Source organism: Mesorhizobium sp. B2-8-5, assembly GCF_006440675.2.
Taxonomy (GTDB): Bacteria; Pseudomonadota; Alphaproteobacteria; order Rhizobiales; family Rhizobiaceae; genus Mesorhizobium.
The window spans coordinates 2047024-2162366 of record NZ_CP083951.1 but is presented as its reverse complement, the minus strand read 5'-3'; the positions used below and the strand labels follow the sequence as shown (position 1 = coordinate 2162366).

110 protein-coding genes and 1 tRNA gene (2 of these 111 only partly in view) are annotated in these 115343 nt (G+C 64.2%); 68 read left to right on the top strand and 43 right to left on the bottom strand.

Translation table 11 applies throughout. The features are described from left to right. From FJ430_RS10440 to FJ430_RS10415, 6 genes are all read right to left on the bottom strand, one after another. Positions 1-1118: the 5' portion of a serine hydrolase domain-containing protein gene (locus tag FJ430_RS10440; RefSeq protein WP_140708373.1), read on the bottom strand. 79 nt of this gene lie to the left of the window's left edge; only the first 1118 of its 1197 coding nucleotides appear in the window; it begins with the start codon at positions 1116-1118; its stop codon lies beyond the left edge, outside the window. Positions 1119-1185: 67 nt separating this feature from the next. Next, on the bottom strand, positions 1186-2214 hold the full coding sequence (locus tag FJ430_RS10435; RefSeq protein WP_181167048.1) for an extracellular solute-binding protein: 1029 nt from the start codon (positions 2212-2214) through the stop codon (positions 1186-1188). Between the two features lie 44 nt (positions 2215-2258). After that, complete coding sequence (locus tag FJ430_RS10430; protein ID WP_140653184.1) at positions 2259-3071, bottom strand: ABC transporter permease; 813 nt, start codon at positions 3069-3071, stop codon at positions 2259-2261. Continuing rightward, positions 3064-4011: an ABC transporter permease gene (locus FJ430_RS10425; RefSeq protein ID WP_140708375.1), complete on the bottom strand. Its 948-nt coding sequence runs from the start codon at positions 4009-4011 to the stop codon at positions 3064-3066. Before FJ430_RS10425 ends, FJ430_RS10430 begins: the two co-directional genes overlap by 8 nt. Next, entirely contained in the window at positions 4011-5111 is a 1101-nt protein-coding gene (locus tag FJ430_RS10420) for an ABC transporter ATP-binding protein (RefSeq protein WP_140648102.1), read from the bottom strand. The genes FJ430_RS10425 and FJ430_RS10420 overlap by 1 nt, the downstream gene beginning before the upstream one ends. Positions 5112-5250: 139 nt before the next feature. Continuing rightward, positions 5251-6918: an amidohydrolase gene (locus FJ430_RS10415; RefSeq protein WP_140708377.1), complete on the bottom strand. Its 1668-nt coding sequence runs from the start codon at positions 6916-6918 to the stop codon at positions 5251-5253. Between the two features lie 250 nt (positions 6919-7168). Here FJ430_RS10415 and FJ430_RS10410 point away from each other — a divergent pair, with 250 nt between their 5' ends. Both FJ430_RS10410 and FJ430_RS10405 read left to right on the top strand, forming a co-directional pair. Next, on the top strand, positions 7169-7822 hold the full coding sequence (locus FJ430_RS10410) for a TetR/AcrR family transcriptional regulator (protein WP_140708379.1): 654 nt from the start codon (positions 7169-7171) through the stop codon (positions 7820-7822). Positions 7823-7865: 43 nt separating this feature from the next. Next, entirely contained in the window at positions 7866-8897 is a 1032-nt protein-coding gene (locus tag FJ430_RS10405; RefSeq protein WP_140708381.1) for a histone deacetylase family protein, read from the top strand. A gap of 99 nt (positions 8898-8996) precedes the next feature. Here FJ430_RS10405 and FJ430_RS10400 read toward each other — a convergent pair whose 3' ends face one another. Both FJ430_RS10400 and FJ430_RS10395 read right to left on the bottom strand, forming a co-directional pair. Then, positions 8997-10091: an IS4 family transposase gene (locus FJ430_RS10400; RefSeq protein ID WP_226892134.1), complete on the bottom strand. Its 1095-nt coding sequence runs from the start codon at positions 10089-10091 to the stop codon at positions 8997-8999. 97 nt (positions 10092-10188) lie between these two features. After that, positions 10189-11283, bottom strand: coding sequence for an IS4 family transposase (locus FJ430_RS10395; RefSeq protein ID WP_226892111.1), 1095 nt, complete (start codon positions 11281-11283; stop codon positions 10189-10191). A 538-nt stretch (positions 11284-11821) separates the two neighbouring features. Here FJ430_RS10395 and FJ430_RS10390 point away from each other — a divergent pair. Then, positions 11822-12532 carry a helix-turn-helix transcriptional regulator gene (locus tag FJ430_RS10390; protein WP_140707035.1) on the top strand — a complete coding sequence of 237 codons (711 nt, stop codon included), beginning with the start codon at positions 11822-11824 and terminating at the stop codon, positions 12530-12532. Beyond that, positions 12529-13299, top strand: coding sequence for a helix-turn-helix transcriptional regulator (locus FJ430_RS10385; protein ID WP_140707033.1), 771 nt, complete (start codon positions 12529-12531; stop codon positions 13297-13299). Before FJ430_RS10390 ends, FJ430_RS10385 begins: the two co-directional genes overlap by 4 nt. A 61-nt stretch (positions 13300-13360) precedes the next feature. Here FJ430_RS10385 and FJ430_RS10380 read toward each other — a convergent pair whose 3' ends face one another. The 6 genes from FJ430_RS10380 to motA are packed head-to-tail and all read right to left on the bottom strand — an operon-like array spanning position 13361 to position 18260. After that, positions 13361-13798 (bottom strand): hypothetical protein, encoded by a 438-nt coding sequence (locus FJ430_RS10380; RefSeq protein ID WP_140642095.1) that lies wholly within the window; start codon positions 13796-13798, stop codon positions 13361-13363. 17 nt (positions 13799-13815) lie between these two features. Then, positions 13816-14898 carry a flagellar biosynthesis protein FlhB gene (flhB, locus tag FJ430_RS10375; protein ID WP_140651624.1) on the bottom strand — a complete coding sequence of 361 codons (1083 nt, stop codon included), beginning with the start codon at positions 14896-14898 and terminating at the stop codon, positions 13816-13818. 24 nt (positions 14899-14922) lie between these two features. Continuing rightward, the gene (locus tag FJ430_RS10370) at positions 14923-15945 is read right to left on the bottom strand and encodes a flagellar motor switch protein FliG (protein WP_140651622.1); all 1023 of its coding nucleotides are present in this window, start codon (positions 15943-15945) and stop codon (positions 14923-14925) included. Between the two features lie 43 nt (positions 15946-15988). Next, a complete protein-coding gene (fliN, locus tag FJ430_RS10365; protein ID WP_140642101.1) occupies positions 15989-16381 on the bottom strand; it encodes a flagellar motor switch protein FliN in 393 nt (130 codons plus the stop codon). 30 nt (positions 16382-16411) lie between these two features. Further along, complete coding sequence (locus tag FJ430_RS10360; protein ID WP_140707031.1) at positions 16412-17350, bottom strand: FliM/FliN family flagellar motor switch protein; 939 nt, start codon at positions 17348-17350, stop codon at positions 16412-16414. Positions 17351-17384: 34 nt separating this feature from the next. After that, positions 17385-18260, bottom strand: a complete 876-nt coding sequence (gene motA / locus FJ430_RS10355) for a flagellar motor stator protein MotA (protein WP_140707029.1) — start codon at positions 18258-18260, stop codon at positions 17385-17387. Between the two features lie 146 nt (positions 18261-18406). Between motA and FJ430_RS10350 the strand changes: the two genes are divergently transcribed. The 32 genes from FJ430_RS10350 (at position 18407) to FJ430_RS10195 (ending at position 48843) form a co-directional block, all read left to right on the top strand. Beyond that, positions 18407-19528 (top strand): DUF1217 domain-containing protein, encoded by a 1122-nt coding sequence (locus FJ430_RS10350; protein WP_140707027.1) that lies wholly within the window; start codon positions 18407-18409, stop codon positions 19526-19528. Positions 19529-19535: 7 nt separating this feature from the next. Beyond that, positions 19536-20258 carry a flagellar basal-body rod protein FlgF gene (flgF, locus tag FJ430_RS10345; RefSeq protein ID WP_140707025.1) on the top strand — a complete coding sequence of 241 codons (723 nt, stop codon included), beginning with the start codon at positions 19536-19538 and terminating at the stop codon, positions 20256-20258. Between the two features lie 4 nt (positions 20259-20262). After that, on the top strand, positions 20263-21684 hold the full coding sequence (gene fliI / locus FJ430_RS10340) for a flagellar protein export ATPase FliI (protein WP_140707023.1): 1422 nt from the start codon (positions 20263-20265) through the stop codon (positions 21682-21684). Further along, positions 21665-22444: a hypothetical protein gene (locus FJ430_RS10335; RefSeq protein ID WP_140707021.1), complete on the top strand. Its 780-nt coding sequence runs from the start codon at positions 21665-21667 to the stop codon at positions 22442-22444. Before fliI ends, FJ430_RS10335 begins: the two co-directional genes overlap by 20 nt. Positions 22445-22529: 85 nt before the next feature. Then, positions 22530-22910, top strand: coding sequence for a flagellar basal body rod protein FlgB (gene flgB / locus FJ430_RS10330; protein ID WP_140642115.1), 381 nt, complete (start codon positions 22530-22532; stop codon positions 22908-22910). A gap of 2 nt (positions 22911-22912) precedes the next feature. Continuing rightward, a complete protein-coding gene (gene flgC / locus FJ430_RS10325; RefSeq protein ID WP_140642117.1) occupies positions 22913-23329 on the top strand; it encodes a flagellar basal body rod protein FlgC in 417 nt (138 codons plus the stop codon). Continuing rightward, positions 23329-23658, top strand: a complete 330-nt coding sequence (locus tag FJ430_RS10320; protein ID WP_140642120.1) for a flagellar hook-basal body complex protein FliE — start codon at positions 23329-23331, stop codon at positions 23656-23658. Before flgC ends, FJ430_RS10320 begins: the two co-directional genes overlap by 1 nt. Before the next feature lie 9 nt (positions 23659-23667). Then, entirely contained in the window at positions 23668-24456 is a 789-nt protein-coding gene (gene flgG / locus FJ430_RS10315) for a flagellar basal-body rod protein FlgG (protein ID WP_140642123.1), read from the top strand. Between the two features lie 3 nt (positions 24457-24459). After that, positions 24460-24984 (top strand): flagellar basal body P-ring formation chaperone FlgA, encoded by a 525-nt coding sequence (gene flgA, locus FJ430_RS10310; protein ID WP_140707019.1) that lies wholly within the window; start codon positions 24460-24462, stop codon positions 24982-24984. Between the two features lie 149 nt (positions 24985-25133). Beyond that, positions 25134-26222, top strand: a complete 1089-nt coding sequence (locus tag FJ430_RS10305) for a flagellar basal body P-ring protein FlgI (protein WP_226892228.1) — start codon at positions 25134-25136, stop codon at positions 26220-26222. A 68-nt stretch (positions 26223-26290) separates the two neighbouring features. Beyond that, positions 26291-26836 carry a MotE family protein gene (locus FJ430_RS10300; protein WP_226892133.1) on the top strand — a complete coding sequence of 182 codons (546 nt, stop codon included), beginning with the start codon at positions 26291-26293 and terminating at the stop codon, positions 26834-26836. Further along, the gene (flgH, locus tag FJ430_RS10295; RefSeq protein ID WP_140642128.1) at positions 26833-27537 is read left to right on the top strand and encodes a flagellar basal body L-ring protein FlgH; all 705 of its coding nucleotides are present in this window, start codon (positions 26833-26835) and stop codon (positions 27535-27537) included. Before FJ430_RS10300 ends, flgH begins: the two co-directional genes overlap by 4 nt. A gap of 17 nt (positions 27538-27554) precedes the next feature. Beyond that, positions 27555-28049, top strand: a complete 495-nt coding sequence (fliL, locus tag FJ430_RS10290; protein ID WP_140642130.1) for a flagellar basal body-associated protein FliL — start codon at positions 27555-27557, stop codon at positions 28047-28049. After that, on the top strand, positions 28046-28777 hold the full coding sequence (fliP, locus tag FJ430_RS10285; protein ID WP_140642132.1) for a flagellar type III secretion system pore protein FliP: 732 nt from the start codon (positions 28046-28048) through the stop codon (positions 28775-28777). Before fliL ends, fliP begins: the two co-directional genes overlap by 4 nt. Positions 28778-29001: 224 nt before the next feature. Next, positions 29002-29988 (top strand): flagellin, encoded by a 987-nt coding sequence (locus FJ430_RS10280; protein ID WP_140642134.1) that lies wholly within the window; start codon positions 29002-29004, stop codon positions 29986-29988. Positions 29989-30250: 262 nt separating this feature from the next. Further along, positions 30251-31321, top strand: coding sequence for a flagellin (locus FJ430_RS10275; RefSeq protein ID WP_140707017.1), 1071 nt, complete (start codon positions 30251-30253; stop codon positions 31319-31321). 174 nt (positions 31322-31495) lie between these two features. Beyond that, positions 31496-33154 (top strand): flagellar basal-body MS-ring/collar protein FliF, encoded by a 1659-nt coding sequence (gene fliF, locus FJ430_RS10270; protein WP_140642138.1) that lies wholly within the window; start codon positions 31496-31498, stop codon positions 33152-33154. Between the two features lie 3 nt (positions 33155-33157). Next, complete coding sequence (locus tag FJ430_RS10265; protein ID WP_140707015.1) at positions 33158-33784, top strand: hypothetical protein; 627 nt, start codon at positions 33158-33160, stop codon at positions 33782-33784. After that, the gene (locus FJ430_RS10260; RefSeq protein ID WP_140707013.1) at positions 33781-35187 is read left to right on the top strand and encodes a MotB family protein; all 1407 of its coding nucleotides are present in this window, start codon (positions 33781-33783) and stop codon (positions 35185-35187) included. Before FJ430_RS10265 ends, FJ430_RS10260 begins: the two co-directional genes overlap by 4 nt. Continuing rightward, positions 35184-36638: a chemotaxis protein MotC gene (locus FJ430_RS10255; RefSeq protein ID WP_140707011.1), complete on the top strand. Its 1455-nt coding sequence runs from the start codon at positions 35184-35186 to the stop codon at positions 36636-36638. Before FJ430_RS10260 ends, FJ430_RS10255 begins: the two co-directional genes overlap by 4 nt. Beyond that, on the top strand, positions 36635-38002 hold the full coding sequence (locus FJ430_RS10250) for a flagellar hook-length control protein FliK (protein ID WP_140707008.1): 1368 nt from the start codon (positions 36635-36637) through the stop codon (positions 38000-38002). The genes FJ430_RS10255 and FJ430_RS10250 overlap by 4 nt, the downstream gene beginning before the upstream one ends. Continuing rightward, entirely contained in the window at positions 37953-38522 is a 570-nt protein-coding gene (locus FJ430_RS10245) for a lytic transglycosylase domain-containing protein (RefSeq protein ID WP_226892132.1), read from the top strand. The genes FJ430_RS10250 and FJ430_RS10245 overlap by 50 nt, the downstream gene beginning before the upstream one ends. A gap of 221 nt (positions 38523-38743) precedes the next feature. Beyond that, a complete protein-coding gene (locus FJ430_RS10240; protein ID WP_140707004.1) occupies positions 38744-39412 on the top strand; it encodes a response regulator transcription factor in 669 nt (222 codons plus the stop codon). 214 nt (positions 39413-39626) lie between these two features. Continuing rightward, positions 39627-40880, top strand: a complete 1254-nt coding sequence (locus tag FJ430_RS10235) for a flagellar hook protein FlgE (protein ID WP_140707002.1) — start codon at positions 39627-39629, stop codon at positions 40878-40880. Positions 40881-40909: 29 nt separating this feature from the next. Next, entirely contained in the window at positions 40910-42361 is a 1452-nt protein-coding gene (gene flgK, locus FJ430_RS10230) for a flagellar hook-associated protein FlgK (RefSeq protein WP_140707000.1), read from the top strand. 3 nt (positions 42362-42364) lie between these two features. Beyond that, the gene (locus tag FJ430_RS10225; RefSeq protein ID WP_140651588.1) at positions 42365-43414 is read left to right on the top strand and encodes a flagellar hook-associated family protein; all 1050 of its coding nucleotides are present in this window, start codon (positions 42365-42367) and stop codon (positions 43412-43414) included. Between the two features lie 31 nt (positions 43415-43445). Then, complete coding sequence (gene flaF / locus FJ430_RS10220) at positions 43446-43793, top strand: flagellar biosynthesis regulator FlaF (protein WP_140642159.1); 348 nt, start codon at positions 43446-43448, stop codon at positions 43791-43793. Continuing rightward, positions 43790-44227, top strand: a complete 438-nt coding sequence (gene flbT, locus FJ430_RS10215; RefSeq protein ID WP_140642161.1) for a flagellar biosynthesis repressor FlbT — start codon at positions 43790-43792, stop codon at positions 44225-44227. The genes flaF and flbT overlap by 4 nt, the downstream gene beginning before the upstream one ends. Position 44228: 1 nt before the next feature. Further along, entirely contained in the window at positions 44229-44636 is a 408-nt protein-coding gene (flgD, locus tag FJ430_RS10210; RefSeq protein ID WP_027165132.1) for a flagellar hook assembly protein FlgD, read from the top strand. Positions 44637-44762: 126 nt separating this feature from the next. Next, positions 44763-45029, top strand: coding sequence for a flagellar biosynthesis protein FliQ (gene fliQ, locus FJ430_RS10205; protein ID WP_095766361.1), 267 nt, complete (start codon positions 44763-44765; stop codon positions 45027-45029). Between the two features lie 154 nt (positions 45030-45183). Then, entirely contained in the window at positions 45184-47049 is a 1866-nt protein-coding gene (gene asnB / locus FJ430_RS10200) for an asparagine synthase (glutamine-hydrolyzing) (RefSeq protein ID WP_140706998.1), read from the top strand. Positions 47050-47199: 150 nt separating this feature from the next. Then, a complete protein-coding gene (locus FJ430_RS10195) occupies positions 47200-48843 on the top strand; it encodes an MFS transporter (RefSeq protein ID WP_140706996.1) in 1644 nt (547 codons plus the stop codon). A 56-nt stretch (positions 48844-48899) separates the two neighbouring features. On the opposite strand, the gene FJ430_RS10190 is transcribed toward FJ430_RS10195, so the two are convergent. From FJ430_RS10190 to FJ430_RS10145, 10 genes are all read right to left on the bottom strand, one after another. Then, positions 48900-49268: a cupin domain-containing protein gene (locus tag FJ430_RS10190; protein ID WP_140706994.1), complete on the bottom strand. Its 369-nt coding sequence runs from the start codon at positions 49266-49268 to the stop codon at positions 48900-48902. A gap of 67 nt (positions 49269-49335) precedes the next feature. After that, positions 49336-50721, bottom strand: a complete 1386-nt coding sequence (locus FJ430_RS10185) for an NAD(P)/FAD-dependent oxidoreductase (RefSeq protein WP_140706991.1) — start codon at positions 50719-50721, stop codon at positions 49336-49338. 81 nt (positions 50722-50802) lie between these two features. Next, positions 50803-51915: an ABC transporter ATP-binding protein gene (locus FJ430_RS10180; protein WP_140706989.1), complete on the bottom strand. Its 1113-nt coding sequence runs from the start codon at positions 51913-51915 to the stop codon at positions 50803-50805. Continuing rightward, positions 51912-52709: an ABC transporter permease gene (locus FJ430_RS10175; protein WP_140706987.1), complete on the bottom strand. Its 798-nt coding sequence runs from the start codon at positions 52707-52709 to the stop codon at positions 51912-51914. Before FJ430_RS10175 ends, FJ430_RS10180 begins: the two co-directional genes overlap by 4 nt. Continuing rightward, positions 52709-53575 carry an ABC transporter permease gene (locus FJ430_RS10170; RefSeq protein WP_140706985.1) on the bottom strand — a complete coding sequence of 289 codons (867 nt, stop codon included), beginning with the start codon at positions 53573-53575 and terminating at the stop codon, positions 52709-52711. Before FJ430_RS10170 ends, FJ430_RS10175 begins: the two co-directional genes overlap by 1 nt. A 19-nt stretch (positions 53576-53594) precedes the next feature. Beyond that, on the bottom strand, positions 53595-54668 hold the full coding sequence (locus tag FJ430_RS10165) for an extracellular solute-binding protein (protein WP_140642179.1): 1074 nt from the start codon (positions 54666-54668) through the stop codon (positions 53595-53597). A 38-nt stretch (positions 54669-54706) separates the two neighbouring features. Beyond that, positions 54707-55375 (bottom strand): helix-turn-helix domain-containing protein, encoded by a 669-nt coding sequence (locus FJ430_RS10160; RefSeq protein ID WP_140706983.1) that lies wholly within the window; start codon positions 55373-55375, stop codon positions 54707-54709. A 354-nt stretch (positions 55376-55729) separates the two neighbouring features. Next, the gene (locus FJ430_RS10155) at positions 55730-57511 is read right to left on the bottom strand and encodes a chloride channel protein (protein ID WP_140706981.1); all 1782 of its coding nucleotides are present in this window, start codon (positions 57509-57511) and stop codon (positions 55730-55732) included. Positions 57512-57669: 158 nt separating this feature from the next. After that, positions 57670-58044, bottom strand: a complete 375-nt coding sequence (locus FJ430_RS10150; protein WP_226892131.1) for a cupin domain-containing protein — start codon at positions 58042-58044, stop codon at positions 57670-57672. Positions 58045-58066: 22 nt separating this feature from the next. Continuing rightward, positions 58067-58918 (bottom strand): NAD-dependent epimerase/dehydratase family protein, encoded by an 852-nt coding sequence (locus FJ430_RS10145; protein ID WP_226892130.1) that lies wholly within the window; start codon positions 58916-58918, stop codon positions 58067-58069. Positions 58919-58980: 62 nt separating this feature from the next. On the opposite strand from FJ430_RS10145, the gene FJ430_RS10140 reads away from it, so the two are divergent. Then, positions 58981-59454, top strand: a complete 474-nt coding sequence (locus FJ430_RS10140) for a MarR family winged helix-turn-helix transcriptional regulator (RefSeq protein WP_140651566.1) — start codon at positions 58981-58983, stop codon at positions 59452-59454. A 13-nt stretch (positions 59455-59467) separates the two neighbouring features. On the opposite strand, the gene FJ430_RS10135 is transcribed toward FJ430_RS10140, so the two are convergent. Then, entirely contained in the window at positions 59468-59767 is a 300-nt protein-coding gene (locus FJ430_RS10135; RefSeq protein WP_140642191.1) for a putative quinol monooxygenase, read from the bottom strand. Positions 59768-59887: 120 nt separating this feature from the next. On the opposite strand from FJ430_RS10135, the gene flhA reads away from it, so the two are divergent. From flhA to FJ430_RS10100, 7 genes are all read left to right on the top strand, one after another. Next, on the top strand, positions 59888-61975 hold the full coding sequence (gene flhA / locus FJ430_RS10130; RefSeq protein WP_140706977.1) for a flagellar biosynthesis protein FlhA: 2088 nt from the start codon (positions 59888-59890) through the stop codon (positions 61973-61975). After that, positions 61972-62724: a flagellar biosynthetic protein FliR gene (fliR, locus tag FJ430_RS10125; RefSeq protein ID WP_095766355.1), complete on the top strand. Its 753-nt coding sequence runs from the start codon at positions 61972-61974 to the stop codon at positions 62722-62724. The genes flhA and fliR overlap by 4 nt, the downstream gene beginning before the upstream one ends. 2 nt (positions 62725-62726) lie before the next feature. Beyond that, complete coding sequence (locus FJ430_RS10120) at positions 62727-63113, top strand: hypothetical protein (RefSeq protein WP_140706975.1); 387 nt, start codon at positions 62727-62729, stop codon at positions 63111-63113. 71 nt (positions 63114-63184) lie between these two features. Then, positions 63185-63754: a rod-binding protein gene (locus FJ430_RS10115; RefSeq protein WP_226892129.1), complete on the top strand. Its 570-nt coding sequence runs from the start codon at positions 63185-63187 to the stop codon at positions 63752-63754. An 8-nt stretch (positions 63755-63762) separates the two neighbouring features. Next, the gene (locus tag FJ430_RS10110; RefSeq protein ID WP_140651557.1) at positions 63763-64182 is read left to right on the top strand and encodes a hypothetical protein; all 420 of its coding nucleotides are present in this window, start codon (positions 63763-63765) and stop codon (positions 64180-64182) included. Positions 64183-64213: 31 nt separating this feature from the next. After that, entirely contained in the window at positions 64214-64744 is a 531-nt protein-coding gene (locus FJ430_RS10105; protein WP_140706973.1) for a hypothetical protein, read from the top strand. 191 nt (positions 64745-64935) lie between these two features. Then, a complete protein-coding gene (locus FJ430_RS10100) occupies positions 64936-65220 on the top strand; it encodes an SCP2 sterol-binding domain-containing protein (RefSeq protein WP_112096391.1) in 285 nt (94 codons plus the stop codon). A 94-nt stretch (positions 65221-65314) separates the two neighbouring features. Here the strand turns inward: FJ430_RS10100 and FJ430_RS10095 are convergent, their stop codons facing one another. After that, on the bottom strand, positions 65315-65911 hold the full coding sequence (locus FJ430_RS10095) for a GNAT family N-acetyltransferase (RefSeq protein WP_140707054.1): 597 nt from the start codon (positions 65909-65911) through the stop codon (positions 65315-65317). A gap of 269 nt (positions 65912-66180) precedes the next feature. Beyond that, positions 66181-67314 (bottom strand): ornithine/lysine decarboxylase, encoded by a 1134-nt coding sequence (gene odc2, locus FJ430_RS10090; protein ID WP_095817118.1) that lies wholly within the window; start codon positions 67312-67314, stop codon positions 66181-66183. A 539-nt stretch (positions 67315-67853) separates the two neighbouring features. Between odc2 and FJ430_RS10085 the strand changes: the two genes are divergently transcribed. The 4 genes from FJ430_RS10085 to FJ430_RS10070 all read left to right on the top strand — a co-directional run bounded on the left by FJ430_RS10085 (position 67854) and on the right by FJ430_RS10070 (position 72019). Beyond that, the gene (locus FJ430_RS10085) at positions 67854-69050 is read left to right on the top strand and encodes an amidase (protein WP_140706971.1); all 1197 of its coding nucleotides are present in this window, start codon (positions 67854-67856) and stop codon (positions 69048-69050) included. A gap of 2 nt (positions 69051-69052) precedes the next feature. Beyond that, positions 69053-69952: a LysR family transcriptional regulator gene (locus FJ430_RS10080; protein ID WP_140706969.1), complete on the top strand. Its 900-nt coding sequence runs from the start codon at positions 69053-69055 to the stop codon at positions 69950-69952. 122 nt (positions 69953-70074) lie between these two features. Beyond that, positions 70075-70743 carry a DUF1007 family protein gene (locus FJ430_RS10075; RefSeq protein ID WP_140642208.1) on the top strand — a complete coding sequence of 223 codons (669 nt, stop codon included), beginning with the start codon at positions 70075-70077 and terminating at the stop codon, positions 70741-70743. 103 nt (positions 70744-70846) lie between these two features. After that, entirely contained in the window at positions 70847-72019 is a 1173-nt protein-coding gene (locus tag FJ430_RS10070) for a nickel/cobalt transporter (protein WP_226892128.1), read from the top strand. Between the two features lie 66 nt (positions 72020-72085). Here FJ430_RS10070 and denD read toward each other — a convergent pair whose 3' ends face one another. From denD to FJ430_RS10050, 4 genes are all read right to left on the bottom strand, one after another. Further along, a complete protein-coding gene (gene denD, locus FJ430_RS10065; RefSeq protein WP_140706965.1) occupies positions 72086-73060 on the bottom strand; it encodes a D-erythronate dehydrogenase in 975 nt (324 codons plus the stop codon). A gap of 2 nt (positions 73061-73062) precedes the next feature. Beyond that, positions 73063-73269, bottom strand: a complete 207-nt coding sequence (locus FJ430_RS10060; protein ID WP_140642214.1) for a hypothetical protein — start codon at positions 73267-73269, stop codon at positions 73063-73065. A gap of 51 nt (positions 73270-73320) precedes the next feature. Continuing rightward, positions 73321-74322 carry a cation diffusion facilitator family transporter gene (locus tag FJ430_RS10055; protein WP_140706963.1) on the bottom strand — a complete coding sequence of 334 codons (1002 nt, stop codon included), beginning with the start codon at positions 74320-74322 and terminating at the stop codon, positions 73321-73323. Positions 74323-74386: 64 nt separating this feature from the next. Beyond that, positions 74387-75073 (bottom strand): GNAT family N-acetyltransferase, encoded by a 687-nt coding sequence (locus FJ430_RS10050; RefSeq protein ID WP_140706961.1) that lies wholly within the window; start codon positions 75071-75073, stop codon positions 74387-74389. 82 nt (positions 75074-75155) lie between these two features. Here FJ430_RS10050 and FJ430_RS10045 point away from each other — a divergent pair, with 82 nt between their 5' ends. After that, the gene (locus tag FJ430_RS10045) at positions 75156-76340 is read left to right on the top strand and encodes a pyridoxal phosphate-dependent aminotransferase (protein ID WP_140706959.1); all 1185 of its coding nucleotides are present in this window, start codon (positions 75156-75158) and stop codon (positions 76338-76340) included. A 12-nt stretch (positions 76341-76352) separates the two neighbouring features. On the opposite strand, the gene FJ430_RS10040 is transcribed toward FJ430_RS10045, so the two are convergent. The 3 genes from FJ430_RS10040 to FJ430_RS10030 all read right to left on the bottom strand — a co-directional run bounded on the left by FJ430_RS10040 (position 76353) and on the right by FJ430_RS10030 (position 79136). After that, on the bottom strand, positions 76353-77114 hold the full coding sequence (locus FJ430_RS10040) for an SDR family oxidoreductase (RefSeq protein WP_140706957.1): 762 nt from the start codon (positions 77112-77114) through the stop codon (positions 76353-76355). Between the two features lie 240 nt (positions 77115-77354). Then, positions 77355-78086 carry a tellurite resistance TerB family protein gene (locus tag FJ430_RS10035; protein WP_140706955.1) on the bottom strand — a complete coding sequence of 244 codons (732 nt, stop codon included), beginning with the start codon at positions 78084-78086 and terminating at the stop codon, positions 77355-77357. A 123-nt stretch (positions 78087-78209) separates the two neighbouring features. Next, positions 78210-79136, bottom strand: coding sequence for a rhodanese-related sulfurtransferase (locus tag FJ430_RS10030; RefSeq protein WP_140706953.1), 927 nt, complete (start codon positions 79134-79136; stop codon positions 78210-78212). Between the two features lie 245 nt (positions 79137-79381). Between FJ430_RS10030 and FJ430_RS10025 the strand changes: the two genes are divergently transcribed. Beyond that, on the top strand, positions 79382-80020 hold the full coding sequence (locus tag FJ430_RS10025) for a 2-dehydro-3-deoxy-phosphogluconate aldolase (RefSeq protein WP_140706951.1): 639 nt from the start codon (positions 79382-79384) through the stop codon (positions 80018-80020). 10 nt (positions 80021-80030) lie between these two features. Here FJ430_RS10025 and FJ430_RS10020 read toward each other — a convergent pair whose 3' ends face one another. After that, positions 80031-80780 (bottom strand): SDR family oxidoreductase, encoded by a 750-nt coding sequence (locus FJ430_RS10020; RefSeq protein WP_140706948.1) that lies wholly within the window; start codon positions 80778-80780, stop codon positions 80031-80033. A 152-nt stretch (positions 80781-80932) separates the two neighbouring features. Here FJ430_RS10020 and FJ430_RS10015 point away from each other — a divergent pair, with 152 nt between their 5' ends. Beyond that, entirely contained in the window at positions 80933-81826 is an 894-nt protein-coding gene (locus FJ430_RS10015) for an AraC family transcriptional regulator (protein ID WP_140706946.1), read from the top strand. Between the two features lie 52 nt (positions 81827-81878). On the opposite strand, the gene FJ430_RS10010 is transcribed toward FJ430_RS10015, so the two are convergent. The 4 genes from FJ430_RS10010 to FJ430_RS09995 form a co-directional block, all read right to left on the bottom strand. Further along, a complete protein-coding gene (locus FJ430_RS10010; protein WP_181167050.1) occupies positions 81879-82055 on the bottom strand; it encodes a hypothetical protein in 177 nt (58 codons plus the stop codon). 125 nt (positions 82056-82180) lie between these two features. Further along, a tRNA-Gln gene (locus tag FJ430_RS10005) sits at positions 82181-82254 on the bottom strand. A gap of 97 nt (positions 82255-82351) precedes the next feature. Then, a complete protein-coding gene (locus FJ430_RS10000) occupies positions 82352-84208 on the bottom strand; it encodes a DUF882 domain-containing protein (RefSeq protein ID WP_140706944.1) in 1857 nt (618 codons plus the stop codon). A gap of 379 nt (positions 84209-84587) precedes the next feature. Then, positions 84588-86135, bottom strand: a complete 1548-nt coding sequence (locus FJ430_RS09995; protein WP_140706942.1) for a sigma-54-dependent transcriptional regulator — start codon at positions 86133-86135, stop codon at positions 84588-84590. Between the two features lie 159 nt (positions 86136-86294). On the opposite strand from FJ430_RS09995, the gene FJ430_RS09990 reads away from it, so the two are divergent. The 11 genes from FJ430_RS09990 to FJ430_RS09940 all read left to right on the top strand — a co-directional run bounded on the left by FJ430_RS09990 (position 86295) and on the right by FJ430_RS09940 (position 99299). Further along, positions 86295-88133, top strand: coding sequence for a M3 family oligoendopeptidase (locus FJ430_RS09990; protein ID WP_181175469.1), 1839 nt, complete (start codon positions 86295-86297; stop codon positions 88131-88133). Positions 88134-88487: 354 nt separating this feature from the next. Next, entirely contained in the window at positions 88488-89165 is a 678-nt protein-coding gene (locus FJ430_RS09985) for a proton-conducting membrane transporter (RefSeq protein WP_140706940.1), read from the top strand. Between the two features lie 158 nt (positions 89166-89323). Beyond that, positions 89324-90469, top strand: a complete 1146-nt coding sequence (locus FJ430_RS09980; protein WP_140642241.1) for an aminodeoxychorismate synthase component I — start codon at positions 89324-89326, stop codon at positions 90467-90469. Then, positions 90418-91080: an aminotransferase class IV family protein gene (locus FJ430_RS09975; protein WP_140706938.1), complete on the top strand. Its 663-nt coding sequence runs from the start codon at positions 90418-90420 to the stop codon at positions 91078-91080. Before FJ430_RS09980 ends, FJ430_RS09975 begins: the two co-directional genes overlap by 52 nt. Positions 91081-91120: 40 nt before the next feature. Then, positions 91121-92056 (top strand): heme-dependent oxidative N-demethylase family protein, encoded by a 936-nt coding sequence (locus tag FJ430_RS09970; RefSeq protein ID WP_140706936.1) that lies wholly within the window; start codon positions 91121-91123, stop codon positions 92054-92056. Between the two features lie 131 nt (positions 92057-92187). Then, the gene (locus FJ430_RS09965) at positions 92188-93633 is read left to right on the top strand and encodes a homospermidine synthase (RefSeq protein ID WP_140706934.1); all 1446 of its coding nucleotides are present in this window, start codon (positions 92188-92190) and stop codon (positions 93631-93633) included. 86 nt (positions 93634-93719) lie between these two features. After that, positions 93720-94097: a hypothetical protein gene (locus tag FJ430_RS09960; RefSeq protein WP_140642250.1), complete on the top strand. Its 378-nt coding sequence runs from the start codon at positions 93720-93722 to the stop codon at positions 94095-94097. 192 nt (positions 94098-94289) lie between these two features. After that, positions 94290-96413, top strand: a complete 2124-nt coding sequence (locus FJ430_RS09955) for a bifunctional metallophosphatase/5'-nucleotidase (protein ID WP_140706932.1) — start codon at positions 94290-94292, stop codon at positions 96411-96413. Positions 96414-96556: 143 nt separating this feature from the next. Next, positions 96557-97621: a ferrochelatase gene (hemH, locus tag FJ430_RS09950; RefSeq protein ID WP_140706930.1), complete on the top strand. Its 1065-nt coding sequence runs from the start codon at positions 96557-96559 to the stop codon at positions 97619-97621. 239 nt (positions 97622-97860) lie between these two features. After that, positions 97861-98811 (top strand): SPFH domain-containing protein, encoded by a 951-nt coding sequence (locus FJ430_RS09945; RefSeq protein WP_140706928.1) that lies wholly within the window; start codon positions 97861-97863, stop codon positions 98809-98811. A gap of 23 nt (positions 98812-98834) precedes the next feature. Further along, positions 98835-99299: an NfeD family protein gene (locus FJ430_RS09940; RefSeq protein WP_140706926.1), complete on the top strand. Its 465-nt coding sequence runs from the start codon at positions 98835-98837 to the stop codon at positions 99297-99299. Positions 99300-99307: 8 nt separating this feature from the next. Here the strand turns inward: FJ430_RS09940 and FJ430_RS09935 are convergent, their stop codons facing one another. After that, positions 99308-100309: a KpsF/GutQ family sugar-phosphate isomerase gene (locus FJ430_RS09935; protein WP_140706924.1), complete on the bottom strand. Its 1002-nt coding sequence runs from the start codon at positions 100307-100309 to the stop codon at positions 99308-99310. A gap of 160 nt (positions 100310-100469) precedes the next feature. Here FJ430_RS09935 and FJ430_RS09930 point away from each other — a divergent pair, with 160 nt between their 5' ends. Further along, a complete protein-coding gene (locus FJ430_RS09930; RefSeq protein ID WP_140707050.1) occupies positions 100470-102266 on the top strand; it encodes an outer membrane beta-barrel protein in 1797 nt (598 codons plus the stop codon). A 158-nt stretch (positions 102267-102424) separates the two neighbouring features. On the opposite strand, the gene galU is transcribed toward FJ430_RS09930, so the two are convergent. Then, a complete protein-coding gene (galU, locus tag FJ430_RS09925) occupies positions 102425-103330 on the bottom strand; it encodes a UTP--glucose-1-phosphate uridylyltransferase GalU (RefSeq protein WP_140706922.1) in 906 nt (301 codons plus the stop codon). 239 nt (positions 103331-103569) lie between these two features. Here galU and FJ430_RS09920 point away from each other — a divergent pair, with 239 nt between their 5' ends. The 3 genes from FJ430_RS09920 to FJ430_RS09910 all read left to right on the top strand — a co-directional run bounded on the left by FJ430_RS09920 (position 103570) and on the right by FJ430_RS09910 (position 106617). Beyond that, on the top strand, positions 103570-104790 hold the full coding sequence (locus FJ430_RS09920) for a lytic murein transglycosylase (protein WP_140706920.1): 1221 nt from the start codon (positions 103570-103572) through the stop codon (positions 104788-104790). Positions 104791-104904: 114 nt separating this feature from the next. After that, complete coding sequence (locus tag FJ430_RS09915) at positions 104905-106122, top strand: DUF459 domain-containing protein (protein ID WP_140706918.1); 1218 nt, start codon at positions 104905-104907, stop codon at positions 106120-106122. A gap of 87 nt (positions 106123-106209) precedes the next feature. Beyond that, complete coding sequence (locus FJ430_RS09910) at positions 106210-106617, top strand: MAPEG family protein (RefSeq protein ID WP_140651499.1); 408 nt, start codon at positions 106210-106212, stop codon at positions 106615-106617. A 38-nt stretch (positions 106618-106655) separates the two neighbouring features. Here FJ430_RS09910 and FJ430_RS09905 read toward each other — a convergent pair whose 3' ends face one another. Together FJ430_RS09905 and gltB are read right to left on the bottom strand one after the other, a co-directional pair. After that, on the bottom strand, positions 106656-108110 hold the full coding sequence (locus FJ430_RS09905) for a glutamate synthase subunit beta (RefSeq protein ID WP_140706916.1): 1455 nt from the start codon (positions 108108-108110) through the stop codon (positions 106656-106658). 198 nt (positions 108111-108308) lie between these two features. Continuing rightward, positions 108309-113045, bottom strand: a complete 4737-nt coding sequence (gene gltB, locus FJ430_RS09900; protein ID WP_140706914.1) for a glutamate synthase large subunit — start codon at positions 113043-113045, stop codon at positions 108309-108311. Positions 113046-113535: 490 nt separating this feature from the next. On the opposite strand from gltB, the gene FJ430_RS09895 reads away from it, so the two are divergent. Both FJ430_RS09895 and FJ430_RS09890 read left to right on the top strand, forming a co-directional pair. Further along, a complete protein-coding gene (locus FJ430_RS09895; RefSeq protein WP_140706912.1) occupies positions 113536-114585 on the top strand; it encodes a threonine aldolase family protein in 1050 nt (349 codons plus the stop codon). 25 nt (positions 114586-114610) lie between these two features. Then, positions 114611-115343, top strand: partial view of an MBL fold metallo-hydrolase gene (locus FJ430_RS09890; RefSeq protein ID WP_140706910.1) — the 5' portion only. Its footprint extends 161 nt past the window's final position; 733 of the gene's 894 nt are visible here — the first part of the coding sequence; its start codon is at positions 114611-114613; the stop codon falls past the right edge of the window.

Below are 115343 nucleotides of genomic sequence, written 5' to 3'. Positions count from 1 at the left end.
GTCGAAAGCTTCACCACGACCATCCTGTGTTCCCAGCTCATATGGATCAATTGGCCGAACACGCCGCGGCACATCAGCGAGCGCGAGCGCGAATCCTCGATCCAGAACTGGTTGCGGTAGCTGCCGTCAGGCAGGCTCGGGCTGAAATTCGGCCCATGCTTGCCGGTGCGTGTCGCCTCGATCCACTCGGCCGGGATCACGCCGCCGCCATTGTCGAGGATCAGTTGTCCGAAGCGGCCATAGTCGCGCAGCGTCGCGTTGAAGCCGCCATCGGCCAGCGCGTAGCCGGCGCTGTCGACGGTGAAGCAGGCGCTCTCGTCGGCGCCGAGCTTCTGCCAGAGTTCTTCCGAGACGAGCTGCGCCAGTCGCTTGCCGCTCACCCGTTCCGTGATGAAGGCGAGCACGTCGGTCTCGATCGAGCGGTATTCGAAGGCCTCGCCATGCGGGCGCACTCTGTCCTTCAGCCGCAGGATCAGCTCGAACAGGTGCGACGGCCAGGCGAAGTCCGGATCGCTGCCCGGCGGGATCGGCTTCCAGCCGGTCGCGACGTCGACCTGGCCGATCTCGGAATATCGGTCGGTGTATTCCTCGGAAAAGCGCACGCCCGTCGTCATGTCGAGCACGTGCTGCACGGTGGCGCCGGCCCAGCCAGTCTCGCCGAGTTCCGGCAGATAATCGGTGACCAGCTTGCCGGGATCGATCAAGCCGCGCCCGACCAGGATGCCGCACACCGCGCCGGTGACCGATTTCGCCATCGACTGCGACAGATGCAGCGTGCGCTCGTCCATGCCGTTGAAATAGCGTTCATAGGCGATCTTGCCGTCCTTCAGCACCAGGAAGCCGTCGGCATAGGTTTCGTCGAGCAAGCCGGCGAGCGTCGTCGGCGCCCCGTTGCTGTCCACGACAGCCAACCCATCGAGGTCGACTTCGTTGCGCTCCAGGCGATGGCGATGGCCGCTGCCGCGCCAGACCTCGACCGTCGGCAGGAATTCGCGGATGTGCTGGAAGGCCCAGCGGTTCCAGGGCGGCCGGTCCCAATCGAGCTTCGGTGGCACCAGCTTCGGCGGCGAGCCCTGCATGATCGGCGGCCGCGGCTCGGAGTTGCGATAAGATGTCATAGTGTCCTCCCGGCAGACACAAGAAAGGGAGGCCGGAGCCTCCCCTCCTTCATGCGTTCCGGCAAAATTATTTGCGTAGGTTGGTCCAGATCTTGTTGTAGATCTCCACCACGTCCGGCGAGCACGGCGGCACGAATTCCGGCGTCGGCGAACCGGCCGGAGGGCTGATTTCCGGCGAGTTGGCGAATTCCGTAGGCAGGAATTTGTGGCTGCCGGCGATGCCATTGTCGTAGCCGGCGAACTCCGAGATCAACGCCGCGTTCTCGGGCGCCATGACGAAGTCCTGGAACAGCTTGGCGTTGTCGAGGTTCTTGGCGCCCTTCAGCACCGCGACATTGTCCATCCAGCCTTCGATGCCTTCCTTCGGATAGGCATACTTGATCGCCGGTATCTTCTGGCGCGAACGGTAGCTGGCGCCGTTCCACTGCTCCGACACGATGACGTCGCCGGAGGTGATCTTGGTGATGGTATCATAGCTGAAGGTCTTCCACGACGGCTTGGCGGCCATCAGTATGTCGTTGACTTTCTTCAGGTTGGCCTTGTCGGCGCCGCAGCGCGGCACGCCGGCGTAGCGCTCGGCCGCGTGCATGACGGTGTTGACGTCGTCGAGCACATTGATCTGGCCCTTGAGCTCGTCCGGCGGGTTGAACAGGATCGCCAGCGTATTGATGTCGCCCTTGAACTTGTCCATGTTGACCGAGAACGCCGTCGTGCCGAACTGCCACGGCGCGGTGTAGTGCCGGCCGGAGTCCCAATAGACGTCGACGAAGCGCGGATCGATGTTCTTGCCGTTCGGCATCGCGTTGGGCTCGGTCTTTTCGAGCAGGCCCTCTTCGACCATAATCTTCACGGTGTAGTCCGACGGCACGACGATGTCGTAACCGGAATTGCCGGCACGCACCTTGGACAGCATGGTTTCGTTGGAATCGTAGTCGTCCAGCGTCACCTTGACGTTGTACTGCTTCTCGAACTTTTCGATCAGCTTCGGGTTGGTGTAGTCGCCCCAGTTGTAGATATGCAGTTCGCCGTCGGCGAGCGCTGGCACTGCCGATAGCAGAACGGCCGCGGAAACGGCCGCCATCAGTTTTGCAGACATTTTATGTTCTCCTTGCCTTCCCATTGTTGTGTTGGAGCCCCTTGTCATTTTGCGCGCCGTCGCGCGATCAGGAACGAGACCGAGACGAACAGGATCGACACCAGGAGCAGGATGGTGGAGATGGCGTTGATCTCGGGCGTCATCGGTCGTCGGATCTGGTTCCAGATATAGAGGGGCAGCGTCGTCTGGCCGGGGCCGGCGACGAGCTGCGTGATGGTGAAATCGTCGAAGGAAACGATGAAGGCAAGTGCCGCGCCCGACATGATGCCGGGGACCAGCAGCGGTAGCGTGATGCGCCTGAAGGCATTCCACGGTGTCGCATAGAGGTCCGCCGCCGCATATTCCAGCGTCAGGTCCATGTCCTCCAGCCGCGCCCTGATCGGCATATAGGCGAAGGGGATGCAGAACACGGTGTGGGCGAGGATCAGATTGCCGATGCCGAAATTGAGCCCGAGCGTGCCGGCGATCAACGCGAAGAAGGAAAGCGTCGCCACCGCCGTGATGATCTCCGGCACCATCAGCGGCAGGTTGATGACCATGAAAGCGGCCGCCAAGCCGCGCCACGGTTTCACCCGCGTCATGCCGATGGCTGCCAGCGTCGCGCAGATCGTCGAAACGATCGTCGCGGTCACCGAGATGATCAGCGTGTTGCGCGCCGCGCTGTGGAACTCCTCGTTGCGCAGCGCGCTGCCGTACCAGTTGAGCGTGACGCCTTCCCAATGCGTGACCAGCGAGCCGCTGTTGAACGAGAAGATCATCAGGATCAGCACCGGCACGTAGAGCACCAGCAGGCAGATGATGGCGATCGAGCGGAAGCCCGGCTGGTCCTTGATGTCCATGACGCGGGGCTCAGCCATGCTGCACTTTCCCCGACGTGTTGCGGACATAGAAGAACAGCGCCACCAACACCGCCGCCATCAGGATCAGCGCCTGCGCGCAGCCGAGCGGCCAGTTGCGCCCCGAGCCGAATTGCTGCGCGATGAGATCGCCGATCATCAGGTGGACGCCGCCGCCCAGGATCAGCGGCGTCACATAGGCGCCGAGCGCCGGGATGAAGACGAGCAGGCAGCCGGCGATGATGCCGGGCTTCGACATCGGGATGATCACCCGCCACAGCACCTGCCGGCGCGTCGCGTAAAGATCATACGCGGCTTCGATCAGCCGGAAGTCGAGTTTCTCCAGGCTCGAATAGAGCGGCAGCACCATGAACGGCAGGAAGGCGTAGAGCAGGCCAAGCTGGATGGCGAAATTGGTGTAGAGCATCGTGATCGGCTTATCGATCACGCCGAGCGCCAGCAGCGCGTTGTTGATCAGGCCCTCGTCGCGGATGATGAACATGATCGCCAGCGTGCGGACCAGAAGGTTCGACCAGAACGGGATGGTGATCAGAAGCACCCACCAGTTGCGCTGCGCCGGCGGCCGGGTCGCCATGAAATAGGCGGTCGGGAAACCGAGCAGCAGGCAGATCACCGTCGTCACCACCGCGAACAGGAAGGAGCGCAGGTAGATGATCAGGAAATCCGACGTGAACTGCAGCGTGTCGTCGAAAATGTCGCGTTGGAACAGGAAGTTCAGATAGGCATCGGTCGAGAACTGCCACTGCACGCCGCCATAGGGCGCGGCGACCAGGAACGAATAGACGCAGATGATGAGGAGCGGCAGCACGCCGAATATGCCGATGATGATCAGCGCCGGCAGCGACAGCAGCCGGTTGCGCCGCGCGCTGGTTTTCACCGCCTGGGCTTCGAACAACGCGGCCTTGGAGAGCGTGGTCGGGGAGAGCGTGGCTGTCGTCATCAGTCTTTCAGGACGCGGGCGGCGTCCTCCTCGAACTGGATGCCGACCTTCGCGCCGGTCTCGTAGGTGACCGGCGCCGAGCGGCTGTTCTGGTGGCGCACGATGAAGTTCTCGCCGCCGTCGAGCTTGACATGATAATGCGTGTCGGTGCCGAAATAGACGATGTTGGAGAGCGTCCCGGCGACCGTGCCCTTGGCCGGATCGGGTACCAGGTCGGCGTGCTCGGGCCGCACCACCAGCGTCACCTCGCCGGTCGGATCGAAGCCTTCCGGATAGCCCGCGGCGATCGTCGCGTTGCTGGCGAACTTGACCGTCGCCACGCCCGGCTTTTTCGACACCACAGTGCCAGGCAGGAAATTGGTTTCGCCGATGAAGTCGGCAACGAAGCGTTCGGCCGGCCGGTCGTAGATGTCGCGCGGCGTGCCGACCTGCAGGATCTTGCCGGCCGACATGACCGCGATGCGGTCGGACATGGTCAGCGCTTCTTCCTGGTCATGGGTGACGAAGATGAAGGTGATGCCGGTTTCGTTCTGCAGCCGCTTCAATTCGATCTGCATTTCCTTGCGCAGCTTGTAGTCCAGAGCAGAAAGCGGCTCGTCGAGCAAAAGCACCTTCGGCTGCGGCGCCAGCGCCCGGGCCAGCGCCACGCGCTGCTGCTGGCCGCCCGAAATCTGGCTGGTGCGGCGCGCCTTCAGCGCCTCCATCTTGACCAGCTTCAGCATCTGGGCGACGCGCGCTTCGGTCTCTCCTTTCGGCTTGCCGAGCATTTCCAGCCCGAAGCCGATATTCTGCGCCACCGTCATGTGCGGGAAGAGCGCGTAGCTTTGGAAGACAGTGTTGACCGGGCGCTTGAAGGGCGGCAGCGGCGCGATGTCGCGCCCGTGCAGCAGTATCTCGCCGGCGGTCGGGAAATCGAAGCCGGCAATCAATCTCAGCAGCGTCGTCTTTCCGCATCCGGACGGGCCGAGCAAAGTGAAAAACTCGTTTTCGCGGATCGACACCGACACCGTGTCGAGAGCGGCTACCTGGTTTTCGCCGGTGCCAAAGACCTTGCGAACACCGCGAACTTCAATCGCGTTCTTACCCGGTTGTTCCGGCACGATTACCCCATTGAGAGAGCCTGCTCTTGTCGGCAGGTGTGTTCCTGTTTGATTGTCACCACAAGCCGGTCGGCTTGGCAACTGCGGAGCAGTGACTCGATCCGAGTCCCTATTCAATTAAGCAATTCCTATGCCATCGTTAGGCTTGGTAGGTGATCTTGCCCCCGCAGATGGTGGTCACCGGACGCACGGTGTGCAGCGCTTCCGGCGCGGTCGCCTCGATATCAGCCGACAAAACGACGATATCGGCAAGATATCCGGTTTTGAGGCGACCCTTGCGATCTTCCATGAACTCCGCATAGGCGCCCTCGACGGTGTAGCCCTCGATTGCTTCCTGCAGCGAGAAGCTCTGGTCCGGCATGCCTTCTGCCCAAGGCTTGCGCATCACTGCCGCCTGGATGGACAGGATCGGATCGACCGGCGAGACCGGCCAGTCGGACGCGAACACGACGCGCGCCCCGGCATTTTTCAGCGTGCGCCAGGCATAGCTCAGCGCCCACTTGTCGCGGCCGATGCGCGAGATCGTCGGCTCCATCGGAAAGTTCAGCGCGCCCGGCGGATGCGCCGGCTGCATCGACGCCAGAACGCCGAGTTCGGCGAAGCGCCGCACGTCGGAGGCCGTGATCACCTCGATATGCTCGATGCGATGCCGGCTGTCGCGCCTGCCGTTCTTCTTGAGCGCCGCCTGGTAGCCGTCGAGCACCGCCCGTACCGCGCCGTCGCCGATCGAATGCACGGCGATCTGCAGGCCGCGCCTGTCGGTCTCGACCGCCACTTCGGCGAAATGCTCCGGCGAAAACAGTGGTTCGCCGCGCCATCCGGGACGGTCGGCATAGTCGTCGACCATCACCGCCGTCCAGGAATCCAGCACGCCGTCATAGAAGACCTTGACCATACCGGACGACAGCAATTCCGAATTGTAGCTCGCGGCCATCCGCGAGGCTTTTTCCAGCATGTCCAGCTTCATGAAATTCTTGAAGTGGAACGGGATCTTGGTGCGGCAAAGCAGCCGTCCCTCTTTTTCCAGCCCGGCCAGCAGCTCGAGCTGGTAGAGATTGCCGTCCATGTTCTGGATCGAGGTGATGCCATGCTTGGCGCACCATTCAAGGCCGCGATGCATCAGGTCGCGATCGGCCGCCAGTTCCTTCGCCGAAGGATAAGGATCCGGCTCGGCGCCCTCGAGGCCAAGCCGCGTCCGGCTTGCCCCGTAATGGTCGAGGAGCGGCCCGAAGGCCTCGCCTTCGCGCAGCTCGCCCGCGGCAAGTCCGTCGGCGCCCATGACGATCTCGTTGCCCTGTCCGACCTGCCTGCCATGCAGCAGCCCGGCCTCTTCCAGCGCCTTGGTGTTCGCCCACATCGTGTGGTGGTCCGAAGCCGACATGGCGAAGGGACGGTCGGGAATGATGCGGTCGAGATCGTGGCGCGTCACCGGCTCCGGCAGGATCGCGTAATCGACGCCGGCCCCGATCAGGAGCCTGGCGTCGGGGCGCCTGGCGGCGAAATCCTGGATCGCATCGCGCAGCGCGTCGAAGCCGTGCACGCCCGCCAGATGCAGGTTATCGAGCTCGGCCGCGCCGCCGAAGAGATGCATATGCGCTTCGATGAAGCCTGGCAGGACGGAGCTGCCCTGGGCGTCGACAACCTTTGTCGCCGATCCCTTGAGCTCTTCGATGGAAGCGCGGTCGCCGATGGCAATGATGACGCCGTCCTTGACGGCAACAGCCTCGGCGGCGGGATTGTCATCGTCCATGGTCAGCACTCGGCCGTTGACGACCACCAGATCCGCACCACCATCCGCAACCGACATCGCGACTCCACATTTTGCTGAGGGATCGACAACGCCACGTCCGACGAGCCGCCGCTCCACCGGGCGACGCCGTGAACAAAAGCCGATGCCGATGCGCCGTCTTCGAAATTCCCCTTGTTATCGTGGAAGACAGCGTGGATAAAGAATGCGACTGTTTATTCGCGTTTGTCAACAGCCGGAATCTGGAATGTATAGTGGACTGCACCGCGCGCCGATGGTGAGGCCGGGCGGGGAACGGGGGCAACGAGCAGTGAAGCGCAGTCTCGACCGCAAGACCAAGATAGCGCTCGAACCGCGCAAGCAGCCGCGGCAGCAACGGTCAAGCAAGGTGGTCGACAGGATTCTCGACGCGGCGCTGATCCTGACGCGCGAGCAAGGAACCAGAACGCCGACGACGCTCGCCATCGCGCAGCGCGCGGGCTTGTCGGTCGGTTCGGTTTATCAGTACTTTCCCAACAAGGAGGCCATTCTTCTGGACCTGGCCCGGCGCTGGCTGTCGTCTTTTCCCAAGGTCATCCAGAAGCGCATCGACGTCCCCCGGCCAACCGACCGCGACGAATTTCGGCGCGAAGTGCGCAAGCTCTTCATCGACACGTCCAGGCTCTATCTCGACAACGCCACGTTGATGCCGGTGATCGAGGCCATATCCGGCAATGCCGACCTGAGGCCGATCCAGGACGAATATGACAAGGAGATCATCGCCCTCTACGCCGCCTGGCTGCAGCATGTGAATCCGGCTCTCGAAGACAAGATCGCCAGCCGGCTCGGCGTGCTGATGATGGAAGTCGGCCATGTCTGCCGGCTTGTCGGGCTGAAGAAGGACCGCAGGACATTCGACCTCATCGAGGACGATGTGGAAGCCATGTGGCTCGCTCTGGTGACCCCCCATCTCAATCTCGACTGAATTTCGCACCTCCAACTGATTTCGCACTTCCAGGGGAATTTCTATGAAAACTGTCTATTCGCCGCTTCATGCCGGCCATTCAGGCCAGATGGAACTGGTCACATCGGCGATCGTGCCGGGTTTCGAGAAGCCGTCGCGGGCCGAATTCATCAGGGCGCGGGTGGAGAGCGAGAAGCTCGGGCCGATCATCGGACCGACCGAACACGACCTCGCCGCCGCCAAACGCGTGCATGAAGCCCATTATATCGACTTCCTGCCGACGGTGTGGCCGGAATGGGTTGCCGCCGGCTTCAAGGGCTCGGCCATGGGCTTCACCTGGCCGACGCGCGGCCTGCGCGGCGACGTGCCGCCGAAGCGCGTCGATGCCTTGCTCGGCTATTATTCCTTCGACGCCGGCGCCACCTTCGTCGAAGGCACCTGGGCGGCGATCAAGTCCTCCTATGACGTCGCGCTGACCGCCGCCGCACTGGTCAAGGGCGGCGAGCGCACCGCCTTCGCGCTCTGCCGCCCGCCCGGCCATCACGCCGGCGCTGCCTTCATGGGCGGCTACTGCTTCATCAACAACGCCGCCGTCGTCGCGCAGTGGTATCGCGATCAGGGCGCCAAACGCGTCTCGATCCTCGATGTCGACTACCATCACGGCAACGGCACGCAGGAGATCTTCTACCGCCGCGGCGACATCCAGGTCCTCAACCTGCATGGCGACCCGATGGTCGAGTATCCCTTCTTCCTCGGTCATGCCGACGAGCGCGGCGAAGGCGAAGGCGAAGGTTTCAACGTCAATTACCCGATGCCCTTCGGCACCAACTGGGACGGCTGGAGCGCGTCGCTGGAGGACGCCTGCGCCAGGCTCGCGGCCTACGCCCCCGATGTCGTCATCGTCTCGCTCGGCGTCGACACTTTCGAGAAGGATCCGATCAGCCAGTTCAAGCTGAAGAGCGAGGACTATCCCAAGATCGGCCGCCGCATCGCCAGGCTCGGCCTGTCCACTCTGTTCGTCATGGAGGGCGGCTACGCCGTCGAAGAGATCGGCATCAACACCGTCGGCGTGCTGACCGGCTTCGAGGATCGCTAATGCGTGTCGCGCAAAAGTGTGCAGCGGTTTTGCGATAACGACATGCATGAAAACAAAGCCTTAAAGCGCGTCGCCTGAATCCGTTCCACAGTACACGACTCATTGGGTTTTGATGGTCTTAGGGAAAGTGCTGAGCCATGCGGTTAGAGCGTTTTGGGGTGAGAAGTTGATCCATGCCCTGAGGGCGTCTAGTCCGATGCGGAACCATGACTTTTCGCGTCGGCCGTGGGCCTTTCGCTTGATGGCCTTCATACCCATGGTTTGGGTTGCACATCGATAGGCCCATGTGATTGCGATGGCGAGAATGGCTGTCAGGGTATCGATCTTGTCTGGCGCGGTCATTCTGGTGTCTTCGATGTTGAAGCCGCGGGTCTTGGCATCGCCGAACAGGCATTCGACGGCCCAACGGCTCTTGTAGGCTATGATGGCGGCCTTGGCGTCCTGGCTGTTGGTCATGACGATGAGCCATTCGCCCTGCTGGCCTTTTCTGCCGTCGATCCATTTGGCAGCGAAGGATAAACGGACGGATGCAGCCGGCAGGCCGGCCTCAAGCGTCGTGACGCTGCGGCTCTTGCGGCGCTTTCTCAGCAGGGTCTGGAGTGTCCAGAGCTTTCCATCGGCCAGGGCGACGCACTGGCCGACCTTGACGCGAATGGCAAACGGGACCTTGTTTTGCATCAGGAATTTGACCCAATCGGCGCCGATGAACTCGCGGTCGGCGAGCAGCAGTTCGATCGAAGCCGCGCCGAACAGGTCGAGATAGCGCCGCATCAACTCGATGCGCTGGTGCGTGTTGCTGTTGCCCTGGTGGTCGAGCACCGTCCACAGCAGCGGTACGCGAAAGCGTCGCGTCACGATGGCCAGCATGAGAATGTTGATGTCCTTGCAGCCGACCTTCCAGCTGGTGCGGTCGAGCGCCAGGCATTTGGGCCGCGACAGGTTCAGCATGCGCACGACGAGCTGCGCGACGAGTGCCTGATCCAGCCGGATCGACTGGAAGAAGCGCTGCAGGCGGCGATAGTTCGACCCGTGTTGCGCGGCCCCCGGAAACTGGCTCGCCACATGGCTCAGATTGACCGTGCGGCCTTGAACCATGCCGATGATCAGAACCGCGAGTGTTTCCAGGCGCGAATTGCGCAGTGCAAAATGACGGCTTAGGGTCTCGATGAGGGCGGTGTGAATCGTGGTCGGCATCGGCGGATCCTTTTGGCGAAGAATCCTCCAATCAAATCACTTCAAGCCGTCCTCACCCTTGCGTCGTGTACTGTGGAATCCGTTCACAGTACACGACTCATTGGGTTTTGATGGTCTTAGGGAAAGCGCTGAGCCATGCGGTTAGAGCGTTTTGGGGTGAGAAGTTGATCCATGCCCTGAGGGCGTCTAGTCCGATGCGGAACCATGACTTTTCGCGTCGGCCGTGGGCCTTTCGCTTGATGGCCTTCATACCCATGGTTTGGGTTGCACATCGATAGGCCCATGTGATTGCGATGGCGAGAATGGCTGTCAGGGTATCGATCTTGTCTGGCGCGGTCATTCTGGTGTCTTCGATGTTGAAGCCGCGGGTCTTGGCATCGCCGAACAGGCATTCGACGGCCCAACGGCTCTTGTAGGCTATGATGGCGGCCTTGGCGTCCTGGCTGTTGGTCATGACGATGAGCCATTCGCCCTGCTGGCCTTTTCTGCCGTCGATCCATTTGGCAGCGAAGGATAAACGGACGGATGCAGCCGGCAGGCCGGCCTCAAGCGTCGTGACGCTGCGGCTCTTGCGGCGCTTTCTCAGCAGGGTCTGGAGTGTCCAGAGCTTTCCATCGGCCAGGGCGACGCACTGGCCGACCTTGACGCGAATGGCAAACGGGACCTTGTTTTGCATCAGGAATTTGACCCAATCGGCGCCGATGAACTCGCGGTCGGCGAGCAGCAGTTCGATCGAAGCCGCGCCGAACAGGTCGAGATAGCGCCGCATCAACTCGATGCGCTGGTGCGTATTGCTGTTGCCCTGGTGGTCGAGCACCGTCCACAGCAGCGGTACGCGAAAGCGTCGCGTCACGATGGCCAGCATGAGAATGTTGATGTCCTTGCAGCCGACCTTCCAGCTGGTGCGATCGAGCGCCAGGCATTTGGGCCGCGACAGGTTCAGCATGCGCACGACGAGCTGCGCGACGAGTGCCTGATCCAGCCGGATCGACTGGAAGAAGCGCTGCAGGCGGCGATAGTTCGACCCGTGTTGCGCGGCCCCCGGAAACTGGCTCGCCACATGGCTCAGATTGACCGTGCGGCCTTGAACCATGCCGATGATCAGAACCGCGAGTGTTTCCAGGCGCGAATTGCGCAGTGCAAAATGACGGCTTAGGGTCTCGATGAGGGCGGTGTGAATCGTGATCGGCATCGGCGGATCCTTTTGGCGAAGAATCCTCCAATCAAATCACTTCAAGCCGTCCTCACCCTTGCGTCGTGTACTGTGGAATCCGTTTCAGCGCGACGCGCTTTAAGCCAATCCCCGTCAAGGAGATACGCCCTTGGATGCAACCGGGGGCGTATTTTTGCGACCCCGCCGCGAAATCATCGGCTCAATTCGACTGTGAAATCACCGCCAAGTAACGCGAAGACCGGCTGCTGAGTCGCAAAGCGAGTCCACCGGATTCGATTTTGTCAAATCGCGTTTGATGTCGGATTCATCTGCGGGTAGATTAGACCCGAATCAGCCGGTCCATGGGGGGCGCGGCGACCACCCAAAGTCTCAAGTTCCGGCGCCAGGCTGGTACCAGACGCGGACGGTTTCGCGTTCCCTAGAGGGATTCGGCGCGGTTGGGCGCCGTTCGCGCCCGTGGGTGTGTCTTCGTAAACGTGACGCGTTTCGGGTCCGGCCGCTGGTTTTGCCAGCACCGGGCACAAGGATCGATTCCGGCAAGAATCCAAGAATTAAAATGAGCAGTTCCGCCGCGCTTCTCCAACCCGACGCTTCAGGCTCGCGCCTGACATCGCGCGGCGATCTCACCAGTTTCTTCATGCAGCTTGCCGCCGATATCAGCGCCGACAGCTACATGCTGGTCGCCATCGTGCACGACCAGGACCGCAACGATGCGCGCATCGTCTCCTCGAACTGGATCTTCGACGGCATAGAGCTGATCGGCAAAAGGCTGATTGCCAACCTGGCGCTGGGCCCCTTGACCGTGGCGCCGGGCGTACGCCCGAAGCCGCTGGTGGCGGCGCACGCGCCCGACGCCGGCGCATTGCTGACCGGCGAGGAAGCCCGCCTGCTCGACGTGCTCGGCCACGCCGAAATCTATTCGTTGCGGCTCAATGTCGGCCGGCAGCGCCTGTTCGTGCTGTTCTCAGCCGCCGAGGCGGGCAAGATCGACCTGGCCGCCCTGATGAAGGCGCAGATCAAATGCTGCTATGCGCTTTCCAGCATTCCGCAGCTGATCGCCGCGGCGTCCATGCAGGATCCGCTGTCGGACCGCGAGCGCGAATGCCTGTTCTGGGTTTCGGAAGGCAAGACCACCGACGAGGTGGCCGTCATCCTCGGTGTCTCGTCGAACACCGTCAACAGCTACATCACGCACGCCATCCAGAAGTTCGCGGCCAGCAACCGCGCGATGGCGATCGCGACCGCGATCAGGAGCGGCATCATTTGAAGCACGCACAGGTCAAAGAGGCCGCCGCGGCCCTTTTCAACGATCAATGCAATCCGTTCGGCGCCTTCTCGCTCGGCTCGGAGACCCATCACGCGGTCACCATTCCGGATGCCGTGCGTCGCTGCCGCTGGATCGCCGTCGATATCAACGCCTCGGCCTTCGGCCTCTATTTCGTCAGCCCGTCGCCCGAGCGCGCGCGTCTCGTGGCGTGTTTCGATTCCGACTATCCCGGCACCGCGGTCGCGACCAAATTCATCTCCGGCGCCAATGGCGAGGATATGGTGCGCCACAGCCGCATCTCGACGGCGCCGCGCTGGTGGGCCGACGACGGCGCCGCCGGATCGCGGCACGCCTTTCAGCCGCTCGCCTGGGCCGAGCCGACCGCGCCGCTGGCGCCCGGCACCAACGGCATCGCCTTTCCGGTGCATGCCGATCGCGGCCAATGCGGGCTGGTCGTCTTCCTGGGCTCGGAGATCGCGCTGTCCGACGACATGCTGTGCGAGATCCATGCCCGCTCCTTCGCGCTTTTCGCGGCGGTCGCCCGCATCCGCCCCGGCGACACCGGCAGGACGCGCTCGATCTCCAAGCGCGAACTCGAATGCCTCAAGCTGACCGCCAACGGCAACACCAGCGAGGAGATCGCCAAGCTCCTCAAGCTCTCGGTGCATACCGCCAACCAGTACCTCACCCAGTCGACGCAGAAGCTCAACGCGGTCAACCGCAACCAGGCGGTCGCCAAGGCGTTGCGGCTCGGCCTGATCGAATAGCTACACAGCCGCGGCGCTGTAAACGCGCTGCAGCGAGATTGGCACGGCTGCAATCAAATCGTCAGGGGAATGCGAGCGGCTCGGTCCTGCGGATGCGAGCCTCTTCGATCGCGTCCTCGAGCAAGGCCGTGTTGTGCTCGGGCGTCTCGCCGGGCTTCTCGAACGACACGTAGTTGACCACCACGGACGCCTCGTGCTCGGTCAGCGTCAGCTGGAAATAGACCGTCACGCCGCGCGGGCGCAGCTCGAGATCGAGCACGATGCGCGGGCTGCCGCTCCAGTCGACATGCGCCTCGCCCCCATGGCCGAGCCGCAGCTTGCCCGGCCGGAAGTAAAGCTCGGCCGCCGAGTCCACCAGGTCCGAGAGGCAGGCGAAATGCTCGAGCCGGATGAAGGCGATATAGTCGGCAACGTCGATGAGCCTCAATTCGCCCACCACGGGCTCGATGGCGCTGGCGACGATCAGCTCGCGGGAGTTGGCGTGTGGTTGCCGGTCCATGGATTAGCGGCGTCCGTTCATTGGGTTGCTTTGCGCGTGGCCTTCTTCGAGTAGACGATCCGCACCAACTCGGCGACGGCCTGGTAGAATTGCGACGGGATCACGCTATCAACCGAAACTTGCTTGTACATGGAGCGCGCGAGCGCCACGTCCTCGAAGATCGGGATGTTGTTCTCCCTGGCGATCTCGCGGATCTTGAGCGCCACCAGGTCCTGCCCCTTGGCCAGCACGATCGGCGCGGAATCTTCCTCCCGCACATATTTCAGCGCGATCGAATAGTGCGTCGGGTTGGCGATCACCAGCGTCGCGCGCGGCACGGCCGTCATCATGCGCTTGCGCGCCCGGTCGCGCGCCAGCGAGCGCAGCCGCGACTTGACGATCGGATCGCCTTCCGACTGCTTCATCTCGTCCTTTACTTCCTGTTTGGTCATGCGCAGGTCGCTCCGCCAGTGGAAACGCGACCAGACGATGTCGACCACCGCGATCAGCCCCATGACGAAGACGATCGCCACCAATATGTCGACGAAGATGCCGCGTATGACCAGACCGAACGAGACCGGATTGGTGATCATGCCGGCGAGCAGCTTGCGATGATCTTCCGAGAGCGTGAAGGTCAACACCGCGATAGCGAAGCCGAGCTTGGCCAGCGACTTCAGGAATTCGACCCACCCCTGCACGCCGAACATCCGGCTCCAGCCCTTGGCGATCGAGATGCGCGACAGCTGCGGCCTGATCCGCTCGCCGACGATTTGCGGCATGTTCTGGAACACCGAGGCGCCGATGCCGGCAACCGTCAGCAGCACCAGCAGGCTGACGACGGCGCCGCCGATCTCGACCATGACCTGCTTGTAGAGCGAAATGACGTCGGTCTCGGTGTCCATCGGCCAGGCTTCCGGCTTTTCCAGGAACGTCGACAGGAACATGCCGAGATCGACGATCGCGTCCTTGGCATAGAAGACGGCGAAAACCAGTATGGCGAGGAAGGACGCAAAGATCGCGGTCTCACGCGAATGGGGCAGCTTGCCCTGTTCGATCGTGTCGCGGATCTTCTTTTCTGTGGCTTCCTCTGTTTTGGAATCCTTGTCGACCGCTTCAGCCATGGCGCTCTGACCGGGTGATTATCGTCAAGCGGCTTCGGCGGCGGCGGTCTGCGTCGAGGGCAGCTCGAAGGCTCCTTCGCGCGACAGCCGGATGGCGGCGACCGATATGCTCTTGCGCGCCGCCATGATGTCGGCAAGCGCAATGCCTTCCGATCCCTGTCCGAGTTCGGATTCGATCATGCGGCGAGAGCGCGCGCCGATCGCCGAGAGCGCCGATTCGGCGAGTTCCGGCGCCGCGCCGCGCAGCGCCAGCGTGACGAGCTCGGTCGATAGCCCGTCGAACAGCAAAACCCGGGCTTTCTGCGGCAGCAGCGGCAGATCGTCGAAGGCGAACAGCCGCGACCTGACGCCGGCGAGATCGGGCGTGCCGAGATCCTCCAGATCCTGCATGAGGTCGTCCAGTTCCGGCTTCGCCATTTCGTTGAGCATGCTGGCGACGCGTTCCTGGCCGGCGGACGTGTCCCTGCTGGCCTTCTGCGACAGCACGCTCACGCGCAGCTGGTTCTCGACGATCCGCGATGCCGCGTCCGGGATGTTGGCCATTGTCACCATGCGCTTGATGATCTGGCTGCGCATCGGTTTTTCCATGGTGAGCAGCACGTTGGCGGCCGTCTGCGACGCGAGCTTCGAAAGCACCATGGCCGACGTCTGCGGATGCTCGCCGGCAAGGAAGCCGCCAAGCCGCGCCGGCTCGAGCTTCTCGAGGTCCGGCCATATCGGCGGCGGTCCTTCCGGAACCGGCTCGAACTTCTTTTCGCCCATGATGGCACTCATCTCCTCGGGCGACAGCGATTCGTTCAGGATCGTATCCATCCGGTCGGCTGAATCGAGCAGGCCGGCGCCCTCGGTGAACTCGGCTTCGAACTCGGCGACGATGCGCTCCAGGTCGGCCTGTGGAATGGTGCGTAAGAGACGCGCGCCCTCGATCAGCGCCTTCAACTCGTCCTGTTTGAAGAATTTGAGCAGGCGGCTGGCCGCGGGCTTGCCCATGGCCACCAATATGGCCGCCGCCTTTTGCGGACGTGTGAGCGCCAATGCCGTCGTCATGCGTGCTGTCCTCGCTGCCGATTGGTCCGCTCGCCGGCCATTCTCAGGCGCTCTTCGTCGCGGCGATGATTTCGGTGAGCCGGATGCCGAAACGCGTTGGATCGCTTTCCAGCACCGTGATCTCGCCGCGCGCTATTCTGCGGCCGTTGACCACCACGTCGACCGGCTCGCCGATGCGGCGATTGAGCGCGACGGTGGAACCCTTCTGCAGTGCCATCAACTCCGACACAGGCATCTCCGTGCTGCCGAGGATGATCTGCACGTCTACCGGAATGGTCATGATGATCGAGGAATTGGCGCCAGACCGAAGCGCAGCATCCGGACGGCCCTCCTCTTCACGGAGCACGCCGCGCAGTTCTTCGATAGCGCGATCAAGCTGCTCGTTAGGTTGGCCGGTTTCCGTTTCGGCCTCGGCTTCCACATTTGTCGCTGCCATGCTTCGTCTCCATGAATCCCGGGCCTGGCGTCAGCCCGGCATCAGTCCGTCGATGAAATCCTGCCCGGCATCATGCGGATGACTGATGCGGACGGTGTAATTCTGCCCCAGCTTGCCGAACTCGCAGACAAACAGTGTCTTGTCGCGGGCGCTGAGCCTGGCATTGAGCTGCGCGTTCTCCTCGAATTCGATCACCTGGCCGGGTTCGAACGCGGCGAGGTCGCCGAGCGTCAGCCGGGCAAGCGGCATCGTCGCTTCGAGCCGGACGGTCGAGCGCATCACCTCTTCGGAGAAGCGGGCCCGCCAGTCGAATTCCGTGGTCTCGCCGTCCTCGCCCGTGGCGACGTCGCCGCTGCGCGAGGAAAGCAGCAGGCGCTGCGGGATCATCACCGTGAGCGTGCCGCTGTCGGACGGCGTCGACAGGCCATAGACGATGCGCACGGCGGCGCCGTCGCGCAGCACCCGCCGCCTCGCATCGTTGCCGGATATTGCTTTCGGCACCGGCAGGCGCAGCTCGAGCGAACGTTTGCCGGATCCGTTGAGTGCCGTCGCGACCTCCTGGAACACACTGGTCGCGACGTCGGCCTCGATCTGCGACAGGTCGCGCTCGATCGGCGCCACCGGCTGGTCGGGATCGCCGCCGAACAGCGCGCTCACCATGACGGCGACCGCTTGCGCATCCATCACCAGCGTCATGGCGTCGGCCGAGGCCGGCGAGGCAACAACGGTCAGCGCAAAGGCATCGCCGGCGCGCGAACGCGCCTCGGGAACGCGGCCGACCTCCACCACTTGCAGATCGACGATCACTGGCGCGCCGAGCTCGCCCGCAAGCGCCTTCTGCAGCACCGGCAGCGCCCGCTCGGCCATGCCGCGGCCGACGCCGATCACCTGCGCCGCCTCGCCGCTGTCGCCGACGAGCCGCTCGATGATCAACTCCCGGGTTTGCGAAGGACTGCCCGGACTTGTCATGACGGCAGGCGGCCCTGTCTCGGATGCAGCATGCTCAGGCCGCCTTCTTCTCGGCGGAGCCGGTGTTCATGGTGCTCTGCTCCACCGCGTCGATCGTCGGACGCTCGTAGGAGGATATGGTCTTGCGGCCGAATTCGATCGCCACCTGCGGCAGGGCGCCGTTCATATACGCAAGCAGCGTCTGCTTGACGATGATGTAGAGGCGATTCTTCTTTTCGCGCACCGTTTTGATCTTGGTGGCGACCGGACCAACCACCGCATAGGACAGGAAGATGCCGAGGAAGGTCCCGACGAGTGCCGCGCCGATCAGGCCGCCGAGGATTTCGGGCGACTGGTCCAGCGCGCCCATCGCCTTCACCACGCCGAGCACGGCCGCCACGATGCCCAGCGCCGGCAGGCCGTCGCCGACCGCGACCATCGCGTGATAGGCTTTCAGCTTGTCGGTGCGGATCGTCTGGATCTCTTCATCCATCAGCGCTTCGATCTCATGCGAGCGGGCATTGCCGATGATGATGATGCGGCAGTAGTCGCAGATGAAATTCGTCAGGTCGTGGTTCTTCAGCACGGTCGGAAAAGCCTGGAAGATGGCCGACTCCTCCGGATTGTCGATATGCGCCTCGACTTCGCTGCGCGACTTCGAGCGCAGTTCGCGCATCAGGCTGTGCAGGACGCCCAGCGTCTCGAGGTAGTCGCGCTCCTTCGGCACCGCCTGCTTGAAGGCTTCGAGAATACCCTTGCCGGTATCCTTGACCGTCTTCATCGGATTGGCGACGAGGAAGGTGCCGAGCGCAGCGCCGCAGATGACCACCGCTTCCCATGGCTGCATCAGCACATGCAGATGCCCGCCCATGGCCATGAAGCCGCCGAGGACGCAGCCGAGCGTCACCACAAGTCCGATCAGAATGCCCACGACAGGTCCTTCCGCATGTCACGTCGTGATCAGGGATAGTCCTCGTGCCTTGTGTGAGGCTTGAATCGAAGGCCGCGAACGCGATTCAGCTTCGCGCAAGGAAGTGACGTTATTGTGCAGGGATAGCTTCGGCCGGAGGCGTATCCTTGCTCAGTACCTACACCAGCTACCAGTTGATCGCGAAAGACATCAACAAATCGATCGTCCAGGTTGAGAAACAGCCGACGGTCGATCGCGATACGCAGTATTATCTGGCCAATATCGGCAAGGTTACATCGATCGACGATTTCGTAAACAATAATCGCCTGTTCAAATATGCCATGAAGGCTTACGGGCTGGAGGACATGGACTATGCCAAGGCCTTCATGGTCAAGGCGCTGAAGGAAGGCATCTCCGACGCCGACAGCTTCGCCAACAAGCTGACCGACAAGCGCTACGCCCAGTTCGTCGCTGCCTTCAACTTCGCGGCCGATGGCACCAGTGCGACGATCTACAACCCGACACAGCAGCAGGTTACGGCGAACTACGCCACACAGGCCGAGATCGCCGGCCTTGATCCGGATTCGGACTATGTAAAAGGCGAGACGACCTACTATCTCGCCAACATCACCAAGGTGAAGTCGATCGACGATCTGATGTCGAACGACCGGCTCTACACTTACGCGCTGGCCGCGTTCGGCCTGGATTCGGCCACCGAGGACAAGGACCTCATCAAGTCCGTCCTGCAAGGCGGCGTGAAGGATCCCGACAGCGTCGCCAACCAGCAAACCAACAAGGCCTATGCCGGGCTCGCCGCCGCCTTCAACTTCGCACAGTACGGCGACATGACCACCACTCGCGTTGCGGCGCAGCAGCCGACCGTCGACATGTATCTGCGCCAGACATTGGAAGAGAATGCCGGCCAGACCAACGAAGGCGTGCGGCTGGCGCTTTATTTCCAGCGCAAGGCGCCGGACATCACCAGCTGGTACGACGTGCTCGCCGACACCGCTTTAGCCAGCGTGGTCCGCGCAGCGCTCGGCCTGCCCGATTCCTTTGCCACCGCCGACATCGACAAGCAGGCGCAGCTCTTCGAGCAGAAGCTCGACATCAACGACTTTACCGACCCGGACAAGCTCAGCAAGTTCCTGACCCGCTTCACCAGCATGTACGAGATCAACCACCCGACCTCGACGGCGGTGACGTCTGTCAGCGTGCTCTTCGCGCAGCCGACCAGTGTCGGCATCTCCACCGATCTGATGATGGCCATGCAGCAGTTGAAGTTCTGAGAAGATCATGCAGGACAGTCTTTACGTCGCCCTTTCCTCGCAGATCGCGCTCGAGCGCCGTCTCGACACCATCGCCGACAACGTCGCCAACGCCTCGACCATCGGCTTTCGCGCCACCGGCGTGAAGTTCGAGGACGTGGTCTCGGGCACCGGGCCGAGGTCGGTCTCCTTCGCCTCCTCCGGCAAGACCTATCTTTCCGGCGCGCATGGCGCGCTGACCGAAACAGGCAATCCGTTCGACTTCGCCATCCAGGGCGACGCCTGGTTCGCCATCGAGACGCCCGCCGGCACGGTGATGACGCGCGACGGCCGCTTCTCCATGAACGAGAACGGCGAACTGATGTCGATCGAAGGCTATCCGGTGCTGGACAGCGGTGGTGCTCCGATCCAGCTCGATCCGCGCAACGGCCCGCCCAAGGCGGGCGCCGACGGCTCGCTCAGGCAGAACGACCAGCTGGTCGGCGCCATCGGTCTCTACAATTTCGACCCCGGCGAGAATTTCGTCCGCTATGGCAATTCGGGCATCGTTCCGGCGCGCACGCCCGAACCCGTCACCGATCGCTCGGACGTCGGCGTCGCTCAAGGGTTTCTGGAAGAGTCGAACGTCAATCCGGTTCTGGAAATGACCCGGCTGATCCAGGTGCAGCGCGCTTTCGAGAACACGGCGGCGCTGATGCGGCAGACCGATTCCTCCACCGACGACGCGATCAAGACGCTCGGCTCGAAGTGACGGCATGACGACCGGCTCGTCCCTGTTGCGCGCTTCCGAGGGCCCGGCGGATACCGGACGGACCGACAGGCTGGCCGCGCTCGAACGCGTCTGGCGGCGGTTCGACGATCCGCAGGCGCTGCTTTCGCGCGGCGGCCGCGTCGCCGAGATTTCGCCGACGCATTACAAGGTTCGCGGCCTGTCCGGAATTGCCAGGCTCGGCGACATCGTCGAGCAGCGCGGCAAGGCCGGCGCACGCCGCGGCGAGATCGTCAAGATCGGCAGCGACGAGGTGGTGGTCGCGCCGTTCGAGCGCAGCACCGATGCCGGCATCGGCGATGCCGTCTTTCGCCGCGGCCCACTCACGGTCACGCCGCATGTCTCCTGGCGCGGGCGCGCGATCGACGCCTTGACCCGCGTCATTGACGGCGGTCCGCCGCTGATCAGGCCGAATGCAGCCGATGCCGCGCATAGCGCGACGCCCGGCGCCCTGGCGCGCCAGCGCGTCGGCACCGGCTTCCTCACCGGCGTCAGGGTGATCGACATCTTCACGCCGCTCTGCTTCGGCCAGCGGCTCGGCATCTTCGCCGGTTCCGGCGTCGGCAAGTCGACGCTGCTTGCGATGCTGGCCGGCGCCGAGGCCTTCGATACGGTGGTCGTGGCGCTGATCGGCGAGCGCGGCCGCGAGGTGCGCGAATTCCTCGAGGATACGATCGGCGCCCAGAGCATGGCCAAGACTGTCGCCGTCGTCGCCACCAGCGATGAAAGCGCCATGATGCGCCGGCGCGCGCCCGACACGGCCATGTGCGTGGCCGAGCATTTCCGCGACCAGGGCCATCGCGTGCTGCTGGTGCTGGACTCCATCACGCGCTTCGCGCATGCGCTGCGTGAGGTGGCGACCGGAACGGGCGAGCCGCCGGTCGCGCGCGGCTATCCGGCCTCGGTCTTCACCGACCTGCCGAAGTTGCTCGAACGCGCTGGGCCGGGGGCCGAGGGCCCCGGGGTTAAAGGTAAGGGTTCGATCACCGCCATCATTTCCGTGCTGGTCGACGGCGACGACCACAATGATCCGGTCGCCGACTCGGTGCGCGGCATCCTCGACGGCCATGTCGTGCTCGACCGCGCGCTCGCCGAGCAGGGTCGTTATCCGCCGGTCAATCCGCTGTCGTCGATCTCGCGCCTTGCCGACAAGGCCTGGAGCGCCGAGCAGCGCATGCTGGTGACAAGGCTGAAATCGATGATCGCGCGCTTCGAGGATACACGCGACATCCGTCTGCTGGGCGCTTACCAGAGCGGCGCCGATGCCGAGCTCGACAACGCGGTGCGCCAGGTGCCGCTGATTTACGAGGCGCTCACGCAATCGCCGAGGGACCGCGCATCGGCCGATCCGTTCGCCGACCTCGCCCGCCATCTCAAGGGGAAGCTGAATGGCGATCAAGGAGACTGAATTCCAATACACCGAGCGCATGTTGCGCGACATGCTTGCCGAGGCCGAGGCGGCGGAACGGGCTGAGGCCGACGAGGCAAGAACTGCCAAGCAGAAGGCCGCGCTCGCCAGGACGGAGAAGGCAACGGCGCTTCCGACCAGAGCCGACAAGCCGCATCCGCCGCGGACATCCACTGCCGACATGGCACAGGCCAGCCGCGATTCGTTGCTCGATGGCCTTTTTCCCCGCACCCAATGGCCCGAGCCGCCGAAAGCCCAGTTCCCGCGCCTCACCGACAAGAGCGCCGACCGCCGCAGCGATTTAGTCATCGCCGCGCTCGGCATCACACTCGGCCTGATCTGCGCGCTGTTCCCCTGGTATATCTTCTTCAACCAGGAGCAGTTCGGCGTTCAGGCCATCAAGTTCGGCGGCAGCGGCAGCAACTCCGGACGCGCCGGCGGCGGCATCGTGGCCGAACGCAGCGGACCGCTGACGGCCAAGGACGTTCCCAATGCCGATATCGACCTGTTTGCCACCGGAACGGTGCAGGACGATCCCGCGCCACCGCCCGGCGACCAGCCCTTCCCGACCGCCGCTTCGGAATTCAAGATGGTGCATGTCGCCAACGGCCGCGCCATGATCGAGGACGATACCGGTCTGTGGATCGTCCAGCGCGGCTCGGTTCTGCCCGATTCCAGCCGCGTCGCCTCGATCGAGCAGCGCGGCGGCAAGTGGGTGATCGTCACCAGCACCGACAAGGTGATCCAGCTCACCAAGTAAGAACCCGGGCCTTACAGCTCGTCCCGCGCAAGGTCCGCGCAAGACTGGCCGCCTAGTCTTGTGCGTACTTGCCCGGGAGATTCCCATGGAACCCGTAAATCTTTTCGATCTTGCCACGCGGCAATCGCAATGGCTGGCCGTGCGCCAGTCGGCGATTGCCTCGAATATCGCCAATGCCAACACGCCGGGCTACACGGCCAATGACGTCGAGCCCTTCGAAAAGGTCCTCGACCGCACCGCCGTGACGCTTGCCGCCACGCAGACTGGCCACCTTGGCGCCGAAACGGCCCATGCCGGCTTCAACGTCAGGCCGGAAGACGCTGACGGCGCGATCATGCCGTCGAAGAACACCGTGGTCCTCGAACAGGAGCTGATGAAGGCCGGCGAGGTGCGCCGCTCCTTCGAGCTCAACACGGCGATCGTCAAGGCCTTCCATTCGATGATGACGATGGTGGTGAAGAGCTGATCATGGATGCGCTGACTGCAGCCCTCAAAGTCGCGGCTTCCGGTCTTGGCGCCCAGTCGGAGCGCCTGCGCGTGGTCTCGGAAAACCTAGCCAACGCCCAATCGACCGGCAGCACGCCTGGCGCCGAGCCCTATCGTCGCAAGACGATCACCTTTCAGTCCGAGGTCGACCGCGCAACCGGCGGCTCGCTGGTGGAAGTCAGCGCGATCTCCCGCGATCCTTCGGACTTCCCGATCGAATTCCAACCCGGCAACGAAGCCGCCGACGACAAGGGGTACGTCAAGATGCCCAACGTCAACACGTTGGTCGAAATGGCCGACATGAGCGAGGCGAACCGCTCCTATGAAGCCAACCTGCAGGTGATCAAGCAGGCTCGCGATCTGATTTCCATGACCATCGACCTGATGAGGAACCAGTAATGATCGGCGGTATCGGGGCAATACAATTCAAAACGGCGGTCGATGGAGCGGAACAGGCTTCACCGGGTCTGCTGCAGGGCGGTGTCGGAACGCAGGCCGGCGAAAGCGTCGGCAGCACCTTCGCCGAAGTCCTCGGCCAGGCGGCGACGAAGACCGTCAACACGCTGCAGGGCGCAGAGCAGATGTCGATACAGGCGCTCAAGGGCGATGCCGACACGCGCCAGGTCGTCGATGCGGTGCTGAGCGCCCAGCAGGCGCTGCAGACCACCATCGCGATCCGCGACAAGGTCGTCTCGGCCTATCTCGAAATCAGTCGCATGAGTATCTAGGAGCGCGTCATGAAAGCCCTTGCGATCGCCGCCACAGGCATGAACGCCCAGCAGACCAACCTGGAAGTCATCGCCAACAACATCGCCAACATCAACACCACCGGCTACAAGCGGGCGCGGGCCGAATTCTCCGACCTGCTCTACCAGGTCGACCGCACGCAGGGCGTGCCCAACCGCTCCAACACCTCGCTGGTGCCGGAAGGCGTCTCGATCGGTCTTGGCGTCAAGACCACGGCGGTGCGCAACGTCCACACGCAAGGTGAATTGGCCAGCACCGGCAACAGCTTCGACCTGGCGTTGACCGGCAGGGGCTGGTTCCAGATCGAGGGTGCCGACGGCGGCACGCTCTATACCCGCGCCGGCGCCTTCAACACCAATGCCACCGGGCAGCTCGTGACCGCCGACGGCGCCAACGTCATCCCGGCCATCACCGTGCCGACCGACGCCGTCGAGGTGATCGTCAACAAGACCGGCCAGGTCTTTGCCCGCATCGACGGTCAGACCGACCTGCAGCTGCTCGGCCAGCTTCAGATCGTCAACTTCGCCAATGAGGCGGGCCTGGCGCCGCTCGGCGACAACCTTTTCCAGGAAACGGCTGCCTCCGGCCCGGCCAATGTCGGCGTTCCCGGCGATCCGGGCTTCGCCACGATCCAGCAGGGTTATCTCGAGTCTTCCAACGTCGATCCAGTCAAGGAGATCACCGAGCTGATCTCTGCCCAGCGCGCCTACGAAATGAATTCCAAGGTCATTCAGGCCGCCGACGACATGGCCTCGGTGGTCTCCAAGAACATCAGGTAACGGATGATGGCCGGGCCGATCTCCTCCGCACTCCGTCGCGTCGCGCTGGCCACCGCCCTGGTGGCCGCCGGCACGCCGGCTTTCGCGCAGGACGCGACCGGCCAGTCGGCAAACCAGATCGCCGCTGGCCAGGCGGTCGGCGAGGCCGTGCTGATCCCCAACAGAGTCATCTATCCCGGCGAGACCATCGAGCCCGCCTCGCTCAAGCAGGTGACGCTCATCCCCGGCAAGCACAAGCCGGACGGCATGGCGACGCGCTCCGAGGAACTCCAGGGCAAGGTTGCCAAGCGCACGCTGCTGCCCGGCCGCTACATCCCGATCAGCGCCATCCGCGACGCCTGGCTGGTCGAGCAGGGCGCTTCCGTACAGGTCTATTTCACCGCCGGCGCGCTCACCATTTCGGCCGCCGGCGTCACGCTGCAGCCAGGTGCTGCCGGCGACCAGATCAAGATCCGCAACATCGACAGCGGCAAGATCATCTCGGGCACGGTGATGGCCGACGGCACCGTCAAGGTCGGCGCTTCGTGATGCGCGTCCTTCTCCTTTTGCTGAGCGCGGCCATCGGCCTGCAGCCGGCATTGGCGGATGGGCTGACGCCCAAGGCCAAGCGCGAGCTCGCGCAGAAGAACGGCGGCGTCTACGACGATCCGGAATACGATCCGGCCACCACCACGCGCATGTTCCGGGTCTCGACCGGGCCGAGCACGCTGCCGCCCGGCCAGGTCGCCGCGCGCATCAAGGACATCGCCCAGCTGCAGAGCGCGCGCGACAACCAGCTCGTCGGCTACGGCCTGGTCATCGGCCTCGCCGGAACCGGCGACAGCCTGCGCAACTCGCCCTTCACCGAACAGTCGATCCGCGCCATGCTGGAGAATCTCGGCATCGCCACCGAAGGCGGCAGCGCGCGCGCCAAGAACGTGGCCGCCGTCATCGTCACCGCCAACATGCCGCCCTTCGTCCAGTCGGGCAGCCGCATCGACATCGATGTCTCCTCGATGGGCGACGCCACCTCGCTCGCCGGCGGCACGCTGGTGATGACGCCGCTGAAGGCAGCCGATGGTGAAATCTATGCCGTCGGGCAGGGCTCGGTGATCGTCGGCGGCTTCACCGCCCAGGGCCAGGCCGAGCAGTTGACGCAAGGTGTGCCGACCGCCGGCCGCGTGCCGAACGGCGCCATCGTCGAGCGCTCGGTGCCGGCCGAATTCGACGACCAGGGCGTATTGACGCTGCAATTGCGCAATCCCGATTTCTCCACCGCCATCCGCATCGCCGACGCCATCAACGATTACACCTCGCAGCGCTTCGGCATGCGGGTCGCCGCGGAACGCGACGCCCGCACGGTGCAGATCAGGCGGCCGAAGAACGTCTCCGCCGCGCGTTTTTATGCCGAGATCGAAAATCTGGTCGTCGAATCCGACGCCCCTGCCCGCGTCGTCATCGACGAACGCACCGGCACCATCGTCATCGGCAGCAATGTCAGGATCTCGCGCGTGGCGATCAGCCATGGCACGCTTACGGTGCGCATCACCGAAGCGCCGAAGGTGGTCCAGCCGGAACCCTTCTCCAGGGGCGAGACCGCGGTCGAGCCTTTCACCGCCATCGAAGCGAGCCGGCCCGACGCGCGCGTCGCCGTGCTCGACGGTCCCGATCTCGAAACGCTTGTATCCGGCCTCAATCGCCTCGGCGTGAAGCCCGACGGCATCATCGCCATCCTGCAAGGCATCAAATCGGCCGGCGCTTTGCAGGCCGACCTGGTTCTCCAATAGGCACGCCGATGATCGCGCTTTCCTCCCCAACACCCCGCCGTCACCTGAGCTTCTGCGCCATCGGAGCAATGGTTGCTCTGCTTGGCGGGACGGCCTCCCATGCGGACGAGGTACGACAGGTGTTGCCGGGCGGTCAGGCGCCGGTTCAGCCGGCCCAGCTCACACACGAAAGCGCGCCGCTTCAGCCGGCTGCGCTCGCGGCCGGCAAGGCGCCTGACGAAAGCGAGGTCCAGCGCTTCTGCTCCAACATCGCCGACGCCGCGCGCGACCGCCGCTACGCGCTTCAGGCCGAGGAATTGAAGCAGTTGCAGGCCGGCATCGACGAACGCATGAAAGCGCTCGAGGCAAAGCGGGCCGAGTACGAAGAATGGTTGAAGCGCCGCGAAGTGTTCCTGGCGCGCGCCGAGGACGGCGTCGTCAAGATCTATGCCGGCATGAAGCCCGACGCCGCCGCCGAACGGCTGGCGATGGTCAATGCCGAGCTCGCGGCGGCCATCCTGATGAAGCTCGATTCGCGCAAGGCCGGCGTCATCTTGAACGAAATGGACCAGAAGGCGGCAGCGACGCTCACCGGCATCATGGCCAGCGCGGCGCGAAGGGTTGATCCGTCATGAAGTTGAAATTCTTTGTCCTCGTCGCGGTTGCGGCATTGTCCGGCTGCGGCACCAATTTCAAGGAGATCGGCCGGGAGCCCGCTCTGTCGCCGGTCGGTTCCGGCATCGGTGAGGGCGGTTCCGGCCCCTACAGCTACCCCGAGCCGCCTGCCTCGCGGCCGAAGAAATTCTCGCTGTGGGACGATCGCCAGAGCCGGCTCTTTACCGATCCGCGCGCGCTGCGCGCCGGCGACATCCTTACCGTCAACATCAAGCTCAACGACCGGGCCAATTTCAAGAACCAGAACGACCGCAGCCGCACCGCCGCGCGCAAGCTCGGCTACGACGTCAATCTCGGCTGGGAAAACGCAAGCACCAGCGGCAAGGGCGACGCCGGCCTGAGCTCCAGCACCGAGACCAATGCCGACGGCGAGATCAAGCGCTCGGAGGACATCGCCCTCAACGTCGCCGCCGTCGTTACCGAGGTGCTGCCCAACGGCAATCTGATGATCAGGGGCTCGCAGGAGGTCCGCGTCAACTACGAGCTTCGGGTGCTGACCATCGCCGGCATGGTTCGTCCGTCCGACATCGGCGCGGAGAACACCATCCCCTACGAGCGCATCGCCGAGGCGCGCATTTCCTATGGCGGCCGAGGCCGTGTGAGCGAGGTCCAGCAGCCGGCCTATGGCCAGCAGGTCCTCGACCAGGTTCTTCCCTTCTAGGACCGGAGAGCGCTGCCGTGGCCAATGTCGAGCAGGTCCAGCCCAAGAAGGGACCTTCCCTGGTGATCCAACTCGCCATGCTGTTGGTCATAACGGGCGCGGCGGTCGGCATGGGCTGGCTTTCCGGCGGCTATCTCAAGCAAGGCGAAACGCCGGCACCGGTGCCCGCGGCACCGGAAAACGCCGGCACCGCGGAAAAACCCGCCGAAGGCGGCAAGGCGGCCGCCGGGCCGGCGCTGGTTCAGCTGGCGCCGATCACCACCAATCTCGCCTCACCGTCGGACGTCTGGATCCGGCTGGAGGCGTCGCTGCTCTACGATGCTCCCCAGCCGCCGGAAATAGCCGAGCAGATCCACCAGGACCTGCTCGCCTATGTGCGCACGCTCAAGCTGCACCAGATCGAAGGCGCCAGCGGCTACCAGCATCTCAAGGCCGATCTCGAAGAGCGCGCGGCGCTGCGCAGCGGCGGCCACGTCAAACAGGTTCTCGTCAGGACGATGCTGCTCGAATGAGAAAGTTCCTCATAGCCACGGCGCTCATCGTCGTCACCACTTCCGTCGCCGCGGCCCAGCAGCTCGATCTTGGCGGCATCGGCAAAGCCGACGGTACGACCGTCGGCTATCTGATCCAGATGTTCGGCCTGCTCACGGTGCTTTCGGTGGCGCCGGGCCTCTTGATCATGGTGACGAGCTTCACCCGCTTCGTCATCGCCTTCTCGATCCTGCGCGCCGGCATCGGCCTGCAATCGACGCCGGCCAACCTGATCCTGATCTCGCTCTCGCTGTTCATGACCTTCTATGTCATGGCGCCGACCTTCGACCAGGCCTGGAACACCGGCGTCAAGCCGCTGATGGACAACCAGATCACGCAGGCCGAGGCGTTCGAGAAGATTTCCGGCCCGTTCCGCGACTTCATGCTGCACAATGTGCGCGACAAGGACTTCGACCTCTTTGCCGACCTCGCCCGAGAGCGCGGCCAGACCGTCTCGCGCGAGAGCGTCGACCTGCGCATCCTGGTGCCGGCCTTCATGATCTCGGAGATCCGCCGCGGCTTCGAGATCGGCTTCCTCATCGTCCTGCCCTTCCTCGTCATCGACCTCATCGTCGCCACGGTCACCATGGCCATGGGCATGATGATGCTGCCGCCGACGGTGGTATCGCTGCCGTTCAAGATCCTGTTCTTCGTGCTGATCGACGGCTGGAACCTTCTGGTCGGCAGCCTGGTGCGATCCTTCACCTGATCGTTCCCGGCGCGGGTGCCGAAACGGCGCCCCATTCCACTCGAATTTTACGCAATATATTTTCGATTAACCGTCCGATTTAGCTCTTTGGTAGCAACTTGCCGCCATAGTCGCTCGCAGATGGCGGGTGACCCAACTGAGCGGTCATTGGCATGATGCCGCACCGTCATACCGGACATGCCGGTATGTCAAAAAAATCCGTGTAAAAACAAGGTACGTGTACCATGGCCAGTATCATGACCAACGCCTCGGCGTTGACCGCTCTGCAGAGCTTGAACGCCACCCAGAAGAACCTCGACACCACCCAGGCCCGCATCTCGACGGGCTATCGCGTTTCCCAGGCTTCCGACAACGCCGCTTACTGGTCGATCGCCACCACGATGCGCTCCGACAACCAGGCCATGTCCACCGTTTCGGACGCTCTCGGCCTCGGCGCCTCGAAGGTCGACACCGCCTACACCGGCATGGACAGCGCGATCTCGACCATCAACCAGATCCAGCAGAAGCTCACCGCTTCGTATGGCCAGACCGATGCTTCCAAGGAAAAGACCCAGGTCGAAATCGCCGCTCTTCAGAAGCAGTTGAAGGCCTATGCCGATGGCGCCACCTTCTCCGGCACCAACATGCTGTCGGTATCGACGGCTTCGGGCACGGCGGCGGACGTCAAGATCGTATCGGCCTTCAACCGCGGCGCCACCGGCTCGGTTTCGATCTCGACGATCGACGTCAACGTGGAAAGCATCAAGCTCTATGACGCAGGCGCTGCCCCGACCGCGAAGGGCATCCTCGACACAGAGCGTCTCGGCACCACCGGCGCCGCTGTCGCCGCGGCCTCGGCCCCGACCCTGGGCGCTGCTGCCGCTGCCACCGACACTTATTCGGTCGCCGGCCTGAAGATCTTCTCCGGTACCACCGCTGCAAGCGACACTCAGATCCAGGCGATGATGAACGTCGTCGACGCCGCGCTGAAGGACATGACGAACGCCGCCACCAAGCTCGGCGCCGCCAAGAGCTCGATCGACCTGCAGAAGACCTTCACCTCGAGCCTGATGGACTCCATCGACCGCGGCGTCGGCCAGCTTGTCGATGCCGACATGAACAAGGAATCGACCCGCCTCCAGGCGCTGCAGGTCCAGCAGCAGCTCGGCGTCCAGGCGCTGTCGATCGCCAACGGTTCGTCGCAGTCGATCCTGTCGCTCTTCCGCGGCTGATCGCTCTATACTGACCAGGCTAAAGCATCGGGCCGCGCCAAAAGCGCGGCCCGATTTTCGTTTGCTCAAGGCCCGCGCAACCCTCGTTTCTTAACTTCTCGAAAGCCTACTTTTAACAGGCCATTAACCATATCGCGCTAGATATGGTTAACCAACGACTTACGACAGGTTGTCGAGTCGGCCCGACCGGCACGACCGCAACCGATGGGCAGGCCGGACCTGGCCTGTGTGGCATGCCGGCCTTTGAGAAGGAGCGAGTTTCTTGGCGAGCATCATGACGAACGCTGCGGCGTTGACTGCACTTCAAAGCCTCAACGCCACCAACAAATCGCTCGAGCAGACGCAGGCCAGGATCTCGACCGGCTACCGGGTCTCCGAGGCCTCCGACAACGCCGCCTACTGGTCGATCGCCACCACCATGCGTTCCGACAACTCGGCGCTGTCGACCGTGCAGGACGCGCTCGGCCTCGGCGCCTCGAAGGTCGACACCGCCTATACCGGCATGAACAACGTCCTTTCGACGATTGGCCAGATCAAGACCAAGCTTTTGTCGGCTGTGGGCCAGTCGGGTGCCAACAAGGCCAAGACGCAGACCGAAATCACCACGCTGCAGGCGCAGATGAAATCCTTCGCGGACGCCGCCACCTTCTCGGGCTCGAATTATCTTTCGGTGACGTCTACGCAGGTCGCGGCCGCCAATGACGGCGTCCAGGCCGACGCCAAGATCGTCTCCTCGTTCAACCGCTCGTCGTCCGGCGCCATCTCGCTCGGAACGATCGACATCGATGTCGAGAGCACCAAGCTGTTCGATTCCGGCCTCGCGACGGCGGTCAAGAACCAGGGCATTCTTGATCGCAAGACTTCGATCTATTCCACCGCCGCGGACCAGTCGGCATATGACGCCGCCTATGCGGCCTCGATCGCCGGCGGCGCCACCGACATCGCCGCCAACACCGCGGGCCAGGGCGCTGTGACGGGCACGCCCGTCAAGATCGACAACGTCTCCGCCTTCAATCTCGACATCACGGCAACGGGCGTGACCGACGACATCATCACGCAGATGGTCACCAAGATCGACAACGTCATGAGTCAGCTTACTGACGCCGCCACCGTGCTCGGCGCCGCCAAGAGCTCGATCGACCTGCAGAAGACCTTCACCCAGAGCCTGATGGACTCCATCGACCGCGGCGTCGGCCAGCTCGTCGATGCCGACATGAACAAGGAATCGACCCGCCTCCAGGCGCTGCAGGTTCAGCAGCAGCTCGGCATCCAATCCCTGTCGATCGCCAACAGCTCCTCGCAGTCGATCCTGCAGTTGTTCAAGAACGGCTAAGCCGCGGGATTATTCCCACCAGAAAAAGGCCGCGCCTGAGACGCGGCCTTTTTCGTTGCTCGATAAGACGCCGGTTCGACGCTTTGCGGGCTCTTCGGCGGCACGCCTATCATCCTCGCACAAGCTTCGCGGTCTAGTCTTCCGGCGGACAGTCATGCTGGGAGCGGTTGAATCGTGCCGGAACAGATCCAGAGCGTCATCGCGAATTTGAAGAGCTTCGGCGTCAGGCGTCTGGCGCTCATGGGCGGCATCGCGGCCCTGGTCATGGCCGTCATCGGCATCGCTTCCGTCTATCTCAACCGACCGGCCTATGAGACGCTCTATGTCGGCCTCGAGCGTTCCGACGTCAACCAGATCGGCCTGGTGCTGGCCGACGCCGGCATCGGCTTCGATGTCGGCTCCGACGGCACCTCCGTGCTGGTGCCGGCCGGCACCACCGCGCAGGCGCGCATGCTGCTTGCCGAGAAAGGACTGCCGACCAGCGCCAATGCCGGCTACGAGCTGTTCGACAATGTCGGCTCGCTCGGCCTCACCTCCTTCATGCAGCAGATCACCCGCGTGCGCGCGCTGGAAGGCGAGATCGCGCGCACCATCCAGTCGATTTCCGGCGTCAAGGCGGCGCGCGTCCACATCGTCATGTCCGAGCGCGCCAATTTCCGCCGCGACGAGCAGCAGCCCTCCGCCTCGGTGGTCATCCGCTATGCCGGCAACGATGCCGAGAAGAGCGCCATGTCGATCCGCCACCTCGTCGCCGCGGCTGTTCCCGGCCTCTCGGCTGACAAGGTCACCGTGCTCGATTCCAACGGCAACCTTTTGGCCGCCGGCGACGACCCGTCCAACACGAGCGCCGCGCGTACGCTCGGCGTCGAGCAGACGGTCGAGGCGCAGATCGGCGACAACATCCGCCGCGCGCTCACTCCTTATCTCGGCCCAGATAATTTCCGCGCCAGCGTCAAGGCCGACGTCAATACCGACACGCGCCAGACCGAGGAGACGATCTTCGATCCGAACTCGCGCGTCGAGCGTTCGGTGCAGTCGGTGAAGACCAACGAGGCCAGCAACCAGAAACAGGCCTCGACCCCGACCAGCGTCGAGCAGAACCTGCCCGAGACGCAAACCACCAGCACCGAAGGACCGCAATCCACCTCGCAGAACGACCGCAAGGAGGAGATCACCAACTACGAGATCAACTCCAAGAAGATCGCCACCGTCTCCAACGGCTACACGGTCAACAAGATGTCGATCGCGGTCGTCGTCAACCAGGATCGCCTGAAGACCATCCTCGGCAAGGACGCCACGCCCGACCAGATCGCCAAGCGCGTCGCCGATATCCAGAAGATGGTGGCCTCGGCGACCGGCTTCGACGACAAGCGCGGCGATGTCATCGACGTGTCGGCAGTCGAGTTCATCAACGGCCTCGACGGCGAGCCGATCGATCAGCCCGGCATTCTCGCCTCGATCGGCACCTATACCGGCACGCTGATCAATGCCGGCGCCTTCATCGTTGTCGTTTTCCTGGTGGCCTTCTTCGGCCTGAAGCCGATGGCCGCCGCGCTGACGGCGTCGGCGAAGCCTGCGGCCATTGCCGGCCCGAGCTTCGACGACGTACAGCGTTCCTTGCCGACACCGGACGCGCCCGTCGCCGCAATCACCGCCGAGACCCCTGCCGGCGCCCTGCCCGGCGCGCGCGCCGGCGCAACCCCGCTCGACGACCTGCGTCAGAAAATCCGGCCGGCGCCGCAGGAGCGGCTGGCCCGCATGGTCGACCTCAACGAGGAGCGGACCGCGCAGATCCTGCGCAAATGGGCTGCCGCCCCGGAAGCCGTGGGTTAGGCCATGGCCTCGGCGCTTTTCGATCTCCTGCCCGATTTTGGTTCGCGGACCCCGCGTGCCAGCCAGCCGCCGTCCGCGCGCGCCGCCGAGCATATGCCTGCCGCCGCGCCGCCGCCGCAGGCCGATATCGGCGCGCTGATCGCCGAGGCGGTTGCCGATGCGGAGGCGTCGCTCGAGGCACGCCTTGCGCTTGCCCATCGGGCCGCGCTCGACGCCGAGCGTCAGGCCAGCGACGATGCGGCGAAAGCTTTCCTTGAGAGCTTCGGCGGCGATCTCGGCGCTGTCGTCGCCACGCGCATCGAGGCCATGGAGCAGCGCGTTGCCGAGCTTGCCGGCGCGACCGTCGCGCGCATCGTCGGCGGCCTTCTCAGCGACGACCTGCAGCAGCGTTCGCTCCTGGCCCTTTCGCGCGTGATCGGCGCCGCGGTCGCCGACGGCGAGGCCGTGCGTATCGGCGTCCGGGGGCCGCTCTCGCTGTTCGAGCCGCTGAAGGCGACGCTTGGATCCCGCGCCGCCAATCTCGACTTCACCGAGGCGTCCGGCTTCGACCTGACCGTCACCATCGACGAAACGGTGTTCGAAACGCGTATCGCCGAGTGGTCGGCGTCCTTGTCGGAGGTCCTGTCATGAGCGCCGTCGACCATGCCGACCCCCGGCACGAGATCATCATCGTCAAGCGCAATCACGACGGTCATGACGACGCTCACCATGGTGGCGTGTGGAAGATCGCCTTCGCCGACTTCATGACGGCGATGATGTGCTTCTTCCTCGTCATGTGGCTGATCAACGCCGCCAACGAGCAGACCAAGGCAGCCGTCGCCAGCTATTTCAATCCGGTCGAGCTGATCGACCGCAATTCCAGCCGCAAGGGCCTGGAGGACCTCGGCGATGGCCCGAGCAAGGTCGGGCTGACCGCGGACAACCCGCAGCAGGGCGCGACCAAGGCGGGCGATAACGGCAAGGGCGGCGCCGGTTCCTCCGAGCGCCGGCAGACCAAGGACGGGGCGCAGGATGCCCAGCTCTCCGATGAGAAGCTGTTCGCCGATCCCTATGCGGTGCTGGCGGAGATCGCCGCCGATACGGGCGTGATGCAGAACGTCAGCGCCAAGGGTGAAGGGGGCGCCCAGACGGCCGGTCCGGCAACCGGGGCCTCCGGCGGCGAATCCTATCGCGATCCGTTCGCGCCGGATTTCTGGTCGCAGCAGGTGGCGGCGCCTGACGCGGAGGCAACAGCCGAGCGCGCCAAGATCGATGGCGATCCGGTCGTCAAGCCTGGCGACAAGATCGCCACCGTCGCGGTGCCGAAGGTGAAGGCCGTTCGGGCCGCCCCTCCGCTGACGGCCGCGCCGCTGGAACCGCTGGCGGCTCCGGAAGGCACCGACGCCAAGGGCGAGCAAAAAGCCGCGCAAAGCAAGGCCGGAAAGCTGTTGAGCGAAGGGAAGAAGAGCGAGAAAGCCGGCGACGACAAGCGCGAGATTGCGGACACCGACACGAAGGCTGAAGCGGCCAAGGCGGAAAAGACCGAATCCGAGGAGGCCGCCGACAAAGGTGACAAGGCGCCGAGCAAAGCCGCCCTTCAGCAAGCGGCGGATATCAAGAAGGAACTCGCCAAGGCATTCCTGCCGGGCGAAAAGCTCGCCGACGGCGTCTCGGTCGAAGCCACCGACAAGGGTGTCGTCATTTCGATCACCGACCAGCTCGATTTCGGCATGTTCGAGATCGGCTCGGCCATGCCGCGCCGCGAGCTGGTGCTGGCGATGGAAAAGATCGGCCGCATCATCAACGAGAAGAAGGGCACCATCACCATCAGCGGCCACACCGATGCGCGGCCGTTCCGCAGCGACACTTACGACAACTGGCGGCTGTCCACCGCGCGCGCCCATTCGGCCTACTATATGCTGGTGCGCGGCGGCGTCGACGAAAGCCGCATCACCGAGGTCGCGGGCTTCGCCGACCGGCAGCCCAAGATCGCCTCCGATCCGATGGCTGCCGCGAACCGGCGCATCGAAATCCTGATGGCGGCCGGCGGATGAGGGCCAGGACCGTCATCGGCGGCGCGATAGCGCTGCTGCTGTTAGGCGCGGGGTCGTCACCGGCGGCTTTCGCGCAGGATGCGCTGCAGCCCTATCAACTGGTGCGTTCGCTGCAGCTGGTCCAGGATCGCATTGCCGGCGGCGATCACGCCGCGCTGCCGATGCAGGCAAAACTCCTCGAAATGATCGACGCCCGGATGCGCGACGCGAACGCCGAGGATTTCAAGGAGCCGAAGAACTTCCGCGCCTTGCTCGTCTATGGCATGAGCGGCGGCAATCCGGTGACGGTCGCGGCGGCGGCTTCGCGCGCGGTAACCGACCCGCAAAGCCTGGCCATCGCCAAAGGCGTCGTCGCCTATCTGAGCGGGCAGCCGGCCCAGGCGATCGAAATGCTGAAGCCGATCGATCCGATGAGCGTGCCCGCCGATCTCGGCGCCTTCCTGGCGCTGGTCAAGGGCTCGCTGCTTGCGGCCGACGACCCGTCGGCAGCGCTTGCGCTGCTCGACGAAGCACGCCTGCTCAGCCCCGGCACGCTGGTCGAGGAGGCTGCGCTTCGCCGCTCCGTGGGCATCGCGGCCGCGCAGGGCGACGCCGCCCGTTTCGCGCTGGCTTCGACCCAGTATGTCGCGTCCTTTCTTTATTCGCCCTATGCCAGCCAGTTCGCCGATGCCTTTGTTTCCGGCGTCATCACGCTTCACATGGCGATCAGCCAGGACAAGATCGCCGACATCACCTCGATGATGGATCCCGAGCGCGAGAAAGTAATCTACCTGCGCATCGCGCGCCGTGCCGCGATCGACGGGATGACCGAGCTCTCGGCTTTCGCCTCGGCCAAGGCCGAACTGGGCCGCAACGGCGACGGCAACCGGGATGATCCGCGCACCCAGCTCTATTCGAGCCTCTCCACCATGACATCGGCCAATGTCGATGAAGTACGCGCCAAGTTGGGCAAGATCGATCGCGGCAAGCTCTCGCAAGGCGACCGCGACCTGCTCGACGCCGCGCAAGCTGTCGCGGGCGAAGTGATGGCGCCGGTGAAAGCGGCCGCCAATGCTGGACCTAAGCCGGCAACCGTTGCGAAAAGTGACGAGGCGAAATCGGCGACGGAGGCCTCGGCCGATCCGGCCAATGCGGACTTGCCGCCGGTGGAAGGAGCGATACCCGACAAGCCAGCGGTCGCTGCAAGCGATCCGCCGGTCGCGGCGAGCGATCCGCCAGTCGCTGCAAGCGATCAGGCGAAAGACACGCCTTCGCCGCCCGCTGTCCCGCAACCGGCGCAAGCATCGGCCGAAACGCCGGCGTCCACTCCGGCACCGATCGACGCCGCGCCGGTGGTGCAGGCATCGGCGCCGGCGACGACCGATGCGCAAGACCCAATCGATGCGGCGGTGACCAGCACGCGGCGTCAGCTAGACCAGATCGACCAGTTGCTCGGAGCAGCCCCCAAATGACCAGCGTCAACCAGACCCTGCCGGGCTTTGCTTCGACCCAGCCCCGGCAGCACTCGACCGGCGGCGAGGACAAGGATCAGAATTTCGGTGACCTGGTGCATGGGCCCGAGAAGACCGACCGGCCACAGGACAAGCACACGACCGGACCGGTGATGCCGGACGCGCATCCGGCAAGGCGCTCGGCGGCCAATGCCGGCAAACAGGAGCCGGACCAGGGCACGCAGGAGGGGAAGACCGGCTCGCAGAAAGCAACCACGGGAAAGTCCGGGAAGACCACCGCCCAGGCCGATCAGGCAAAGCCGACGGCGGACAAGGATTCCACGGCGCAAAGCGACGAGTCCGCGCCGCTGCAGGATCGCCTGCCATTGCTGATGGCGCTGAGCGACATGAAACATTTCGCGCAATCGTCGGGCACGGGCAGCGCGGGTTCCGCCGACGGTGAAGAGGCCGCGAGCGACGGAGCATCGTTGGAATTGCGGCTGCGCCCAGGCAAGCGCGAGGCGGTCGACGATTCCGCCGAGCCGCAGTCGCGATCCGCTCGTTTGATGGCGGCTGAAGAGTCCGGACCCGACTTCGAGCAAAAGCCGGTGAAGGCGGACATGGCTCTCGACATGTCGGGCCACAGCGATACCAAGATCTTGCCGAAGCAAGGGAATGAACCGCAGGCCGACAACCCGGTACCGCCGCAAGGTTGGCGGCCGGCTTCCGCCTCCAAGGCATCGCAGCAATCCCAGTCGAGCACGCAGCAGACACCGGCCAAGCCGTCTTCTTCCGCCACACGCATGGAAGTCGTCAGCCAGCAGAGCTTCCCGGCGCCGGCGCAAAACCCGCTCGGCCAGACGGCATCGGCGCTGGTTGAAGGGCTTGCCTCAGACAATGGCGTTCAGCAGGCCTTTGCAAGCGCCTCGGCAGGCTCCCAGACGACCAATTCTGTTGCCGTTCCGACACATGTGCTGAAGATCGAGTTCCACCCTTCGGAGCTCGGGTCGGTTATCGCCAGCCTGCGGCTCTCGGGGGAGCAACTTTCGATTGAGATGAAGCCCGAGACACACGAGGCATACCGCCGCCTCACCGCCGACAGCGACGCCATCGTCAAGTCCATGCGCAGCCTCGGTTTCGACGTCGACAAGGTTACCATCCTGCAACCCTCGATAGCAGCGCATGCGGCCAGCCGCGCCGACGCAACCAGCGCCATGCCGATGTCGACGGGCCGCGACCAGCCTTCGTTCCAGCCCGGGAACTCGGGCGGCAACAACGAGGGCGGCGGCCGGCAACCGGGAAGGAACGATGGCAATGGCGCACAGGAATTCGGTCGTGCCGCTTCGCCTCTTCGCGAGCGCGCTGACGACGATATGTATATCTAGTTTTGCTGCCGGCACGGCCAGCGCCGCCGCCAATTCCTGCGAGCCGGAGATCCTGCGCGCTGCCGATCGCTATGGTGTGCCTGCCGGGATCCTCTACGCCGTCGGCCTGACCGAGACCGGAAAGAAGGGCAGCCTTCAGCCTAATGCTTTGAATATAGAAGGAAAAGCTGTTTTCCCTCGCAGTCGCGGCGAAGCGCTCGCCGCATTCGAGGACGCGCGTCGCGAGGGCAAGACGTTGATCGATCTCGGCTGCATGCAGATCAACCATCGCTATCACGGCGATCATTTCCGCAGCGTCGAGGACATGCTCGACCCGCATCAGAATGTCGACTACGCGGCGCGCTTCCTGGCGAGCCTGCATGCCCGGCATATGACCTGGTCGATGGCCGTCGCTCGCTACCATGCCGGTCCCGACAACGACCCGGCACAGAAGGTCTATGTCTGCCGCGTCATCGCCAACATGGTCGCCACCGGCTTCGGCAAATGGACGCCGAGTGCCAGCACTTTCTGCAACCAATAGTTGTCAAATTTCGGATCCAGTCGACCTTCGCCAGCCTATCCGCCGGCGCCAATGTTCGTCTGCCAACAGTTGGCGCGAGCACACCCGCACAACCGCTTTTATTACGGCTCCCAAAAAAACTCCCAAGAAAATAGCTACAAGAAATGATGGTTTTTCAGGATTCGTCGAGCCGGGTAGCCCTTTCCGCACGGGGCAAGTGAAATGATTCGGAGGGCGGGCCGATGATCGTGATCGTTGACGAGCGAGAGCTCGTGACAGAGGGCTACTCTTCACTTTTCGATCGCGAGGGCGTGGCCACGGCCGGCTTCGCCCCAGGCGAATTCGGCGAGTGGGTGAGTTCCGTCGCCGACACCGATCTCAGATGCGTCAGGGCTTTTCTCATCGGCGACTGCCGCGATGGCGCGATATCGCCGCGCCAGATCCGCGACCGCACCGGAGCGCCGGTGATCGCGCTCAGCGAACATCACTCGCTGGAACATACGCTGCGGCTATTCGAAAGCGGCGTCGACGACGTCGTCCGCAAGCCAGTGCACATCCGCGAGATCCTCGCCCGCATCACAGCCATCCGCCGCCGCGGCTCCGAAGAGGCCGCCTATACCGAAGTCGGGTCGATGCGTATCTTCATGGACGGTCGCGATCCGGAGATCAACGGCGAGCCGCTGCCGCTGCCGCGGCGCGAGCGGCGCATCCTGGAATATCTGGCCAGCAACCGCGGCCGGCGCGTGACCAAGACCCAGGTCTTCAACGCCATCTACGGCATCTTCGACGAAGAGGTCGAGGAGAACGTGGTGGAGAGTCACATCTCAAAGCTGCGCAAGAAGCTGCGTGAGAAGCTCGGCCACGACCCGATCGATTCCAAGAGATTCCTCGGCTACCGGCTGGTGTTTTGATGGCCGCCCTCAAGCATGATCCCGAACCGAAGGTCATCGAAAGCAAAAAGTGGGAACCGGTTTTCGGACAAAGGTCATGCTCCAACAAAGAGTTAGAGCGTGATGGCGATTCAACGAAGCGCCATCACGCTCTAGGCACATCCCGCACCAGCCTCGCGCAAGACACGAGGCATAATTTTATGGCCTCCTACCCAGGCACTGCGGAGATCGATCGATGAGCCTCTACGGAATGATGCGGACCGGCGTTTCCGGTATGAACGCGCAGGCCAATCGCCTCTCCGCGGTGGCCGACAACATCGCCAACTCGGACACCACGGGCTACAAGCGCTCTTCGGCCGAGTTCTCGACACTGATCATGCCCGGCACCGGGGGCGCCTATAATTCCGGTGGCGTGACCACGACGATCCGCTCGGCCGTCGGCACACAAGGCGTCATGACCTACACCACCTCGGTGTCCGACCTTGCCGTCAACGGCGACGGCTTCTTCGTCGTCCAGGATGCCAGCGGCACCCCCTATCTCACCCGCGCCGGCTCCTTCGTTCCGGACGCGCAAGGCCGGTTGGTCAATGCCGCGGGTTACCAGCTCATGGCCTACAGCTACGCCAATGGCGACCCGGCCGCGACCGCCAACGGCTTCGAAGGCCTCGTGCCGGTGCAGATCTCCGACCAGCAGATGACGGCGACGCCGAGCACCGAGGGCCTCTTCTCCGGCAACCTGCCGGCGGGCGCGACGCCACCCTCCGGCCCGCTGCCGTCCACCAATGACCCTAACGCCGAATACACGTCGAAAACCTCGCTGGTTGCCTATGACAATCTCGGCAACAAGAAGCTGCTCGACGTCTACTTCACCAACACCGGCGCCGGCACCTGGCAGGTCTCGGTCTTCGACCAGTCGAAGGCGACCGCGGGCACCTCTTTCCCCTATACGGGCGGCGCGCTGGGATCGGCCAACCTCGCCTTCGACACCACGACAGGCAAGCTTACCGGCGCGACGGACAGCGTCTCGTTCACGGTACCGGGCGGCTCGACGCTGGACCTCGATCTCTCCCAGCTGACGCAGCTCGGCACCGGCTTCACCGTTGCCGACGCCAAGGTCAACGGCAACGCGCCGAGCTCCATCCAGAAGGTCCAGATCGGCCAGGACGGCATCATCTACGCGCAGTTCGAGGACGGCTCGACCAAAGCGCTTTACAAGATCCCGCTGGCCGACGTTCAGAGCCCCGACAACCTCACCGCAATGCCCGGCAACGTCTATGTGCAGAGCACCGACTCCGGCGCCGTCCACATCGGCTTTGCCAATGAAGGCAAGCTCGGCTCCATCGTCTCCGGAGCGCTTGAAAACTCCAACGTCGATATCGCCGAGGAACTGACCAACATGATTGCGGCGCAGCGCAGCTACACCGCCAATTCCAAGGTCTTCCAGACCGGCTCGGACCTGATGGATGTCCTCGTCAACCTGAAGAGATAAACGACGGGCGCCGCCCGTGAAAGATCAGCATGTCGCTTTCCTCCGCACTAAGCATTGCCCAATCGGCGCTCCTGGCCACGTCCAAGCAGACCAGCGTCGTATCGCGCAATGTGGCCGACGCGTCGAACCCGGACTACACACGCCGCATCGCCGTGGTGACCAGCACGGCGCCCGGCGCCCGGGCGGTGGAAATCCAACGCGCCGCGAATGATCTCCTGTTCCGCCAGAACCTTTCGGCGCTGTCGGCATGGAGCGGCCAGAGCGCGCTTTACAACGGCATGGATCAGCTCGATCTGTCGGTCAACGGGGTCGACAACGCGTCGTCCCCCTCGACGGCGATCGCCAACCTGCAGCAGTCCCTGCAGCTTTACGCCACGACGCCATCGAACCAGAACCTCGGCACCAGCGTCGTCGACGCCGCCAAGCAAGTGGTGAATTCGCTGAACAGCGGCACCAAGGCGATCCAGGACTTCCGCACCCAGGCCGACAGCCAGATCGCCACCGCCGTCGACGATCTCAACTCGCTGCTCAGCCAGTTCCAGGACGCCAACAAGGCGGTCATTTCGGGCACTCGCTCCGGCACCGACGTGTCCGACGCGCTCGATCAGCGCGACGCCATCCTGAAGAAGATATCGGAATACGTTCCGGTCTCCACCTTCACGCGCGGCGACAACGACATGGTCATCACCACCAAGGACGGCGCGACGCTGTTCGAGACCGTGCCGCGTTCGGTGACCTTCGCGCCGTCGGCCGGTTATACGGCCGGCACGACCGGCAACACCATCTATATCGACAACGTGCCCGTATCGGCGGGCACCGGGGACACAACCACCGCCGACGGCAAGATTGCGGGCCTTCTGAAGCTGCGCGACGGCGTCGCCTCGACCATGCAGAGCCAGCTCGACGAGATCGCGCGCGGCCTTGTCACGGCATTTGCCGAGACCTCGTCGTCGCAGCCAAATGCTGCGGGCCTGTTCACATGGTCGGGCGCCCCGGCAATTCCGGCCGCCGGCACCCTGGTCGACGGCCTCGCCGGCACGATCAGCGTCAACGCCGCCTTCGATCCGAGCGCCGGCGGCAACCCCGCGCTGTTGCGCGACGGCGGCGCCAACGGCGCGGCCTATGTCGTCAACACCGGTGGCGCATCCTATTCGGACCTGCTGATCGGCTACGGCAACAAGCTCGATCAGCCGATGGCCTTCGACGGCTCGGCCGGCATCACCGTCAGCTCGGGCGTCTCCGACTACGCGGCCAATGCCATCGGCTGGTTCGAAGGCGTGCGCCAGCAGGCCTCGGCCAATGCCGACAGCAAGCAGGCGCTGGCGGCGCGCACGGCCGAGGCGCTGTCCAACGACACCGGGGTCAATGTCGACCAGGAGATGTCCCTGCTCCTCGACCTCGAGCACACCTATCAGGCCTCGGCGCATATGATGAAGACGGTCAGCGACATGCTGGACTCGCTGATGGCCGCGGTAGGATAATCCATGAAAGCGACAGGCGTTTCCTCAGCTGCCATTTCCAACGCGCTGCGTTACCAGCAGGCGAAGATGCAGGCTGACCTCATCAAGGCGACCAAGGAATCGCAGACCGGCACCGTCGCCGATGTCGGCCTGGCGCTTGGCAGCCGCACGACCCAGGCCGTCACCTTTCAGCGCGACCTCGACCGGCTGAACGGCATCGTCGATTCCAACGCGCTCGTCTCAGCGCGCCTGACATCGACCCAGGATTCGCTCGGCCAGATCGCCGGTGCCGCGCAGAGCTTCTTGTCGGCCCTGACCAGCGGTGTGTCGGGCGACTCCTCGACCAGCATCCTGCAGACCGCCGGCGCCTCGGCGCTGCAGCAGATGACAGGTATTCTGAACACCAGTGTCAACGGCGAATATCTGTTTGCCGGCACCAACACCGACGTCAAGCCGGTCGACGATTTCAACGCTGCCGGCTCGCCGGCCAAGGCCGCGTTCGATGCCGCCTTTTCGAGCTATTTCGGCTTTACCCAGACAGATCCGGCGGCGGCCAACATCACCGCCGCGCAGATGGACGACTTCATCACCACCCAGGTCGAGCCGCAATTCCTAGGCGCCGGCTGGCAGGCCAACTGGTCGAGCGCCACGGACGACCAGATCACCAGCCGCATTTCGCTCAACGAGACCACCCAGACCTCGGTCAGCGCCAACGAGCAAGGCATCCGCAAGCTCGCCATGGCGGCTACCATGGTCAGCAGCATGCTCACCGGCAGCATCAGCGAGGCCGCCCAGAACGCCATCGTCAGCCGCGCGCAGGCGCTGGTCGGCGATGCCATCGGCGGCATCACTCAGATACGGGCCGAGACAGGCATTGCCCAGCAACGCGTGTCCGATGCCAGCGACCGCATGAAGACCCAGGTCGATCTCTTCGAGAAGCATATCGTCGATCTCGAAGGCGTCGATCCGGCCGAAGCCGCGACCCGTGTCGCCGACCTGACGCAGCATATCGAGACCTCCTTCGCCTTGACCGCGCGTCTGCAGCAGCTCAGCCTGCTGAACTATCTGACTTGAACACATAAACCGGAACGCCAGAGCGCCGACGATGTATCAATTCTCCTACGCCGACATCCAGACCGACTCCGTCGCCGATGCCAAGGACCGGGAGCGGCAGTTGCTCACCCGTTCGATCGACATGCTGGCCGCCGCGGCAGCCGTCGGCACCGAGTCGATGGAAGCGGTTGAGGCGCTGCACTTCACCAACCGCATCTGGACCACCTTCGTCCAGGATCTCGGCTCCAGCGACAACGCCCTGCCCAAGGAGCTGCGCGCCAACCTGATCTCCATCGGCCTGTGGCTGCTGCGCGAGACGGAAGACATCCGCCAGGGCCGCACCAACAATTTCGAAGGACTGATCGAGGTCTCCCAGATCATCCGAGACGGCATCCAATGACCAACACGCTGAAGATCTCGCTGAAGCCCAACGAGAAGATCTATGTCAACGGCGCGGTCATCCGCGTCGACCGCAAGGTCACCATCGAGCTGATGAACGACGTGCAGTTCCTGCTCGAAAGCCATGTCATCCAGGCCGACCAGGCGTCGACGCCTCTCAGGCAGCTCTATTTCATCGTGCAGATCATGCTGATCAACCCGGTCGGCGCCTCCGAGGCGCGCGACATGTTCCGCCGCTCGCTGCCGATGCTGATCGCAAGCTTCGACAACCAGGACATCTGCAAGGGCCTGAAGCAGATCGACCGGATGGTCGGCGAGGATGATATCTATGAGGCGCTGAAAGCGATCCGCGCCCTCTATCCGCTCGAGCGCAGGGCGCTCGAAGACAATGACGACATTCCCGAAACGCCGCGCGCATTGGCTGTAGGAGCATAAGATGGCCGTGGACATGACGACAACGATCCCGGTTGGCGCCAACCAGGCCAGCCAGCAGACCTCGAAGACGGCGGTGGATTACCAGTCGTTCCTGAAGCTCCTGATCGCCGAGATGAAGAACCAGGATCCGACCAAGCCGATGGATTCGACGCAGTATGTCGCGCAGCTCGCCACCTTCTCCCAAGTTGAGCAGTCGGTGCAGACCAACACCAAGCTCGACCAGATCATGCAGTCCTCGGCCTTGTCGCAGGCCGACGCGCTGATCGGCCGCTCGATCACCTCGGCCGACGGCAAAACCACCGGCACGGTGGCTTCGGTGACGCTCTCCAGCAGCGGCCTGATCGCGGTGCTGCAGGACGGCACCCAGGTCCCGGTCGGCGCGGGTGTGTCGATCAAGCCGGCCGCCTAAGCAGGTTTTCCGAAAGGGGGGCCGGTTTCGGGATAAAGACATGCTTAAAATCAAAAAAGCTAAAGCAGGTCGCGTGAAACGTTTTTCACGCGACCCGCTTTAGCCGGCTTCGCACAGGGGCAGCCCATGAACGAGGCCGACGCCCTCGATATCGTCCAGTACGCCGTGTGGACGGTGCTTACGGCTTCCGCCCCCGTGGTGCTGGTGGCGATGGTGGTCGGCATCGGCATCGCGCTCATCCAGGCGCTGACCCAGATCCAGGAAATCACGCTTACCTTCGTGCCGAAGATCGTCGCCATCATGCTCGTGGTGGCGCTGACCGGCCCGTTCATCGGCGGCCAGATCTCGGCCTTCACCAACGTCATCTTCGAGCGCATCGAACACGGCTTCTGACGCGAAGCCGCAGCAAGTGTCTGGCGGCCTGTTCGCAAGCCGCGAGATCGCTTGCGGCGGCGTTTCTTGCAGCTAGATTGTAGGCGCGACGGCGTCGGCCGACGTCTCAGGCGATTCAGGAAGCGATGCATCAGGCAAGAACGGCCGGCGGGCCATGTGCGGAATAGCCGGCGTCTGGCGAAAGCGCGATCCGATCGGCAGCGGCGATCGTCACGACGTCGCGCGCATGATGAAGGCATTGGCGCATCGCGGTCCCGACGATCACGGCAACTGGAATAACGCCCGCCTGGCGCTCGGCCACCGTCGGCTGACCATCATCGATCCATCGCCCGCCGCGCGCGAGCCGATGCTGACCGCGTCCGGCGACGGCGTGCTGTGCTACAATGGCGAGGTCTATAATTTTCGCGCGCTGCGCAAGACGCTGCAGGCGGAAGGCCTGACGTTCCAATCGGTCTCCGACACCGAGGTGGTGCTTCAGGCCCTGCATCACTGGGGTCCGCAAAAAGCTGTGCCGCTGTTCGACGGTATGTTCTCCTTCGCCTATTTCGATGCCCGCGACGGCGCCCTGTGGCTTGCCAGGGACAGGCTGGGCATCAAGCCGATGTCGGTCGCCGAAACCGGCGACCGCGTGCTGTTCGCCTCGGAGGACAAGGCGATCCTCGCCTGCCACGACTTTGCGCGCCGGATCGACACGCGCGAGCTGACGCTGCGGCTTGCCTGGCAGAGCCGCGATTCGAGCTACAGCGTTTTTGACGGCATCGAGCGGCTGCCACCGGCAGGCCTTTGGAGGATCACCGGAGACGGCATCGACAGGCGCCGCTTCTGGCACGTCCTCGATGTTCTCGATACCACGCGCATCGCCGGCGACAGGACGTCCGACGCCGAGCATATGGCGACGCTCGAGAGGCTGCTCGAGGAAAGTGTCGAGCTGCATTGCATCGCCGATGCCAGCCTTGCAACCGCCTGCAGCGGTGGCGTCGATTCCGGGCTGATCACCGCGCTTGCCAAGCGCTTCAGGCCAGAGCTGCACGGCTACGTCATCGACCAGAAGCTCGGCCACAGTGAAGCGCCGGACGCCGAGCGCACCGGTCGCCATGTCGGCGTCAGCCTGCGCCGGGTGGCTTTCGACAAGGACCGGTTCCTCGAGCTCTGGCCGCGCGCGGTCTGGCACATTGAAACCGACGGCTGGCATGCCAGCCACGCCGCGTTGCTGGCGCTTGCCGAGCAGTGCCGCGCCGACGGCGTCAAGGTGCTGCTCACCGGCGAGGGTTCCGACGAGCTCTTCGGCGGCTACAAATGGCAAGCATCGACGATCAGGGCCTGGCGCCAGTCCTGGCTGCAGCGCCTGTTCCGCTCGAAGGCCAGGCAGGACCGCAAATTCGCCGAATTGCGCCGCGCCCCATTCCGCAACTCGATCGGTCGCGGCTCGCCGACTGACCGCATCATGGCGCTCAGAGCCCTGTCGCCCGAGCTGAACTTCCTGCAGACAAAGCTGTTCGACAGGCTGGAAGGCGTCGCGCCGGCCAGCGACCGCGCCTTCCTGGCAAGCTGCTTCTACGACCTCTACTCGCATCTGCAGGACCTGCTGCACCGGCACGACCGGTTGAGCATGGCGGCGTCCGTCGAGCTCAGGGTGCCGTTCCTCGAGAACCGGCTGATCGACTTTGCCCTTCACCTGCCGCGCAAGCAGAAATACCGCGACGGAACCGGCAAGTGGCTGCTGAAAAAGGCCGCCGAGCGCCATCTGCCGCGCGAAAACATTCGCGCCGCGAAGAACGGCTTCGAGATGGATGCCGCCTTTTCAGCTGGCACTCAAGGGATGCTGCGCGGCGGTGTGCTGCGCGACGCGATGAAATGGTCTGCTTCCGAATTGGACGACCTGATCGACATGGCAAGAAGCCAGGAAACGTCGCGCCTGCGTCTCGTCGGCATGGAAATGCTGCTCAGGCTTTACATGAATGGCGAGACGGCAGGCGGCCTGACCGAGGCCCTGCATGCCGAGGCGAGAAACGCGAAATAGCCAAAAGTTGGTCCAGACCGGCCAGATGCTTGGTTTAAAGCTCCGCCGACGCATTTTCGCCTTTGCCTTCCTGTTGTTGGGCCGCACTCTTTGGCGAGTCGCCTGCCCCTCCGGGTGCGGCGAGCTTCTACAGCGGACGAAGGCGCAACCATGATCGACGACGAGCTGGAAAGCGAACGCGTCTCCGCGCTGGCGCCGTTCCGGCACGGTATCTTCCGCGCCGTCTGGTCGGCCAGCCTGGTGTCGAATTTCGGCGGCCTGATCCAGGGTGTCGGCGCCGCTTGGATGATGACCACGATCGCCACCTCGCCCTACCAGGTGGCGCTGGTCCAGGCCTCGACCACCTTGCCGATCATGCTGTTCGCGCTCGTTGCCGGCGCCATCGCCGACAGCTTCAACCGCCGCAAGGTGATGCTGGTGGCGCAGACCTTCATGCTGGTCGTCTCGGCGCTGCTCACCTTGTTCACCTGGCAAGGCTGGATGACGCCGTGGACGCTGCTTGCCTTCACCTTCCTCATCGACAGCGGCACGGCGCTGAACAGCCCGTCATGGCAGGCCTCGGTCGGCGACATGGTGCCGCGCGCCAAGGTGCCGGCGGCCGTCGCGCTCAACTCGCTGGGCTTCAACATCACCCGTAGCGTCGGCCCGGCCATCGGCGGCGTGATCGTCGCCGCAGCGGGTGCGGCGGCCGCCTTCGCCGCCAACGCCGTCAGCTATATCGGCCTGATCGTCGTGCTCGCCCGCTGGAAGCCGGCGCTGCCCGAGCAAACCCTGCCGCGCGAGTCGCTGGGCGCGGCGATGGGCGCCGGCCTGCGCTATGTCGCCATGTCGCCCAACATCGCCAAGGTGCTGGTCCGCGGTCTGGCCTTCGGCTTCAGCGCCGGCGCGGTGCTGGCGCTTCTTCCCCTGGTGGCGCGCGACGTCGTCAAGGGGGACGCGCTGACCTACGGCATCATGCTCGGCGCCTTCGGCATCGGCGCGGTCGGCGGCGCGCTGATCAGCGTGCGGCTCAGGCAGCTGCTGTCGAGCGAGGTGATGGTGCGCATGGCCTTTTGCGGTTTCGCCCTATGCGCCCTCAACGCCGCCGTCAGCCACAATGGCTGGCAGACGTCGGCGGGCCTGCTCATCGGCGGCGCCTGCTGGGTGATCGCGCTCTCGCATTTCAACGTCACGGTGCAGATGTCGACGCCGCGCTGGGTGGTCGGCCGCGTGCTGTCGATCTACCAGACGGCGACCTTTGGCGGCATCGCGCTGGGCAGCTGGATCTGGGGCGTCGTCGCCGACGCGCATGGCGCCGAGACCGCGCTGATCGCGGCGGCGGTCGCGATGCTCGCCGGCAGCGCCATTGGCTTCGCCCTGCCGCTGCCGCGGCAGACGGTGCTCAACCTCGATCCGCTCAACCGTTTCAAGGAGCCGATGCTGGCGCTCGATCTCAAGCCGCGCAGCGGCCCCATCGCCATCATGATCGAGTACGTCATCCGCGAGGACGACGTGCCGGAATTTCTGGCGACCATGGCCGAGCGCGGCCGTATCCGCCGCCGCGACGGTGCCCGCAACTGGACGCTCGCGCGGGATCTGGAAAATCCGTCGGTTTGGATCGAGCACTACCACACGCCGACCTGGGTCGAGTATATCCGGCACAACCGGCGCGCCACCCATGCCGACGCCGTGGTCGGCGAACGCATCCGCGCGCTGCACAGCGGCGAGAACCCGCCGCGCGTGCGCCGCATGATCGAGCGCCCGACCACTGCGGGCACGACGCTCGTCTCGCCGAAAGGCCCGATCGATCACTGACGGCACGTCGTTCGAAGCACGCTTCCGGCAAACGACGTGCGCCGAAGGGTCAGGGATCAATCGGCGCTCTGGATCATGTAGAGCTTGCGGGTGGTCTCGTGGATGCGCCACTCGCCCTTCCATCCCTGCGGCAGGACAAGAAGGTCGCCCGGCCCCAGCTCGCGCATCTCGCCATCGGCGCGGCTCACCTCGGCGCGGCCGCAGATGATGTGGCAGATCTCCGACGAGTTCGTGCGGTCGGCGGTGAACCGTCCGGGCGTGCATTCCCAGATGCCGATATCGATGGTTCCGTCCGGCGATTGGAAGAACGACCGCGCGGCCTCCAGCTGATCCCCTTCGAAAGAGGTCGGCTTCGGTGAAAAAGCGCCGATGTCGGCCTTGGCGAGGTCGTGGAAAGTCGAGAGATCGATCAAGCTGGTCTCCATGGGTCAGGGCAATTCCAGCGGTCTGGAACTGCGCGAAAACGAACGATTGGGCGGACGCCGAACCGCCCTAGTGGCCAGTCAGGCTGTCGGCCAGGGCGGCCAGCTTCGAGGTATGCGAAAGCCCAGCGGCCTCGCGGTTATCGGCGATGCGGTAGAGCTGGTACATCGAATGGACGCCCAGCCAACGGAACGGCTCCGGCTCCCATGGCCGCACCTTGCGGTTGACCCAGGGCAGCCGCGTCAGTTCGGTGCTCTCGCCGAGCACGAGATCGCTCAGCGTGCGCCCCGACAAGTTGGAGCTGGACACGCCGAGCCCGACATAGCCGCCGGCCCAGCCGATGCGCGTCGCGGGATCGAGGCCGACCGTCGTGCACCAGTCGCGCGGCACGCCGAGCACGCCGCACCAGGCATGATCGATGCGGCATCCGGCGGTCTGCGGCAGCAGCGTCGTCAGGATCGCGTGCAGCTGGTCGATCGTCGCCTGCTGCGTCTGCCCGTTGACGTCGGTGCGCGACCCGTAGCGGTAGGGCACGCCGCGCCCGCCCATGGTGATGCGCCCCTCGCGCGTGCGCTGGGCATAGCAATAGGCATGCGCGGCATTGCCGAGCAACTCGTGCCCCTCCCAGCCGATCTTGCGCCAGAGCTCTTCCGACAGTGGCTCGGTGACGATCTGCGCGCTGTTGAGCGCCAGCCAGGTCCGCTCCTCTCCTGGAATGCCGGCCGTGAACCCTTCCGTGGCGCGAATGACGGTCTCGGCCCGCACCGTGCCCCGGTCCGTTGTCACAACGCCCTTGGCGATCGCCGTCACCGTCGTCTTTTCGTAGATCGAAACACCGAGACGCTCGACCGCCGCCGCCAGCCCGCGCACCAGCTTGGCCGGCTGCACGCGCGCCTGGCCGTGGATGACGAAGCCGCCGAGTACATTGTGGATATTGATGCGCGCGCGGGTCGCAGCCTGGTCTAGCAGTTTGATGCGTTCGAGGTCGGCATCCCAGGAGCGGATCGTCTCGAATTCCTCGCGCACCCGCTCCAGCTGCGCCGGATTGGTGGCAACCGTCAGATTGTCGACGCGACGGATGTCGGCATCGATGCCTTCTTCCGTCGCCACCCGGATCACCTCGTCGACACAGCCGGCCATCGCCTTCTGCATGGCGGTGACGCCTTGCCGTGTCGACGTCTTCAAATACTTCTCGCGCGACCAGCCGAAGCCGCCCGATAGCCAGCCGCCATTGCGCCCCGAGGCGCCGAAGCCGGCAAACTCGCGTTCGACGAGCACGATGCGCAGCGATGGCTTCGCCTTCTTCAGATAGTAGGCTGTCCAAAGCCCGGTATAGCCGGCGCCGACGATCGCGACATCGGCCTCGATGTCGCCGGGCAAAGGCGGACGCGGCGCCGGGATATGACCCATATCCGCATACCAGAACGAGATGTCGCCGTTGCGCTTGACTTGCATGGGATGGCTTCCGCTAGAGCAATTCCAGGAAAAGTGTGAAACGGTTTTCCGTCCGGGATTGCGTTAAACCAAAGAGATGGATCAGGTGAGCGTTGTGTCGGCCGTGCTGTCGTCGGGCAGGAGTTTGGCATCGGCGCCGTCGAAGCAGAGCTCGACCTTCTCGCCGAGGCCAAAACTCTCGCCGGCGAGCGGCGAGCGCACGATCGCGGTCGAGCCGTCTGCGAGCTTCACTTCATATTTCGACCCCGAGCCGAGATAGATCGCCTCGGCGATCGTCCCCGACAGCCGGTTCGTGCCGGCGGCATCCTGGCCCGATCGGCGGATGGCAAGCTTCTCCGGCCGCAGCAGCATGACCGGATTGGCTTCGCCGGCCAGCCGACGGGGCGCGGTGACCGTCTCGCCGGCGACGCTCAGAGCCGTCCCGGTGCCGTCGCTTTTCGCCTCGCCGCGCAACACGGTGGAATCGCCGATGAAGCGGCCGACGAAGAGCGTCGCCGGTTCGTCATAGAGCTGGCGGCCGGTGCCGACCTGCTCGATGCGCCCGCGATTGAAGACGGCGATGCGGTCCGACAGCACCAGGGCCTCTTCCTGGTCGTGCGTGACATAGACGAAGGTGGTGCCGAGCTCGCGATGAATGCGCTTGATCTCGAGCTGCAGCCATTCGCGCAGCTTCTTGTCGAGCGCGCCGAGCGGCTCGTCCATCAGGAGCAGCGGCGGATCGAAGACGATAGCGCGTGCAAGCGCGACGCGCTGCTGCTGGCCGCCGGACAATTCGCTCGGATAGCGATGCGCGAAGTCGCCCATCTTGACCATGTCGAGCGCTCTCGCGACCCGCTTCTTGCGCTCGTCCTGCTTGATGCCGCGCAATGTCAGCGGATAGGCGACGTTGCGGCCGACCGTCATGTGCGGGAACAGCGCGTAGTGCTGGAAGACGACGCCGATATTGCGCTTGTGCGCCGGCACGCCGACGACGCTCTTTCCCCCGACCAAAAGCTTGCCGCTGGTCACGTCGGTGAAGCCGGCGATCACATTGAGCGTCGTCGTCTTGCCAGAGCCGCTCGGCCCCAGCAGCGTCATGAACTCGCCTGGCTCGATCCTGAGCGAGACACCGTCCAGCGCCTTGAAGGACCCGTAGGCCTTGCTGACCATGTCGAGATCGATCGCGGCGCCGCGATTTTCCGCTCTCGGGTTCATAGGCGTCCCTTCCGCTCGCGGCCAAGGAGGAGCATGCCGCCGCCGATCAGGATCGTGGTGGCGAACAACAGAATGGTGCCGACGGCCGCGACCGTCGGGTCGGCATCGCGCGTGATCGAGGAAAATATCTGCACCGGCAACGTCTTGAGATAGGGGTTGGTGATGAAGAGCGACACCACGATCTCGTCGAAGGACGTGGCGAAGGCGAACAGCAACCCCGACAGGATGCCGGGCAGGATCAGCGGCAGCGTCACCGTGCGGAACGTGGTCAGCGCGCCGGCGCCGAGGCTTGCCGCCGCGGTCTCAAGCCGCCTGTCGAACACTTCGAGATTGGCCGAAACCGCGATCAGCACGAAGGGCAGCGCCAGGATCGTATGCGCAAGCACGAAGCCGGTCAGCGTGCCCACGAGCTGCGCATCGAGATAGACGGCATAGATGCCGATGGCCAGAACCACGCCCGGCACGACCATCGGCGTCAGCATCAGCATGCGCAAGAGATTGGCTGGCCGCGCCTTCATGCGGTCGAGGCCGAAGGCGGCGAGCGTGCCGAGTACCGTCGCCAGCACCGCCACCAGCGAGGCGACCTTGAGCGAGTTGAGGAAACTGGAAGACCAATCGGGGTTGGTGGCGAAATTCTGGTACCACTGCCAGGAAAAGCCCTGCGGCGGAAAGGCGAGCGACTTGTTCTCGTTGAACGACATCGGCACCACGACCAGCGTCGGCGCCACCAGCCATATCGCCACCAGCAGGCAGACAAGCCCGAGGACGACGCGCGTGAGCGGCTTCATCTCCATCAGCGTCGCCCTGCTTCCCGATGCCTCGACCGCATCACCGGCGCCGCAAGCGCGAGCAGCACGAAGGTCGCGACCAGCAGCACCACGCCCATGGCGCCACCGCGTCCCCATTGCAGCAGGCTGAGCACCTGCGTCTGCACCAGCGTCGACAGCATGGTCGAGCGCGGTCCGCCGAGCAGCGCCGGCGTGATGTAGAAGCCCAGCGCCAGGATGAAGACGATGATCGCGCCGGCATAGACGCCTGGCAGCGACAGCGGCAGGTAGATGGTGAAGAACGCGCGCGATGGCCGCGCTCCGAGACTCCGTGCCGCCTGCACCAGCCTGAGATCGATCCCCTTCATCACCGAATAGAGCGGCAGGATCATGAACGGCAGGAGCACCTGCGCCATGCCGATGACCACGCCCGTCTGGGTGCGGATCAGGCGGATGCCGTCGAAACCGGCCGATCTCAGCAGCGAGTTGATGACGCCGGAATCCTGCAGCAGGATCACCCAGGAAAGCGTGCGCACCACGCCGCTCACCCAGAACGGGATCAAGACGCAGAGCACAAGGACGAGCCGCGCGCGTGGCCCGACGGCGGTCATCAGATAGGCGTAAGGGTAAGCGCAGAGCACGCAGACCACAGTTACCCAGGCCGAGATCGTAAAGGTGCGCTGGAGCACCGTCAGATTGACGGGTGCGCCGAAGAACCAGGCATAGTTCTGCAGGCCCCATTGCTCCGACAGGCTGCGCAGCACGATGGTGATCAGCGGATAGCCGATCACCGCGGCCAGCAGCACCAGTGCCGGCAGCGTGAGCGCGAACGGCCGCCATGCCCAGCCCGCCCGTTGCGGGGCGGAAGGCGTCGTCGGTTCGAGCGCGCTCACGGACCTCTCCTTCAGCCGGTCAGTTGCCGGCCATCAACGCCGACCACTTCTCCTGTGCCACGGCGAAGTTCGGGACCCAGAACTTGAAGTTCTGCTTGTAGCCCTGCTTCTGGCGCTCAGGCGTGTTGGTCAGGAAGGCGGCGACGGAGGCGTCGACCTTGGGCTGCGCGTCGCTGTTGATCGGCGTGTAGGACGTCTTCTCCGCCAGGATCTCCTGCGACTGCTTGCCGAGATAGGCGTTGAGCAGCGCGTAAGCGGCATCCGTGTCCTTGACACCGACCGGGATCGTCATCTGGTCCATCACCACCAGCCAGTCCTGCCATGCGGGCGCATATTTGGCGCCGTTCTTGACCGCGGTCATGGCGCGGCCGGTCCACATCATCAGCATGTCGGCTTCGCCGGACTCCGCCAATTGCTGCGATTCAGCGCCCGTCTTCCAGAAGATGGTGTCGGGACCGAGCTTGCGGACCACGTCGATGGCCTTGTCGATATCGGCCACCGTCATCGCCTTCGGGTCGCCGCCGGCGACCTTGAAGGCCTGTTCCAGCAGCCCGCCGGTCGGGCTGCCGGAGCCGTCGATCCCGCGCACGCCCGGGAACTTTTCCGTGTCGAAGAAGTCGGCCCAGCTCTTGGGCGGATTATCCTTGTACTTCTCCTTGTTGTACATCAGCACGACGCCGTAGTTCATCGCCGGCACGGAGCATTCGCCGACCTGGCCTTCCGGGATTTTCGAGACGTCGAGCTTGGTCAGGTCGAGCTTCTGGAACAGCTTGCCGCAATAGACGTAAGGCGGCAGGTCGTCGGTATCGACGACGTCCCAGGTGACATTGCCGGATTCGACCTGCGCCTGCAGCTTGGCGATCTCGGTCGGACCGTCATTGAGCAGCTTGACGCCGGACTTGTCGACGAACTCCTTCAGCGCCGCCGCCTGTCCGTCCTGGTAGATGCCGCCATAGGAGACGAGCGTCAGGGTCTTGCCTTTCAGCGAACCCTCCTTGACCTCGCCCGCCACAGGCTTGTCCTGCGCAAAGGCCGCGCCGGTCAGAACGCCGAGCGCCAGAACGGCGCCGATGCCATATCTCGATTTCAACATAACGATAACTCTCCCATTCATGCCCGCGTTTTGATCAGCTACCTGGCGGCGGGCGGTTTCCAGGTCGTGTATTGGTCGAGCTCGGCGCGCGCCGAGGTCGGCGGCGCGATGATCCACATCACTTCGGCCCGGCCGCTGCCGATGTTCTCCGTGCGATGCGGGGTGGACGTGGTGTATTCGACGCTGTCGCCCTCCTCGAGGACATGGCGCGCCTCGCCGAGCGACACCTCGACGATGCCGCGCAGGACGATCAACATCTCATGCGCGTCGCCATGCGTGTATTGGTCGGACCCCGTCGAGCCGCCGATCTCGAACTCCCCGACATAGACTTCCATGTCGCTCAACGGGGGCCGCGACAAGAGCATCTTGCGGCACCCGTCGCTGGGCGGCAGGCTGGGCCGCTCGCTGCGCCGCAGCACGCCGTGATGATTTTGAGCCGTGCTTTCGGCAAACAGCAGCGCGACGCTGACTCCGAGCGCCGAAGCCATCTGGTTGAGCGATGCCGTGCTGGCGCCGGTCAGGCCGCGCTCCAATTGGCTGATGAAGCTGGCGCTGGTGCCGGTCGCCTCGGCCAGGTCGCGCAACGAAAGGCGGCGGGCAAGGCGCAGGCTCTTGAGCCGCATGCCGAGCACCTCTTGCGCGGCTGTTGCGACCGAACCGTTCCTGTCCCCGGTTGAAGCCTGGCCCTTATCGGTAGCCTTGGGCATCTCGTTTGTTCTCCACTGCACACTTTGTACAGTGTCACTGTACAAATGGCAAGCAGCAAGAATCCGCCGCTGCAGGCGGCTTCATAATGGGAGCGAACCGATACTCACCCTTCTGGAATTGAGATCAATTTACCGGCTTGGAATTGACAGGCTGCGGACCTGCCGGCGGCCAAGATCTCGCGGTTCCCCCCTTAACCCGTCTGGTTGAGCCCTTCCAACGTCGTCATCCTCGGGTCTGCGCGTCCGCTTCGCTCCCGCTCCGCCCGTGGCTGACGAAGTTTAGACGTCTCGGCTAATCTCCGGGGCTGCGATGTGCCTGGGTAGTATGCAGCGGCAAGATTCCTGTGTTGAAAACTAGCCCTCGCCGGCCAGGTCGCGGCGCGCCTTGTCGAGCTCTTCGGCGTAGCGGCGCATCAGATGGCTCTCGGTGAGCAGGCCAAGCACGATGCGCTCGTCGAAATCCTCGACCACCGCCAGTTCTTCGGCCCCGGTGCGCTGGAAGGTCTCGGCGGCGGTCTGGACATTCATCGATGGCACCAGCACCGCATCCTTGAACTGGGCGAGCGCACTCACCGGCGTCTCGCCATCGGAGGGATCGCTGTGCAGTTCCGGCACAAGCAGCATGCCGACATACTGGTCGGCCTGTTCGACGGCGATGACGCGCTGGCCGGAGCCGAGCGGGATCTCCTTGCGGAATTCGGAGAGCGTGGTCGAGGCGGGAATGGTGCGGACGTCCTTGCGCATCATCGAGCCGACGGTGAGGCTGCGCATCCAGCCGACGTCATGGGCGCTGCGGATCGTCTCGCCGCGCAGATGGAAACGCCAGGTCGAGAAGGAGTAGCCGAAGGTCTCGCGGACCAGGATCGCCGACATGATCGAGGCGGCCAGCACCACGCCGGTGAGGGTCAGGTCGCGGGTCGATTCCAGCGCCAGGAACGTCATCGTCAGCGGGCCGCCGACGACGCCGACCGCAAGCGAGGTCATGCCGACGACGGCGGCGACCGCCGGATCGATGCCGACGGATGGAGCGGTCAGCGCCATGACGCCGGCGAAGACCTTGCCGAGCAGCGCTCCCAGGAACAGCGAAGCGAAGAACAGGCCGCCGCGGAAGCCCGAGCCGAGCGAGATGGCGGAGGCCGCCAGCTTCATCACGAAGACGCTCGCCACCACCGGCAGCGCATAATTCATGGCGAACTCGCGATGCAGCGCGCCATGGCCGCTGGAGAGCACCTGCGGCGTGACCAGCCCTAGCATGCCGACGAAGATGCCGCCGATGAACGGCCGGACCGACGCGTCGATCGACAGCCGCACGAAGAGACGCTCGACGATGCTCACCAGATGCATGATGGCGATCGAGGCTGCCCCGCCGAGCAGTCCGAGCAGCAGGAACGGCACATACTCGCTGGCGGTCAAATTCGGCAAACCTGACAGCTCCAGCGGGAACGGCACGCCGCCGAACATTTCCGCCGTCAGCGAGGCGGCGATCGCCGCCGTCATAACCGGCGCCACATTGACGACGGAATAGATGCCGATGACCAGCTCGAAACCGTAGAAGGCCCCGGTCAGCGGCGCGTCGAAGGCGGCGGCAATCGCACCGGCCGCGCCGCAGCCGACCAGAATGCGGACGTCGTTGCGGCGCAGCCGGAACGCGCGCGCAAGCCGGGAAGCTACGCCGGAGCCGATCTGCGTATAGCCGGCTTCCAATCCCACCGAGGCGCCGAAGCCGCTGGAAATCATCGTTTGCGCCACGATGATGAAAGTGTCGGTGAGCGACATGCGCCCGCCATAGAGCGCGTTGGCCTCGATCGGGTCGACCGGAGTGCGGAACTTGCGCTTTCTCAGCCAGATGACGGAAAGGCCGAGCAGCAGGCCGCCGATCGCCGGGAACATCGCCTGCACCGGGTCGGCGAGCGAGAACATCGCCGAAAGGCGGCCGCCCGGTTGCACGTCGAACAGCAGCCAATGCATGCCTTGCACCAGCGCGCTCATGCCGGTGACCAGCGCGCCGGCGATGGCGCCGACCATGCCGGCCATCAGCACGATCGCAATGCCGCGCGCCTCGAGCACGGGGATCGAACTGATCAGCACCGCGCGAAGCCGGCGGGCATAGACTTGTGGGTCGTTTCTGGCAGGCAACGGAACGGCTCGCCGGTATGCGAAAGATAAACAACTGCCGTGCCTGATACGCGCGGCGGCCTTGCGTGGCAACCGCAATGCCGACCGCTTGTGGCGCCATTTTGGCGTTGTGCGAATTAGCGTTAAGAACGCTTGCCGCCGCGATAAAGGCGATAGATTTAGTCAGTTAACGGAATGGTCAGCGGGCCGCAGTCGTCCTCCGCGACGAAGATCGCCAGCAGTTCCGCCGGCTCGGTGGCGCTGGCATTCTCGGCGAAAGAATGGATCGCGCCTGGCGCTTCGAACCAGGTCTGGCCTTGACTGTAAGTAACAGCCGGTCCGCCTTCCATCTGCGAACGCAGCGCTCCCTTGATGACGAAGGCCGTGACGGAACCGGGATGGCGATGTCGCGGCGTATAGGCATTGGGCGGAAACTCGACCAGCGCCGTGGTGATCGAATGCCCAGGCACATTCGGCAGCTTTTCGCAGGAGAGCGGGTTCACCGTGGTGGTCGGACGCGCCGTCGCCCCCTCCCCGGCATCAGCCCCCATCATGTGAACATACGCGCCCATTTCGTCAGCGACGGTGGATGCCTTGTTGCTCTGGACTACGGCCATGCCAAGCAACCCCGCAGCGATGGCGGCGACGCCGATCAGGCCGCGTGAAGAAACGTCTTCGATCATGACGGCAACTCCCTCGCTTACTCGGCCAGGCGAAAGCCGGCGCGCCAGCCGAGCTCGGCGAGAGCCTTGTCGGTCGTGATATGGCCGTTCGGCTCCGCGACATTGAAGGCGCCCTGCGTTCCCGCTCGACGGCAAGCAGAGCCGCGTTGGCGGCGGCATCGACATGCACCGCCGGGTCCGCGGCGGCTGCCGCGCCGGTGCCTGGCCCGTAGAGATGACCGTAGCGCAGCACGATGCCGGCAATCGGCGAGGCGCCGAGCACATGCTTCTCCAGCGCAATGACGCCGCCAACGCTGACGGCCCGGCCGCCTTCCGCGCCACTGTCCAAAGGATCGGTTTCGTCGTGTGGCTCGGGTCCCGGCGCGTAGGCCCAGGCGATGCTTTGCGCGACCAGCCGCTTCGCACCGGCAGCCTTCGCCGCTTCGACGAGGTTACGGGTTCCTTCATCGCGTATGCGGGCGTTCCGAGCGATTGCCTCGGCCATTTTCGATGGATCGAGCCCGGCCGGGAGGTCCGTGAGCTGGTGGATGACGATCTCCGGCTTTGCCGCCAAGACAGCCGCGCGCAACCCGCTCGCATCGAACACATCGACCACCACCGGATCGGCGCCGAGCGCTCGAATATCTTCTGCTTTTGCCGCCTGACGCGTCGTCGCCGTCACCCCATGCCCGGCCGTCACCAGCTGCGGCACCAACCGGCGGCCTATCGCGCCCGAGGCGCCCGCAAGAAAAATGCGATAGCCCATCGTCTTTCGCTCCTTGACGCGATAATATCAGAATACGAACAACATATAAGAGCTATGATATTATGCGCAAGGGGAATCCATCCATTCCGTCCGCCGGTGAAGGCAAGCGCGGCGAGCAAGGCTATCTGGGCTATCTGCTGCGCCAAGCGGCTGGCGCCTACCGCCTGAAGGTGGAGCGGGCGCTGGATGAATTCGGCGTGACACAGGCGCAGTTCGCGGCCCTCACCATGATCTCGGCCTATCCCGGCCTATCCAATGCCGATCTGGCCCGGCTCGCGGTGCTGACGCCGCAGACGGTGAGCGTGATTGTCGGCAATCTGGAAAAGGCCGGTTCCCTCCTCCGCCGGCCCCATGCCGTCCACGGCCGTATCCAGCATCTCGACCTTTCGGACAGCGGCCGCGCCTTGCTGAAGAAATGCCGTGAGCGGGTTTACAAATTGGAAGGCGAACTCACCGCCGGCCTCTCCGCCGAGGAGGAGCGCGCCGTGCGGCGCTGGCTGGTCGCCGTCGCGACCGCGGATGCGGCACAGCCGTAAATGCCTCTGACGATCAGGTCGGCGCGCCGCCGTCCGTTTCATAAAGCGTGAGCTTGCGGTCGCCGATGCCGAGTTCCGCCCAGCTCGCGCGCCATTCGGCGATATGCGCCGATTTGAAATGCGCCTCGAGCGCTGCGCGGTCGCTCCAGGCCTCCGAGACATGGATGAGCCCGGCATCCAGCACGTCCTGCGCGTAGGAATAGCCGAGGCAGCCCGGTTCGGCACGGCTCGCCAGGATCATGCGTTGCATGGCTGGCTTTGCCTGGTCGAGCCTGTCGGCTGGGAGCCGGATCGTGCCGGTGATCAGGAGCATCTGCCATCCTTTCGCAAGATCGTGGCAGGTCCCGTAGCCACTCTCCCACCTTCGCGCAAGCTTGGAGGGTTACGGTCAAGGGCCTGCCCTGTGCGTGGCGGCTCTTGATTTGGGAACGATATGGCGATCAGCGAAACACTCCCGTCCGGCCTGGCGGTCAAGAACGGCCGCGACATCTTCTTCGCGCTGGGCATCGTCTTCATCCTGGCAGTGCTGTTCCTGCCGATCCCGGCCTTCCTCATCGATATCGGCCTTGCTTTCTCGATCGCGCTTTCGGTGCTGATCCTGATGGTGGCGCTGTGGATCCAGCGGCCGCTCGACTTCTCGTCCTTCCCGACCGTGCTGCTGATCGCCACCATGCTGCGCCTGTCGCTCAACATCGCCACCACCCGCATGATCCTGTCGCACGGCAACGAGGGCACTCATGCCGCCGGCTACGTCATCTCGGGTTTCTCCAAGCTGGTGATGTCGAGCGACTTCGTCATCGGCCTCATCGTCTTCATGATCCTGATCGTGGTGAACTTCATCGTCATCACCAAGGGCGCCACCCGTATCGCCGAAGTCGGCGCGCGTTTCACCCTCGACGCCATCCCCGGCAAGCAGATGTCGATCGACGCCGACCTTTCCGCCGGCATGATCGACGAGAAGACGGCGCAGCTGCGCCGCCGCGAACTGGAGGAGGAATCCTCCTTCTTCGGCTCGATGGACGGTGCCTCGAAATTCGTGCGCGGCGACGCCATCGCCGGCCTGATCATCACTGCCATCAATATCGTCGGCGGCATCGCTATCGGCTATCTGCGCCACGGCATGGGTCTTGGCCAGGCGGCCGACGTTTTCATCAAGCTGTCGGTCGGCGACGGCCTCGTCACCCAGATCCCGGCGCTCATCGTCTCGCTCGCTGCCGGTATGCTCGTCTCCAAGGGCGGCACGCGCGGCTCAACCAACCAGGCAGTGTTCGGTCAGCTCGGCGCGCATCCGCGCGCGCTCTACGTCGCGGCCTCGCTGCTGGTCATCCTCGGCCTCATGCCCGGCCTTCCGCTGTTCCCCTTCTTCGCGCTTGCCGGCGGCATGGCCGGCCTCGGCTACATCATCCCGCTGCGCCAGAGCCGCGAACGCGCCGCCGCCGAAGCCCTGAAGACGCAGGAGAAGGCGAACAAGGTCGAGGAGGAGAAGAACTCGGTCAAGGCCTCGCTGGTCACCGCCGAGATCGAGCTTCTGATCGGCAAGCAGCTTTCGACCAGGCTGATGGTGGCGCATCAGGAACTGGTGTTCCGCATGTCGAAGATGCGCAAGAAATTCGCCCAGCAATATGGCTTCGTGGTGCCGGAGGTGCGCGTCGCCGACGACTTCGCCATCCCACCCAAGAGCTATCAGATCAAGGTGCACGGCACTGTGGTCGCTGAATACCAGATGCGCGTCGGCGAGATCATGGTGCTGCTCGGCACGCGCGGCGTGCCGGAGATCCCCGGCGAGGAAATCCGCGAGCCGGCCTTCGGCATGCGCGCCTATTCCGTGCTCGAAACCTTCGCCGAGGACCTGAAGCGCGAGAACTTCACCTTCGCCGACAACATGTCGGTGCTGCTCACCCATCTTTCGGAAGTCATCCGCAACAACCTGCCGCAGCTTCTGTCCTACAAGGACATGAAGGCGTTGCTGGAGCGGCTCGATCCGGAATACCGCAAGCTCGCCGACGAGATTTGCACCTCGCACATCTCCTATCCCGGCCTGCAGGCGGTGCTGAAGCTGCTGCTCGCCGAGCGCGTCTCGATCCGCAACCTGCATCTGATCATCGAGGCGATCGCCGAGATCGCGCCGCATGTGCGCCGCACCGAGCAGATCGTCGAGCATGTGCGCATCCGCATGGCGCAGCAGATCTGCGGCGACCTCTCCGAAGGCGGCACGCTCAAGGTGCTACGCCTCGGCAATCGCTGGGATCTCGCCTTCCATCAGAGCCTCAAGCGCGACGCAAAGGGCGAGGTGCGCGAGTTCGATATCGATCCGCGCCAGCTCGAGGAATTCGGCCAGGACGCCACCAAGGCGATCCGCAAGCATCTCGAGGCGGGCGAGCGCTTCGTGCTTGTCACCGCGCCCGACGCGCGTCCCTACGTGCGCATGATCATCGAGCGGCTGTTCACGACGCTTCCCGTTCTCAGCCATGTCGAGATCGCCAAGGGCGTCGAGATCAAGGTGCTCGGGACCATCTCGTGAACGCGCTCTCGCAAGGCGTCGTCATCGCCGCCTTCCTCGCCTTCTGCCGTATCGGCGCCTGCTTTATGCTGATGCCGGGCCTGTCGAGCGCCCGCGTGCCGCTGCAGATCCGGCTGTTCGTTTCGCTCGCCGCTACCGGCGGCCTGCTCGCTTTCCTGTGGGACCGCATCTACCCGTTCGTCGATCCGCGCCCGCAGGTCCTGGCGCCGATGATCGTCTCCGAGCTCCTGGTCGGCGGGCTGATTGGGGCCATGACCAGGCTCTACATGGAGGCGCTGCGTTTCATGGGCTCGGCCATCGCTATGCTGATCGGCTATGGCGGCTCGGGCGGGCCGGCGATCGAGGAGCCGGAACCGCAGGCGGCGCTCGCCGCCATCATCTCGTTCTCGGCGCTGCTCCTGCTCTTCGTCTTCGACTTCGACCACGAGATCGTCAAGGCGCTCGTCGCCTCCTATCAGGTCGCTCCGGTCAACGTGTTCTTCAACCCGCAGGCGGCGCTGGTCGACGTCACCGACACCGTGTCGGACGCCTTCTTCCTGGTCATTCGGCTCGGCAGCCCTTTCGTCGCCTATGCCATCCTGGTCAATCTGACGATCGGCTTCGTCAACAAGCTGACGCCGCAGATCCCGGTCTATTTCATCTCGCTGCCCTTCGTCATCGCCGGCGGAATGATCATCTTCTATTTCGCGGTCGGCACCTTGCTGTCGCTGTTCGTCGACGGCTTCGTCGACCTCACGCTGGCGAGATAGCCATGACCGCGCGAAAGGACCGCCTGAAGAAACTGGTCAAGGTGCAGGAGCAGTTGAAAGTCCTGCACGAAACCCGCCATGCCGGCTTCCTCGCCGCCGCCGTCAAGGCCGAAGCTGAGGCCAGGGACCTGATCGAGCGTTTCGACACCGGCGCCTCGCTGGGCGCTCTCTTTCCGGAAATCTATCATCGCCGCATCACCGGCGCGCTCGAGCGCCAGAAAAAGAACCTGGAAGACGCCCGCCAGGAAGCCGCGTTGATCGCCACCGCGACGGCGCGCACCAATATGGTCGAGCGTGCCTACAAGGACGTGCGCCGCCGCGACGAGCGCGAGCGCTCTGATCGCGAGCGGCTCGATCTCATCACGCAGAAGCGAGTGGACGAAGGCTGACCTCCCGCAAGCCTGCCACAAGCTTGTTCAGTCATTGTGCGGATGACAAAACCGGCAAAGGGCGGACTTTCTTGGCCATTTCCCCACCCAGCGACATCGTCATGGACGTTGCCCGCGCAGCGGAACCGGCCGATGTCGAGACAGCGCGCGCGACGCTCGCGAGAAGAGCGAATGGCGCCTCGGCACCCTTCGCTCTCGATCCATCCGCGACGGTCGATGCCGGCTCCATCCTCTCGCGCGCGGCGGCCGACAAGGCGGAAGCCGCCAATCCGGCGAAGAAGTTCCAGCGCTTCGAGGCGATGGTGCTGACGACCTTCATCCAGAACATGATGCCCAAGGACACCGAGGGCGTTTACGGCAAGGGCCTGGCCGGCGACATGTGGAAGTCGCAGCTGGCCGAAAAGGTGGCCGATGTCATGGCCGCGCATGGCGGCATCGGCATCGCCAAATCGATGCTCGCCGACCATTATCTCGACGGCAAGCACAAGGTGCCGGTTGGCCCTGTTGCCGGGGGGCAGCAGAAAGCCGAGATCGACCAGCAGACCCGGCTTTCGACCTCGATGATCGAGGAGCTTGAGCGCAAAGCCGCACGGTCGATGACCGGCGACGACACAACCATAAAAACGGACATCAAGATCTAGGGACCTACATGGCCGACCAAACGGACCTTTCCAACCTTCCCGCACGCACCAACGCAATGGAGGCGCCCGCCGCCGCACGACCCGGCAACCTCGCCGCCATCATCGGCCGCATCGAGGAAGTCGTGGACGAGGAGACCGCCGGCATCCGCAGCGGAACGGCCTATGACCTCAAGGCCTCGAACGCGCGCAAGAGCCGATACCTCTACGAGCTGAACCGCGCCTTGAAGGGCGCCAACGAGATCGAATTCCTCGAGCAGCATCGCGAAGGCCTGCTGCGGCTGCGCCAGAAGCTGGCCAGGAACGAGGCGGCGATCCTCGCCCATCTCAACGCGGTCAACGAGGTCGCCACGCTTCTGAGGAACGCCATCCAGCGCGCCGATGCCGACGGCACCTATTCGGCCGGCGAGTTCGGAATGGCGCGAGCCTGACAAAGATGATCAAGGCGCAAGGACAGACCCGGTGATAAAGTTCATCGCCGCCGCGCTGTGGATCTGCGCCGTGACGCTCGGCGCGGTCTTCTATTCCTTCCAGGCGGCCGGCCAGCGCGGCACGGCCGAACCGCCGAAGCCGATGCTGGGCGGCCTCGACTACGTCAAGACCGACATGATCTCGGTGCCGTTGCTACGCGACGGCACGATCGACGGCTATTTCCTCACCAAGCTGGTCTACACGGTGGAGCCGGAACAAATAAAGAAGCTGTCGGTCCCGGCGCAGGCGCTGATGACCGACCAAGTCTATTCCTATCTCTATTCCAACCCGCAGATCGATTTCACCAAGAAGGAATCGATCGATCTCGACGTCTTCCGCAAGTCGATCCGAGACACCATCAACAGCCGGGTCGGCGTCGAGCTGGTGCACGAGGTGCTGATCGACCAGGTCAATTTTCTCTCCAAGGACGATATCCGCGACAACGCGCTTCGCCGCCGCAGGAATGCCGGCGAAACCGCGGCGGCGATGACCAAGCCCTTCCAGGCAGCGCCGGAGCATTGACCGCCTGGCCGCCGTCCGGCGGCGACGGGCATGGCCCAGTTCCCTACGCGATATGACGCAAGGTGACCGCGTTGACGTTAACGTCAACTCGAAGCTATATGCGCCTGTGGTCGCGCTGGAGCGCGGCGCGTCTACCTCGCCCAGCGGCCAAGCGCCGGTGCGCGTCAACGCAACCAACGAGGAGAACCGCCATGGGCGTTCAGGAGATTGCCGACAAGATCAAGTCGCGCGTGGCAAGCGCCGGCTTCGAGCATTCCGTCAAGTTCGACACTGGCAGCGACGGCGTCATCGTCATCGACGGCGCGACCGTCTCGACCACCGACGCGCCGGCCGACTGCACGATCAAGCTGTCGCTCGATGATCTGGATTCGCTGATTGCCGGCGACCTCAACCCGACCATGGCCTTCATGGCCGGCAAGCTGAAGGTCGAAGGCGACATGACCGTCGCCATGGCGCTCAGCCAGCTGCTCGGCTGACCTTTCGCAAAAAGCAAAACGCCGCCCGATGGGCGGCGTTTTCCAGGAAAAGTGCGTAGCGGTTTTCCGTCCGGAATTGCGTGAAAACAAAGACTCAAGCGACAAAGCCCGGCACCTGTTCCTTGATCTTGCGGCCGGCGGCCTTGATCGTGCCCGTGGCGCCGTCCAGCGCGCCTTCCTTCAGCTCCCGCGCCAGAAGCCGGTGCCGCTCATAGGGGCCGGGCATGGCAAGCGCTCCGGTGCGGTCGGCCGAGAAGCCGAACCGTCCGTAATAGGGCGCGTCGCCGACGAGCAGGATCGCGCCATGGCCAAGCCGCGCGGCTTCGGCGGTCGCATGCCGCATCAGCGCCGAGCCGATGCCGCCGCTCTTCAATCCCGGCTCGACCGCGAGCGGGCCGAGCAGGAGCGCCGACGGACCGCCCTCGCCCAGCCTCACATCCCACAGCCGCACCGTGCCGACGACCGCGCCCGAGGGATCGCGCGCGACAAACGCCAGGCCTTCCGAGGGCCGGCGGCCGCGCCGCAGCTTCTCGGATGACTTCTTCCTGCGCTTCGGCCCCATGGCGCGGTCGAGCAGCGCTTCGCGTGCAGCAACGTCGCCCGCGCCTTCGCCAAGGATGACGAAGGCAGGCGCCTGGGCGGCTCCCTCGTCCGGCGCGCCGCGCGAGCCAGCCTGTGCCCGGAGGGCCAGGGAGGGCGCCAACGCATTTTCAGGCGAAGTGGAAACCGGTTCGTCGTAAGAAAATGCGCCAAGAAGCACTGCAGTCGAGCCATTCTCCCCCGCGGAGAAAAGCTCAGCCGACGGTCCGGACGAGGGGGCAAATTCGGTGGCCGCAACGGCCGATTTGGTCAGGTATTCCATGTCCGCGATCCTTCACGAGCGGAGATCTGTTCCACAAGCGAGCCCGGGTGGGCGACGGGCGCCCACCTGGGATGATCTGAGCGTACTTTGCGAGCCGCTCAGATCACGTAGGATCGGAGGGGCTCGAAGCCGTTGAAGGCAACCGCCGAGTAGGTGGTCGTGTAGGCTCCGGTGCCTTCGATCAGCACCTCGTCGCCGATGGTCAGCGACAAGGGCAGCGGATAAGGCGTCTTCTCGTACATCACGTCGGCCGAATCGCAGGTCGGGCCGGCGAGCACGCAAGGCGCGGTCTCCGAGCCGTCATGGCGGGTGACCAGCGGATAGCGGATCGCCTCGTCCATCGTCTCGGCGAGACCGCCGAACTTGCCGATGTCGAGGAACACCCAGCGCACATTGTCGTTGTCGGCCTTCTTCGAGATCAGCACGACTTCCGACTTGATGACGCCGGCATTGCCGACCATGCCCCGGCCCGGCTCGATGATCGTTTCGGGCAGCGCGTTGCCGAAATGCTTGCGCAGCGCCGAGAAGATCGCCTGGCCATAGGCCTGGGCCACCGGCACGTCCTTCAGGTAACGGGTCGGGAAACCGCCGCCCATGTTGACCATCTTGAGCACGATGCCTTCCTCGGCGAGCGTCGCGAACACCTTCTTGGCGTCGCCCAGCGCGCGATCCCAGGCCGTCAGGTCGGTCTGCTGCGAGCCGACATGAAACGACACGCCATAGGCGTCGAGGCCGAGGCCCTTCGCATGGCGCAGCACGTCGACGGCCATCGCCGGCACGCAGCCGAACTTGCGCGACAGCGGCCACTCGGCGCCTTCACCGTCGGTCAGCACGCGGCAGAACACGCGCGAGCCGGGGGCGACGCGGGCGATCTTCTCGACCTCCTCGACGCAGTCCACGGCGAACAGGCGGATGCCGAGCTGGTAGGCGCGTGCGATGTCACGCTCCTTCTTGATGGTGTTGCCGAAGGAAATGCGGTCCGCCGGCGCGCCGGCATCCATCGCCATCTCGACCTCGGCAACCGATGCGGTGTCGAAGGACGAGCCCATCGCAGCAAGCAGGCGCAGGATTTCCGGCGCCGGATTTGCTTTCACCGCATAGTAGATCTTGGAATCGGGCAACGCCTTCTCGAAAGCGCGGAAATTGTCGCGCACGACATCGAGGTCGACGACGAGGCAGGGACCGTTCGGACGTCGGGTGGCGAGGAAATCAAGGATGCGCTGGGTGGCCATCGGGGTCTCTCCATAACGCCTTTCGGCGCGCAATAAGGCTGCGGGACGCGGGCTGTCGGCCTCGCGAACACGCGGTGGACAAAGGCGGGACGGAAATCCATGGAACCAGCCGGTGGAGACCCCGGAACCATGAAACGCCGTCTCGCGGCGGTGAACCTTGGCCTTGCCCGGCCTCGGTTCGCTTTGTCTGCCTTGGCTTGGATGGGAAACCCGTCCGCACTGCCGGCAATGAAGGTGTGCCTCTTTAGTAACCCCGGTCTTTGGACAACCGGAAGAGAACCAGAAAGGCCCGCACCGTCGTTGCTTCAAGGTGTCCTCGGTCTTGTGGTTGGCCACTGACCGACTGGAGGGGTTGGCTCCAGTTACCTTACCGATTGCCCTCACCATTCGAGGATCGGCGGACACCCACAGGCACGTGCGACTTTGGGCAAGCGCGATATAGGAGCGAAGGGTTTCACAATCAATAAAAATCGTAAGCGCAGGTTGTAAAATTTCTGGCATCGAACAATGTTTGTCGCACTGTATCCGGAAATCGAACGATGCCAGGAACTCAAGGACCGCTTAACGCCTTCCTCGATCTGCGCCAAATGCCTGTGGCGAATGCGGAATTGGGCCCGCTCGCCGGCCTGCGCCTTGCCGTCAAGGACATCTATGACGTCGCCGGCTACCGCACCGGCTGCGGCAACCCGCAGAGATTCGCGGAGGCGCATGCCGCCTCGCGCACGGCGCAAGCGGTGCAGACGATCCTCGATGCCGGCGCGCGATTCGTCGGCAAGACCCAAACCGACGAGCTGGCCTTCTCGCTGTTCGGCCAGAACGCGCATTTCCCTTACCCGGTCAATCCCGCCGCGCCCGAGCGCGTCACCGGCGGCTCCTCCTCCGGCTCGGCGGCCGCGGTTGCCGGCGGCCTGGCGAACATTGCCACCGGCTCCGACACCGGCGGCTCTATCCGCGCGCCGGCGAGCTTCTGCGGCCTGATCGGGCTGCGCACCACCCATGGCCGCATCCCGCTCGACGGCGCGATGAAGCTGGCGTCGAGCTTCGACACCTTCGGCTGGTTCGCCGACGACATCGAAACCTATGAGACGGTCGGCAAGCTTTTGCTCGGCCGCGATCCGCACCAGCACCCGCTCAACCGCCCGCTGTCGATCCGCTGGCTGGATGCCTTCGTCATGGGGCCAGCGGAAGCCGCCGAATATGCACGCATGAAGGCGCTGGCCGTCGGCGTCATCGGCCAGCCCGTGGAGACCGAATACGCCTTTGCCTCGTTCCCCGACGAGCTTTACTGGTGCTTTCGCCGCTTGCAGGCCTTCGAGGCCTGGCGCGAGCATGGTCCCTGGATCTCGGCCGGCGGCTGCCTGAGCCCCGGCGTCGAGGAGCGTTTCGGCTTCGGCCGCACCATCGACGCCAGGGCCGCCGCGGCCGAAGCCGCGCGCCGGCTGGCGTTCCGGGCCGAGTTCGGCGCGCTGCTCGGCGATAACGGCTTCCTCGTCCTGCCCACCGTTCCCGGCGCGGCGCCGCTCGCCGCGGGCACGCCGGAACAGTTCCAGGCCTATCGCGAAAGGGCGCTGCATCTTTTGTGCCTTTCCGGTCTTTCGGGCTTTCCGCAGATCACCTTGCCGATCGGCTCCGTCGACGGCGCACCCTTCGGCCTGTCGCTGCTCGGGCCTTCCGGCAGCGACGTTGCCCTGATACGGCTCGGCCGCAAGATTCTCGACGCGGCACGAAAGGTCTGACCATGGATACATTGACGCGCATGCGCGCCTTCATCGACGTGGTCGAGGCGGAAGGTTTTTCGGCCGCGGCGCGCAAGATCGGCCGCTCCAAGGCGCTCTTGTCGAAATATGTGCGCGAGCTGGAGGACGAGTTGGGCGCGCTGCTGCTCAACCGCACCACGCGCCAGTTCTCGCTGACCGAAGCCGGCCACACCTATTATCAGCGCGCCTCCGAAATCGTGCGCGAGGTCGACAATCTGGCCGAGGCGGTGCGCCAATCTTCCGGCGACGTTCGCGGCAGGATCAAGCTGTCGGCCGCCCGCACCTTCGCCGACGCGCCGATCGGTCAGTCGCTGGTCGACTTCGCCAGGCAGCACCCCGACATCGTGCTCGACGTCCATCTCGACGACCGCTTCGTCGACCTTGTCGAGGAAGGTTTCGACCTTGCCGTGCGCATCTCGCGGCTGGAGAATTCCTCGCTTATCGCCAGGCGGCTGGCGCCGTTTTCGGTCAGGCTTTGCGCGTCGCCGGAACTGATCGCCAAACATGGCAAGCCGACACGTCCGCAGGATCTCGCCAACATGCCCTGCATTGTCGACACCAACGGCCGCTCGCTGGCCAACTGGCGCTTCAAGGGCGAGGGCGAGGACTCCATGAGCGTCGCTGTTTCAGGCCCGATCGAGGTCAACAGCCCGATCGTGGCAAGAGCCGCCGCGCTCTCCGGTCTGGGCTTCGCCATGCTGCCGGATTTCATCGCTGCTCCCGACGTCGCGTCCGGCAACCTGGTCACCGCGCTCGACGACCGTATACCGGCCGGCACCGGCATCTTCGCCGTCTACCCGCACCGCCGCTATCTGCCGGCCAAGGTGCGTGTCTTCGTCGATTTCCTGGTGCAGTGGTTCAAGACGCGCGACACCGTCTGATGCATGTCTCCCGGACGCATGCAACGGCACGCGTCGAAAAGAAGCTGAGGCGCGTCCCAATTTCGCCCGCTTTCTGTCAACTCTGGGGCTCGCTCCCGAAATCGATGGAATCGCGGCCCGGAATGCATCTGAAACGGCAAGCAACCATGCTGGCTTCGGTCGTGGCGGCGACATTCGCAGCGGTCGAGCCGGCCGAGGTGCACCCGCATGTCTTCGCCGAGGCCCGCCTCGACGTCATCCTCAGCCAGGATCACCAAAGTGTGACGGCGCTGCGCCACCTTTGGCGCTTCGATGACCTGTTTTCGAGTACAGTGATGATGGAGTTCGACAAGAACTCCGATCTGAAGCTTGACGACAAAGAGCTCAAGGAAGTGGCCGACACCGTCCATTCCTCGCTGGCCGAGTTCAACTACTTCCAGCTCGTCACCCAGAACGGCAAGGACGTGCCGATGGTCCCGCCGCCGCATCTGATGGCGAACTTCGACAACGACCAGCTGATCATCCTGTTCGAGTCGCAGCCGAAGACGCCGATCAAGCTCGCCGGCAAGATCGACATCGGCGTCTACGATCCGACCTTCTATACGGCGATCGACTTCACCGACGACACCAACCTCACCGTCGAAGGCCTGCCCTCGACCTGTACCAAGAAGGTCATCCGGCCGGATCCGGACGAGGCGATCAAGGAAAACCAGAAGACCCTGACGGACGCGTTCTTCAACGATCCGACAGGCACCGACATGAGCAAGATCTTCGCTACCAAGCTCGAATTGGACTGCCCGCCGGAAGGATGATTTGGTGATGAAACCATCGCTGCGCGCAAGCAGGTTTCGCAAAAGTGCCCTACGGTTTTGCGATCGGAACCTGCGACAAACAAGGGAATCTAAGCGGATATTCGTGGGGCATCCCACGAATATCCGCTTAGCGCTCGTCCTGCTGGCCACCACCCTGGTGATTGCCCATTTGCCCGTCGTCGCGCACGCGCAAAGCTCGCTCGGCATCGGCACCAATGACGGCATGGCGCCAACCACCACGGGGCCGTTCGCCCATATCCTGATGTGGATCAATCTCCAGCAGCAGGGATTCTACCATTCGCTCGCCGCCGCCATGAAGGCGATGCGCCAGGACGGCAGCAAGCTCTGGCTGCTGATCGGCCTGTCCTTCGCCTACGGCATCTTCCATGCCGCCGGCCCCGGCCACGGCAAGGCGGTGATCTCCTCCTATATGATCGCCAACGAAGTCGCGCTCCGGCGCGGCATCCTGCTTTCCTTCGTCTCGGCGCTGCTGCAGGGCCTGACGGCGGTGGTCGTCATGATGCTTGCCTATTTCGTGCTGCGCGGCACCGCGATCTCGATGACCGACGCCGCCTGGTTCCTCGAAATCTCCAGCTTTGTGCTGGTCACCTTGTTCGGCGCTTGGCTGCTGTGGCGCAAGCTCGGTCCGTCGGTGCTGCGCCTGTTCGGCAGAGCGCCCGCCTACAGCCTGTCGGCGGCCCATGCCGGCCATTCGCATGGCGGGCATTCCCATGCGGGCCATTCCCACGCACATGCGCACGCCGCGCATTCCCGTAGCATGCACGTGCATGACGATCATGATCATCATGACAATTCGCATGCGCACGCCCATGATCACGGCCACCATCACGCCGCGCATGACCACGCCCATCACGACCACGGCCCGGGCGAAGTCTGCGAGACCTGCGGCCATTCGCATGCGCCGGATCCGGCAATGCTGTCGGGCGACCGCTTCGACTGGCGCACGGCCTGGTCGGCGGTCGCCGCCGTCGGCATCCGCCCCTGCTCCGGCGCGCTGATCGTGCTGAGCTTCGCGCTGCTCAACGGGCTTTGGCTCGGTGGCCTGCTGTCCGTGCTGGCGATGTCGATCGGCACCGCGATCACCGTCTCGGCGCTGGCGACGATCGCCGTGCTGGCCAAGAACTGGGCGGTCTATTTCGCCGGCGACGGACGCATCGGCAACCGCATCCATTCGATCGTCGAGATCGGTGGCGCCGCCTTCATCTTCCTGGCCGGGCTGCTGCTTCTGTCGGCCAGCCTGTCGGGCGGCGTCTGATCAAAAGCAGTGGCCGAAACTGGGTCGATCTGCGGGTCAGCTCAGCATCACCTGTATCGACAGACATCAGGTGATCTTCCCGCCCAGCTCATCCTCGATATGCGCGCGAATGATTTCGTCGAAATTCTTCTCGGCGGCAAAGCCCAGTTCCCTCGCCCGCCTGGCTTCGAACCGTGTCGGCCAGCCTTTGACGATCGCCCAGATGATCTCGTCGGGCTGCTCGCGGATCCGCTTCACGACCTCGGCGCCGGCGATGCGCTCAAGCGCCTCGATCTGCTCGCCGACGGTGACGGCGACGCCCGGCATTGTGAGGTTGCGGCGGGGTCCGACCTTGTCGCCGTCGATTTCGGCAGCATGGATGAGGAAATTGACCGCCGAGCGCGGGCTGGCATGGGTGTGCAGCACCGAGCGCGGCACCGGCAGGATTGCCTCCTGGCCAGCGAGCGGCTCGCGGATGATGCCGGAGAAGAAACTCGACGCCGCCTTGTTCGGCTTGCCGGGGCGGACGCAGATCGTCGGCAGCCGGATGCCGATGCCGTCGAAGAAGCCGCGCCGCGTATAGTCGGCGAGCAGCGCTTCGCTCATCTGCTTCTGCGTGCCGTAGGAGGTGAGCGGCGTCGGATGGAATTCGTCCGGGATGACGTCCGGAAACGGCGCGCCGAACACGGCGATCGACGAGGTGAAGACGAGGCGCGGCGCGAACGCCGCCAGCCGCACGGCGTCGAACAGGGCGCGCGTGCCGTCGAGATTGACGCGGTAGCCGAGGTCGAAATTGGCCTCCGCCTCGCCCGACACGATGCCGGCCAGATGGAAGATCACATCCGGGCGCGGAGCCACGAGAGCGGACATGGCGCCGGGCGCGGAAAGATCGCCGGTGTGGATCGAAACATCGACGCCGTCGAGCGCCGGCGCCTGCGGCGCCACGATGTCGTGCAGGTCGAGCGCCGTAATTTTTCGCCCGCGCAAGGCGCCGTCCCTGGCCAGGCGCGCGATAAGCTTGCGGCCCACCATGCCGGCGGCGCCCGTGATCAGTATTCTCATCTTCAGAGACCTTTCTTGCGCTGGCTGCGTCCGCGCAGCCACAGGACGACGAACAGTCCGACCATGAAGACCACGGCGATAACGGCCGCCAGCACCGTCGATACCTTGCCAGCGGCCAGCATGATGACCGGCAGGAAATAGGCGGCGAGGCCGAACACAACCAGTATCACCGCCGCGGCGGCCGCAGCGTTGCGGGTGTCACGGTCCATCAGCGGGCGTTCTTCATGTCGAGGCTGCTCGGTTTTGTCATCAGGCCGCGGTCAGTGATAGTGCCGGCGATCGCGTGGCACATCATGTGCGTGGTCGTGATCGTGATGATGATCGTGTTCGTCATGGCTGTCCGCGCATTGGCCGAATTCGGGTTCGACGGTGGCATGCTCGATACCGTGCTTGGCCGCAAGCCGTTTCTTGATGGCACTCACCGCTACATGCGCATCGACGCCGTCGTTCAGGCAAGCGTGCAGCGTCGCCATGTTGGAGGTGCCGTCGAGCGACCAGACATGCATGTGATGCACCTCGCGCACGCCCTTGACCGCGCCTTCGATGTCCCTGGCGATCACGTCGCGGTCGAGCCTGGCCGGCACGCCTTCGAGCAGGACGTTGGCCGCCTCGCGCATCAGCGACCATGCCGTCGACAGGATGAGCAGCGACACCAGCACCGACAGGATCGGATCGATCGGCGTCCAGCCCGTCGCCAGGATGATGATGGCGGCGACGATGGCCGCGGCCGAGCCCAGCAGATCGCCCAGCACATGCAGGATGGCGCCACGCATGTTGAGGCTCTCGCGATCACCGCCATGCAGTACGAAGAAGGAGGCGATGTTGACCAGAAGGCCTGCCACCGCGACCACCAGCATCGGCCCGCCCAGCACTGGCGCCGGGTGCATCAGCCGGCCCCAGGCCTCGTAGACGATCCAAAGCGCGATGACGAAGATGGCGATGCCGTTGGTGTAGGCGACCAGCGTCTTCACCCGGGCGAAGCCATAGGTGAGACGGCCGGTGGCAGGACGCCCGGCGAGATGAAAAGCATACCAGGCAACGGCGAGCGCGATGGCGTCAGCCAGCATGTGCCCGGCATCGGCGACCAGCGCCAGCGACCCGGTAAGCCAGCCGCCCAGCGCCTCGGCGACCATGAAGCAGGCGGTCAAACAGGTAGCGATCAGCACCCGCTTCTTGTCGGTTGAGCCATGCACATGCCCGGCGCCATGGCTGTGGCTATGACCGGCCGGGCCGTGGTCGTGCGAAGCATGGTCATGCGCCATCGCCTAACTCCTGTCTGCCGACCATGGCCCTGAAAACCGGTTTCCCGGCTCTCAGGATCATGATCTACGCGCCGAACTCGGCGCGGAAATCTTCAAGCCGCCGTTTCTGGCTTCCCTGGGCATCGAAATTTGCCGGATCGAGCCAGGCCTCATAGGCTTTTCGGAGTATCGGCCACTCCTTGTCGATGACCGAATACCACGCCGTATCGCGGTTTTCACCCTTGACCACGAAATGCTGGCGGAAGATGCCCTCGAACTTGAAGCCGAACCGCTCGGCCGCGCGCTTCGACGGCTCGTTGCGGTTGTTGCACTTCCACTCGTAACGGCGATAGCCGAGCTCGTCGAAGACGTATTTCATGAACAGGAACTGCGCTTCGGTCGCCGCCGGCTTGCGCGAGATCAACGGTCCCCAATAGATGTTGCCGATCTCGATGACGCCGTTGTTGGCATCAATGCGCATCAGCGTCTGTCGTCCGGCGACCTCGCCGCTTGCCTTGTCGATGACGGTGAAGAACAGCGGATCCTCAAGCGCTTCGGCCTTGTCGAGCCATGGCTGGAAGGCGGCGCGGCTTTTCGGCGGATAGTCCGGCAGCCATGCGAAGCGCCCATCGATATCGGCGACGGACGAGGTTTCATAGAGGCCGTCGCCATGCTTTGCCGCGCTGAACGGCTCAAGGCGCACATAACGGCCTTCGAACACCTTGCGTTCCGGCCGCGGACGCGGCTGCCAATTCTTCAGATCTTCCGACACCGGCCACTCCAATCCGTTGACTTTTACCTGCGGACCGTCACAAAAACGCTCGCTCACAGAAAGAACCACAGGGACGGGAAAAATGCTCCACACGATCGCGGCCTTCGACCGTCTCGGCGAGGAAAATGCCTTCGCGGTGCTGGCGAGGGCCACCGCGCTCGCCCATCAGGGGCGCGACATCGTCAACCTCGGCATCGGCCAACCCGACTTCAAGACGCCGCAGCACATCGTCGAGGCGGCGATCAAGGCGCTGCGTGACGGCCACCATGGCTACACGCCTGCCAACGGCCTTTTAGCCACCCGCGAGGCGGTCGTGCGCCGCACGCTGACCACCACTGGCGTCGAGGTGTCGCCCGAGAATGTGATGATCCTGCCGGGCGGCAAGCCGACGATGTTTGCCGCGATCCTGATGTTCGGCGAGGCGGGCGCCGAGATCCTCTACCCCGATCCCGGCTTTCCGATCTACCGCTCGATGATAGAGTTCACCGGCGCCACGCCGGTGCCGGTGCCGATCCGCGAGGAAAACGGCTTTGCCTTCTCGGCGGAAGAGACGCTGGCGCTGATCACGCCGAAGACCAGGCTGCTCATCCTCAACTCGCCCGCCAATCCGACCGGTGGCGTCACTCCGCGGGCCGAGATCGAGAAGCTGGTCAAGGGCCTGGAGAAGCACCCCCAGGTCGCTATCATGTCGGACGAGATCTACGACGTCATGACCTATGACGGCGAGACTCACTGCTCGCTGCTGAACTTCCCCGAAATTCGTGATCGGCTGATCGTGCTCAACGGCTGGTCGAAGACCTGGGCGATGACCGGCTGGCGCATGGGCTGGTCGATCTGGCCGAACGGCGACAAGGGAGCGCATCTCTACGACAAGGTGCGCAAGCTGGCGGTCAACTGCTGGTCCTGCGTCAACGCGCCGAGCCAGTTCGCCGGCATCGCGGCGATCGACGGCCCGCAGGACGATGTCGAGAAGATGATGCGCGCCTTCGACAACCGCAGGAAGATCGTGGTCGAGGGGCTGAACGCGCTGCCCGGCATTTCCTGCATCACGCCGAAGGGCGCCTTCTATGCCTTCCCCAACGTCTCGAAAACCGGCTGGAAGGCCAAGAAGCTCGCTTCGGCGCTGTTGGAGGATGCCGGCGTGGCGTTGATCGGCGGCCCCGATTTCGGCGTTCTCGGCGAAGGCTATATCCGGCTTTCCTATGCCAATTCCGAGGAGAACATCCTGCGCGCGCTGGAACGGACCGAGGCGTTTCTGAAAAAGTGACCCGTCGGGCGTTCACCCGCGCCCGACAAACGGCATCTTCGTCGCCATCACCGTCATGAACAGCACGTTGGCGTCGAGCGGCAGGCTCGCCATGTGCAGCACCGCATCGGCCACGCGCTCGACATCCATCACCGCTTCGGCGGCGATCGAGCCATTGGCCTGCGGCACGCCGACCGTCATCGGCTGCGCCATCTCGGTCAGTGCATTGCCGATGTCGATCTGGCCGCAGGCGATGTCGAAAGGCCGGCCGTCGAGTGCCAGCGTCTTGGTGAGCCCGGTGATCGCATGCTTGGTCGCCGTATAGGGCGCGGAGCCGGGGCGCGGCGCATAGGCCGACACCGAGCCGTTGTTGATGATACGGCCCCCCATCGGCTTCTGCCGGCGCATGGCGCCGAAGGCTGCGCGGGCGCATAGGAACGAGCCTGTGAGGTTGACGCCGACGACGTCGTTCCAGACCTCGACCGGGATTTCGTCGATCGGCGTCGACTTGTAACCCATGCCGGCATTGTTGAAGAGCAGGTCGACGCGGCCGAAGGCCTCGAGCACGGTCTCGAACATGTCGTCCACCTCGTCGGCCTTGCTGATGTCGCAGGCGATGGCCAATGCCTTGGCTTGCGTCTTCCCCGCCTCGGCGATCGCCTCCTCCAGCACTTTCTTGCGGCGGCCGCAGAACACCGTGTTCCAGCCTGCCTTGAGCAGCGCCGTCGCGACGCTCTTGCCGATGCCGGTGCCGGCGCCGGTAACGATGGCGGTCTTCTGTGCTATGGCTGTCATCGTCGTCCTCCCGGTCATGGATGGAAGAACGTGGCATCGCAAATGCCATGGGTCATGGCAAGCAGCTGTTGGTGATAAAGAAGAGGTCAACAAAAAGGGCGGCCATTGGCGACCGCCCCGATCTGAACCGCGCTTGGGAGGAGGAAAAGCCGGTCCGACTGGTTAGAATGATGCGCTTGCTGGGTTAACGAGAAGTTAACGGACGGCAAGGCGTCCCCGAAGGACGTTTACCACGCCGAATCACCACGGTGAATTGGGCGCCGTTCCCGCCGGCACCTTTGCCGCCGAAACCGTCGCCTCGACATGATCGACCAGGGCGTCCGGCAGGCCGAGGCGGCCGGCGAGCAGGTCGAGATAACCGCGCTCGGTGCGCGTGTCGGGATCGATGGTAAGCCGCGACGCGGTGTAGAGCTCGAGCTTCTGCGCATCGGTCTTGGCGCCGGCGACCAGCGTGTCGAGATCGAGCGGGCTTTCGAGCTCGGCGAGCAGGAATTTTTCCGCTTCAGCGCCGATGCCGGCGAGCTTGAGCTTGTCGGCGATCTTCCTGCGCTCGTCGTCATCGACATGGCCGTCGGCCTTCGCCGCCGAGATCATCGCCCTGACCAGCGTCAGCGTGAACTCGGCTTCGCCTTGCGGCGCCTGCGAGGGATCGAAGGCGGTATCGGCGGGCGGCGGCAGCAACTCCAGCTCGCTGGCGGCCGGCGCCTGCGCCGGCTCCTTGCCGGCCTTGTAGTTCTGATAAGCCTTGTAGGCGAGGCCTCCGATCGCCGCCAGGCCGCCGAGCTTGATGGCCGCGCCCGTCACCTGCCGGCCGGTGCCGGTGCCGAGCAGCACGGCGGCAAGCGCGCCGGCGGCGAGCGGATTGTCCTTCGCCATCTGCACCGCCTGCCCCGCCTTGTCGCGGACGGTCGATCCGGTGCCGGGAATTTGCGAGCCGAGAAGGTCGTCGAGCAGCTTCTTGGGGTCGAGCATCAGTGCCTCCAGAATTGGCCCGGCCGAAATGCGCGCGGGCACGGTTTCGGACCGGCAAGAGGTAGGCCCCGCACATTGACATTACAATGACGAGGCGAGTTTTACGCGCAAGGGCGTGTGGCTCTAGCTTCCGATATGGCGCTTAGCGCCGCGCGCTTGCGCAAGTTCGACCTGACGGTGGCGTTCGGCGTAGCGCTCGCGATCCGCATCGGATCGCGTTTCGAAGCAATGCGGGCATGAAACGCCGATCGCGTATTTCGGCGACAACCTGTCCCCGACCGTCAGCGGGTGCCGACAGGCGCGGCAGAGTTCGGCTTCGCCCTCCGCGAGACCGTGCGAGACGGACACCCGTTCGTCGAACACGAAACATTCGCCTTGCCAGAGGCTCTCCTCGGCCGGGACGTCTTCCAGATATTTCAGGATGCCGCCCTTGAGATGAAAGACGTTTTTGAGGCCGAGCGACTTCACATAGGCCGTCGCCTTCTCGCAGCGAATGCCGCCGGTGCAGAACATCGCCACCTTGCGGCCCTCGAACTCTCCACGGTGCTGCTCGATCCAGGCCGGGAATTCGCGGAAGCTGGTGGTCCTGGGATCGACCGCGCCCTGGAAAGTGCCGAGCGAAACTTCATAGGCGTTGCGCGTGTCGATCACCAAGGTATCGGCATCGGAAATCAGCGCGTTCCAGTCGGCCGGCGCGACATAGGTGCCTGCGCTCGCCGCCGGATCGATATCCTCGACGCCCATGGTGACGATCTCGCGCTTCAACCGCACCTTCATGCGGTGGAACGGCATTTCGGCGGCGCTGCTGTATTTGACTTCCAGTCCGGCAAGGCCTTCGATGGCCTCGAGGTGACACATCAGCGCGGCGATCGCCTCCTCGCTGCCGGCGATGGTGCCGTTGATGCCTTCATGCGCCAGAAGCAACGTGCCCTTGATGCCGCGCCCGCAACAGAAGGCGGCGAGTGGCGCGCACAGAGCCTCGTGTCCATCGAGCGGCGCGAATTTGTAAAGCGCCGCGACGCGGACCGGATTTTGTGTTGTCGTTGTCATGGCCATGCCATAGAGCAACTCCAGGAAAAGTGCGAAGCGGTTTTCCGTCCGGAATTGCGCAAAATTAAAGATAGAGCGGTTGCCGTTTCCAGGAAACGGCGGTCCGCTCTGGACAGCGCTGAAAGCCGTTTCAAGGCAAAGCAGGAAGGCGGCTAGGTGCGCGGCATCGCGACACGCCGGGCTTCGTGGACTTGAGCGGACCCTTCTGCTAATCGGTTGAAATCGATCGAAATGGAGACCAGCAAATGACCAGCAAGACCGAAAAGCTCCTGTCGCTTCTCAACGGTCAACCGGTCATCCCGGTGCTGAAGATCGCCAATGTCGCGGACGCGGTGCCGCTCGCTCGCGCCCTTTCGCGCGGTGGCCTGCCGGCGATCGAGATCACGCTGCGCACCGCCGACGCGCTGGAAGCGATCCGCCGCGTCGCTGCCGAGGTCGAAGAGGCGATCGTCGGCGCCGGCACCATCCTCGATGCCAAGCAGTTCGATGAAGCAGCCCGCGCCGGCTCGAAATTCATCGTCAGTCCCGGCATCACCAGCCAGCTTCTCGACGCAGCCAAGGGCAGCCCCGTGCCGCTGCTGCCCGGCGCCATCACGCCCGGCGAGATCATGGCCGCGCGTGAAGCCGGCCTGCGCTTCCTGAAATTCTTCCCGGCCGAGCAATCCGGCGGCTTCGCTTCGCTGAAGGCTTTCGCTTCGCCGCTCGCCGACGTGAAATTCTGCCCGACCGGCGGCATAACGGCCAGGAACGCCGCCGACTATCTGAGCCTGCCCAACGTCATCTGCGTCGGCGGCTCCTGGGTGGCGCCCGACGATCTCATCAAGGCCGGCAAGTGGGACGAGATCGAAGCGCTGGCGCGTGAGGCGAGCAAGCTCAAGAAGTAAATCAGCGCCCTCACCAGGGCAGCGCGCCGTTCTCGTCGAAATAGCCGCCCGTCGGCCCGCCCGGCTCCAGCGTCGCCAGCCGCACGATGATCTCGGCCGCCTGCTGCACCGTGCGGCCGCCTCTGTGCGCATTGAGGTCCGTGGCGGTGTAGCCGGGAGCGGCGGCGTTGACCATGATGCCGCGAGGCGCGAGTTCCCGGGCGAAGGACAGCGTGACGGCGTTGAGCGCGGTCTTCGAACTGCCATAGCCCATGACGTTGGGCGACTGGCTGTTGCCGGCCGCGCGCGCCAGTGATCCGAGATAGCTGCTCACCATGACGATCCGTGCAGCGGGCGCCGCCTTGAGCAGCGGCAGGAACGCCTGGGTGACCCGCACCGGACCGAAGACGTTGACGTCATAGGTGGCTTTCATCTCCGCGACACTCTCGCGGCTCGGCGGCCGCTCATAGCGGCCGTCCGGGCCAAGCGCGTCGACATAGCCGGGCGCAATGCCGGCATTGTTGACCAGTACGTCCAGGCCGGGTGCCTGCGCCGCGACTGTCTTGACCGCGGCCGCCACGCCGTCGTCGCTGATGACGTCGAGCGCAAGCCACTCGACATCTAGCCCTTCGCCGCGCAGGATTTCGGCTGCGGCTTGACCGCGCCTGGCGTCGCGGGCACCGAGCCAGACTTTGAACCCAATGGTTGCCAGCCGACGGGCGGTCTCGAGCCCGATACCTTTGTTGGCGCCGGTCACCAGCGCATTCTTTTGCGTCGTCATTCCAGGTCTCCTTCTTGGCGACCTAGATTTGGCGTCAACCGACCTGCTTCGCGCGCCGGATCCTCGCGTCCTCTTGCCTAATCCTCTCAACTGGATGCGCGGCTCCGCGTCACTCGGTTGCGCGGCTTGCATGGATCGGCAATGCTGAAACGATGAACGAAGAGCTTCAGGAATTGATCGCGATCGCCGGCCGACATGCGCGCGGACGGCGGACGAAGACGGCCATTCCGCGCGTCACGATCGGCCGCAGCGAGGTGCCGACGCCGCCGCTGCCCGAGCTTTGCCAGCCGACCACGCTGTTTGTCTTGCAGGGAACCAAAACGGTCCTGATCGGCGACCGCACGCTTGCCTACGGCGCCGGCAGCTATTTCGTCTATGCGGTTGAAACACCCGCGACCAGCCAGTTGCTCGAGGCGAGCGTCGCGCAGCCTTACCTGGCTATCGCCTTCTCGCTCGATACCGAGCTGATTGCCGGCCTGCTCATCGACCACAAGCCGGCGATCGACGGCGATAGCTTCGTGACCAATCAACTCGATGACTTGCTGCTCGACGCATGGCGCCGAATGCTGCGGCTGCTCGACAAACCAGCCGAGATTCCTGTTCTCGCGCCCATGCTCGAACGGGAGATCGCGTTCAGGCTCCTGCAAGGCCCGCAGGGCGAGAAGCTGCGTCAGCTCGCCCGTGCCGATGGCCGCCTTTCGCAAATCCGCCGCGCCACCGCCTGGATCCGCGCGCACTACAACGAACCGATCGATGTGACGCAACTGGCCGAGCTGTCGCATATGAGCAACGCCGCCTTTCATCGCCACTTCAAGGCGGCGACGGCGATGAGCCCGATCCAGTATCAAAAGCAGCTCCGCCTTCTGGAAGCGCGCCATCTGCTGATCGCGCAACCGGGCAGCGCGGCGCATATCGCCTTCACCGTCGGCTACGAAAGCGCCTCCCAGTTCAGCCGCGAATATGCGCGCCAGTTCGGATTGCCGCCCGCGCGCGACGCCGCGCGGCTCCTGGCCAGGGGCGAAGCGGCCACGCTGGAAATTGACTGAGCACTAAAAACCGGCCGGCTTGCGCCGGCCGGGATTAGTCTTGCAAACGCAACTATCTGCAGACCCTGACCTTCTCGACCACCTTGTGGTGGTGGCGCCAATGCGTCACCAGCTTGGTCACGCAATGATGTCGTCCGGTCTTGACGATCACGGTTTCGGCTTGCGAGGGAGCGACGACAGCCGATGCCGCGGCCAGCGCCAGAACTGACGCCAATACAATCTTCTTCATGAATATCCCCAGTTTGGAACGAACCCCTTTTAACCCATCATTGGGCGCGGCGCTCCAACCTCACGGTAAGTTTAGCCTGGCGTGAAGATGCGCATACCGAACGCCGACCGAGGCATTGCCATGTCTGGTTCCCGCTCATGGATTCGAACCACGATACACGCCTTCAAAGGGCGCTGTCCTACCATTAGACGAAGCGGGAAGACCTTCTGGCCTAACAGGCAGCGGCGCATGCCATGAAAGACAAAAGCCGCGCTGACGGGCCAACGCGGCTTTGCGGTGGTCACGCTGACTCGTCGCTATTTCGTTTGGAAGCGCGCGACCGAGAGGAACTTCACCGCGTTGCCGGTGAACCGGCTTGCGTCCGGCACCCCGCCATCCGCCTGGAAGCCGGCCGTATACACTTCGCTCGGCGGCGTATGCACGATGTTGTAGGCATAGCGCGGCGCTGTCGTCGGGTCGGAAACCGAGGCGATGTTGACGCCGCTGCCCAGCGCCCAGCGCGCGGCTTGCGGCGGCGCCGCCACCACCATGGCCTTGGGCCCGGGCTTCAGATCGTGGGCGGACGCCCTGCCTTCCTTGGCCGTCGTCTTCACGCCGGCGCCGATCGCCTTTGCCGGATCGGTCCCGGCCGGGAGCGCGGCGATGGCCTGACGCGGCGAGGCCGCATCGACGCCCGACGGATCGTTGAACGCGGAGCGCGGTTCCGGTTCGGTCAGCGACGCGAGCTGGTATTCGGCGCCGCCGCCATCGGCCCCGACGGTTGCATTGGCCTGTTCGAGAACGGCTTTCACCTCATCCTGCTTGCCGGGCTGCGGCCGTGCCGTCGGCAGCACCGAGAACGCGTCGGTCGCGCTCTTGTCCTGCGAAGCGGTTTCGGCCAGCGCCAGAAGCACATTCTTGTCCTTCGGCGCGAGTTCCGCCGGCGTCGAGCGGTCAGGACGCCAGGTCGGCAGCGGGATGTTGTTGACCGCCACCTGCGCCGGATCGGTGCTCGCGGCCGCCGCGGCGCTGGCTGTGCCGAACGGAACCTTGTCCGGCACGGGCGCCTGGGCCGTCGCAACCGCCTGCTCCGTCGTCGCCGAGGCATCCGCCGTGGCGAACGGCACGTTCTGCGGCGTCTGCTGGCCGACATCGACCTTCGGACGCGGCGCGAAGTCGGGCAGCGGGATTTCCTTGGGCGGCAGGGCGGCGATGATCGTCTCCGGCGTATCCTGCTGCGGCTGCTGCGAATCGTCGGCGCTGTCATCCGCGATCTGCGGGATGTTGGCGCGCTTGGCATCCTTCGGGGCGACAATCGCGATGCCCGGAAGATTGCTGTCGCGTGCCGTGGCGGCGCCGGCGACCTGGACCTGCTTCACGGCTTTCCGCTGAGGCGCCGGGGCACTTTCGTCGGCGTCGTCATCGGCCTCGTCGGCGCCGCCGCCGAACCAGGCAAAAAGGCCGCCGGAGCGCTTGGTCGAGCCGCCCGCGCTGGCCAGTTCGATGTTCGGGGTGCCGGCGCCCTTACGCGCCTGATACGCTGCCACTGCTTGCTCATATCCGGGCAACGGGCGTCCGTCGCTCGGCACATGCAGCGTCTTGCCGTTCGGGAACAGGCTGACCAGTTCCTGGCGGCTGATGCCCGGCCAATGGCGCACGTTGCCGACATCCATATGCACGAATGGCGAGCCGGAAGTCGGGTAATAGCCGACGCCGCCGCCCTGCATCTTGAGGCCGATGTTGCGCAGTTTCTTCAGCGGCACGCCGGGAATGTAGAAATCCATCGCCTTACCCAGCATGTGCTGGCTCTTCTCGGCGACGCCGCGGCTGCGCGAACGCAACAGCGCGTTGGTTGACGGCGAACGATAGCCACAGACCACTTGGATATAGTCGGTCGCGCCGCTTTCGCGATAGGCTTCCCAGACGAGATCGAGCAGCCGCGGATCCATCTTGGTCGGCTCGTTGCGGCGCCAGTCGCGCAGAATGATGTTGATCTTGCGCAGGCCTTCCGGATCGTAGCGGCCATTGCGCTTATAGACGATCTCGGCCTTCTCATGCGTGTGCAGGTGATAGAGCTTGAGCGTACGCACTTCGGCCCTGGCGCCCGACGTCACCACAGACAGGAACCCGACGGCCAAAATCACGAACGTCAGCCACCTCGGCCAGACGCTCATGTGAAAATGCCGCCCGTTTTTGTGTCGTTCGACTTTGTTCAAATCAAATGGCCTTGCAGGCTGCCGTTTGTCCCCGGATTTGACCAAACGGATGCGTCGTTTTCACATCCGAATATCGATCCTAATGGTTAATCATCGTTTATTGAAGCCGAAATGCGGTAAGACCGTGGCGATATCCCGTCAAAAATGATGCACAGCATTTCGTGGTAAACCGCTGGTTTATATTAAGAATCCGGCCTCGCCCAGAACACGATCTGTTACCGTTAGCGTTAATGCGTGATCTTCGGCAACGCCAACCGCTGAAAACCAAGCTTTTTCAGTTCAAAAGCGACAATTTGACTCGGATTTTAGGCAGGCAAGCTGGTTCGAGGCTTGCGCCTCATGAGGCAAGCCGGTCGACGCGACCAGCTTCGGGATCAATGCCATATTCCTTCAACTTGCGGTAGAGCGTCGACCGGCCGATGCCCAATCGGCGGGCGACTTCGCTCATCTGGCCGTTGTAATGGTCGATCGCAAGCTTGATCATCTCGAGCTCGACATCGGCCAACGCCCGCACATTGCCGCGCTCATCGAGCGCGCGAAGCGTTCCGAAACGCGGCTGCGGCTTCGCTGGCGCCTGGCCATCAGGCAAGCCGGCTCCCATTGCATCGGCGACAGTCTCATCCGCTTGCCGGGACGCGTCCGCAATCGTTTCGGCGACTGCGGACGCCGGTTCCGCTTCGAGATTGACCGTGCCTTCCACCTGCGCCCGGATCTGCGGGAACTCCTCCTCGGTCAGCACATCCCCCTCGGCAAGCACCGACGCGCGGAAGACCGCATTTTCCAGCTGGCGGATATTGCCGGGCCAGTCATAGGCCTGCAGCATGGCAAGCGCCGTGGCCGATATGCCGGCAAGGCGGCGGCGCGGATCGGTCGGCGCGACCTTTTCCATGAAATGCCGGACCAGGTAGGGAATGTCGTCGCGGCGGTCGCGCAGTGGCGGCACGAAGATCGGGTAGACGTTCAGCCGGTAGAACAGGTCCTCGCGGAACTTGCCGTCCTTGACCTGCTGCAGGAGGTTCCGGTGCGTGGCCGAGATCAGCCTTATATCGACCTTGACGGTCGAGCGGCCGCCGACCGGGTCGACCTCGCCTTCCTGCACGGCGCGCAGCAGTTTGACCTGGACGTCGAGCGGCAGATCGCCGATCTCGTCGAGGAACAGCGTGCCGGAGTTCGCCTCGACGAATTTGCCGGTGTGCTTGTCGGTGGCGCCGGTGAAGGAACCCTTCTCATGGCCGAACAGGATCGATTCGACGAGATTGTCAGGGATGGCGCCGCAATTGACGGTGACGAACGGTTTCGAGCGGCGGTCGCCGCTGCCCTGGATGGCGCGCGCCACCAGTTCTTTGCCGACGCCGGATTCGCCCTCGATCAGGATCGGGATGTTGGAGGCCGCCGCTTTCTGCCCAAGGCGTATCACCCGGTCCATTGCCGGGCTGCGCGTGATCATGTCCTTGAAGGTGAGATGGCCGCCGCCGCGCCGCCGCGACGCGCGCTTCATCTCGTCCTCGGCGGCTTCCACCTTGAGCGCGTTGGAGATCGCGGTCTGCAGCCTGTCGGGCGACGCCGGCTTGACGACGAAATCAAAGGCGCCGTGCCGCATCGCCGAGACGACGGTCTCGATGCCGCCTTGGGCCGTCTGCACAATGACGGGAATGTTGATGGCGCGCTCGCGCATCGCCTTCAGCACGCCGATGCCGTCGAGGCCGGGCATGACGAGATCGAGAATGACGACGGAGACCTCGCGCGCGTTCGGGCCATCGAGCGCGTCGAGGCCGGCCTCGCCGCTATCCGTGACGATCGCGCTGTGGCCGAACTTGGTCAACGCGGCCTCGACCAGCCGGCGCTGCACCGGATCGTCATCGACTATGAGTATGGAACCTGTCATGACTGTTTGAGTTGTCCGCCCGAGAAAATCCCCGTGGATCATCTTGGCACAGGGTTCTAAATAAGGTTTCAAAAAACCCGGTGAACGAATTCCTTAGGATTTGACCGGCTTCTCCTTTCCCTTTGATTCTGGCCCCTTGGTTCAAAAAAGGTATTGTTGATGCGCATGATGTTTGGTCAGCGGCTTGCGGCGGCGTCGTCCGGACAGGGCGCGGCGGAGCTCGGCGACCTGCCGGAGTGGAATCTCGCCGATCTCTATCCCGGCATGGAAGCGCCGGAGTTGAAGCGCGACATCGCCAAGGCGGCCAGCGACGCCATCGCCTTCGAGACCCGCTGGAAGGGTACGCTGGCCGCGGAAGCCGGGCGCGGCGCCGCCGGCCGGCTGGGCGAGGCACTCAAGGCCTATGAGGCGCTCGAGGAACTGATCGGCCGCATCGTTTCGTATGCCGGCCTCGTCTATGCCGGCAACACGGCCGATCCGCAGCGCGCCAAGCTCTATGGCGACGTCCAGGAAAAGATGACGGACGCCAGCGCGCATCTCCTGTTCTTCGCGCTCGAACTCAACCTGATCGACGATGCGGCGATCGAAAGCGCTTTGGCCGCCGACAAGGCCTTCGGCCACTACCGGCCCTGGGTGCTCGACCTCAGGAAGGACAAACCCTACCAGCTCGAGGCTCGCGTCGAGCAGTTGTTCCACGAAAAGTCGGTCACCGGGCGCGGCGCCTGGAACCGCCTGTTCGACGAGACGATGACCGACCTGCGCTTCGACGTCGACGGCGACGAACTGACGCTCGAGCCGGCGCTGAACCGGCTGCAGGATTCGAACGGCGAGGTGCGCCGCCGTGCCTCCGAGGCGCTTGCCGCCACGTTCCGCAAGAACCTGCGCACCTTCACGCTCATCACCAACACTTTGGCCAAGGACAAGGAAATCTCCGACCGCTGGCGCGGCTTCCAGGATATCGCCGACTCGCGCCACCTCGCCAACCGTGTCGAGCGCGATGTGGTCGATGCGCTGGCCGCGGCTGTGCGCGAGGCCTATCCGCGGCTGTCGCATCGCTATTACGCGATGAAGGCGCGCTGGCTCGGCATGGAGGTGATGAACCATTGGGACCGCAACGCGCCGCTGCCGGAAACGCCGCAGGCGGTGATCAGCTGGGACGACGCCAGGGACACGGTGCTCTCCGCGTACCAGCGCTTCTCGCCGGACATGGCCGAAATCGCCCGCGGCTTTTTCGATCGCAGATGGATCGACGCGCCGGTGCGGCCCGGCAAGTCCCCCGGCGCCTTCGCCCACCCGACGGTGCCGTCGGCGCATCCCTACGTGCTGCTCAACTACATGGGCAAGCCGCGCGATGTGATGACGCTGGCGCATGAGCTCGGCCATGGCGTGCACCAGGTGCTGGCCGCCGGCCAGGGCGCGCTGATGGCCTCGACGCCGCTGACGCTGGCCGAAACCGCCTCCGTCTTCGGCGAGATGCTGACCTTCCGCTCGCTGCTCGAGCAGACCGGCGACAAGCGCGAGCGCAAGGCCATGCTCGCCCAGAAGGTCGAGGACATGATCAACACCGTCGTGCGCCAGATCGCCTTCTACGAGTTCGAGCGCAAGGTGCATGCCGAACGCAAGAACGGCGAGCTGACCTCGGACAGGCTCGGCGAATTCTGGCTAGAAGTGCAGGCCGAGAGCCTGGGGCCGGCGATCAAGCTGCGCGAGGGATACGAGGTCTTCTGGACCTATATCCCGCATTTCATCCACTCGCCCTTCTACGTCTATGCCTATGCTTTCGGCGATTGCCTGGTGAATTCGCTCTATGCCGTCTACCAGAATGCCGAGCGCGGATTTCAGGAGAAGTATTTCGAGATGCTGCGCGCTGGCGGTACGAAGCATCACTCCGAGCTTCTTGCGCCCTTCGGCCTCGACGCCACCGATCCCGCATTCTGGCAGATCGGCCTCGGCGTGATCGGTTCGCTGATCGACGAATTGGAAGCGCTCGACAGTTGACGACAACTACGGCGCGGCATCGGTCGTAATAGTTTAGCCGGGATGCATATTAGCAAGGGTCTATTCTTGCCCTAAATAGCTGTTCTTGAATAAACTCTCCGGGCATTTTTCAACTGGCTTTCGACAAGCCATATGATAGCGTCCGGCCTCAAGCTCAGCCGGACGCATCGCGCGGCCCAAAGATGGCCTGCCGCTACGCCACGGCGAATGCGATGATGGCCGTCGGCCCGGACAAGGCCGAACGCCGATGGCTCGATTGAAGCCGGCGGTTCCGCCGACCACGGAACCTTTGACGATCCTTGGCGTGCGCTCGCCTTTCCGGGCCTCGGCCGACAGATCGGACTGGAGAGGGAAATGAGCACTTTCTTCTACATGCTCCTGGCGTTCGTTGTGGGTATCCTGGTTGGCTGGTTCATCTGGGGCCGCCTGCGCGGACAGTTCGACAGTCTGCGCGGAGATCTCGACCGCACGCGAGGCGAGCGCGACAGGCTGCGCGCCGACAGCGATCGGTTGAAGGGCGAGCTCGACGCCTGCGGCCGTGCCCGCGCCGATCTCGAAAGCCGGCTGCGCGATGCGCCTGGCGCCAAGGCCGGCGCCGACAAGGCCGCCGCGCCGGCGCCGGCGGCGCTGATGTCGACGCCCGCCGCATCGACATCGGCAAAGGCCGCCCCGGCGAAGTCGGCCGCCGCAAAGAAGCCGGCGGCCAAAGCCGCCGCGCCAAAGAAGGCGGCAGCACCCGCGGCAAAGAAAGCGGCAGCGCCGCAGGCCGCGACCGGCAAGGCCGACAATCTGCGCCGCCTCATCGGCATCGGCCCGGTCAACGAAAGGCTGCTCAAAGGCCTGGGCGTCACCACCTATGCCGAGATCGCCGCCTGGACCGCCGCCGACGTCAAACGCATCGAGGAAGTGCTCAATTTCGACGGCCGCATCGCGCGCGAAAAATGGATCGAGCAGGCGAAATTGCTGGCCGCCGGCAACGAGGCCGAATTCGCCCACCAGTTCCCGACGGCCGGAACCGCAAGCAACACCTGAGCAACCTGCCTGGTTGGCAGCAAGGCGGCGTCCTTACGGGCGCCGTCTTTATTTTGGGCCAGCCACCTTTGCGCCGCCGGACGCCGCTCCCTCGATTGCGCCACGCCAAGCCCCCATATAGAGCGGTCGACGGCGCTTTTTGTCCGCATTCGAGGCTCATGTCCCTGCCCGCAGCCATTTTCCGCAACGACGCGACCGCTCGTCAGCTGGTCTTCGACCGGCCGCGCGAGATCATCGTTGCGCCGGACGCGGAAGAGTTCATGCCCGCGCTTGAAAGGGCGCAGGCCGCATCGGACGCCGGCAAATGGCTGGCGGGCTATTTCTCCTACGAAGCCGGTTACCTGCTCGAGCCGAAACTGGTGCCGCTGCTGCCCGAAGGCCGCCGCGTGCCGTTGGTCTGCCTCGGTGTCTTCGATGCGCCTGTCGAGCAGGCGGTGCCGCAAATGCAGGCGTCAGCCAGCAACGGCCCGATCTTCGATGCCAGGGCAACATGGTCCGCCGAGGACTATGCCGGCCGCTTCGCGCGCCTTCACAACCACATCCGCAAGGGCGATTGCTACCAGGGCAACCTCACCTTCCCGGTTCATGCGCAATGGTCCGGCGATCCGCTTGCGGCCTTCGACGCGCTGACGGAACGCCAGCCGGTCAAATATGGCGCGCTGGTCTCGCTCGGCGATCCGATCGTCCTGTCGCGCTCGCCCGAATTGTTCTTCGAGATCGATGCCGGCGGCATGATCGAGACACACCCGATGAAGGGCACCGCGCCACGCGGCGCGACCAAGGCCGAGGACGCGCGGCTGAAGGCCTTCCTGCGCAACGACGAGAAGAACCAGGCCGAGAACCGGATGATCGTCGACCTTTTGCGCAACGACATCTCGCTGATCAGCGAAGTCGGCACGCTGGACGTACCGGAACTGTTCCGCATCGAGACCTATCCGACTGTGCACCAGATGGTAAGCCGCGTGCGAGCGCGGCTTTTGCCTGGCATCGGCATCCGCCAGGTCTTCGCCGCGCTCTTCCCCTGCGGCTCGATCACCGGCGCGCCGAAGATCCGCGCCATGGAAATCCTGCACGAGCTGGAAGACGCACCGCGAGAGGTCTATTGCGGCGCCATCGGCTGGATCGCGCCCGGCGGCAGGATGCGGTTTTCGGTGGCGATCCGCACCATCTCGCTCTTTGCCGATGGCGAGGCTGTCTACAATGTCGGCGGCGGCGTCGTCTTCGATTCGACCGCCGAGGAGGAATATCGGGAGTGTCTGTTGAAAGCGCGCTTCGCGACGGGAACGGTGCCGGCTTCGAACTGATCGAGACCATGCGCTGGGAGCCTGGTTCCGGCTTCCTGCGCTTCGAGCGCCATCTTGCTAGGCTTTATGCATCCGCCGCCGAACTCGGCTTCGCCTGCGATCCCGAACGGATCGGCGAAGTGCTGTCGAACACCGTTGGCGGGCACGGAACTGCCTTACGCGTGCGCCTTGCTTTGCAGCGAAATGGCGAAGCGACGGCCGCGGCTCAAGCCTACGAACCGCTGCCGGCGGACAAGGTCTGGCGGCTGCAGTTGGCGCGTATCCGTCTCGATTCCGGCGACACGCTGCTGCGCCACAAGACGAGCCGGCGCCAGATTTACACGCAGGCACGCGCCGAATATCTCGCGACCCGCGCCGACGAGGTGCTTTTGGCCAACGAGCGCGGCGAACTCTGCGAGGGCACGATCACCAATCTCTTCGCCGATTTCGGCAGCGGCCCGCTCGCCACGCCCCGCCTCGACTGCGGCCTTTTGCCTGGAATATTGCGCGGCCAGCTTCTGGACGAAGGCCGCGCCGTGGAAGCGATATACAGCTTCGACGACCTGAAGGCGGCGAAGGCGATCCTCGTCGGCAATTCGCTGCGCGGGCTGATCCCGGCGCAACTGGGCTGATTGAGCCAGGAGACAGGAACTGGATAGAAGCCAAGCGGACATGACAATTCGCCAGCCGACCCATACGCCCTATGATGGGTCTTCGAAACTCTTCACGATCGGGCTGAAGCCGCTCGAAATCGAGCGCTGGATCGAGGTCGACGAATTCCTTCTCCCGCACCTCGCCGAAAAGCAGCGGCTCTATGCCGATATCCCCGAAAAGGTCTTTGTCGAAGAGGCCGACACCCGCGATGCGCAAAGCGAAGTGCTGGCCCTGCTCAGCCCGCATCTCATCGCTAAACACCCGCGCAGCCATTGCGGCACCGGCTCGGATGTCGAGGTCATCGGCCTCGCAACCGCGACCGACCGGCTGCCGCCTACCCTACGCAACGCGCCGCTTGCAAGAGCATCCCTGCTCGTCCAGGAAGACCTGATCCTGATGCGCCGCGACGAACGCGGCTGGCGGCTCGCCGCCGGCTCGCTTTGTTTTCCCTCGTCCTGGTCGCTGCAGGAAAAATTCGGCAAGCCGTTGCAGGAAATCCATGCGCCGGTGCCTGGATTCGGACCCGGCACGCGGCCGGCCGAGCTCATCAACCGGATGTTCGACGGCCTGCAGGGCCAAACGGTCGAACGCTTCAACTGGTCGATCCAGGCCGGCGACGCGCTCTACCATCCGCTCTCGAATATCCAGCGCATCGACCGTGCCACCAACCGCCCGACGCGGTTCGCGGACGGCGACATCAACGCTCATGCCTTCATGCGCGTCGAGCGTCAGACGCTGCGCAAGTTGCCTGTCTCAAGCGACATCCTGTTCACCATCCGCATCCATCTCGATCCGCTCAAGGTGCTCGATGCCCATCCGGACCGGGCAACGCTGGCTGCATCCTTCGTGGAGCAGCTCCTGGCCCTCGACCAGCAACAACTCGACTACAAGGGCCTGACCGCCGACCGCGACCGGCTGGTTGCATTCCTCAACGGTATCGCCGGATCGGCTTAACCACGCCGCCAAACCGGCTTACCCGCGATTGGCGCTTTTCGCTGGTTTATGACAATGATCTGTGGTGTACGGCTTGGCCGTCGGGCGAAAAATGCCCGGTTTTGCGCGTGTTTGAAGGAGTGTGCGAAAAAATGGCGAATGAAAACTGGCCCGTTTACGGTGAAATCACCGGTCCCGTCGTGATGATCGGCTTCGGTTCGATCGGGCGGGGAACGCTGCCGCTGATCGAACGCCATTTCAAGTTCGACAAGTCGCGCATGACGGTCGTCGATCCGCGCGACACCGACCGCAAGCTGCTCGACGAGCGTGGCATCGCCTTCGTCCAAGATGCGGTGACCGAGAAGAATTACAAGAAGCTGCTGACGCCGCTTCTGACCAATGGTGGCGGCCAGGGCTTTTGCGTCAACCTGTCGGTCGACACCGGCTCGGTGGACCTGATGAAATTGTGCCGCAAGCTCGGCGTGCTCTACATCGACACCGTCGTCGAGCCGTGGCTCGGCTTCTATTTCGACGCCGAGGCCGACAATGCCAGCCGCACCAACTATGCGCTGCGCGAGGCGATGATCCAGGAAAAGCAGGACAAGCCCGGCGGCCCGACGGCGGTCTCTACCTGCGGCGCCAATCCCGGCATGGTCTCGTGGTTGGTCAAGAAGGCGCTGGTCAACCTCGCCACCGATCTCGGTCTCGAGTTTTCGGAGCCCGCGCAGGAAGATCGCGAGGCTTGGGCCAGGCTGATGAAGAAGGCTGGCGTCAAGGGCATCCATATCGCCGAGCGCGACACCCAGCGCACCAAGAAGCCGAAGCCGATGAACGTGTTCTGGAACACATGGTCGGTCGAAGGCTTCATCTCGGAGGGCCTGCAGCCGGCCGAGCTTGGCTGGGGCACGCATGAAAACTGGATGCCAAAGAATGGCAAGAAGCACAAGCACGGCTCCAAGGCGGCGATCTATCTGGAACAGCCAGGCGCCAACACGCGCGTGCGCTCCTGGTGCCCGACGACGGGCGCGCAATACGGCCTCCTGGTGACGCACAACGAGGCGATCTCGATCGCCGATTTCTTCACCGTGCGCTCGAAGAAGGGCAAGCTTCAATACCGCCCGACTTGCCACTACGCCTACCATCCCTGCAACGACGCCTTGCTGTCGCTGGACGAGATGTTCGGCGCCGCCGGCAAGCCGCAGCCGGTTCACCACGTGCTCGACGAGAACGAGCTGGTCGACGGCGTCGACGAGCTCGGCGTGCTGCTCTACGGCCATGACAAGAACGCCTACTGGTACGGCTCGCAGCTGTCGCTGGCCGAGGCGCGCAAGCTCGCCCCCTACCAGAACGCCACCGGCCTGCAGGTCACCTCGGCGGTGCTCGCCGGCATGGTCTGGGCGCTGGAGAATCCGACCGCTGGTATCGTGGAGGCCGACGAGATGAACTACCGGCGTTGCCTCGAAGTGCAGACGCCTTATCTCGGGCCGGTCAGGGGCTACTACACCGACTGGACGCCGCTGGACAATCGGCCGGGACTCTTCCCGGAGGACCTGGACAAGGACGATCCGTGGCAGTTCCGCAACATTCTGGTCCGATAGCGCCGGGACTGACCGGAGCCACCGCCTTGCAATCGCCCGGAAATCGGGCGATTGAAGGATGCGGACTGAGGAGAGGATTTTCAAAAATGACCATTGCGCGCAAACTGCTTTCGGCAGGCGCCGCGGCAAGCCTTCTGGCTGCGGCCGCCTGCACCACCACCGGTCCCTCGGACCAGCCTTCGATGGCGGCGGCGCCGAAGGGTGTCGAGGGCAACTGGATCGACGCCAAGGGCACCGGCCTGTCGACCTTCATGGCTGGCAGCTTCACCACCGTCGCCACCGACACTGGCCAGAAGCTGTCGGAAGGCAGCTACACCATGACCGGCGCGACCTCGGTCGAGATCCACGGCACCTCGTTGATCCGCCAGACCCCGGTCAGCTTCAACTGCCTGATGATCTCCACCAGCCAGCTCAACTGCACCAGCGCCAGCGGCCAGAATTTTGTGCTGACGCGCCGGGCTTGAGGGTTCGCAAATCTTCGGCTGACAGGGACCGGCGGCGCAAGCCGCCGTCCTTTTTTGTGCCGGCAAAACACTTCCGGATTTCCACTTGCATCGACCGGAACCCGATGTGAACATACCCCGAGGCTGACTGTTATTGTCCGGTCAAGCGGGGTCATCAAGCACCTTCGAAGTCAGCTCATCCGGGAGACGAAGATGAAGAAGATTGCCGCCATCCTAGCCCTGTCCGCTTCGACGCTCGGCCTGTCGGCTGGCGTATCTTTTGCCGACTACACGCTGAACATCCTGCATTTCAACGATTGGCACAGCCGCATCGAAGGCAACAACAAATACGAGTCGACCTGTTCCGCCGACGAGGAGACCAAGGGCGAATGCATCGGCGGCGCCGGCCGGCTGATCACCGCGATTGCTGAGGAGCGCAAGAAGCTCGAAGGCCAGAACGTGCTGCTGCTCAACGCCGGCGACAACTTCCAGGGATCGCTGTTCTACACCACCTACAAGGGTGCGGTGGAAGAGGAGTTCCTCGATCAGATCAAGCCCGACGCGGTAACGCTCGGCAACCATGAGTTCGACGACGGCGAGACCGCGCTGGTGCCGTTCCTCGACAAGGCGAAATTCCCGATCGTCAGCGCCAATGTCGTGCCCAACGACAAGTCCGGCGCCGCGGGCAAGATCAAGCCGTCGATCGTCGTCGAGGTCGGCGGCCAGAAGATCGGCATCGTCGGCGCCGTCACCAACGACACGCCGGAACTCGCCTCGCCCGGGCCGAACATCGCCATAACGGACGACGTCAAGGCGATCACCGCCGAAGTCGAGAAACTGAAGGGAGAGGGTGTCAACAAGATCATCGCCGTCACCCATATCGGCTATAGGCGCGAGCGCGACGTCATAGCGAAAATCCCCGGTATCGACGTGGTGGTCGGCGGCCACAGCCACACGCTCCTGTCGAACACCGATCCGAAGGCGGCGGGCCCCTATCCGACGATGGTCGACAACCCCGACGGCTACAAGGTGCCGGTGGTGCAGGCGGCGTCCTATTCAAAATATCTCGGCGAGTTCAAGGTCGTGTTCGACGACAACGGCGTCGTCAAGGAGGCCAGCGGCGACCCGATCTATCTCGACAAGTCGATCACCCCCGATCCGGCCGTGCTGGCCCGCATCAAGGAACTCGGGGCGCCGATCGAGGCGCTGAAGAACAAGGAGGTGGCCGAGACCACCAAGGCGATCGACGGCAGCCGCGAGAATTGCCGCGCGCGCGAATGCGAGATGGGCAATCTCGTCTCCGACGCCATTCTCGACCGCACCAAGGGCCAGGGCGTCGAAATCGTCATCTCGAACGGCGGCGGCCTGCGCGCCTCGATCGACCAGGGCACGGTGACCATGGGCGAGGTGCTGACCGTGCTGCCGTTCCAGAACACGCTGGCGACGTTCAAGATCTCGGGCAAAGACCTGGTCGCGGGCCTCGAAAGCGGCCTCAGCCAGATCGAGGACGGTGCCGGCCGCTTCCCGCAGGTTGCCGGCATCAAATATTCCTTCGACAGATCGGTCGCGCCCAATGCCGGCCGCGTCAAATCGGTCGAGGTGATGGAGAACGGTGCCTGGACGCCGATCAATCCCGACAAGCAGTACCTCGTGGCCACCAACAACTACGTCCGCCAGGGCGGCGACGGTTACAAGGTTTTCGCCGACAAGGCCACGGATGCCTATGACTACGGCCCCGGCCTGGAGCAGGTAGTGGCCGACTATCTCAGCGCGCATCAGCCCTACACGCCGAAGCTTGACGGCCGCATCACCGAAATTGCGGGGGCGACCGCGGCGGCCGAGCCGGCAAAACCAGCCGAGACGGCGCCTGCCGCACCGGCGGCAGAACCGGCAAAGCCGGCTGAGGCCGCTCCTGCAGCCACGACCCAGCCGCCGGCAGCCGAAGCAGCAAAATCGGCCGAGACCGCGCCGGCCGCGAGCGAACCGGCAATGCCGGCTTTGCCTTCCAGTTCCAGTGACATCGCCGGCACGCCGCCGAGTGTCTCGACCGAGGCCCCTCCGGCACCGGAAGGGACGAAGCCGGCTGAAACCGCTCCGGCGACGCCTGCTCCCGCCCCAGCCGCCGAGACGGCCAAGCCGGCGGCCGCGGCGCCCGCTGAAACCAAGCCGGCTAAGATCAGCCACACCGTCGCCGCCGGCGATACCTATTGGGACCTGGCCAAGAAAGCCTATGGCGACGCCACCCGCTGGAAGCTTATCTCCGAAGCCAACAAGGATTATAAGCCGCGCCGCCTGCCGCTCGGCGCGACGCTGACCATTCCGCCGGCCGCGAAGTAAGCGGCCACCCCGGAATTCATAGCACCCGCCCGGAAACGGGCGGGTGTTCCTTTTCCGGTGCCAAACGCGATAAAGTGCGGCCAGACGCAGCATTGAAAACCGGCAGGGCATCGCTAGTTTCGCGGCGCTACCGGAGACTGTTCATGACGCTTGCCAGCCCCACCGATGCCAAAGCTGCAAAAGCCGCCGGCCCACCGCCGGCGGGCACTCCGCCAGCCAGGACGGGCAAGATCGGCATCATGCTGGTCAATCTCGGCACGCCGGACGGCACCGATTTCAAGCCGATGTGGCGCTACCTGCGCGAGTTCCTCTCCGATCCGCGCGTCATCGAGCTCAACAGGGCGATCTGGTATCCGATCCTCTACGGCCTCGTGCTGACCACAAGGCCGAAAAAATCCGGCGCCAACTACGCGCGTATCTGGAACCGGGAGATGAACGAGTCGCCGCTGCGCACTTTCACCCGCGCTCAAGGTCAGAAGCTGGCCGCTGCGCTGGCCGACTTGCCCAACGTGACGGTCGACTGGGCGATGCGCTACGGCAACCCCTCGACGGCCAGCGTCGCGCAAAAGCTGGTCGCGCAAGGCTGCGAGCGCATCCTTTCCTTCCCCCTCTACCCGCAATATTCGGCGACGACGACGGCGACCGCGAACGACCAGCTGTTTCGCGCGCTGATGAAGATCCGGCATGCGCCGGCAATCCGCAGCGTACCGCCCTATTACGACGAGCCCGTCTATATCGAGGCGCTGGCCCGCTCGATTGAGAAGCACATCGCAACGCTCGATTTCGAACCTGAGGTGGTGATCACCTCCTATCACGGCATCCCCAAACCCTATTCCGACAAGGGCGATCCGTACGGGGCGCATTGCCTGGAGACCACGCGGCTGCTGCGCGCGCGCCTCGGCTGGGACGAGAACAAGCTCATCACCACCTTCCAGTCGCGTTTCGGCGCGCAGGAATGGCTGCAGCCCTATACCGATGTCACCGTCGAGAAACTGGCCAAGGACGGCGTGAAATCGATCGCCATCGTCAATCCCGGCTTTTCCGTCGATTGCATCGAGACGCTGGACGAGATCGGCCGCGAGGCGGCCGAAACCTTCCATCACGCCGGCGGCAAGAACTTCGACCATATCCCCTGCCTCAACGACAGCGCCGAGGGCATGGCGGTCATCGAAGCGCTGGCGCGGCGCGAGCTTTCCGGCTGGGTGTGACCGGCTGCACCGACTAATGCATGTCGCCCAGAAGTGTGCAGCGGTTCTGGGACAACGACATGCATCAAGGCAAAGACTTAAAGCGTGTCGACTGAATCCGTTTCAGCGCGACGCGCTTTAGCTTGAAACCGGTGCGCAAAAGCCTCCGCTAACCAATATTAGCGATCACCTGATTGTAACGTTGCGGAAACACACTTAAGTGATTCCGTGAAGTCGGTGCCTATTGAGGGAGATACGAAATGGGCTTCAGCGGTTTCGATATTGCCATCGTCGTTCTTGTTTTCCTGGTTATCATCCTTCTTTTCAAAGGCATCAAGACGGTGCCGCAAGGTTACAATTACACGGTGGAACGCTTCGGCCGGTACACCAAGACGCTGACGCCTGGCCTGAACATCATCAACCCCATCTTCGAGCGCGTCGGCGCCAAGATGAACATGATGGAGCAGGTGCTCGATGTGCCGACGCAGGAGATCATCACCCGCGACAACGCCATCGTCGGTGTCGACGGCATCGCCTTCTACCAGATACTCAACGCCCCTCAGGCAGCCTATCAGGTCTCCGGACTGCAGAACGCCATCCTCAACCTGACCATGACCAACATCCGCACCGTCATGGGTTCGATGGACCTCGACGAATTGCTGTCCAACCGCGACGCCATCAACGAGCGCCTGTTGCGTGTCGTCGACGAGGCGGCGCATCCGTGGGGCATCAAGATCACTCGCGTCGAGATCAAGGACATCAATCCGCCGGCCAATCTCATCGAATCGATGGGCCGCCAGATGACGGCCGAGCGCAACAAGCGCGCCCAGATCCTGGCCGCCGAAGGCCTCAAGCAGTCGCAGATCCTCGAGGCCGAGGGCCGCAGGGAAGCAGCCTTCCGCGACGCCGAGGCGCGCGAGCGCTCGGCTGAAGCGGAGGCCAAGGCGACGCAGGTCGTGTCGGAAGCTATCGCCAAGGGCGACGTCCAGGCGCTCAACTACTTCATCGCCCAGAAATACACCGAGGCGCTGACCAAGATCGGCTCGGCTACGAACAGCAAGATCGTGCTGATGCCGCTGGAGGCCTCGTCGCTCATCGGCACGCTGGGTGGCATCGGCGAGATCGCCAGGGAAGTGTTCAAGAACGACGGTAGCGCCGGCACGCAACGGCAGACGGCGCGCCCGCCGGTGGTTCGCCCGAACGACAACTGATGTCTGCGGTATAGGTGGGCATTATGATAGACCGTATCGTTTCCGAACTCGGCCCGTGGAACTGGATGGTTCTGGGCTTCGTGCTCCTGGTGATGGAGATCGTTGCGCCAGGCGTCTTCATGCTGTGGATCGGCATCGCGGCGCTGATCATCGGCGCTGTGTCGCTGGCGATTTGGGACGCCGCCTTCTGGACCTGGCAGGTCCAGGTCCTCGCCTTCCTCGTGCTGGCCGTTGTGTCGGCCTATGTCGGCAGGCAGATCGCCTTCAGCCGGCAGGGCAGCGGCGACCAGCCGCTGCTCAACCGCCGCGGCGCGCAGATGGTCGGCCGCACGGCGACGCTGGCCGAGCCGATCAAGAACGGCCGCGGCCGCATCCGGCTCGGCGACACGCTGTGGCGCGTCTCCGGTCCCGACCTGCCGGTCGGCGCGCAGGTGCGCGTCACGGGAGCTGCGGACACCGATCTGGAGCTTACAGTCGAAGCGATCTGAACGCGGACCTAAGCGGCGCCGATGCGCAACAGATCGTGGAGATGGACGAGCCCGACCGGCCGTCCGCCCTCGACAACCATCAGGCTGGTGATGGCGGATGTATTGATCGTCTGCAGCGCCGTCGCCACCAGCGTGTCCGGACTCGCCGTCTTCGGCTTCTTGGTCATCACCTGATCGACGCTCATCGTCAGAATATCGTTGCCGATATGGCGGCGAATATCGCCGTCGGTGATGATGCCGACCAGCGCGCCGTCGGCGGCGGTGATCGCCACGCAGCCGAAGCCCTTACGCGACAGCTCCAGGATTGCCTCACGCATTGCGGTGCCCGACGGCACCAGCGGCAGCCTTTCACCGACATGCATGATTTCGCGCAGCTGGGTCAGATTGGCTCCAAGCTGCCCGCCCGGGTGGAAGGTGCGGAAATGGTCCGGCGTGAAGCCCCGCGCCTCGAGCAGCGCGATCGCCAGCGCATCGCCCATTACGAGTTGCAGCAAGGCCGACGTTGTCGGCGCCAGCCCGTGCGGACAGGCCTCCGGCACCGCCGGCAGGAGCAGCACGACATCGGCGGCCCGCGCCAGCGCCGAGCTCTCGCCAGAGGTGATGGCGATCAACGGAATGGAAAAACGCCTGGAGTAGGCGACGATGCCCATCAATTCCTTGCTCTCACCCGACCAGGACATGGCGATGATGGCGTCATCCCGGGCGATCATGCCGAGATCGCCGTGATTGGCCTCGGCCGGATGGACGAAAAAGGCGGGAGTGCCGGTCGAGGCAAGCGTCGCGGCGATCTTGGCGCCGATATGGCCGCTCTTGCCGACACCGGTGACAATGACGCGGCCCTCGATCCGCGAGATCAGGTCGATCGCGGCGGCAAAAGGCTCGGCCAGCCCGTCTGCGAGCGCGGCGGCCAGGGCAGCCACACCCGTCTGCTCGGTCGCCACCGTTCTCAGCGCCGATTCGATCGCAGCCTGCCTGTCCGGCTGCTTTCTTTCTGGGGACCCCGCATGCATGGCGCAAGCGATTAGCGCTTTGCCGCGCCCCTGTCCAACAGAATTGCCGCGGCCTGCCGATCCGGGCGGCTCCAAGGCGGCTGTCTCAACCCTCCGTTAACCATCCGCATTTACGGTTCGGTAAGTATGGCGCAACCGCGCCGCGCAAGCAGTGGTGACGATGTCCGGGGGCCAGTCTGAAACGAAAATCGGTCGAAGGGGCATTGCTGTCGCGGCACTGCTGCTGACGGCAAGCGCGCTTGCCTTGCTGCGTCCCGCTCCGGCATTTTCCCAGGAAACAGAGCTGCGCGGCGAGGTCTCCGAATCGGCCATACTCGCCGACCAGCAGCGCAAGGCCAGGCAGTTGAGGGCGCAAGGGTCGCTGGATCAGACCCCGCCCGCGGCCGCTCAGGACACGGCACCGACGACCTACCAGCCGTCGAGCCCCGGCGCCGTTCCCGATGACGATCAGACGGCGGGCGCGACGGACAGCATCTTCGACCAGCCGCAGGCAACAGACGATCCATTGGTCGACACGAAGGCGCCGGCAAAACCCCGCCGGCCCTCGACGGCTGCTCAGCGTGCCCGGGACGCCAAGTCCGCCGCCAAGGCGGATACCAAGACCGCCAACAGGAACAAGGCCAAGAAGAAGGCGGGCGAGGCTACCGACGGCACGACCACCGCCGCGACCACCGCCACCGGCGACCAGGCTGATGCTGCGGCGACCGACGATGACGGCAGCAACCGGCGTGCCGTCACCATCGATAGCGTCGACAAGCAGAAGCTCGACCCAGGCCAGGAGCGCACGGCATCCATCGAAGGCCAGAAGGTCAAGCCGGAGGACGATCCTTTCGCCGCTCCCGGAGTCAAGGTCGGCACCTTTGTCTTCCGGCCGACACTCGAGCAGGGCTTCACCGCGACCTCCAACGCCGATTCCAGCAGCACCGGCAAATCGGCGGTTCTGTCCGAGACGGCGCTGCGTTTCACCGCGACCTCCGACTGGCGCGAGAATTCAGCCTTGGTCACCGGCTACGGTCAGTTCCGCAACAGCGTCTCGGGCGAAAAGATCAACGATGCGCAAGGCCGCATTGAAGGTCAGCTTAATGTCGATCTCGACAACGAGCTGCGCGCCATTGCCAAGCTGGGCTATGAAGCCGCGCCCGAATCGGCCTCCTCGCCGGATGCGATCGCCGGCGTCACCTCGCAGCCGCTGCGCCAGACCGTCGACGGCAGCCTTGGTCTCGAAAAAAGTATCGGCAAGATGCATTACGCGCTGACCGGCGCGGTCTCGCACGACTTCTACGGCGACGCCGAGCTCACCGACGGCACCAGCATCTCGCAGAAAGATCGCAACAACACGCTCTACACCGCCACCTTGCGCACCGGTTATGAGATCTCGCCAGCGCTGACGCCCTTCACGGAAGTCGAGCTCGGCCGTAGGGTCTATGATCAGCGTCTCGATGCCGACGATTTCGCTCGCTCCTCCAAGAGGTTCGGAGCCCGCGCCGGCCTCGAGCTCGATATGGGTGACAAGCTTTCGGGCGAATTCTCCGTTGGCTGGCTGCGCGAGGCGCTCGACGACAGCCGCCTCCCGGCGATCGCCGGTCCCAGCGTCAACGCCGACCTCAAATGGTCGCCCGAGCGCGGCACAACCATCGGGCTCACCGGAAAGACCGAAGTAGAGACCACCACGACGGCAGGCCAGAGCGGCGATATCCTCTACTCCGGCCGTTTGACCGGCGAGCGCCAGATCCGCGCCAATCTGACGGCGAACTCGGCGCTGGGCCTCGACTGGCGCGATTACACCGGCTCCGACGGCCACGACATGATCCTGAGCGCCGAGGCCGGGCTGACCTGGTGGCTGAACCGCTATGCCGGGGTCACCACCAGGGTGAGGACGGAGAAGCTGACCAGCAACCTGCCAGGACGCGACTACACGACCAACAGCGTCTATCTCGGATTGAAGGTCCAGCGCTGAACGCAGTGGACGACCAAGCCTATGTCGAGATTCAGGTCAGGCCGAGTCGAGAGCGGTGGGTTCCGAGAACCGGAGCGGAGCGTACTCAAAGTATGTGAGCACCGGAAGCGCAGGAACCGGCCGTTCGCAGACCGGCCTCACCTGAATATCGGCATAGGCTAGAACGCCGCCCCGCGGCGCTCTGCCGGCCGCACCTCGTCGAGCAGCGTGCGGATGACGCCGGCCATGCTTTCGTTCATGTCGCTGCGCCACAGAGCAAAGGCGACATTGGCCTCGACGAAACCTTCCGGCGAGCCGCAGTCGAAGGTGCGCCCCTTGTAGTGATAGCCGTAGAAGGGCTGCTTCTTCTCCAGCTTCAGCATCGCGTCGGTCAGCTGGATCTCGTTGCCGGCGCCGCGTTCCTGGCTTTCCAGGATGCCGAAGATTTCCGGCTGCAGGATGTAGCGGCCGTTGATGAAGAGGTTGGAGGGCGCTGTGCCCTGCTTCGGCTTCTCCACCATACCGGTGATGCGGAAGCCGTGATGCGTAGCCTCGCCGCGGCCGACAATGCCGTATTTATGCGCCTCGGCCGGATCGCATTCCTGCACGGCGATGATGTTGTTGCCGGTCTCGGCATAGAGCTCGACCATGTCCTTCATGCAGCTCTTTTCCGACTGCATGATCATGTCCGGCAAAAGCAGCGCGAACGGTTCGTCGCCGACCAGTTCGCGGGCGCACCAGACGGCGTGGCCGAGGCCCATCGGCACCTGCTGGCGCGTGAAGCTCGTCTGTCCCGGCGCCGGCTGGAGCCGCTGCAGGCGGGCGAGCTGCTCGTCCTTGCCACGCTGGGCGAGCGTGTCATACAGCTCGAACTGGACGTCGAAATGGTCTTCGATGACCGCCTTGTTGCGCCCGGTCACGAAGATGAAATGCTCGATGCCGGCCTCGCGCGCCTCATCGACCACATATTGGATGACCGGCCGGTCGACGACGGTCAGCATTTCCTTCGGGATGGCCTTGGTGGCTGGAAGAAACCGCGTGCCGAGGCCCGCGACCGGGAAAACTGCCTTGCGAACGCGCTTCATGCTGACACCCCTGCGTTTCAGCCAATTATCCGCTCGGCTGCATGCTCCGCAATCCCCCCAGAGATTTTCACGCGGAAATCATTTTCACGCCGGAATGTTGGACTACCGAACGGCCAAGTTGAATATGAGAGCTAAAAGCCGCGACACCTCTTTTCGTTCCCGGCGGCACCTATGGTAAACTAAATACTAACCCGGTTCGGCGTTGAATGATCCTTCCTGATTTGACGAAGGAGGAAATGATGTCCGTTCGCAACACTGCGAGGCGCCTGACGGCACTGGTGACGGCAGCCGGCCTCACGCTGGCCTTGCTGCTGCCCGCCGGACCCGCTTTCGCCGATGCCGGGTTCCGCCAGTGGGTCTCGGGTTTCCGCGCCACCGCGGTGGCGGGCGGCGTTTCGGGCGCTGTTTACGATCAGTCCATGAGAGGCATCGAGCCCGACCCGGTCGTGTTGGAAAAAGCCCGCACCCAGCCGGAATTCACCGCGCCCGCCTGGGACTATTTCGACAACCGCGTGCATGACCAGTCGGTGGCCAACGGCCAGTCGATGGCGAGGAAATGGAAACCGTGGCTCGACCGGATCGAGGCGCGATTCGGCGTCGACCGCAATGTTCTTCTCGCCATCTGGTCGATGGAATCGAACTATGGCGAGATCCTCAAGCGCGACGACATCATGCGCAACGTCATCCGTTCGCTGGCGACGCTCGCCTATGGCGACCCGAAGCGCTCGAAATATGCCCGTACCCAGCTGATCGCCGCCCTGAAGATCCTGCAGACCGGCGACATCGATGAGAGCCATCTGATGGGCTCCTGGGCCGGCGCGATGGGCCAGACCCAGTTCATCCCGACCAGCTATCAGCGCTATGCGGTCGACATGGACGGCAACGGCAAGCGTGACATCTGGAATTCGATTCCCGACGCGCTGGCGACCTCCGCCAACCTTTTGAAGAAGAACGGCTGGCAGGCCGGCAAGACCTGGGGCTATGAAGTGACCATACCAGCCGGCAAGCTGCCCGGCGGCGCAAAGACGATCGCTCAATGGCAGGCGCTCGGCGTCGTTAGGGCCAGCGGCAAGCCGTTCAAGAACCTGACCGACAAGGCGACGCTGAAAGTGCCGGACGGCCGCGGCGGCCCCGCCTTCCTGATGATCAGGAATTTCTCGGTCATCAAGGCCTACAACAACGCCGACAAATACGCTTTGGCCGTCGGTCTCCTGGCCGACGAGATCGCCGGCGGCACCGGCCTGGTGCAGGACTGGCAGCGGCCTTTCACCAAGCTCAGCTTCGAGGAGCGGCAGGAGCTGCAGAAGCGGCTTTCCGATCACGGCTATTATGATGGCAAGTTCGACGGCAAGATCGGCGATGGCTCGAAGGCCGCCATCATGGCCTATCAGGCCAAGGTCGGCTTGAACCAGGATGGCTATCCGAGCATGGAAGTGCTCAAATGGCTCCGCAAGCAATAGAGCCACCCATGGCTGCAGGCATCCTTTCAAAGGCGGCAAGGATGCTGTAGCGCTTCGGCTTGCGCATGACTTTCCAGCGTCTGCCTGGTCATGCGCCAAGGGATGGAGAGGTGTTTGGTGTCGGTCGCGCGTATCAGGCAGGGCATTCGCCGGGCGCCGATCCTGATTCTCGCCCTGGCCGTGCTTGTCGTCACCGCCGCCGGCGCTTTCCACGCACCGGCATTCGCGCAGGAGGAAAGCCGCGGCTGGTCGCTGCGTGACCTCCTGTTCCCGCGCCGCAGCGAACGCGTCGAGCCACCGGTCGAGATCCAGAAATCAAGGCCGAAACCGAAGAAGAAATCCAAGCCTCGCCCGCCGGCCGAGCCGGAAACGCCGATCGTTGAGAAGACGAACGACGCCCGTGTCGTGCTGGTGGTTGGCGATTTTCTGGCGGGCGGGTTGGCCGAAGGCCTGGACACCGCCTTCGCCGACAATCCCGCCATCAGGATCGTTGCCCGCAGCAACGGGTCGTCGGGCTTCGTGCGCGACGATTTCTATAACTGGCCGGTCGAGATCAAGTCGTTGATCGAGACCGAGAAGCCGTCGGCCGTGATCGTCATGCTGGGCTCCAACGACCGCCAGCAGATGCGGGTCGGCGAGGTGCGCGAGCAGCCCCGCTCGGAGAACTGGACCAAGGAATACGAGCGCCGCACCGATGCGTTCGGCAAGGCCATCCAGGACACCAAAGTGCCGTTCCTATGGGTCGGCATGCCGGCTTTCCGCGTGTCGAAGATGAACTCGGACATGCTTGCCTTCAACGACATCTATCACTCGGCCGCCGAAAAGCATGGCGGCGAATTCGTCGATGTCTGGGACGGCTTCGTCGACGAGAACGGCGCTTTCGTCACCTCCGGCCCGGACATCAACGGCCAGCCGGTTCGCTTGCGTTCCGACGACGGCATCAACGTCACCAAGGCCGGCAAGCGCAAGCTCGCTTTCTACACGGAAAAGCCGTTGGCCAAGATCCTGGGCCTGGCGGCGCCGGGAAGCGTCACGACCATGTCGGCGCCGGCCGGCGCTCCGGTCGAGGCGCCGAAGCCGGCCGCGGCGCCCGTCATCGTCGACCGCACCGCGCCGATGCTGCTCGGCGACCCGTCGCTCGACGGCGGCACCGAACTGCTGGGCGCCGCGCAGCCGGCCAAGGCCGATCCGAACCTGCCCGGCGGAAAGCTGATCCTGGAAGGCAAGGCGCCGGCCGCCTCTCCCGGCCGCGCCGACGATTTTTCCTGGCCGCCGAAGCCGCAGCCGGCGACCACGGCTGTAGAGTCCGACCCGGCGCCGGCGACTCCGTGACCGACATTCCTGCGTAGCGGCAATTTCGCGCCAAGCCGAACAATGACATTGTTGGATTTTGACCGAAGTCAAAGTCGGGGGGCGAATATGTCGGCAACAGGCTATGCCTTGCTTGGGTTCGTGACTTGGACCCTCTTATTGCTCATATGGATGGAAATCCTGCGCACCCATCTTGTGGTGAGCGGCCGCGTCCCCGCGAATGGCTTCGCACCGGACAACGCCGGTCTTTCGCCCTTCTTGCAGCGGCTGGCGCGCGCCCATGCCAATTGCATCGAAGGCCTTCCCATATTCGGAGGTCTCATGGCCCTGGCCATAATGAGCGCGCGCGCCTCGATTACCGATCCGCTCGCATATTGGTTTCTAGGCGCGAGGCTGGTGCAGTCGGCCATTCATTTGACGTCGACAAGTCCGACCGCTGTCAAGGCTCGATTTTCGGCGTTCTTGGTCCAGATGGCCATCGGCCTCTATTGGGCGATAAAGCTGTTGCTTAGCTAGGCTGAGCTTCGCAAAAGGCTGCGGCTCGCTGGCCCAATTTAACGCGGCAGAACCGTGGATCCCATCAGCGTCTCGTCGATCGAGCGCGCCGCCTGGCGGCCCTCGCGGATCGCCCACACCACCAGCGACTGGCCGCGGCGCACGTCGCCCGCCGCATAGAGCTTGTCGACACTGGTCCTGTAGTCGCGATCGTTGGCCTCGACATTGTTCGAGCGGCGGCTGTCGGTGACGACTTTGATCTCGCCGTCGAGCTCCTTCATCAGGCTGTCGCCCGCCGGTCCGGCGAAGCCGATGGCGATGAAAGCGAGATCGGCGCGGATGACGAACTCGGTGCCGGCGACCGGCTTGCGCTTGTCGTCGACCTCGCAGCAGCGCACACCGGTCAACTGGCCTTCCTCACCGATGAACTCCAGCGTCGCCACCTGGAATTCGCGCTCGGCGCCCTCGGCCTGCGAGGACGAGGTGCGCATCTTGGTCGCCCAGTAAGGCCAGACCGCAAGCTTGTCTTCCTTCTCCGGCGGCTGCGGACGGATGTCGAGCTGGGTCACGCGCACCGCGCCCTGGCGGAAGGCGGTGCCGATGCAGTCGGACGCGGTGTCCCCGCCACCGACGACGACGACATGCTGGCCGCCGGCGATGATCGGGTGCGAGGGCCACGCCACCGACTGGATCGGCTCGCCGCCGACACGACGGTTCTGCTGCACCAGATAGGGCATGGCGTCGTAGACGCCGCTGAGATCGGCGCCCGGAATACCGGCCGGACGCGGCGTTTCGGAGCCGCCGCAATAAAGCACGGCGTCGAATTCCCCGAGCAGATCAGCCACTTTCATGTCGACGCCGACATTGACGCCGCAATGGAAGGTCACCCCCTCGCCCTGCATCTGCTCGATGCGACGGTCGATATAGTGCTTCTCGATCTTGAAGTCCGGTATGCCGTAACGCATCAGCCCGCCGGGGCGGCTTTCGCGCTCATAGACATGCACGTCGTGGCCGGCGCGGCCCAGCTGCTGCGCCGCCGCCATGCCGGCCGGGCCGGAACCGATGACGGCAACCCGCTTGCCGGTCTTCCTTTCCGGCGGATAAGGCCGAATGTGGCCGGTCTCATAGGCCTTGTCGGCGATCGCCTGCTCCACCGTCTTGATGGCGACCGGAATGTCCTCGAGGTTCAGGGTGCAGGCTTCCTCGCAAGGCGCCGGGCAGATCCGGCCGGTGAACTCCGGGAAATTGTTGGTCGAGTGCAGGTTGCGGATCGCATTGTCCCAGTCGCCATTGTAGACGAGGTCGTTCCAGTCGGGGATCTGGTTGTGGATCGGACAGCCCGTCGGCCCGTGGCAGAACGGAATGCCGCAATCCATGCAGCGCGCGGCCTGTTTCTCGACCTCCTTGTCCGACATCGGCAGTGTGAATTCGCGGAAATGCCGGATGCGGTCCGAGGCAGGCTGGTACTTGTGCACCTGCCGGTCGATCTCGAGAAAGCCTGTTACCTTGCCCATAGTCAGTCCCTGCTGTCCGAAGGCACGCTTTTTGTCGGCGCACCCGTTAACCCCTTAAGGCTGCCCTGGCAACCGCACCTTGTTGGAGCATGACCTTCGCCCGAAAACCGGTTCCCACTTGTCGGGGTCATGCTCTCGGGGTCAGGATTGTTGGCGAGGATGCCGGCCGGAGAGCCATCTCTCCGGCCTGCCCGATGCTTATTCCGCCGCCACGCTCATGCGCATGCGTTCCATCTCGATCAATGCGCGGCGATATTCCACCGGCATGATTTTTCGGAATTTCGGCCGGAAGTTCTGCCAGTCGTCGAGAATCTCGCGGCCGCGCACCGAACCGGTGAAATGCACATGGTTCGAGATCAGCTGGTAGAGGCGTTCCTCGTCATGGCTGGTCATGTCGCCGGACACGTCGACGCGGCCCTTGTGATCGAGGTCGCCGCCGTGATGGAGCAGTTTCTCCATCAGGTCGTCCTCTTCCGGCACCGGCTCCAGCTCGACCATCGCCATGTTGCAGCGCTCGGCGAAATCGCCCTTCTCGTCCAGCACATAGGCGACGCCGCCCGACATGCCGGCGGCGAAGTTGCGCCCTGTCTTGCCGAGCACGACGACGATGCCGCCGGTCATGTATTCGCAGCCATGGTCGCCGACGCCCTCGACGACGGCCGCCACGCCCGAATTGCGCACGGCGAAGCGCTCGCCGGCGACACCGGCGAAGTAAGCCTCCCCTTCGGTGGCGCCGTAAAGCACCGTGTTGCCGACGATGATCGAGTCCGCCGCGACGATTCTAGCCTCTTCCGGCGGGCGGATGACGATGCGGCCGCCCGACAGGCCCTTGCCGACATAATCGTTGCCCGCGCCGACCAGCTCGAACGACACGCCGCGCGCCAGGAAGGCGCCGAAGGACTGGCCGGCGGTGCCGGTCAGCTTCACCTTGATCGTGTCTTCACGCAGGCCCTTGTGCTTGAAGCGCTTGGCGACCTCGCCCGACAGCATGGCGCCGACAGAGCGGTCGACATTGCGGATCGGCAGCTCGATGGTAACGGACTGCTTGGCATCCAGCGCCGGCTTTGCCGCCTCGATCAGCTTGCGGTCGAGCACGTCGTCGATCGGATGCTTCTGCCGCTCGGTCCAGTGCAGCGCCTCATGCGGCGCGTCCGGCTTGAAGAACATCTTGGAGAAGTCAAGCCCGCGCGCCTTCCAATGCTGGATGACGTCGCGCTTTTCCAGAAGGTCGGTGTCGCCGATGATCTGATCGAGATGGGTGTAGCCCATCTCGGCAAGCAGCGCCCGCACCTCTTCCGCCACGTAGAAGAAGAAATTGATGACGTGCTCGGGCGTGCCCTTGAAGCGCTTGCGCAGCACCGGGTCCTGCGTCGCCACGCCGACCGGGCAGGTGTTGAGGTGGCACTTGCGCATCATGATGCAGCCGGCCGCGATCAGCGGCGCGGTCGAGAAGCCGAACTCGTCGGCGCCGAGCAGCGCGCCGATGATGACGTCGCGCCCGGTACGCAGGCCGCCATCGACCTGCAGCGCCACGCGTGAGCGCAAGCCGTTGAGCACCAGCGTCTGGTGTGTCTCGGCAAGGCCCATTTCCCATGGGCTGCCGGCATGCTTGAGCGAGGTCAACGGCGAAGCGCCGGTGCCGCCGTCATAGCCGGAGATGGTGATGTGGTCGGCGCGCGCCTTGGCGACGCCCGCAGCGACCGTGCCGACGCCGACTTCCGACACCAGCTTGACCGAGACGTCGGCCGCCGGATTGACATTCTTCAGATCGTAGATCAGCTGCGCCAAATCCTCGATCGAATAGATGTCGTGATGCGGCGGCGGCGAGATCAGGCCGACGCCGGGCGTCGAATGCCTGACCTTGGCGATGGTGGCGTCGACCTTGTGTCCGGGCAGCTGGCCGCCCTCGCCGGGCTTGGCGCCCTGCGCCACCTTGATCTGCATGACGTCGGAATTGACCAGATATTCCGCCGTGACGCCGAACCGTCCGGACGCGACCTGCTTGATCGCCGAGCGTTCCGGGTTCTTGCCGCCGCCGGGCAGCGGCAGATAGCGGTCGGCCTCTTCGCCGCCCTCGCCGGTGTTGGACTTGCCGCCGATGGCGTTCATGGCCCGCGCCAGCGTGGTATGCGCCTCGCGCGAGATCGAGCCGAACGACATCGCCCCGGTCGAGAAGCGCTTGACGATCTCGGCCGCCGGCATGACGTCCTCGATCGGGACCTTGTTGCGGCCGGTCTCTTCCGCGGTTCTGAGCTTGAACAGGCCGCGAATGGTCTGGGCGCGCGCGGTCGCGCTGTCGATCTGCGCCGAATAGTCCTTGAACGTGTCCCATGAGCCCTGCCGCACGGCGTGCTGCAGGCTGGCCACCGCGTCGGGCGACCACATATGCGCCTCGCCGCGCATGCGGAACATGTATTCGCCGCCGACGTCGAGATTGTTGCGCAGCACCGGATCGCTGCCGAAAGCATCGCTGTGGCGGCTGAGCGTCTCGGTGGCGATCTCGTCCAGGCCGACGCCTTCGATCAGCGTCGCGGTGCCGGTGAAATACTTCTCGACGAAATCGGACTTCAGCCCGATGGCGTCGAAGATCTGCGCGCCGCAATAGGACTGGTAGGTCGAGATGCCCATCTTGGACATCACCTTGAGGATGCCCTTGCCGATCGACTTGATGTAGCGCGAGACCACCTCGTACTCGTCGACCTCTTCCGGGAGTTCGCCGCGCTTGTGCATGTCGAGCAGCGTGTCGAAGGCAAGATACGGGTTGATCGCCTCGGCGCCGTAACCGGCCAGGCAGCAGAAGTGATGCACCTCGCGCGGCTCGCCGGATTCCACAACCAGCCCGACCGAGGTGCGCAGGCCCTTGCGGATCAGGTGATGGTGCACGGCCGCCGTCGCCAGCAGCGACGGAATGGCGATGCGGTCCGGCCCGACCTGGCGGTCGGACAGGATGATGATGTTGTAGCCGCCTGCGACCGCCGCCTCGGCCCGTTCGCAGAGCCGGTCGATGGCGCCCTGCATGCCGGCAGCGCCCTCGTTCGAGCCGTAGGTGATGTCGATCGTCTTGGTATCGAAACGGTCTTCGGTGTGGCCGATGGAACGGATCTTCTCCAGGTCGCCATTGGTCAGGATCGGCTGTCGCACTTCGAGCCGCTTGCGGCGCGACGTGCCGACCAGGTCAAAGATGTTCGGCCGCGGGCCGATGAACGACACCAGGCTCATCACCAGCTCCTCGCGGATCGGGTCGATCGGCGGGTTGGTGACCTGGGCGAAGTTCTGCTTGAAATAGGTGTAGAGCAGCTTCGACTTGTCCGACATCGCCGAAATCGGCGTGTCGGTGCCCATCGAACCCACCGCTTCCTGGCCGGTGGTGGCCATCGGCGCCATCAGAAGCTTGGTGTCTTCCTGCGTGTAGCCGAAGGACTGCTGGCGATCGAGCAGGCTGACATCCTTGCGCAGCGCGCGCGGTTCGACCGGCTTCAGGTCTTCGAGAATGAGCTGCGTGTTGGCGAGCCAGGTCTTGTAGGGGTGCCTGGTCGCGATCTCCGACTTGATCTCCTCATCGGAGACGATGCGGCCCTTGGCGAGATCGATGAGCAGCATGCGGCCCGGCTGCAGCCGCCACTTCTGCACGATCTTTTCCTCCGGCACCGGCAGCACGCCGGCCTCCGAAGCCATGATGACGCGGTCGTCATCGGTGACGATGTAGCGCGCCGGACGCAGGCCGTTGCGGTCGAGGGTGGCGCCGATCTGGCGGCCGTCGGTGAAGACCACCGCCGCCGGTCCGTCCCACGGCTCCATGAGCGCCGCGTGGTACTCGTAGAAAGCCTTGCGGTCTGCATCCATGAGCTTGTTGCCGGCCCAGGCTTCCGGGATCAGCATCATCATGGCGTGGCTGAGCGAATAGCCCCCTTGGAACAGGAACTCAAGCGCGTTGTCGAAGCACGCCGTGTCGGACTGGCCGTCATAGGAGATCGGCCACAACTTCGAGATGTTGTTGCCGAACAGTTCGGAATCGACCGAGGCCTGGCGCGCCGCCATCCAGTTGTTGTTGCCGCGCACCGTGTTGATCTCGCCATTATGCGCGACCATGCGGTAGGGATGCGCCAGCTTCCAGGACGGGAAGGTGTTGGTCGAGAAACGCTGGTGGACGAGGATCAGCGCGGTTTCGAAGCGCGGATCGGTGAGATCCTTGTAATAGGCGCCGACCTGATAGGCCAGGAACATGCCCTTGTAGACGATGGTACGCGCCGACAGCGACACGCAATAGGCGCCGATGTCCTTGTTGTCGTTCTCGGCATAGATTCGGCCCGAAATCACCTTGCGCAGCAGGTAAAGCCTGGCCTCATACTCCTCGTCGTCGGTAATGTCGGACGTGCGGCCGATGAACACCTGCCGATGGAACGGCTCGGATGCCACGATACCGGGCGCCTTCGAAAGCGACGAATTGTCGACCGGCACATCGCGGAAGCCGATGAGCGGCAGCCCTTCCGACTGCGCCGATTCGGCGATGATCTCTTCGATATGGGCGCGCAGTGCCGCGTCCTGGGGCATGAACCAATGGCCGACGCCATATTGACCTGCCGGCGGCAGTTCGACGCCCTTGGCGGCCATTTCCTCGCGGAAGAACTGGTCCGGGATCTGCACCAGCACGCCGGCGCCGTCGCCGACCAGCGGATCGGCGCCGACGGCGCCGCGATGGGTGAGGTTTTCCAGCATCGCCAGACCGTCCGCGACGATCTGGTGCGACTTCAACCCCTTCATATTGGCGATGAAGCCGACGCCGCAGGCGTCATGCTCGTTGCGCGGATCGTAAAGGCCCTGCGCGGTCATGCCGTTGGCAGTTCGCACCCCTTTGGTCAGGACGGTATTTTTAACGGCTGTCGCTTTCGTCTGCGCGGCCCGGCCGTTGATCGCAGATGGCGTCAGTTCCGTCATCGTCCTATCCTCCGTTCTCCACCTTGGCCCCGACCGTTTCAGGGCGCTGGTTTGCCTTGGGAAGCATGATGCTTCCCCTTCATCCTGCGGCACGTCTCGCGAAATCAATCGAACCATACGGCTATACGCCCGGTTCGCATCCGGTATCGTACAGGCCAGAGCCGGGCCGTCTACCCGCCGCTCGCGACAATGGCCGGAATGGCAGCGATCATACGCCAGTCCAGCCTGTTTTGTGCGACAAAATAAGACAGCACTACTGTCCTAAATTTTTTATGCCAGAAATCAGGTGGCTACACAAGACCGATTCACAAAAAACTTGGCGGCGCCGCGACACAAAATTTCGTGGCAAGCGCAGGAAACGCAAGCTTTGGTCCGGGCCCTCTGGCCTCGATTGCTGGCTTCACCGCTTTGCCGATGATTGGCCCTTGCGCTTCGACTGCCGAAGCGGTCAAGTCCCGCCGCTTTTGCCAATCACGATATGGACCTTTCGATGTTCTTTGCATCCGACAACTGGGCGGGCGTCCACCCCGACATTTCGGCCAACCTGTCGCGTCATGCCGCCGGCACCGCTGTCGCTTACGGTGACGGCGACCTGGACCGCGCCGTCTATCGCCGCTTCAACGATATCTTCGAACGCGAGGTGCAGGTCTTCTTCGTCGGGACCGGCACGGCGGCCAACGCGCTTTCGATGGCTGCATTGAACCGCGTCGGCGGCATCGCGCTCTGCCATTCCGAAGCGCACATGAATGTCGACGAGTTCGGGGCGATGGGTTTCTACACCGGCGGCGCGCGCATGGCGCCGGTGCCGGGACCGCTGGGGCGCATGAACCCGGAGGCTCTCGACCGCGCGATAAGGCGTTATTCTCAGGATCTGGCGCCCGCCGGTCAGCCGATGGCGGTCACCGTAACCCAGGCGACCGAGGTCGGCACGGTCTACGGCGTCGACGACGTCAAGGCGATCGCAGAGGTCAGCCGCCGCCACAAGCTGCCGCTGCATATGGACGGCGCGCGCTTCGCCAATGCGATTGCCGCGACGGGCGTCAGCCCGGCCGAAATGACTTGGAAGAGCGGCGTCGACCTCATCTCCTTCGGCGGCACCAAGAACGGCTGCTGGATGGCGGACGCGGTGGTGGTCCTCAATCCGGACGTCGGCAAGGATTTGCGTCTGCTGCGCCAGCGCGCCGGACAGACCTTCTCCAAGGCCCGCTTCATCTCGGCCCAGTTCGAGGCCTATTTCACCGACGATCTGTGGTTGAGGATGGCCGGGCATGCCAATCAGATGGCTGCACACCTGGCCGAGACGATCGAGGATGCGCCGGTCGGCAAGCTCGCCTGGCTGCCGCAGGCCAATGAGGTCTTCGCCATACTCGGTCGGGCCACGGCGGAAAAGCTGCAGGCGGCCGGCGCCAAATTCTATGAATGGGGCGTGCCGCAGGGTTTCGATGGCCACCTCGGCGACAATGAAGCGATCTACCGCTTCGTCGCCAGCTTCGCCACCACGACGGCAGAGATCGACCGTCTCGGCCAACTGCTGGCTTGAGCTTGTAATAGTCGAGGGCAAGCTAATGACCAGACCGCCTCTCGGCTCGACGATGCGGCTGATCCGTCCGGCGCCGAACGTGCTCGGCTTCTATGATGGCCGTGTCGATGGCGTACGCATCTGGTCGGACGAGTCGAATTGGCTCGACGACGGCGCTTACACGCTCGGCATCTGCACCTATGCGATCGTCGATGGATCGCAGGCGCTCGTCTACGACACGCACATATCCCTGCCCCATGCCCGCTTCATCCGGAAAACCCTCGAAGAGCTGGGCGTGACCTCGATACGCGTCGTTCTCAGCCACTGGCATGACGACCATATCGCCGGCAACGAGGTGTTCCAGGACTGCGAGATCATCGCCAACACCCTGACCGCCTCGGCACTCGAACGCGGCCGCGCCGAGATCGAAAGCGGCAACCCGCCGATCAAGCCGCTCGTTATGCCCAACAGGACGTTCGACAACAGCCTCAGCCTGACGGTGGGGGCGATCTCGATCGAACTGCGCCAGGTCGAAATCCACAGCCATGACGGCACGGTGCTGCTGATGCCCCAAGCTGGCCTGCTGCTTGCGGGCGATACGCTGGAAGATTCCGTCACCTATGTCTCGGAACCGGAGCGTCTGGCGGAACACTTGATCGACCTCGAGCGCATGTCTGGCTGGCGGTTCGATCGAATCCTGCCCAACCACGGTTCCTTCGAGGCAATCGAAGCCGGCGGCTATGACAGAAGCTTCATCGCGGCGACCGAAGCCTATGTCC

Excerpts from the sequence above, each read along its gene's own strand:
- FJ430_RS10435 (WP_181167048.1), bottom strand. The coding sequence starts at position 2,214 with ATGTCTGCAAAACTGATGGCGGCCGTTTCCGCGGCCGTTCTGCTATCG.
- FJ430_RS10430 (WP_140653184.1), bottom strand. The coding sequence starts at position 3,071 with ATGGCTGAGCCCCGCGTCATGGACATCAAGGACCAGCCGGGCTTCCGC.
- FJ430_RS10425 (WP_140708375.1), bottom strand. The coding sequence starts at position 4,011 with ATGACGACAGCCACGCTCTCCCCGACCACGCTCTCCAAGGCCGCGTTG.
- FJ430_RS10415 (WP_140708377.1), bottom strand. The coding sequence starts at position 6,918 with ATGTCGGTTGCGGATGGTGGTGCGGATCTGGTGGTCGTCAACGGCCGA.
- FJ430_RS10405 (WP_140708381.1), top strand. The coding sequence starts at position 7,866 with ATGAAAACTGTCTATTCGCCGCTTCATGCCGGCCATTCAGGCCAGATG.
- FJ430_RS10400 (WP_226892134.1), bottom strand. The coding sequence starts at position 10,091 with ATGCCGACCACGATTCACACCGCCCTCATCGAGACCCTAAGCCGTCAT.
- FJ430_RS10395 (WP_226892111.1), bottom strand. The coding sequence starts at position 11,283 with ATGCCGATCACGATTCACACCGCCCTCATCGAGACCCTAAGCCGTCAT.
- FJ430_RS10390 (WP_140707035.1), top strand. The coding sequence starts at position 11,822 with ATGAGCAGTTCCGCCGCGCTTCTCCAACCCGACGCTTCAGGCTCGCGC.
- FJ430_RS10380 (WP_140642095.1), bottom strand. The coding sequence starts at position 13,798 with ATGGACCGGCAACCACACGCCAACTCCCGCGAGCTGATCGTCGCCAGC.
- flhB (WP_140651624.1), bottom strand. The coding sequence starts at position 14,898 with ATGGCTGAAGCGGTCGACAAGGATTCCAAAACAGAGGAAGCCACAGAA.
- FJ430_RS10370 (WP_140651622.1), bottom strand. The coding sequence starts at position 15,945 with ATGACGACGGCATTGGCGCTCACACGTCCGCAAAAGGCGGCGGCCATA.
- fliN (WP_140642101.1), bottom strand. The coding sequence starts at position 16,381 with ATGGCAGCGACAAATGTGGAAGCCGAGGCCGAAACGGAAACCGGCCAA.
- FJ430_RS10360 (WP_140707031.1), bottom strand. The coding sequence starts at position 17,350 with ATGACAAGTCCGGGCAGTCCTTCGCAAACCCGGGAGTTGATCATCGAG.
- flgF (WP_140707025.1), top strand. The coding sequence starts at position 19,536 with ATGCAGGACAGTCTTTACGTCGCCCTTTCCTCGCAGATCGCGCTCGAG.
- fliI (WP_140707023.1), top strand. The coding sequence starts at position 20,263 with ATGACGACCGGCTCGTCCCTGTTGCGCGCTTCCGAGGGCCCGGCGGAT.
- FJ430_RS10335 (WP_140707021.1), top strand. The coding sequence starts at position 21,665 with ATGGCGATCAAGGAGACTGAATTCCAATACACCGAGCGCATGTTGCGC.
- flgB (WP_140642115.1), top strand. The coding sequence starts at position 22,530 with ATGGAACCCGTAAATCTTTTCGATCTTGCCACGCGGCAATCGCAATGG.
- flgC (WP_140642117.1), top strand. The coding sequence starts at position 22,913 with ATGGATGCGCTGACTGCAGCCCTCAAAGTCGCGGCTTCCGGTCTTGGC.
- FJ430_RS10320 (WP_140642120.1), top strand. The coding sequence starts at position 23,329 with ATGATCGGCGGTATCGGGGCAATACAATTCAAAACGGCGGTCGATGGA.
- flgG (WP_140642123.1), top strand. The coding sequence starts at position 23,668 with ATGAAAGCCCTTGCGATCGCCGCCACAGGCATGAACGCCCAGCAGACC.
- flgA (WP_140707019.1), top strand. The coding sequence starts at position 24,460 with ATGATGGCCGGGCCGATCTCCTCCGCACTCCGTCGCGTCGCGCTGGCC.
- FJ430_RS10305 (WP_226892228.1), top strand. The coding sequence starts at position 25,134 with ATGTTCCGGGTCTCGACCGGGCCGAGCACGCTGCCGCCCGGCCAGGTC.
- FJ430_RS10300 (WP_226892133.1), top strand. The coding sequence starts at position 26,291 with ATGGTTGCTCTGCTTGGCGGGACGGCCTCCCATGCGGACGAGGTACGA.
- flgH (WP_140642128.1), top strand. The coding sequence starts at position 26,833 with ATGAAGTTGAAATTCTTTGTCCTCGTCGCGGTTGCGGCATTGTCCGGC.
- fliP (WP_140642132.1), top strand. The coding sequence starts at position 28,046 with ATGAGAAAGTTCCTCATAGCCACGGCGCTCATCGTCGTCACCACTTCC.
- FJ430_RS10280 (WP_140642134.1), top strand. The coding sequence starts at position 29,002 with ATGGCCAGTATCATGACCAACGCCTCGGCGTTGACCGCTCTGCAGAGC.
- FJ430_RS10265 (WP_140707015.1), top strand. The coding sequence starts at position 33,158 with ATGGCCTCGGCGCTTTTCGATCTCCTGCCCGATTTTGGTTCGCGGACC.
- FJ430_RS10260 (WP_140707013.1), top strand. The coding sequence starts at position 33,781 with ATGAGCGCCGTCGACCATGCCGACCCCCGGCACGAGATCATCATCGTC.
- FJ430_RS10255 (WP_140707011.1), top strand. The coding sequence starts at position 35,184 with ATGAGGGCCAGGACCGTCATCGGCGGCGCGATAGCGCTGCTGCTGTTA.
- FJ430_RS10250 (WP_140707008.1), top strand. The coding sequence starts at position 36,635 with ATGACCAGCGTCAACCAGACCCTGCCGGGCTTTGCTTCGACCCAGCCC.
- FJ430_RS10240 (WP_140707004.1), top strand. The coding sequence starts at position 38,744 with ATGATCGTGATCGTTGACGAGCGAGAGCTCGTGACAGAGGGCTACTCT.
- FJ430_RS10235 (WP_140707002.1), top strand. The coding sequence starts at position 39,627 with ATGAGCCTCTACGGAATGATGCGGACCGGCGTTTCCGGTATGAACGCG.
- flgK (WP_140707000.1), top strand. The coding sequence starts at position 40,910 with ATGTCGCTTTCCTCCGCACTAAGCATTGCCCAATCGGCGCTCCTGGCC.
- FJ430_RS10225 (WP_140651588.1), top strand. The coding sequence starts at position 42,365 with ATGAAAGCGACAGGCGTTTCCTCAGCTGCCATTTCCAACGCGCTGCGT.
- flaF (WP_140642159.1), top strand. The coding sequence starts at position 43,446 with ATGTATCAATTCTCCTACGCCGACATCCAGACCGACTCCGTCGCCGAT.
- flbT (WP_140642161.1), top strand. The coding sequence starts at position 43,790 with ATGACCAACACGCTGAAGATCTCGCTGAAGCCCAACGAGAAGATCTAT.
- flgD (WP_027165132.1), top strand. The coding sequence starts at position 44,229 with ATGGCCGTGGACATGACGACAACGATCCCGGTTGGCGCCAACCAGGCC.
- fliQ (WP_095766361.1), top strand. The coding sequence starts at position 44,763 with ATGAACGAGGCCGACGCCCTCGATATCGTCCAGTACGCCGTGTGGACG.
- asnB (WP_140706998.1), top strand. The coding sequence starts at position 45,184 with ATGTGCGGAATAGCCGGCGTCTGGCGAAAGCGCGATCCGATCGGCAGC.
- FJ430_RS10195 (WP_140706996.1), top strand. The coding sequence starts at position 47,200 with ATGATCGACGACGAGCTGGAAAGCGAACGCGTCTCCGCGCTGGCGCCG.
- FJ430_RS10190 (WP_140706994.1), bottom strand. The coding sequence starts at position 49,268 with ATGGAGACCAGCTTGATCGATCTCTCGACTTTCCACGACCTCGCCAAG.
- FJ430_RS10185 (WP_140706991.1), bottom strand. The coding sequence starts at position 50,721 with ATGCAAGTCAAGCGCAACGGCGACATCTCGTTCTGGTATGCGGATATG.
- FJ430_RS10180 (WP_140706989.1), bottom strand. The coding sequence starts at position 51,915 with ATGAACCCGAGAGCGGAAAATCGCGGCGCCGCGATCGATCTCGACATG.
- FJ430_RS10175 (WP_140706987.1), bottom strand. The coding sequence starts at position 52,709 with ATGGAGATGAAGCCGCTCACGCGCGTCGTCCTCGGGCTTGTCTGCCTG.
- FJ430_RS10165 (WP_140642179.1), bottom strand. The coding sequence starts at position 54,668 with ATGTTGAAATCGAGATATGGCATCGGCGCCGTTCTGGCGCTCGGCGTT.
- FJ430_RS10160 (WP_140706983.1), bottom strand. The coding sequence starts at position 55,375 with ATGCCCAAGGCTACCGATAAGGGCCAGGCTTCAACCGGGGACAGGAAC.
- FJ430_RS10150 (WP_226892131.1), bottom strand. The coding sequence starts at position 58,044 with ATGATGGGGGCTGATGCCGGGGAGGGGGCGACGGCGCGTCCGACCACC.
- FJ430_RS10145 (WP_226892130.1), bottom strand. The coding sequence starts at position 58,918 with ATGGGCTATCGCATTTTTCTTGCGGGCGCCTCGGGCGCGATAGGCCGC.
- FJ430_RS10140 (WP_140651566.1), top strand. The coding sequence starts at position 58,981 with ATGCGCAAGGGGAATCCATCCATTCCGTCCGCCGGTGAAGGCAAGCGC.
- FJ430_RS10135 (WP_140642191.1), bottom strand. The coding sequence starts at position 59,767 with ATGCTCCTGATCACCGGCACGATCCGGCTCCCAGCCGACAGGCTCGAC.
- flhA (WP_140706977.1), top strand. The coding sequence starts at position 59,888 with ATGGCGATCAGCGAAACACTCCCGTCCGGCCTGGCGGTCAAGAACGGC.
- FJ430_RS10120 (WP_140706975.1), top strand. The coding sequence starts at position 62,727 with ATGACCGCGCGAAAGGACCGCCTGAAGAAACTGGTCAAGGTGCAGGAG.
- FJ430_RS10110 (WP_140651557.1), top strand. The coding sequence starts at position 63,763 with ATGGCCGACCAAACGGACCTTTCCAACCTTCCCGCACGCACCAACGCA.
- FJ430_RS10100 (WP_112096391.1), top strand. The coding sequence starts at position 64,936 with ATGGGCGTTCAGGAGATTGCCGACAAGATCAAGTCGCGCGTGGCAAGC.
- odc2 (WP_095817118.1), bottom strand. The coding sequence starts at position 67,314 with ATGGCCACCCAGCGCATCCTTGATTTCCTCGCCACCCGACGTCCGAAC.
- FJ430_RS10085 (WP_140706971.1), top strand. The coding sequence starts at position 67,854 with ATGCCAGGAACTCAAGGACCGCTTAACGCCTTCCTCGATCTGCGCCAA.
- FJ430_RS10080 (WP_140706969.1), top strand. The coding sequence starts at position 69,053 with ATGGATACATTGACGCGCATGCGCGCCTTCATCGACGTGGTCGAGGCG.
- FJ430_RS10075 (WP_140642208.1), top strand. The coding sequence starts at position 70,075 with ATGCATCTGAAACGGCAAGCAACCATGCTGGCTTCGGTCGTGGCGGCG.
- denD (WP_140706965.1), bottom strand. The coding sequence starts at position 73,060 with ATGAGAATACTGATCACGGGCGCCGCCGGCATGGTGGGCCGCAAGCTT.
- FJ430_RS10060 (WP_140642214.1), bottom strand. The coding sequence starts at position 73,269 with ATGGACCGTGACACCCGCAACGCTGCGGCCGCCGCGGCGGTGATACTG.
- FJ430_RS10055 (WP_140706963.1), bottom strand. The coding sequence starts at position 74,322 with ATGGCGCATGACCATGCTTCGCACGACCACGGCCCGGCCGGTCATAGC.
- FJ430_RS10045 (WP_140706959.1), top strand. The coding sequence starts at position 75,156 with ATGCTCCACACGATCGCGGCCTTCGACCGTCTCGGCGAGGAAAATGCC.
- FJ430_RS10040 (WP_140706957.1), bottom strand. The coding sequence starts at position 77,114 with ATGACAGCCATAGCACAGAAGACCGCCATCGTTACCGGCGCCGGCACC.
- FJ430_RS10035 (WP_140706955.1), bottom strand. The coding sequence starts at position 78,086 with ATGCTCGACCCCAAGAAGCTGCTCGACGACCTTCTCGGCTCGCAAATT.
- FJ430_RS10030 (WP_140706953.1), bottom strand. The coding sequence starts at position 79,136 with ATGACAACGACAACACAAAATCCGGTCCGCGTCGCGGCGCTTTACAAA.
- FJ430_RS10025 (WP_140706951.1), top strand. The coding sequence starts at position 79,382 with ATGACCAGCAAGACCGAAAAGCTCCTGTCGCTTCTCAACGGTCAACCG.
- FJ430_RS10020 (WP_140706948.1), bottom strand. The coding sequence starts at position 80,780 with ATGACGACGCAAAAGAATGCGCTGGTGACCGGCGCCAACAAAGGTATC.
- FJ430_RS10015 (WP_140706946.1), top strand. The coding sequence starts at position 80,933 with ATGAACGAAGAGCTTCAGGAATTGATCGCGATCGCCGGCCGACATGCG.
- FJ430_RS10010 (WP_181167050.1), bottom strand. The coding sequence starts at position 82,055 with ATGAAGAAGATTGTATTGGCGTCAGTTCTGGCGCTGGCCGCGGCATCG.
- FJ430_RS10000 (WP_140706944.1), bottom strand. The coding sequence starts at position 84,208 with ATGAGCGTCTGGCCGAGGTGGCTGACGTTCGTGATTTTGGCCGTCGGG.
- FJ430_RS09995 (WP_140706942.1), bottom strand. The coding sequence starts at position 86,135 with ATGACAGGTTCCATACTCATAGTCGATGACGATCCGGTGCAGCGCCGG.
- FJ430_RS09990 (WP_181175469.1), top strand. The coding sequence starts at position 86,295 with ATGCGCATGATGTTTGGTCAGCGGCTTGCGGCGGCGTCGTCCGGACAG.
- FJ430_RS09985 (WP_140706940.1), top strand. The coding sequence starts at position 88,488 with ATGAGCACTTTCTTCTACATGCTCCTGGCGTTCGTTGTGGGTATCCTG.
- FJ430_RS09980 (WP_140642241.1), top strand. The coding sequence starts at position 89,324 with ATGTCCCTGCCCGCAGCCATTTTCCGCAACGACGCGACCGCTCGTCAG.
- FJ430_RS09970 (WP_140706936.1), top strand. The coding sequence starts at position 91,121 with ATGACAATTCGCCAGCCGACCCATACGCCCTATGATGGGTCTTCGAAA.
- FJ430_RS09965 (WP_140706934.1), top strand. The coding sequence starts at position 92,188 with ATGGCGAATGAAAACTGGCCCGTTTACGGTGAAATCACCGGTCCCGTC.
- FJ430_RS09960 (WP_140642250.1), top strand. The coding sequence starts at position 93,720 with ATGACCATTGCGCGCAAACTGCTTTCGGCAGGCGCCGCGGCAAGCCTT.
- FJ430_RS09955 (WP_140706932.1), top strand. The coding sequence starts at position 94,290 with ATGAAGAAGATTGCCGCCATCCTAGCCCTGTCCGCTTCGACGCTCGGC.
- hemH (WP_140706930.1), top strand. The coding sequence starts at position 96,557 with ATGACGCTTGCCAGCCCCACCGATGCCAAAGCTGCAAAAGCCGCCGGC.
- FJ430_RS09945 (WP_140706928.1), top strand. The coding sequence starts at position 97,861 with ATGGGCTTCAGCGGTTTCGATATTGCCATCGTCGTTCTTGTTTTCCTG.
- FJ430_RS09940 (WP_140706926.1), top strand. The coding sequence starts at position 98,835 with ATGATAGACCGTATCGTTTCCGAACTCGGCCCGTGGAACTGGATGGTT.
- FJ430_RS09935 (WP_140706924.1), bottom strand. The coding sequence starts at position 100,309 with ATGCATGCGGGGTCCCCAGAAAGAAAGCAGCCGGACAGGCAGGCTGCG.
- FJ430_RS09930 (WP_140707050.1), top strand. The coding sequence starts at position 100,470 with ATGTCCGGGGGCCAGTCTGAAACGAAAATCGGTCGAAGGGGCATTGCT.
- galU (WP_140706922.1), bottom strand. The coding sequence starts at position 103,330 with ATGAAGCGCGTTCGCAAGGCAGTTTTCCCGGTCGCGGGCCTCGGCACG.
- FJ430_RS09920 (WP_140706920.1), top strand. The coding sequence starts at position 103,570 with ATGTCCGTTCGCAACACTGCGAGGCGCCTGACGGCACTGGTGACGGCA.
- FJ430_RS09910 (WP_140651499.1), top strand. The coding sequence starts at position 106,210 with ATGTCGGCAACAGGCTATGCCTTGCTTGGGTTCGTGACTTGGACCCTC.
- FJ430_RS09905 (WP_140706916.1), bottom strand. The coding sequence starts at position 108,110 with ATGGGCAAGGTAACAGGCTTTCTCGAGATCGACCGGCAGGTGCACAAG.
- gltB (WP_140706914.1), bottom strand. The coding sequence starts at position 113,045 with ATGACGGAACTGACGCCATCTGCGATCAACGGCCGGGCCGCGCAGACG.
- FJ430_RS09895 (WP_140706912.1), top strand. The coding sequence starts at position 113,536 with ATGTTCTTTGCATCCGACAACTGGGCGGGCGTCCACCCCGACATTTCG.